Source organism: Paenibacillus sp. ACRRY, assembly GCF_022346995.1.
GTDB lineage: Bacteria > Bacillota > Bacilli > Paenibacillales > Paenibacillaceae > Paenibacillus.
This window is the reverse complement of sequence record NZ_JAKRNM010000011.1, coordinates 1-115,343: the sequence shown is the minus strand read 5'-3', so window position 1 is coordinate 115,343 and position 115,343 is coordinate 1. Positions and strand designations below refer to the sequence as shown.

Here is a 115,343-nt window from a genome sequence, read left to right as displayed (position 1 = left end):
GGTTTCGGCCCGATTGTGCGTCTCCAGTAGGCCAATTCGGACATCGATACCTTTGCGGAGCAGATCGTTGCCTTCCCGCAGCATCATATAGGTTTTGCCTACGCCCGGGGCTGCACCGATGTATACTTTGAATTTGCCTCGCTGAATCTGGCCGATCTGTTTCTTCACTTCGTGATCGCTTAATCTGCGATAGGTTGTGCTGCCGATATCAGGCAATTTCGCGGGAAGTAATCGTTCTCCATCCAGTTCGGTTCGGTCTGCAAGCAGGAACAGATCTACCCCCTGCAGCTTGTGCAGGAGCGAATTGATGACTGAACCTTGCCATAGCTCCTGCCAGCGGGTATGACGTGAGTGTCCCATCACAATACGCGTAATCTGCTGCCTGGCAGCATAACGTGCCAAGGCAGCTGGAATCCTGCGACGATGCGTCATAGGCAATTCCTCGAATGCTCCTCCGAATTTCTCCACCAGCTTGATCATGTTTCGCCGAAATACCGTAGCTTCCTTGGTCAATGCCTTCTTCCTGTCGCGGAAGGTGACTACGCATAAATCACCATTCAGTCTCTTCGCAATCTGCTGCCCTCTTCGAATATAAATGGATCCATTCCAATGATATTGGGTCGACACCAGCACCCGTTCCATGATGCCTGTTGTCATGGTAATGCCCATCTCTTCCCGGTGTTCCCGCAGGGATTCATTGACTCCTTCAGCAACGAGTTTCAGCGCCAGTTCCCGTAAAATGCCCAGGTTGCCCTGTCTAAACAAAGCCTCTCTCTCATAACCCTTCAAATGACCTTCAGCAAGCCGGGTCAGAACCGTTTCCGGTGTCACATCGATCAGCTTCACTTCGTCAGCCAATTCAAGTGTCCCCGCAGGAACGGTATACTCTGCCGCAAACCCTGTGAGTTTACGGGCCAGTTCAGTATACCCTTCCAACTCGTAGACGTTCACCGTTGTGATCACACTGATGTTGTGTTTTAGCAGATACTGAATATCCTCCAGCCTCGTAGCATGCAGAGCTCCCTCACGGTTTCTATGCGCCAGTCCGTCCACGAGCACCACTTCCGGATTGCGTTCCAGCAGTGCATCTACATTCAGGTCCTTCATCTCCATGCCATCTCTCTGACGGCACCAGTGGATACTTGGAATCCGTTCAAGCTCGCCGAGCTGTTCCACGGTTTCGGGTCTTTGCATGGTCGATACCGCGCAGATCACGACATCAATGCCTTGCTGGCGCAGCGTATTCCCCTCTCTTAGCATATGATAGGTTTTGCCTGAACCGCTGACCGGACCGATATAGATGGTGAGCGTGCCCTGCTGCAGCTTCGTAATCATCTTCAGAATATCCTCAGCTGATCTTCGCTTGAAGCCTTCATGCATCCTTTGATGTCTCCTTCCAATGATTTAAAATGGAGAAAGCCCCTTCCGAAATCCGGAAGAAGGCCAATGATAGATAAGGCAATCCATGTCGCTTTTGACTTGAGCTCAAATACATTCCTTCAGCTAATTCAGCTCTGCTGTCAGCGCCAGATTCAGTGCAGTCACATTGACACGCGGCTCGCCGAATATGCCGAGCTGACGCCCTTGAACATGCGCTTCCACAAGTTTTATGAGCTGCTGCTCACTAAGGCCCGTCGCCTGACTAATTCGTGGGATCTGTGCTTTTGCTGCTTCTGGCGAAAGGTCAGGATCCAGACCTGAGCCCGAACCAGTCACCAGGTCGGCAGGAATCTGCTGCAGTGTCGGATTTTCCTGTCTAAGCTGAGCAATCTTGTCTTTCATCTCACTGATATACTCTTCCGAAGCTACGGCCCGATTGGAGCCCGCCGATGCCGTCGGGTCATAACTCGCATTGGATGCACGGGGTTGGAACATGGCCGGTGATTTTACTTCCTGTGCCAGCAGAGATGAACCAATAACTTTCTCATTTTGGATTATCAGGCTACCATTCGCTTCTGCGGGAAATAGCAGCTGTGCCGCAACAGTCGTCACCAGAGGATACACGATGCCGCAGATCAGCATAAGTACAACAGATAAGCGGATGGCAGGCAGTATGGTCTTCATATCAGTCACATCCTGAATTCGTTAGTATAAAACAAATTGAGCGTTACACTATATCACTTCGATTACAGCACCATCTTCCGATCGCTGTTATCCCCAAATTTTTTGAACTACTCCCAATGGAGAAAATCCGTGGATAGCTTAGGCTTCCGAAGTAGCTTTCTTGCAGAAAGCTTTTAGGCGAACGCTTCGCTTCTTCAGATTTGTTCTGCTCTCTCCGTTTTTGTGTGAAAGGGAGTCCAATATATATGGATTAATGTCACACCAGATGAAGCCCCGAAAGGATCAGATCAATTAGCTTAATCCCGATAAAGGGCACGATCACTCCACCCACGCCATAGATCAATACATTGCGTCCGAGCAGCCGTTCGGCTGACATGGCCCGGTACTTCACGCCCTTCATCGCAATCGGGATAAGCAGCGGGATGATGATTGCGTTGAAAATCAATGCGGACAGAATGGCCGATTGCGGTGAAGCCAGATTCATAATGTTCAGCGATTGAAGCTGCGGCATGGCGATAATAAACATCGCCGGGATAATGGCAAAGTATTTGGCAATATCATTCGATATCGAAAAAGTGGTCAGCGCACCGCGTGTAATCAGCAGCTGCTTCCCAATGGAGACCACCGACAGCAGCTTGGTCGGGTCGGAATCCAGGTCAATCATGTTGGCCGCTTCCTTGGCCGCCATGGTCCCCGAATTCATCGCCAGGCCCACATCTGCCTGCGCCAAGGCAGGTGCATCATTGGTACCGTCGCCGGTCATGGCGACGAGCTTGCCTGCCTGCTGCTCTTTTTTGATCGCGGCAATCTTGTCTTCCGGCTTCGCTTCAGCAATAAAGTCATCCACGCCCGCTTCCAGCGCAATCGTGGCTGCCGTAAGTGGATTGTCACCTGTACACATGATCGTTTTGATCCCCATGGATCGCATCTCGGCAAACTTCTCCTTCAGACCAGGCTTCACTGTATCCTTCAGGTAGATTACACCGTAGATCCGGTCATCGATCGCAACGGCAAGGGGAGTGCCTCCAGCCTTGGCAATACGATGAGCAATGTCATCCAGATCGGTAGGAATTCGTGCGCCCCGGGAAGCAATATGATGCTTGATGGCATCTACTGCGCCCTTGCGAATCTGCATTCCACTGCCGAGATTGAGCCCCGACATTCGGGTCTCTGCGGTAAATTCCACATTCTCTGCATCTGCATATTCCTGCTCCTGCCAGCGCTCACCCTGCTTGCCTGCGAGCTCCACCACCGATCGTCCTTCCGGCGTCTCATCACGAACCGAAGCCTGCAGCGCTGCCCGGGTCATCTCCTGCATGGTCACACCCTGAACGGGAATGAACTCGGAGGCCATGCGATTTCCGTACGTAATTGTTCCGGTCTTGTCGAGAATCAGCGTATCAATATCCCCCGCTGCTTCGACCGCTTTGCCTGACATGGCAAGCACGTTGAACTGTGTGACCCGGTCCATTCCGGCAATCCCGATTGCAGACAACAGGCCGCCTATTGTTGTAGGAATTAGGCAAACCAGCAGGGCGATCAGTGTAGCCAGATCAAGGCGAATGCCCAGGTAACTCGCCATCGGTACCATCGTCAGAATGACAATCAGGAAAATCAGGGTCAACACGGCCAGCAGCGTGGTCAGCGCAATTTCATTTGGCGTTTTCTGGCGCTGCGCACCTTCAACCAGAGAGATCATCCGGTCAAGGAAGGATTCTCCCGGATCGGTCTGTACCCGCATGACGATATAGTCGGAAGTGACCCGTGTGCCTCCCGTTACGGAAGAAAAATCACCGCCTGCTTCCTTGATGACTGGTGCCGATTCACCCGTGATGGCGGATTCGTCTATGGAGGCCAATCCTTCAATAATCTCGCCGTCCGTAGGGATCAGTTCTCCCGCTTCCACGCGGACAATATCTCCCTTTTTCAACTGAGTCGATGATACTTGCCGAATTGTCCCATCCTTTTGCATCAATTTGGCGGTCGTATCCGATTTCGTCTTGCGCAGGGTATCTGCCTGGGCTTTGCCCCGGCCTTCAGCGAGCGCTTCAGCAAAATTGGCAAACAGCAGCGTGAACAACAGGATGAGGAACACCGCCATGTTGTACCCCCGTCCCGCTTCCGATGCAGCGAATAGATCCGGATTGATACATAAGAGCAGCGTGATGAACGTACCAACTTCCACGATAAACATGACGGGATTTTTGATCATGACCATCGGATTCAGTTTCTTAAAGGCGTCCAGAGAGGCCTGCCGTACGATGTCTCTGCTTAATCTCCTTTTGCTTGAGCCTTGATGTTGGGGACCGATATGCCCTCCCCCACCCTTGCCGCTTGGTCTATATGTTTCTTTGTCTGTTTCTGCGAATGCTTGGTTACTTTTTCCTTCCACCATCGGTTCCTTCTTTCGCTCTATAGCACCCATTAATTTCGTGCACCTCCATGCTCAACGTCCTTGCTGTACTTCCCGTGTTCTAACTCATAGACTGTCCGCCCGTTACTGGAGCATCGCCAAATGCTCAGCGATCGGCCCAAGCGCCAGTGATGGGAAGAAGGTAAGCGCTCCGACCACCACAATCATCATCACCAAAATCCCTGCAAATAAAGGGGTATGCGTGCGAAGTGTACCCGTTGTTACCGGAACCACTCGTTTCGTTGCCAGGGATCCTGCAATCGCGAGCATGGCAATCATGGAGATATACCTTCCCAGAAGCATCACCACACCAATGGCGATATTGTAAAAGTCCGTATTGGCATTCAGTCCGGCAAAAGCGGACCCATTATTGGCAGCACCCGATGCAAAAGCATACAGCACTTCGGTCAGGCCATGCATGCCTGAATTCGAAATCGAGGCTACCGCTTCGGGCCGCATAAGTGCCAGCGCAGTTGGAGCTAGAATAATCAAGGGATGGATCAGCAGCGCAATTGATGCGAGCTTTACTTCTTTCCCTTCAATTTTTTTGCCCAGAAATTCAGGTGTCCGTCCTACCATCAGTCCAGAGATAAACACGGCCAGAATGACGTACAGCAATCCGTTAAGCAAGCCTACCCCTTTACCGCCAAATACGTTATTGAGCATCATCTCAGCAAGTGCCACCATCCCACCGAGCGGCGTGAGTGACTCATGCATATTGTTGACGGATCCCGTTGTCGCAGCTGTAGTCACTGCCGTGAATAACGCCGATTCGGCTATCCCGAACCTGACCTCTTTCCCCTCCATATTCCCTTGAATGCCGGCGGCATCCAGCGCAGGTACACCGCGGTACTCTGATACAAAAACAGTGGTAAGCATCACAAGAAACAGAAAGCTCATCGCTGCAAACAACGCCCAGCCTTGCTTCCGGTTGTTTACCATCAGCCCGAATGCATACACCAGTGCAGTGGGTAGCAGCATCATGCATACAATGTGGACCAGATTCGCCAGTGCCGTTGGATTCTCGAAGGGATGAGCTGCATTGGTTCCAAACCAGCCTCCACCATTCGTACCAATGTGTTTAATGGACTCGAGCGAAGCAACCAATCCGCGGGTGATCGTCTGCTCTCCGCCTTCCAGCGTGGTCGCGCTCACCGCCCCCGCCAGCGTCTGTGGTACACCCTGAAAGATCAGGAATAAGGCCACAATGAAGCTCAGCGGCAAAAAGATTCTTGTAATCGACCGTACCAGGTCGACATAGAAGTTCCCCAGTCCATCCCTCCGGCCAACCAGTCCGCGGATGAACGCAATGGCTACAGCGAAGCCTGTTGCCGCCGATGTAAACATCGGGAACGTCACGGCCAGCATCTGTGACAGATACGACAGGGCATTCTCGCCCGTATACGACTGCCAGTTGGTGTTGGTCATGAAGGATGCTGCTGTATTAAACGCCTGCGCTGCAGGCATGTTGTTGATACCATCCGGGTTGAGCGGCAGAAACTGCTGCAGCCGCAGCACCAGAAACATCAAAATCAACATGATGAAGTTGGAAATGAGGACGGCTGAAAGGTACTTTTTCCAGCCCATTGACTCATTCTCCCGAACCCCCATTAATCGATAGAGCAGTCGTTCAGGTCCGCCGAAGATCCGGTCCAGTCCTGTCCGCTTGCCATCGAATACCTTGACCAGATAACTACCCACCGGTTTCACCAGCAGGATGATGATCAGCAGCGTGACCGCCACTTGTAATAAACCGCTACCCATATCCATAGTTCCTCCCTAATCTGCGATCCAAATGATTCAGAATTTCTCCGGCTTCACGAGCACATAGCCCAGATAGACCATCAGTGCCAGCACAATCATTCCTATAACGGTCATATGCACCTTCCCCTCTCTGGCTATAGCCCTAGGCTCTCTCGCAGAACTTAATGAAACCCCAGAACACCACGAACAGCAGCACAACCAATCCGATCATCGCAGCATCACTCACCATATGCCCTTCCTCCCTCTCTCTACCGTTCTTTCAACCTGCTACGTGTAAAATCTTATACCTGAACGCTGTAAAAAGGGGGTAAAGAAATCCCTGCCAGGGTGTAAAAAAAACGTAAAAAATAGACCCGTTCTTCGCCATTGGCTGAAGGAAAACGGGTCTATCGGTAATTTGATCTTTATCCGAACGGATTCTGCGCCCATTGCAGCAGTCTCTTCTTCGTGATTTTGCCGTGCGATGTATGCTTGATGACCTGCCCTTGATCCAGGAGCAGCACCTGTGGTGATTCATGATGTACCTCTGTTTCCTCCGCAATTCGGCGGGAGAGCGGGCGATTCTCGATGACTTTGACAATATGATAGTCCATCTGCTGTTTGGGATCGGACGCATTGGAGCCCACAAATGCCATAAACTCTCGGTATGCTCTAGCGCTGATCGGGCAAGTGGTACTGTGCTTCAGGATGAGTACGGGATGATCTTCCGAAGATTGAAGTGCCTCTTCCCAGTCTTCCTGTCTGCAGAGTTCACGGACATGTTCCTTCAACATATCTTCCGTACCAGCAATCGCCCGTTTGCTTACCACTGATCCAATCACGACGCCAAGGGCCACACCAAAAGCAATGCCGAGCGCGAGCTGATCCGTTGCCGTACCAATACTCACTCCGAGTGCTAGACCTAACCCAAGCCATAGAGCTTGGGGATTCACCTTTTTCTCCATTATGATCATCCTTTCAGAGGATATGTATAATAAGGTTCTATAACAATTTTCAGTCCGGTATTCTTCTAAAATTATACCATAGGTATGCCTTTGGTCGACTTTTATAAAATGCATCTCCGGGTATATACTTGTGATACACTGATTGTAAATTGGAAACGATGAATGGAGAAACAATTGGAAAGGCGGAATCACGAAATGACATATGCTTTTATGATAGAACCCCAGCATTACATTCCCCTCGACAACGATGAGGAACTCATTGAAAAGTGCCAGGAGTGGGGCCTGCTTTCGGGTAAAGCAACCAAGCTCAAAACCTTCTACTATAAAGGAAACGGACTGAACACGCCCTGTACCATCGTTGGTTATGTCGATCATATGGCAGCAGTCATCCAACTGGATAATGAACAGAAACACTGCATTCATCCCTCTTATCTGAAAGAGATGCAAGCATCGAGCTACAATGTGAGACCCGTGACGGCAGCAGAAACGGATAAAGCGAATGAGCCATTGAACGCATCCCGGACAGAGGACGTAGCCGATACAGTTACTGCTTCAGTCGCCGTGGATCCCATATCCGATTCGGACGGTATGCCATCCGATCTGAATGACATGGACATCGATGCCGGGGGAAGCCATTCCGGACTGAAAGGTGACCCGGATGGACTCGTAGAGGAATATGTTGGTCCTCAAGGCGGGACAAGCAGTGAAGCGAAACCGAAGGCGAAGACGGCAAGCAAGGCGAAATCGGTCAGGATTGACCTGCCTGAAGGCAAAGTGAAAATGACTGCAGTCGTCAAGGAATTTACAACGGTTCCGAACCATTTCTCCGACAATGATGATGAAGTCATCGTTTATGAAGGCGTGGCCATCACCGAGCCTGATCACGTTGATCTTGGTGAAGCCTGGTCCAGCCATAGTGCCACGATGAAGAAGCAGGAGCTTGAAGTCGGGGATGTCCTTACTTTTGAAGCAAAGATCATTAAGAAGAAGCTCACTCGAAATCCGGTGCCCTATAAGATCAACAATCCTTCCAAGATTCAAAAGCAAGTCTAAGCCAAAAAGACCTCCAACTCGCGTGATAAAATCAGGCAGTGGAGGTCTTTGCTTTTTTTATGAATAGAGCGAAGACAAATGGTTATGCTTGGCCGGGTGTACAGCTAATTTGGAACTGAACGCCGTACTTGTCCGTAACCATGCCGTATGCCGGGCTCCAGAATGTCTCCTGGATTGGCATTTTTACCTCTCCACCATCTTCGAGTCTGTTGAAAATTTGCTTGGCTTCATCTGGGGTATCCGTATTCACAGTAACACTAATGTTGTTACCAACGATATGAGGCATGCCCGGGAATGTATCCGACAACATGAGCACAGAACCCCCGATCTGTAGAGAAGCATGCATGATGCGATCCTTGGCTTCTGGCGGAATCGGATGATCCGGACTTGACGGACCTTCACCGAATGTCTGAATCGCTAACACCTCTGCGTTAAAAACCTCTTTGTAGAACGCGACTGCTTCCTTACCGTTTCCATCTGTTACAAGATATACATTCAAACTAATCGCCATGCGTTCTTCATCTCCTTAAGCTCATGTTTTGACAACCATTCCTGCCGCTTGCGACATGAGTATATAGGACAGGTTGTCCTTTGACAAGCAGGTATTTCCTCTTTAAAGCAATACCCTTTCCGGTCAGATCTTATCCCTGGACTCTCCTGATATAATGCATCAACACAATCAATATTCCCGGTACGAGTACCGCGAAGCTGGCATAGATCAGACACCATTTCAAGAGGGTGAAGATCGGCGTTATTTCGGCTATCACGGGTGTACGTCCAGGATAACGAAGCATCGTAACGGAAGCGCCTATATTTTCAAGCATATCCATAGCCCAGCCCCCAACAGGAAGCAGGTTAATTTTGCGCCAGTGGCTCTCTACAGGGAGCACGCGATAGAGCATGGATATAAGCATCACCAGCAGAAACAGATAGGCCAGAGGCCAGAGGAGATCAAAGGTGAATCGCGCCTCTACATAAGCACGCCGGCCTGTTTCTCCGTACTGTTCGGCCATTTGGTACAGATCATCGGCAGAATACAAGAAAGACGAATCCGGTGATGCCCCTCCGCCCGTTGCTTTCTCGGACTGTTCTGCTTGCCACGGCAAAATGAATGCAATAAAACCGGCAAAAATCAGGATCGCGATTAAAACCCATTTCCAATTCACCCATTTGTACAACCATTTGGATAGCAGGTTCAGCATGTTTATCCTCCTTTTCTTGTATATAAACAAAAACAACCACCTCCCGAACTCATGTCGGTAAGATGGCTGATGTAAGGACTATATGGATTTGTTCTTCTTGACGATGTCGGCAATCTCGCTCTCCAGCAGCAAATACCGATGTACGCTTCGCATAATGGGCACCTTGGTTAACTTGTTTTTGTCTACGTACAGTTTCATTTGGTCTTTTGATAAACCAAGCAACGTGCCTGCTTCAGAAACGGTCAATACAACCTCGGGGTTGGTGGCGTTAAATGTCTTCTTCACTTTCTGATTCCAGTCCTCAAATACCTGCATAGATCAGTGATCTCTCCTATCCATAGCCAGTATATTTCCAGGCTGAATAGATTCAGTATACCACACTTGTGATCCTCGTCACTTGATCCTTGCACAAAACCAATATATGTTAGCTTTACCGTGAGAACACTTGCAAACCGGATTGCACGAATACAATCGTGAAAAAGAGCCAAAAAAGCCACTTTAATATAAAGTGGCCCCGAAATATAAAACCGAATGATTGCCTTATGCCTCTTCCCAAAATCGGCGCAGGTTGTCCATTGCGATTCGGGATGCGGACTTGCACTCTTCCATGCCTTCGAATTCCACCGTGATGTTGCCGTCGTAACCAAAATCCTTGATCAGCTTCACGATTTTCCGGATCGGGATATCTCCATGCCCCACAATGGCTCCGCGCAGAAAATTACCATGAGTTGTAGTGAACCAATCCCCACCACCCGGATGTTCATCATATGGACGGAAATAAAAGTCCTTGAAATGAACCAGGGAGGCGTAAGGCAAATTCTTCATGACACCAATTATAGGGTTCTCATCCACACACATGAAGTTGCCGATATCCAACGTCGTTTTAAAATTGGGGCGGTCCACAGCCTGCAGCACTCGTTGCACACGATCGCTCGCCTGCACACTGAACCCATGGTTCTCAATCGTCGTTGTAATGCCGAACTGTGCGGCATAGTCCGCGATAATCTGGCTTCCCCGAACCATGAGCGGCAGATGCTGCTCAAACCAGGCAATGGTCATGTTTTCTTTCGGCAAGGTAAAGGCCGTCACGTCATGGCGCATATGTTTGACACCCATTCGGTGCACAACATCAACATGCCTTTTGACCCGGGCCATTTCTTCCTCAAAAGCCTCTTCCGTCTCCTGTACAAAATTGGCTGGCATCGAATAATTGGACAGTTCAATGCCTACGGAAGCGGCACGCTCCCGTATTGCATCAGCCAGCTCCGGGTTATCTTCCACCGTGTAGCCGTACGGGACCATTTCCATATGCTCGCCGCCATTTGCCGCTATCCAGTCGATCACGTCCAGAACCGTCATTTCGCCTGACTTCAAATCGTTCAACAAGCTATACGTACTCAGGCCCACTTTCATCTTCTCAGCTCCCTACCGGTATTGTTTGATAAATTCAACTGCCTTGCGGATATCCTGTTCAGGCTGATCGCCGACTTCGCGCTCAATCGTCAGGTACCCTGTATAACCAATCTCCTGAAGGGCAGCGAAATAGCTGTTAAAATCCACTCCGCCTTCTCCGAGTGGCACCTCTCGGAAAAACGTTCCTGAGGATACCATTTCGGCAATTTTCTCATGATCCATCGGCGCATAGCCCACTGCACCGTATACATCCCTTGGGTCAACTTCCTTCAGTCGTACGCCGTCCTTCACATGGGTATGTACGATGTAGTCTTTCAGCAGCCGCGCTCCCTGAACCGGGTCATCCCCCGTCACCATCACCATGTTAGCCGGGTCAAAATTGACTGAAACCCCATTCGTTGAGAGGGTATCGAGAAATCCTTTCAAATCAGCTGCTGTCTCCGGTCCTGTCTCAATCGCAAAGTACGCCCCTGCACTTTTCGCATACTGACCCAGCTCCTCGCATGCTGCGTGCAGCGTAGCATATACCTCCGAGGCAGGGTCATGTGGGACAATGCCAATATGGGTCGTGACAATATTGGTACCCAGATCAAGTGCGAGATCAACGATTCGCTTGGACTTCTCAACTTTCCATAGGTTATCTTCCTTCACCTGGAATCCGTGACCACCCAGGTCACCGACCAAGGCTGATATTTCAAGGCCTAGGGAATCAATATAGCTTTTTAGCTCCTTACGTGCCTCGGGAGACAGATTTTCCGGATCCATCTCTCCCTTGACCGCATAGATTTGTACACCTTCAGCACCCACATCCTTGGCCTTTTTCAACCCTTCACGCACACCTACGCCGAAGCTATCCACGATTACACCGATCTTGTTCGTTAATGTCATGTCATGTCCTCCCGTGAATTGGTATTTTCAAAACAGGATACTGTCTGAGCCGATAATCAGATGATATGAACGTCAATGATAGAGAAGCAAATCTTCATTGACTCTTCCTCATCATAACTAAAGTATGAGTCGCCGTCACATATCAATCCAGCACCTTTTTATATCCTTTTACGTCATTTGCCGTGTAGGTTCCAAGCTGTCCAGGCTATGCCCGGCTAATCCTTAATCAACAGGACTAAGTTTCACGGATTTGATCTCATAAGGTTTAAATGTCAGCTCGAATACGCCCTTCTGAGAAGCCAATGGACCGATCTTATCCTCCAGCAGATTGACGATCGATGCCTCCACGTTCTGGTCATTCCACTGGGCCTGTACCGTTTCCCGGCCACCTGACGATTCATAGAAACGAAGTATCGTTCCTGTACCATCTTCCGAGGGCTTAACCGTATCCAGGATGACATGCTTGCTCTGATACTCAATCCAGGCATGCTCTGCAGGTAGAATGCCTGCATGCCGGCCTGCTGCAACGGCCTGGACCGGATGATTCAACTCCATCGCCTGCCTGACGACACCTGCCTCCCTCCAATCTCCCTGATGGGGCAATAATGAATACGTAAATTCATGTTCGCCCTGATCGGCATGTTCATCCGGCCACTTCGGAGCACGCAGCAGAGACAGGCGAATTGTCCGATCCTTGATGTCGTATCCATATTTGCAATCATTCAGCAGGCTTACTCCGCTATTGCCCTCGGAGACATCCGCCCAGCGATGCCCGCAGACCTCAAACTGTGCCTGTTCCCAGCTGGTGTTGTTATGTGTCGGCCGTTCCAGCGCACCAAACGGGATTTCATACGTTGCTTTCGCAGCCACCAGATCTACCGGAAATGCTACCTTGAGCAGCTTATGACTCTCATTCCAGCTGACTTTTGTCTGGAAATCCACCCGGCGCTGATGACGATAAAATACAATATCCTGGCTGATGTCAGATTCATTCAACTTCCAGCGAAACCGCAGTACATTTTTGGTTGCACCCCGCTGTACAATCTCCTTCGAGATTAGCTGTACCTTGCCTGCAGGCTGAGATTCGAACCTCGGATCAATGTCCCATGCATCCCAATAAGTTGGCTTGTCGTGGAAAAATTGCAGCTCATTGGCCTTGTCGCCTGGCTTCAACCACTCCCGACCCACAGATTTGTCGTACCATCTTGTGATCTCGCCGATCTCGTTGAATTCAACCATATAAAATGGGGTCTCCCAAATGGAAGGAAAAGAGTCCTCCGTCAATGCAGCCGGAGCAAAATGCTTGTCTGGGCGAAGCCATATCGTCGTATAACCAAACGCAGGGATGGATGGGATAACGACAGACAGGGTCAGTACGTCTTCCTTTTCCACCAGATCACAATCCATCCGATTACCGTTCTGGTCAAACGCTGCCATGCCGCTGAGTTCAGCACCCCCGCTAAGGGTCACCACTTCTCCGCGCTCCCAGCCCAAACTGTTAAATATGACATATGGTATGCCTTCGAATCCATCGGTTGCAATGCGCTCTGCAAGGTTGCCGAGAGAATTGTTCAGAGCTGAGGTGCCCAGTTCAAACACCCTCGTGTACTCTTCCGCAGACGTAACGTAAGCTTCCGGAATGGATGTGCCAGGGATAATATCATGGAACTGATTAAGCATCATCAGTTTCCATCCCTCGTCCAGGTTGCTCTTGACCTGCTCTGCTTCAGTCCCTGCAAACTGTCCCCAGATTTCTGCATCCCGATAGAGCACCTCAGCCTTGCGATTGCTCCGTTTATTTCGCGCATGGGTCGTATATGTTCCACGATGGAGTTCCAGATACAAGTCGCCATGCCATTTCGGCAGCGTCGGATTATTGGTTGAGATTCCTTCGAAAAAAGCCTGAGCCGTGCTGAATGCGCTGATTGGCTGGCCCACCATGAACTGGGAACGCTCCGCGAATTCGACCATCTCATGCGTAACCCCGCCCCCACCGTCTCCATGTCCATAGAGCAGCATTTGCTCCGGATGCAGATCCTTCTGTTTATAGGATTGCCAGTGTTCATCCACATCCTTGGGACGGGTATGCTCATTCACCCCGTGATTGAGATACGCCAGCACTGAGGTACCATCGATACCTACCCAGTCGAACAGGTCGTAAGGAAACACATTGGTGTCATTCCAGTTGAGCTTGGTGGTCATGAAATAAGGAACATCCGCAAGCCGAAGTATTTGCGGCAAGGACGCACAGTAGCCGAAAGTATCCGGCAGCCATTCAATGCTTGAGCGCTTGCCAAACTCCTTCTGGTAGAAATTCTGTCCGTACAAAATCTGTCTCACCAGGGACTCGCCGCTCGGGATATTCAAATCCGGCTCCACCCACATGCCACCGACGAGCTCCCATCGACCCTCGGCAATGCGAGTCTTGATCCGTTCGTAGAGTTCTGGATAATGCTCCTTCACGAAGGCGTATAGCTGAGGCTGGCTCTGTGAATACACGAACCCCGAATGCTCGTCCATTAAGGTACACATCGTGGAGAAGGTACGGCTGGACTTGCGCACGGTTTCCCGTACAGGCCAGAGCCATGCGATATCAATATGCGACTGTCCCACAAGATGCATGAATCCATCCCGTTGTTCTTCCGGGTCCTGCTCCTGCACGGACTGTGCAAGCGATTGTTCGAAGTGCTGCACCCACGCTGGCTCAACCCACCGCTTCGGCTCGTTGTACATCTCATCCATCACTTGGTGAATGACACGAACCAGCCGAATACGCTTCAGATCTTTTTCAGGCAATGCCTTTAGCGATTCTGCAAGCACCGTTACGCTATACATGAGGCTTTGCAGCGGACGATTGATATGTACGAGGGCTGTACTTATTCCTCGAATCGGCGGTTGTATGACCGCTTGGCGGTTCAGTGGATCGTGGGGCTCCGGAATGGGATCATACAGCTCAATCTCCAGCAGAGGTGATGCCCCAACCCGGCTTCGGGGAAGCGGGACCAGCCAATGATTGCGATCCAGTCCGTGATACGGCTTGCCGTTCACCTTCAGTAATCCTTCACCACCCGCTTCAAATGTCAAAGCAATAGCTTGATCCTCCCAATCGCTAGGGATTTCAATGAGCTTGCTCATAAAATAAGTCGTTCCGTGTGTGCTGTGAAGGGGATTCACAGATTGAACAGAGGCTTCTTCCTGCTCCATCCGGTATTCTCCTGGCCGTATATATCTGGCCCTCTGCATGTGCCATTCGGGCAGCTCCACCTTCGCTAACCACTGGTGCTGTGACATATCCTCTATAAATCGGCTGATCCGAATCATACCGGCCCCACCTCACTTTGCACTTGTAAATCACATGCCTTCCATTCCTTAGAGCTGCTGCCAACCATCAGACGGAATTTGCCTGGCTCAACCACCCACTGATGTCGGGAGTCCATGAGCTCCAGGTGCTCTGCATTCACGGCAAAAGTAACGGTTCGGGTCTGTCCTGGCTCCAGATGGATCTTGCGAAATCCCTTAAGTGACATTTCCGGCCGAGTGACGGAAGCAGCTTCGTCTGTTATATAAAATTGCACTACCTCAGCTCCGGCTACCGTACCTGTATTCGTGACCTCCACCTGAACCTCAGCCTTGCCATTCGGCTCGATCATTTCAGGCACGACTCTCACATGGTCATATTGAAACGCAGTATAACTAAGCCCGAACCCAAACGGATATTGCGGCTCCAGATCCATCTCCAAATATCTCTTCCCCCGCGTACGTCTGGCATTGTAAACGACGGGAAGTTGTCCGACATGTTTGGGAATGGAGATCGTCAGACGCCCGGACGGATTCACGTCTCCAAACAGAATGTCTGCAACCGCATTGCCGCCCTCCTGTCCCGGGTACCAGGCCTCCAAAATGGCATGCACATGCTCGTCGATCCAAGGTTCTGCAATAGGTCGCCCGTTGATATATACGACAACCACGGGTTTGCCCAGCTTATATACCTCCTGCACCAATTCCAGCTGCACACCCATCAGATTCAGTGATGAACGGTCAATACCTTCACCACACTCCATATCATTCCATGGATTATCCGTTACAACCGATGCACCCGTCCGCAGGTCAATCGTGCCTTCTCCGAAGTCGCGGGCGCTTGATCCACCCATAACCATCACAATGACGTCGGCCTGTTCAGCACAAGCGAGTGCTTGCGCAAAGCCCTCCCTGGAATCACCTTTGATCCGGCAGCCAGGCGCGTACAGGATTTGATCCGCCTGAGCACCAACCTTGCGGCGTATACCTTCCAGCACCGTAACAATCTGCCCACTTGGTTGTGGAGAGGTGTAGTCTCCCAGCTGGTTATACGTATGATTGGCATTCGGACCCAGTACAGCGATCTTCGAATTCGTCTTGCTGAGTGGAAGGAGATTCTCCTTATTTTTGAGCAAAACAATCCCTTCCTGGGCTGCCTTCCTTGCCAGCTCCACATGCTCTTCGCAACCAATCACTCGCTCCGCAAATTCCGGGTCGACATAAGGCTGCTCAAACAGACCCAATCTAAACTTTATCTCCAGAATCCGCCATACCGCCGTATCCAGATCCTGATGATGGATCAATCCTTGCTCCAGTGCCTTCGCCAGATGTTTACGATACATGAATCCGGACATCTCCATATCCACACCCGCTTGAAGAGACTGAGCTACAGCCTGCTCCCCGTTCTCCGCTGTGTTGTGTCCGCCAACCAGCATCTGAATGGCACCAAAGTCGGTGATGACAAACCCCTCAAAGCCCCACTGCTCACGCAGGAGATCATTCAACAGATACGTGCTGGAAGTGCACGGTACACCATCAATCTCGTTGTACGCTGTCATTACAGAACAGGCACCGGCTTCCACTGCCTTTTTGAAAGGCAGCAGGTCTACCTCGTGCAGCTCGCGCAGACCCATATGCACGGGAGCTGCATTACGCCCTCCTTCCGAGCTTCCATATCCCGCAAAATGCTTCAGCGTTGCCATAATGGTCCGGTCCGAATCGAGACGGTCTCCCTGTAATCCCCTGATCGCTTCCACAGCAAACTCACCAATCAGATACGGGTCTTCGGCAAAACACTCCTCGGTCCGTCCCCATCTCGGGTCCCGTACCACATCCAGCACAGGCGAATAGGTTGCTGCTCCGCCCTGGCTGCGAGTCTCGACCGCAATGGCCTCACACATCTTGCGGTACAATTCCGTATTCCACATGCTTCCTACGGCCAGCGGCACCGGAAATACGGTTGCCCCGATCGCCATATGGCCATGCGAACATTCTTCCCCGAACAAAATGGGAATGCCCAGACGCGAGTTTTCAATCGCATAGCGCTGAATTTCATTGGTGGCAGCCGCTCCCTGGCCCGGGGTCAGCCCAGTTTCCAGTGTTACCTCGGTCCACGGATCGGCACGAAGCACGCCGTATAGTGAACCAACGCCACCTTGCGCGATATTCTCCTTGAATTCCTCCGTCACTTGTACGGTGCCATCCGACTCTTTCCGGTATGTCTTCCAGCCCATCGGCTGGATCAGCTGACCGATTTTCTCTTCCGTAGTCATCTGTTCAAGCAAATTTTGTACCCGCTCGGGGATCGGTAACGAAGCATCTCTATAATCCATGTGCACATTCTCCTTATGCATTTGGCTTGGCTTGCTGGTTGTGTTCCACTTGAGATCATATTGCTTTTCGGTAATCACTCGGTGCGACACCTACCACATTTTTGAAGGCGCGGTTGAATGAGTTGTAATTCGTGTATCCGACTTCCTCGCTGATCTCCTGAATGGCCTTATCCGTCTCCTGCATCAACTGCTTGGCCTTCTCTATTCGCTGACTGATCAGCAAATCCACAAATTTCTCACCAATCTCATCCTTGAAAAGCTTACTTAAATATTTCGGATTAATATCGAACAAGTCACTCAAATAATTCAAAGACAGATCAGGATTGTTATAGTTCTCTTCGATATACTTGCGAATCTCCAGAATATGCGTCCGGTGTTTTTTGGAACAGCGCAGTGCCTGCATCTGTCCGGCAAGTTTTTGGAAGCCATCCTTGCACAATTCCTGCAGATCTTCGGCTGTTTCCCAATCCTCCAAATTCCGAAGCAGATGACCCATGACCTCTGCCCACAGCTCGTGGTACTCACGAGGCAGCTCTGCAAATTCACGGTTCACATGCTGGAATAGCAACTGGATCGTGTTCATGATTTCCTGACGGGATAGCATCGAGGCATGAATCTGCTCAAACAGTCTGTCAAAATGCTTATCCCAATCGTCATCAGACAGCCGCATGGCCTGCACCAACAGCGATATGGTCTTCAAGAACTCATACACATCATTGGTTGAGCCTGGTACATCACCATACGGAATAATCCGGTTCACACCCAGCACCGCTTTGTAATCGAGCGCATGGACAGCTTCCTTGAAAGAGGCTCTTAGGCCACGCAGATCGACAGCCACCCGCCCAATTCCAATGGTTACCGTAAAGTTCAGATACTGCTCGACCTGGCCCAGATAGCCTTCCAACAGCCTGCGTTCACTCTCTTCCGGCTGCGGTGTGTCCGGCAACCATAAGATGGCATACAGGCGATGGTCCGAGATCCACTCAGCCCATACTTCCGTATCTTCCTTACGGGCGCTCTCCTGCAGAATGCTGGACAATACAAATTTTAGAAGGGACTGGTCCTGCACATGATATTCTTCAATAAAGCGGGAATAGCGGTCGATCTCAACAACCATTACGGTCCATCTGTCATCCAATTGCGGCAGGCTAAACCTGTTCATCTCAGCAGAGAGTTCATCGGCGGTAAACTCCTTCGTTCCCTCCAGCAGTTCCTGAAAGAAGTATTTCTTCTTCAAAATCAGATTCTCTTCATACTCCTCCTGATACTGCTTCGTCTGGTCAATCATTTGTTCCAGCGTGGCCTGGATAAATCGGAATTCGTTCTCCTTGGAATGGCCTATGCCTGGCTGTTTCTGTGAAGCAACCGTCTCGATTAACGTGACGATCTGCTGAATCGGCTTGTAATTCCTGCGAGTTACATAGATCACCCACACCACACCAATCAGAACAACAGCCACGGCAAACACAAACCAGATATTGTAGAATTTCAGGGCAAATTTGACGACTTTGCCGTTGTTCAGTCCCGTTTGAACCTTCCAACCGCTATAACTTGAAGTAAACTCGGAGAAAACTTCGCCGGAAGAGGCTTTGGCTGCATGCTCCTCTGTCACTCCGCTGTCCCACAGATTGCCACCCGACCGGTTGAATATGTTGACGAAGGTAAACTCCGGATCATACATCTGCATAATGGACTTCTGCAGCGTCTGCAGATCGACATTCACAACAATCAGGCCACTCCCATTGCCAACTCCACGGATTAGTGTAATGACCTGTTTCCCTTCCTCTGTGGGAAAGGCCCTGAAGGTTCTTCCGCCGACCCATTTCTGCGTTTCTGCAGCCCGGCTGTCTTCTATAAATGCCGCATCCGGGAATTCCTCGATGGGCACGGGTTTGCCATTGCTGAATACCTTGTCATCCCTGTAGCGGACCATATAAATGGAGTCGATCAGTGGATATTCTATTTTCAATTCGTCGATAACCTGAACTGCCTGAATACCGGCATAGACATCATCACTTCCGGTTACCGCGTAATAATTTTTCAGATTCGGATTGGTCAAAATCTCGCGCAGCACCTTGAAGTCTATCGAGCGCAGGGAATTATCCAAATACTGCGTCACTTGTGAAGCCAGAAATTCATTGGCCTTGAGCGCTTCCTTGCGGTTCTGTTCATTGAAAATCTGGAAGAAGATAATAAATAGAATCGTAGTCACAATAAAAAACACAGGCAGATACGAAAGCAGCAAACGTCTAAACCAATTGTTGTTCATCCCCAAGGTCCCCCCACCACTGTTTATACGTGTGACGACAACCACTCGCTCTGGTCGTTAACTATTTATAAATAATCCGTATTATATCGGAGGAAGTGGGGTTGTCAAAGGATAAAACTGTCCCGGTCATTGGTGACTTCGGGACAGTCTCGATCTTGAATTCCTCAATTATTATTGATCCTTCTCAATTGCACGCTGGTAGATCTCAAGGTAATTGCTGAGTCCCAGTCCATCGAAGCCTTTGACATATGAATCCCATTCCTTATCGATGCTTTTGCTGCCGATAATGAACTGCGCCATATTGGTCTGCACATAATCCTTGATGGCTGTGGTAAGTTGTGCAGCCGATTCGGTATCCTCCGGACGAATAAATACATTTGCCGGATATACTTCTTTTGGTGCATATGGCTCATACACATTGGTCGCTTGAGCCAGCCTTGTACCGTAGCCTTCTGCCTCTAATGGATTTTGACCTTCGGCAAACAGGTTACGGAACGTATTGGACAAGTCATGTGCTCCGATCTGCGACCAGCTTTCGTTAACGACAACGTTCGGATCACGTTCAGGCAGGTTATAGTAGCTGTACTTGGCAGGCTCACCATTGATGTTTTTCTCATCTGCATCAGCCTTCTTCCATCCCTTGCCTTCCGTCGGGCCATATTCCGCGTACAAGGCACCTTCTTCACTGAACATGTAATCCACAATTTTGATTGCCGCAATCTGCTGTGCTTCTGTTGCTTTGTTCGTGATGGCAAACTCAAATTCGCCTACGCTTTGTGTAGCACCTGTTGTCTGTACGCCATCCGGTCCTTTCAATGGAGGAACGATCTCCCAATGCTGGTGACGTGTAATATCTTTGTCATAGGTGTTCACGAGATAGCTGACCAGTGCTGTCGTAATGGAGCCGACCACTTCGTCGCCTTCCTTATTTCCCAGCTGTCCGATGGCCTGGTCATTTTGCGTGAAGGAAGCCGGGTCAATCAGGCCTTCCGCATAAAGCTTGTTCATATACTCCAGCCCTTTTTTCCACTCATCCTTGTTTGCTGCAAAATCAACCTTGCCATCGTTCACGATCAGGTATTTGTCGTTATCGTTGTAGATAAAGCTGTTCATCAGGTAGGCATCAATGTTGCCATTCCATACGTACTTGTTCGGTGCGCCAGTGAGAGGAATCTCATCAGCCTTGCCGTTACCATTGGGGTCCTGCTCTTTGAACGCCTTCAGCACTGTGTACAGTTCATCCGTCGTTGTTGGCATTTTCAGACCCAGGTTATCGAGCCATTCCGTGTTGATCCAGTACTTCTGTGCATACGTACAGTGATAACATTCATTGAAGATCGGCAGGGCATAGATGTTGCCATCCGGAGCGGTAATGGCTTCTTTGAAATATGGCTTCTCTTCCATGATCTTGGTCAGATTCGGACCATATTCCTGAATCAGATCCTGCAGCGGAAGGAACACGCCTTGTTTTCCATAGTTCTGAAGATCTGAGGTGGTGAACTTGCCGTGAAGGAACACTTCGGGATAATCACCACTGGCGAGCAGCAATTGTCTGCGGTCCTGTAATGCATCTGTCGGGGCCAGATCCCATTTCAGGGTAACGTCGAACTTGTCTTCGATAAATTGGGTGAACTCATTCTCTTCCATGGACGCTTTGCCTTGCGGGGCAAAGAAAGTCATCGTTACAGGGCCACCGCTCTCGCCGCTACCGTCGCTACCTGCACCCGATTCTTCGGATGAACCGCATGCGGACAACAAAGCCATCGAAGCAAAGACCAGAAACAACATCGAAATCCAAGATTTTCTCAATCTGACTCCTCCTTTTTGTTCAAAACGGCATACAACTCGTTTAATGCACTCGTATAAAACCGATCCCGGAAGCCGGCGTGTTCCTGCCACCTCCTTTCAAGAGGCCAGCCGGGCATCATTTCTATGAATTATCCCTTGAGGGAACCAACCATGACCCCTTTGACAAAATGCTTCTGTACAAACGGATACATGATCAAAATTGGAATACTTGCGACAACGATAAGTGCATATTTCAATACCTGCTCGAAGCCCTGATCCCGCATCTGTTGACTGGTATTGGCGAGCATCGCCGGATCAGCCGCATTCAGGATGAGCAGATTGCGCAGCACGTATTGTAGCGGGAACAACTTTTCGGAACGCAGATAGATCAGGGCATCAAAATACGCATTCCAGTGACCTACGGCATACATGAGGGTCATGACAGCCAGAATGGGCTTCGACAACGGAAGAACGACACTGATCAAATACCGGATATCCCGGCAGCCATCCATTTCCGCCGCCTCTCCGAGTTCTTCCGGGATGGAAGATTGGAAGAAGGTTCTCGCCACGATGACCTGGAACACTGCGAGCGCTCCTGGCAGCCACATCGCCCAGCGTGTATCGAGCAGGTGCAGGTCTTTCATCAGGAGGTAGGTAGGAATCAAACCGCCATCGAAGAACATCGTAATCATCATGAAAATGATAATGGCCCCTCGTCCATAGAACGACTTGCGTGACAAGGGATAAGCCAGCATGACGGTCAGTGCCACGTTAATGAATGTGCCGACCACGGTGTAGATGATCGTGTTGTAGAAACCGAGCATGAGCTGCTGGCTTTTGAAAATGGAGATGTATGCCTTGATGTTAAAGTCCACCGGAAACAGCCACACCTGACCGGATGTAACAGCTCTTGAAGAGCTGAATGAAGAACTGATGATATATAAGAGGGGGTAAAATACCGTTAACAGTATGGCGAACAGAAAGATATAGTTGAGTGTCATGAAGATGCGGTCACCGAGCGGATCCTTGATGCGATTACGATTAAACAGGTTGAACATGGATGAGCTCCTCCTTTACCACAAGCTGTTCTGGGATACTTTGCGGGAAATGCCGTTGACGATGATCAGCAGGATCAGATTGATAATGGAGTTGAACAACCCTACTGCCGAGGAGAAGCTGAAATTTGCACCGATCAGACCAACCTTGTACACATACGTGGAGATGACCTCCGATGCGCTTGTGTTGAGCGGATTCTGCATCAGATATATTTTTTCAAAGCCGACACCCATAATGCTGCCCAAACTCAGAATCAGCATGATAACGGTGACCGGAACGAGTGTTGGAAGGTCGATATGCCAAATTTTCCGAAGCCTTGAAGCGCCGTCCATCTTCGCTGCCTCATACAGTGATGGATCAACACCAGCAAGAGCTGCGATGTATATGATGGATGAATATCCCATGCCCTGCCACACACCGGACCAGACATAGATCGATTTGAAGTATTCCGGAATGCCCATGAAGTTGGTCATCGGGAAGCCGAGCAGTGTGAACAGCTTGTCTACCACGCCCACATGCGGGGACAGCATCAGAATAATAATGGATACCATCACAACCGTGGAGATAAAATGCGGAGCGTAGGTGACCATCTGGACGGTCTTCTTAAAGTAACCCGTTCGGATCTCATTCAGCGCCAGCGCAAGCAGGATCGGAATGGGGAACCCGGCGATCAGGGAATAGAAGCTGATGCCGATCGTATTTTTGATCAGGAGCCAGAAGTTGGGGGATTCGAAGAATGCTTCGAAGTGTTTGAATCCAACCCAAGGACTTCCCCAGATTCCTTTGACTACACTAAAATCCTTAAAGGCGATCTGGACTCCAACCATCGGGATGTACTTGAAGATCAACAGATACAACACGGGAGGCAGAACGAGCAGATAGAGCTCCCAATGCTTCTTGAGGCTTTTGATGAATGGATGCTGCCTTTTGGGCTCCACATGATTCCTTTGCTGGAGTTCCAGGTTGGCGGGTATGCTTTCCGTAGCTCGACTCATTTGCGTCACTCCTTCTACACCTCAAGTGTAATAATACATTACATTTACTTCTCTTAAACATCCTGTTTTTCGATCGAATTGATGTTTTGGCGCCGACCGTGTTAGTAATAGTATCAGGTAGCGCTTTCTTAATTCGATAGTACATGGAACCATGTTTTTTGATCAATTCGTAATTTTCTCCCACCTCTCCATATTCCATAAACCCTTGCGGCACAAGCATTGATGCGCCTTTATTATCAGGAATCCCACCTCCGTATGCTTGAATACAAAAATCCCGGAGGCCCTGATTGCTCCCCCGGAATTCACATGCCGTCTATCCGCTTGTTAACAATTTGAACGTATGCGTGATCGGTGTTGCCCCAGAAACAGCAGATGGTGGCAGATCAACAACAAGTCCATTCTCCGTCTGCTGATACGAAATTACGTCATTGGTGCCAACGAGTTCGACTCGCTCTACTTTCTCCAAATAAGGGATGATGACTTGTGATTCTACTGCTTCGTTCTCGTTTCTGTATAAACGGAAGGCGTACACCGTGTTGATCTCTTGCTTCTGTGTGAAGGCCCAATCCTTCGTAAAATAAGGTCCGCAGATCCGGGTTCCATAGATCCCTTCTCCGTGGGTATTGAGCCATTCACCAAGTGCCTTGATGCCCCTCACTGCCCCTTTGGGAAGGCGACCATCCGGCTGCGGTCCAACATTCAGCGCCAGGTTGCCGCCCTTGGACACCACTTCCAGCAAAATATGCGCCAGCTGTCTTCCCGATTTATACTGGTCATCGAAACCAAAGGCGAAGGAATTACCCACCGTAATGCAGCTCTCCCAAGGGATATTCATCGGATGTTCCGGGATGGTCTGCTCTGGGGTAACAATATTCTCGTACGGTCCACCCACCGTGCGGTCTGCTGACAGAAGCCATGGCTGTGTTGTCTGACGTGCCCGCTCCACAACTTCCCCGAGCCTGATATCCTGGCCGTGGCGACCCTCTCGCACCCAACCGGCATCCAGCCACAGGCATTCAATCCGCCCGTAATTCGTCAGCAGCTCCATGATCTGCTCATGTGTGAACTCCACGAATTTCTCCCACAGCCACGGATACTTGTGGGGATCGTACGATGGCCCGCGCCACATGTGACTTCCACGCTCCATGCCCGGTGCCCAGTAATATGGGGTATGCCAGTCCGCTTTGGAGAAATACGCCGAGATCCCCAGCCCTTTGGCCCGGAATGCGTCAAACAGTGCTCTACAGATGTCCGCATATTTATGGGTATGGAACGGGGTATCCTTGCCTGTGATCCGATAATCGGTCGTATGGGTGTCCCACATGCAGAAACCGTCGTGGTGCTTCGTCGTGAACAGGAAGTATTTAAAGCCATTGTCTGCTGCCATCTGTGCCCATTCTTCGGGTTGGAAGCGAATCGGATTGAAGGTTCTGTTCAGATCGAAATATTCCCGCTTGAAATGCTCCATGTCGTCCGTCCAGTCGATGTCATCACGCGACCAATCGCCGTCCTCATCACTCAGTGCCCAGGACTCCACGAGCCCAAGCTGGGAATAGGGACCCCAGTGCATCATCAGCCCCAACTTCTGGTCCTTGAACCACTCCAGCCGCTCAAGCAGCAGCGGATCTTCCGGTTTGACCCATTCTTCCTCTTTGCTAAAATTGTGTACCCCGGCTTCGACAACCTGTTCTTCCTGTTCCAGCACCACGTCTTTGGTTTCGCTCATCCCGTTCATCTCCTTTGGATTAGATATAAGATAAACTACACAGGTTAAGCCCTGGCACTCCGATTACAGAACCATCTTCCGATCGCTGTTATCCCCGGATTTCTTTAAATTCAATCTATAATCGGTAAAAATCCGGGGATAAAGGCGCACGCTACGCTTCTTCAGATTGGTTCTGCAATCTCCGTTTTGGCTTAAACGTTCAGTTCAACACAATAAGGGCATCATTACAGTGAAATTTCGCGTCCCTCGCGTGCAGACTCGTAGATGGCGCAGAGCATTTTCATCACTTCAACGCCGTCCTGTACCGGACTAAGTGTTTCCTTGCGGCCCTGTGTGCTGTCGATAAAATGGTTGATTTCATTTCGGAACGAGCCCATAAAATCGAAGGATTTGAAATCCACCTGTGGGGTCATATTCAAAATGGTGTTGAATTTCTCGCCAATGATCGAGATTTCCGGCTCCAGTTCGGCACCGCCCTTGTCGCCATATAGTTTGACCGAGGTTTCATCTGCTTTCGCATGAAGCGTGAAGCTGACATCCACGAGCAGACTTGCCCCATTTTCGAAACGAATCAGGGCATTCGCCATGTCCTCGACAGTATTCTGTTCAGCGTCATAGTCTGCGGCTTTGTAAAAGGACAGATTTTTGATATGTGCGCGATTGCCGAGTCGATTGGACACGTTGGCAGAAACGGATTTCACCTTCGGTCTGCCCATCAGGTACCAGCAAATATCGATGACATGAACACCAATATCAATCAGTGGACCGCCGCCGGATCGATTGATATCCGAGAACCAGCCGCCCGGGTTACCGAGGCGACGCAAGCTGGACGCTTTGGCATAATAGATCTCGCCCAGTTCACCCGCATCGATGAACTTCTTCAGAATCTGTGCATTGTCGCTATAGCGGCGCACAAAACCGACCTGCAGCAGCTTGCCGCTGCGATGAACGGCTTTCTCTACTTCGAGTGCATCTTCTACGGTTTGGCATAGCGGCTTCTCACACAGCACGTTTTTGCCCGCATCCAGTGCGGCAATGCTGATCTCTGCGTGTGAATCATTCCATGTACAGATGCTGACGGAATGAATCTCGGGCAAGGCCAGCAGTTCCTTGTAGTCGGTAAATACATGAGTTGCATCATATTTTTTCGCCATCTCTGCGGCACGTGCTTCATTCAGGTCGCATATGGCGTAAATTTCAACGTCTGGGTTACTGGCATAGGCTTGCAGGTGGCAATCGGATATTGATCCGGCACCGATGACGGCGACTTTCAATTTGGACATTGTGCTGATCCCTCCATAAATAAATAATTGACGTCCAGCGGAGTAGACGTTACGGTTACGAATCGTTCTTCCGATCGCTCTTATCCCCAGATTTCTTCAATTCCCTTTTTGCAAAGGGGAAATCCGGTGATAAAGGCGCACGCTACGCTTCTTCAGAATCGATTTCGCCCCCTCCACTACTTTTCCTAACTGAACTGACTTTCCGTTAGATCCATACGTAACTATTCATACTTTTCATTTAAAACAAGTACTCCGCTCTATGCCTCTTCCCATAGGCGGCGAACGTTATCCATCGCTATGCGTGAAGCGGTTTTGCAATTTTCCATACCCTCGAATTCAACCGAAATATATCCGTTATACCCGGATTGCTTCAATACACGAAACACCTCAGGCATGTCGATATCGCCATGGCCTACAATAGCACCGCGCAGGTAATTGCCGTGCGAGGTTTGGAACCATCCTTCACCGGGATTGCGGTACGAAGATCTCCAGTAGAAGTCCTTGGCGTGCACAATCGACGCGTATGGAATGTTATTTTTCACAGCACTCACTGGATCTTCATCTACACAGAGGAAATTGCCAACATCCAGCGTGGTCTTGAAATTTTCCCGTGCCGTTTCATGCAGCAAACGCTGAATTCGCTCGCTGGACTGCACATAGTATCCGTGATTCTCCACACTCGTTGTAATTCCGAAACCGGCTGCATAGTCGGCAATTCGCTGACAGGCCTCCACCAGTACCGGCAGATCCTTCTCAAACTGCGCTACAGTCCCTTCTTCAGCTGGACGAAAAGCTACATCATGACGCATAAGCTTAACACCCAGCGCAGCAGCCACATCCACATGCCGCATCACATTCTGTATCTCTTGCTCCAGCGCATCGGCGTCCTCCTGTACAGCGAAGTTTGCGCCAATCGCATAATTGGAAATATCGATTCCGACTTCTTCTGCCGTATGTTTAATTTCATCAATCAACTCTGGATTGTCGATCAGACTGAATCCCATCGGTACAATCTCCACATGCTCGCCGCCCTGCTCGGCAATAAATCGGATGGCACCCGGCACAGTCAATTCCTTGCGATCAAGTGCCTGTTGCAGACTGTAGGTACTAAGTCCAACTTTCATACTTCACCTCATCCTCTCTTGTAGTCGATGTCCATACCCAACGTATACCTTTTTCCGGATGGCACGACAATTCCCAATAATCGTTTGCTATACTTTTTTCCTTTTCCTAGCCCAAATCTGCCTTATTTACAAAAGTTACTGCCTGATCGTTCGTCTTATGCAGCTCAAACACGATGATTTCATTTACACCTTGGCGCAGCAGCGGCGCAGGGACGTACAAGGTTTTTTGCGGCCCCTTATCCCAATATCGCCCCAGATTGAAGCCGTTTACATAAACGACGCCTTTGGTCCAATGATCCAGACGCAGAAAGGTATCTTGCGCTTCGTTTACTTGAAAGTTTCCCCGGTAAAATGACGGACCCTCAATATCAGAAGATCGTTCGCCGAATTGCAATTCAGACAGATCCGTCAGCGGCAGACAATAAATCGTCCAATCGAATAGAAATTGAAAGCCATGGCGCACTCCCTCTGTAATACCCTTCGGATCTCTCAGGTAAGGTCCATAGTTGATTCGCCCCATGTTTTCAACAAGAATCGAAATGTCCGCACCCTCTTCAGGCACTTCAAAGGACACCGACAAAGCATCGTTCCCGCGTTCCAGCACGCCCTGAAATTGACCATCCACAAACACTAACGCACGGTCATGCACCTCTTGAACCACCAGCTCCTGTCGCTCTCTGGGCCCGGAAATTCGGGTTTGGTACAAAATAAATCCATAATCCTGACCGAGCTTCTCCATCGGTTCCGGATTGGTTCGCTGAACCGGGACCGAGATTCGGTCTACCTGTCTCAGCAGTTCAGCCTGTTCCGTCAACTTCACTTGCCCGTAGGCAAAGGTTCCCTTTGATTCAGGCAGTACAAGCTCTCCCATATCGCGGCCGCTGTACCGGGCAATAAGATTACGTACTGCATGAAATTTTGCTGTCGGCTCCCCTGATTCGCTGAGCAGAGAGTCGTAATCATAACTTGTAATGGTAGGCTCGTATTGATTTTTTTGCTGACAATTGGCCCCGTTGTAGAATCCGAAGTTTGTTCCGCCATGGAACATATAAAAGTTAACTGAAGCACCTTCCCGCAGCATCTCCTCGAATACACCAGCTACATCCTCTGCATCACGAGTGTGATGTGACTCTCCCCAATGATCAAACCAACCGTTCCAGTATTCCATGCACATCAATGGTTCTTCGCCTTGGTATCTGCGCAGCTTGGCAAAAGCCCCTTGCGTCCCTGAGCCGAAATTGACCGTAGCCAGGTGCCCTGGCACTGATCCAGCCTGCAGCATGTGGTCTGTCGGTCCGTCGGACGTAAAGAGCAGTACGTCGATACCACGCCGCACCATGCCATCACGCAAATAACTCAGATAATCCGCATCATTTCCAAAGCTGCCGTATTCGTTTTCGATCTGCATCGCGATGATTGGTCCGCCTTGGGTGCTGAGGAGCGGTTGCAATTTGGGCAAAAGCACATCATAATAACGGTCCACATTCGCCAGAAACTGCTCATCATTACATCGAAGACGTATGGCATCATCAGCCAGCAGCCAGGAAGGCAACCCTCCGAATTCCCATTCGGCACATATATAAGGACTCGGACGGACAATGACATACAAACCCAAATCTCCTGCAATTTGAATAAAACGTTCCAGATCCGCCATGCCTTCAAAACGATACTGTCCCGGCTGTGGTTCATGAAAATTCCACGGCACGTATGTCTCCACGGTATTAAATCCGCAAGCCTTCAGCTTCAATAGCCGATCTTCCCAATATTCGGGGACTACCCTGAAATAATGGATGGCTCCTGACAAAATTTGAACAGGTTTGTTATCATACATGAATTGTGAACCTTGATAAGTCAGAACCGCCATGCTACACCTCTCCCCACTCGCTCAGATACACACCCAGCCTGGACAACGTAGGGTACCACCTGGATTGATGAATGGTTAGTCGAACCCTTCTCGATGTGACTCTCGGAAATCGACAAATTCGTTTGTACCCTACAATCGTTCCGGTATATATCTCATCCCAGGTACCGTCTGGCCTGCTAACCTCCAGTGTAAAACGCTCAATCCGTTGACCTATCTGGATATGTTCCATCAGCACGATCCGGTCAAACGCTGTTTCCGTCAGCAAATCAACCTCTATCCAAGCTTGCTCCGTTCCTTCGCGCGGACACCAATACGTATCCCGCTGTTCATTCAGCACTTGCGAGACTTCATGTTGCTCATCCATCGTCTCCGATGCTTCAGCCTTTGCATGTAATGCCAGGTCTTCCTGAAAAGTGGTACGCAGGACATCTCCCAACTCCTGCAGCCGTTCCACATCCCGTTCATGAATAAGGCCACGCTTATCCGGCGGCAGGTTGAGCAGAAAACTGGCGTTGCCCCCTACTGCGCCGTAGTAAACGGTAATCAGCTCTTCTAGCGTTTTAACCTGAGTATCCTCGCTTGCATGATAGAACCACCCTGGACGAATGGATGTATTCACCTCGGCAGGGTACCAGATCAGCTCGTCACCTAGGTCACGGATGACCTCTCTGCTTCCCAAATCACTGTCCTGTGTATTGACCCTTCTAGCAAACTCCCCATCATCAACCTGCTGGGATTGCTCCTGAATCTTTTCATTATCCTGCATATGCGCTGGCACAACACTCCATTCCGAATCCCGTGTGTGACCAGCCTCGTTACCGCACCAGCGGACATCCGGGCCACATACCGAGATCACAGCTTCCGGCTGGAGTTCCCGAATAAGCGCATAATATGCGTCCCAGTCGTAGACCTGCCTTTTGCCATTCGGACCTTCTCCGCATGCTCCGTCAAACCACACACAGAAGATATCGCCATAATTGGTGAGCAGCTCGCGTAGCTGATGGAGGAAAAACTCGTTATACCTCTCTGAATCTCCGTATGATGCCTCATGGCGATCCCAAGGGGACAGATACACCCCGAACTTCAATCCACCCTCACGGCAGGCATCGGCCACTTCTTTTACCAGATCACCTGTGCCGCTTCTCCACGGACTGGCTGCGACGGTATGTCCCGTAAACTGACTTGGCCACAAACAAAACCCGTCATGATGCTTGCACGTCAGGATCAATCCCTTCATCCCCGCTGCCTTACACGTCTCTACCCACTGCATTGCACTCAGTTCCGAAGGATTGAAGATTGCCGGGCTTTCTTCGCCAGTCCCCCATTCGTGATCCGTGAATGTATTCACCGTAAAATGAATAAAGGCGTAGAACTCCATCTCCTGCCACTCCAGCTGCCGCTTGGAAGGACTGACTTGTGCTGCAGCCTTGACCCAATCGCCTGCTTGCAGTCCATGACTCATCGTGTATCACTCCCGTCATTCTTGGATTGGAATGCACTTAACAGATGTTGTTTGGCTTCTTCAACCATTTGCGGATGAATGGGCTTGTGGAAACTGCCTCCATATCGGACACCTGAACCCATATGTATTTCGGTGATACCCGTTTGCCTTACCAAATCCCTAATCCTGTTCAAGGTCACCCCTGAGCCTGCCATTACCGTTACACCCAATGCCTGCCCGAGTTCATGAAGTTGTTTTAATTGAAGCATGGCTTCTGGTGCTGTCTGTTTTCCTCCAGATGTCAGTACACGCTCTACCTGTCCCAACGTGCTGATGGAATGGAGTGTTCCTGTCAGACTTGAGCTCACATCCATAGCCCGGTGAAACGTAACACCAAGTCCCTGTGCTTCGGATAAACATGACTCCATGGCTGCAAGATCAACTTCTCCGCCTTCTGACAAGGCACCGACTACAATGCCGGATGCTCCAAGTTCTCTAGCTATGCGCACCTCCTGGGTCATGACACGGATGTCCCCGGCGCTATAGCAGAACGAGCGGCTATGCGGACGAATCATGACATATACCGGAATGGAAACTTGGGACACCACTTGCTCGATAATGCCAACGCTGGGGGTAAGGCCTCCTTCAGACATGGCAGAGACCAGTTCAATTCGATCTGCTCCACCCTGCTCGGCTGCCCTGGCGTCTGCTGCATCTACCGCAATCACTTCCAGTATGGGCTGTCTCTTCATCTGATGACTCCCTTCGCTCCTTCCAATATATAAGTCTTCGAGGCTTCTCACCATTCACAAAGCGTCCGGCTTTTTGACCTTTTGTGCCTACTTGCCGAATGGTATAATCTGTGACAACAAGTTCAAGGCGGTGATTCCATGGATACGGATGTGATCTTTCCCAATATGACGAGCACACTGCAGGTTACAGGATGTCATTTTGGCAGGAAATCACCCGGCTGGGTCTATCCCAAGCACCATCATCATTTATATGAAGTTCTGTACTGCCAATGTGGAGAAGGCAGACTGCAGATCGGTGCGGATGAAATTCTGCTTGGTCCAGGAGACTGGTTATTCATCCGGGCAGGCGCCAGACATCAGATGGAGAACGCCCATACCCACGATTCCGAGATGCGAAGAACGCTGAGCCAGCGTGAATATCGTCTCATTCCCCACAGCAAGGCAGCTACCACTGAACTGCCTGCCTATGTAGCCAAGATTGAACGGGAGATGCAGTACAGTCTTTCCTCGACTTCCCTGTCAGTTCCGAATGGCCCTGAGACCAGAATCACCCTGACCTCGGTTCAGAAAATGGCACTGCAAGCCTACATCCTCCTGATTATTCAGGAGCTCATCCTGCTGCAATCCGGAGAAGTTGAAGCTAGCCCGGACGTCATACCGGAGGCTACCATGCATAAGGCTGATACTGCACATCGCATCGAAGAGCAGCTGCAGAACATCATTTCGAGTGAAGGCTCCATCACACAGATGGCCGAAGAGCTGAACCTTAGTCGCAGCCAGTGCACCAAAATATTCAAAGAAATATACGGCATCTCCCCTCGGCAATATGTCACGGAGAAGAAGCTTAACCATGCAAAACAACTGCTCGTCAGCACCAATAAGACCATTGAGGATATCGCGGATGAACTCGGCTATCACTCCGTCAGCCACTTCTCCAGGCAATTCAGACGGGGTACCGGACTCTCACCGAACCAGTTCCGTCCACGCCCCATGACATAAGGACCGACAAAGCGCATCACTTGCGCATTTGCGGTCCTTATTCCTGGCTATCGATTAACGGTCAGTTTCCAAAAGGCAATCCGATCCCTTTTCCATGTATAAGTGACATACAGATCCTTCCCGTTGGACATGATGGCTGGATAGGAATATTCCCCCGGTTCGTTCTCCAATATGAATTCATCACCCCAAGTTCGGCCATTATCGACTGAAAAAGCAACAACCAAAGGCGTTCGCGGGCTATCCGTTGCATACCCGCTGACCGGATTGTAGACAAGTGCAAGCAAGCCGTCCTCCATCAACGTGGCATCAATTCCGCTATTGTTATTTGGCAGCTCTGTCTGGTAAGCCTCACACCAGCTCCATCCACCATCATCCGAATCACTGCGATAAATAACCCCCTCGGTGCTGCGCAGCAGCATATGCACACGCTTCTCGCCGGAAGACCACAATGTGGGCTGGATCAGCCCTTTGGCAAACCAGTGCTCTGTCCCAACATAAGTGGACAGATCCATCGGTACATCAGCACTCTTCGTCCATGTGCTCCCCTGATCTGTCGATATATCGACAAACGACTCCCAGATCTGGTGGCCTGGGACCTCAGAGTCAGGTCGTTCAATGGAAGCTGGAGCCAAAATCGTCCCATCCTCCAGTTGAATAGGCTTATTGCGGACCGGGCCGCGACCACCCCGATCTCCAGGCACCAGTTCTTGGGGCGCGCTCCACGCATGCCCACCGTCCTCCGAGCGAATGATGCGGGTATGCCAATCCGTAATCTCGTGCCCTACCTTGTAAAACAACATAAGCGAATCACCCAGTACGAACAGCACAGGGTTCCAGTGAGCAATGCCTTCTTCATCTGCAACTTTGCGCGGAGCAGACCATGACCCATCTTCCTGCCTTGCCACCCAGATTGCGACATCACTTGCCTTCTCATGACTGCCCGCAAACCAAGCGGCAAGTACCACTCCATCCGGTGAAACAGCAATGGTGGAAGCATGACTGCTCTGAAAAGGCTGACCTTCATGAAAGACATACTGCTTGTCGGCAATGATCTTCATCAATGGATTCTCCTTTGGATGATCACATTTTGTTATTTTTGTTATTTAACTATCGTTATTATGATTTAGGTCTAGTCTAAAACGTTAGGTTCAGCTCGTCAACACAAAAAAAAGACACCCCGGAGGGTGTCTATCTTGCCTTGATTTCCTTTTCGGTCATCCTGGCTTTTTTTATTTTTTGCGACGAGCCTTCGTCATTCGATTAAACATAATAAGTGCGGCAATCACCATGGCAATCATGGCGATACTACTTGCTGATTCCTGCGACATGCCGAACAGCATACCCAGGTTGGTTACCAGGCTTCGTACAATCAGCGCCACTGCAATCAGCAGGATTGGACTCCAAAAATTATACCTTCTCATCCTTCGCAACACTCCTGACCAGATTGTTCAGAATTCCAGGATCTCCTAACAACATCATAACAGTCAGCTTGTCCAGTGACAACATGCCCATCACTGGATGCCTGTATGCCTATGCTAGACCTGTTTGAATTCAATCCAGTCGATCTGCAGACCCGGTTTGGTGAAGTCCAGCTTCAACTCATACAGCCCTGCTTCCAGCTCTACTTTTACAAGCTTCTGTCTGATCCATTTGCCTTCTGTACCATTGGTCTGAATGGTCGTCATCAACTGGTCGTTCAAAAGCACATTACATGCGCTTTGGGCCAGTTCCGGCTCAGGGGACATGATCTGTACGATAATCCGATATTGGCCTGCTTCGTCTACTTTCATGTAGACTGGCTCGCTTACAGCAGGCTTCACCTGTGCATTCTCAGCCAGAGCCTGGGCCTGGTCCGCAGCAAGAGATGCATTGGCCTGGAAGGAAGCCACGTTCTCCACGATTTCGTGTTTTCTCGAGGAAACCGGTGCATTCATGATGAACTTGCAAATATTGATCGCCGAGCGCTGGAGCTCTCCGCGTGTCAGGGTTCCATTTGCCAAGGATTCAATCGTGTTATCATCCCAGCCGTTGATCTCTGCGCCATAGTTTGGAACAACCATGTACAGATCGTTCTGGGCACGAATCATCCAGTTCGTGTATTTGCGGTCAGCCTCTCCGCCTTCGACCACATCGTTCATAATGGCCCACCAGTCTGTCATAACAATCCCGTCGAAATTCCACTCTCCGCGAAGAATCGTCGTGTTCAGATCGTAGTTGGATGCAGCCCAGTGTCCGTTGATCGGGTTGTAGGAGGTCATAATGGAATTGGCGCCACCTTGCTTCACGGCAATTTCAAACCCTTTCAGGTAAATCTCACGCAGTGCACGCTCTGAGACTACGGCATCAACCTTACTGCGGTGTTTCTCCTGATTGTTGCAGGCAAAGTGCTTCAGGGTTGCGTTGGATCCGCCCTTCATAATACCTTTGGTGCATGCTGCCGCAAACACACCCGAGATCAGTGGGTCTTCGGAGAAGTACTCGAAGTTACGACCGTTAAGCGGGCTGCGGCGAATATTGAGTCCAGGTCCGAGCAGCGTATCCACCTGATTTCTTAGCAGCTCCTGCCCTTCCATGACGTACAGCTCTTCAACCAGATCCGTATTCCATGTTGCTGCCAGCAGCGTGCCGATCGAGACTTGTGTAGCTTTCTCACCACTATCCATACGAATACCGGACGGGCCATCCGCTGTGCAGGCTACAGGAATACCGTAGTTAAACAGGCTGTCACTGACACCACCGAAAGCGGACGCTGTACCGGAGGTAACGAGCGGACTGCTCATACCCTCGCCTCGTACGATTGCAGCCAGATCCTGATCGCTTAGTTGGGCGATGAAGGCTTCCAGATTAACTTTTCCGTTTTTGACATCGCTCAATTTGTAACCTTGGTTGCCCGTTTGCTCCAGCGTTTGCGGTAGATTTTGCTCAATCCGGTCTGCCATGGAAACCTGACGCTTCGGCACGTCTACATAAATGAGCTCGTATGACCCATCTGCCTTGCGAACACCTGGCTTCATCCGGGTGAAATCTTCGGTTGGGGCCATCGCCTCTTGCAGCTGCTCTACCAGTTGAATCGTTTCTACGATGTACCCTTCCTGACCGTCAATTTCGATGTGGTCTGCTTGTTTTACACTGGTACCGACATGCAAACGATACGTGCCTTCTTCGAGAACGTAAGCAGAAGCATATCCTGTGACGCCTGCATCATCGTAAGACGCCATGGTATGTACCGGGAAGCTTACTGTCAGCAATTCCGATTCTCCAGGCTGTAGCAGTCCTGTTTTGCCGAAAGCAGCCAGAGCCTTCACTGGTTGTCCCAGCTTGCCTTGTGGTGCTTCATAGTACACCTGTACAACCTCTTTGCCCGCATATGTCGTGCCCGAGTTGGTCACATTTACACGGACTTCAATGAAGGTTTGGCCTTCTGCGGAAATCGTGCGTGCATCTTGTGGTTGAATGGCAAACGTCGTATAAGACAGGCCGTAACCGAATTCATATTGCACCTTTTCAGGTCGAAACGTTTCGAAATAACGATAACCCACATAAATATCTTCCTGATACAGGTTCTTAAACTCGTTGCCATAGTTGCTGGTTGAAGGGTAATCTTCGATGGAATACGCGATCGTATCCGTCAGTTTACCGCTCGGTGTAACGCCACCCGCCAGTACATCGGCAATCGCGTTACCGCCTTCCATACCCCCATGCCAGGAGTAGATGACGCCCTGAATCGGATGTACATACGTTTCGTTCAACCAGCTCATATCGATAATATTCGAGACATTCAGCACCACAACGGTGTGTTCAAAATGCGCTGTAACCTGCTTCAGCATGGCTTTCTCATCTTCGGTCAGCTGGTAGCTGCCTGGTGCATCGGCGTTATCCTGATCTTCCCCAGCAGTACGTCCAATAACGACGATGGCTTTGCCGGACTTGCTTCTTGCTTGTGCAACCAATTCATCTGTCAGAGGCATTTCCTTCTGGTTCCAAGGCTCAGCGGCCCATACTTTACCACCATCATCAAATGGATTTTCCTCAATCCACTTTTCATAGACTGCTGCCAGCTCTTCATTAACGGTGATGTTCTTCTTGCTGCGAAGCCCATCCAGCAGGTTAGTTGTATATGCTACATGCACGCTTCCGCCTGAACCTGTACCGCTGCGATAGTAGTTAACTTGAATACGGCCAAAAACTGAAACGTTTTCGTTGTCACGAAGAGGAAGAACCTGACCTTCGTTTCTCAATAGCACCGCGCCTTCTGCGGCAACCGTGCGGCTAAATTCTGCAAACCCTTCCAATGGAACTCCGATTTGATGTGTACTCAATGATTTCCCTCCTGATTGTCATCTCCATAATCCATGAATCACTATCCCTATTCAGTGATTTGGTAGATTCGCTTGTACATAGTCCCATATTAACAGATTCTATAGAAGAAAATAACTCACGAAACCGCTTTTTCACATTGTCGACATGACATTTCAGAAAAATCAAACCAAAAAGCCACGAACGCAATCCGTCCGTGACTTTTTTTAATTCGTTTCAATCCGCTATTCAAGTCGTCAGCTTCGCATATAGAAGGAAGAATAACATATCTTCACCCACGATAACGTAGTTCGGAACCTGATAGATTAGATCCACAATGACAAATGCAGCCAGTACGCCAACCATCGTTACCAGATGAAACGGACGAAGTCTTAAGTGTGCATGTCGGTAACGATGGAACACGAGCGAGGTCGACAGGAAGTAGAGCAATACCGATCCGAAACCAAATCCCAGCATGAATACATAGTTAAGCTGATTCAGGTACAGCAGCTGAATTGAAGCGGCGATCATGCTCATTGAAATGTAAATGAACAGATGACCATAGATGATCGCTTGCCCGGCAGTCTGAATTTCCTTGCTGACCTTTTTCTCCACGTTATCGAAATACTGCCACCACATTGCAATGACGAATATGGAAGTCAAGGCGGCAAACAGGATGGATCTTAGATCCCAATGATCGGCCTGCAGTACAGCAATAATACTAACTACCGACTCACCGAGCAGGATGAGTGTAAAGAGTGCAAAGCGTTCGAGCAGGTGATGCGTCTGGATCGGTACCTTCACCAGATTTTTGCGTCCAATTAGCGGCAGTACGATATCAACGGCAATCCCCGCATACAGTACGACGTAACGCACCCAGGAATCGAAGAACAGAGAACCTGAGGAGATCAGAATACCGATGATAAAGCAGATACCCAGATAACGTGCTGCCTGTTGTTGATGTGTGCTTTTGGACTTGTGAACCGTAAGATACTGGATCGCGGTAAATGCCCTCGAACCGATATACCCTACGAAGAATGACAGGTAATACTGATCAAAGTGGGTCGAAAGACTTGCCGTCATCACGAGAACCGACAGAAGCTGAAGGATGAGAAAGATGCGATGGCTGAGGACATCCTGACCGTATCGATTAATGAATAGAGTCTGTCCCACCCATGCCCACCATACGGGGATGAAGATTAATACAAATTTCATTAGATATTCAAACGTAATAACGCCGTGATCGGCATGCAGCAGGACATGTCCTGCTTTGGATACGGCTGCGACGAAGAGCAGATCGTAAAACAGCTCCAGCCAGGTAACCTTTTTCTCCATCATCCTTCGATGCTCCTTTGGGTTCAAGTCTTCATTGCCTTATGTAAAAGTTAATCCATTCGCGGCCGGAACTTCATTCTGGCCGCTATGGTTTATATTGTCCATTACCCGGCAGTTGTTGCAGGTTCCAACGTTCTTACCACAATCGGCTGCAGATTGCCTTCGATTTGTTCGCGGTATTGTTCAAACCACTCTGGCAGCATCAATTTTTCTCCGAGTGCATCGGCAGGTTCATCTTTGGCAAATCCCGGTGGATCTGTTGCAATCTCAAACAGGATTCCGCCTGCTTCTCTGAAGTAGATAGCATTGAAATATTGACGGTCGCGGACTGGGGTTGGTTGGTAGCCATATTGGTATACGGCCCCTCTCCATGCCTCATGCTCTTCAAAATCTTTGGCACGCCATGCAATGTGGTGTACTGTGCCAGAGCCGCCTACACCCAGTGGTATACGGGTAACCGGAACGTCCACGACGTTGCCGATATCTCCGCTGGAACGGAAACGGGCATACTCTTCATTTTCATCCACTTTGACGAATCCCAGAATGTTCTCCAGCGCATCCATTGTTCTCGCCGGATTCACACTGAACAGTACAGCACCGCCGAAGCCTTTGATCGCTTTGTCTGCCGGAATTCCTTCATGCTCCCATGTGCTGGCAGCACCCTCTTCCCTTTCAACAAGCTCGAGCCGCAAGCCTTCGCTGTCTTCGAATTGAAGAAGCTCCTCATTAAAGCGACTTGTTTTGGTTACCTCAATGTTATAACGTTCCAGCCGATCCTGCCAGAAGCCAATAGTCCCAGGAGGAATGACATAAGAGGTAATACCTACTTGGCCGCCGCCAATTTTGCCTCGAGGTGATCCAGCAGATGGGAAGAAGGTAATAATGGTTCCGGGGCTGCCTTTTTCATCCCCGAAGTACAGATGGTACACGTCTGGTGCATCGAAGTTGATTGTTTTTTTCACGAGACGAAGTCCCAGAACCCCAGCATAAAAGTCGACATTGGCCTGTGGATCTCCCGCAAAAGCTGTAATATGGTGGATACCTGCAGTTTGAAGTTTCATAAAAAATTCCTCCTTGGATTTTCGAATTGGATATGGTTGTTTTAGGTTCTTATATATTCTAATTTGTATTATCTTTAAATTAAGATTTATGATCGTTTGAATTTAGTTGTTGTTTTGGCTTGCTTGTTCCTGTTTCAATTTGTCCGGAGTAACGTCATCGCCGTTCGGATCATAGATGGTGACATTCAGCAGAATATCGTTGATCGAACCGCGAAAGATTTGCAGGTATTCCTGGCGCAGACGAATTTGTTCCGCTTTCTCCATCTCTGTCAGTTCTGCCTCTTTAGCTTTTCTGGAAAGTTCATTTATTCTGGTCAATGTTGGAATCATCATCTTGATCTCTCTCCTTGTAATTGGATTTAGATATTATTCTTCGGTGTGTTTTCCTTTGAATTAAATATCTTAAATTAAAGATAAATCATTTTTGAGGTATTGTCAACACTTTTATTAAAATGAAATAACAAAAGAAAAAAGGGCTCATCCGGAGTTTCCACTCCGATGTGAGCCCTTCTTCAATTCCGTTATGTTAAACCAGCTTTTGTCCACAGTTGGGACAGAAGTTGGCTCCTTCATTTTTAGCACCACAGTTCGGACAGAAGTTCGGCTTCTTGCCACCCTCAGAAGAAGATCCTTCCTTGGATGAGGATGGTTGGTCCGTGTTTTGGCCTGAGCTGTTGTTGTTATTATTTTGATTCTGGTTCATGTTCTTCATCATTTCGTTAGCCATATTCATGCCCATCATCATGCCCGCCATATCCGATGCGGCACCGCCGCCTTTTACCTTGCCGGAGGCGATGCCATCTGTCATGCTAACCTGCTGGTATTTCTGCAGATTACCGATCATCTCATGCGAAGCGGTCTTCGTGATCATATCCTGAATCTCCTGCGGGTAATTGAAACTCATCACCTGGAATCCGGTAATGCCGATTCCGATGTCCATCATTTGCATATCTAGGTCTTCTTGTATGCCCTTTGCAATCTCCGACGCGTTCGCCTGCAGGTTGAACATATCCTTGCCCTCACGGCTGATCCACTTCATAAGCAGCTGATCCAGTACAGAAGTCATGCGGATTTTGACATCCTCGACCAGATAGCTCTGCTTGATGCCGGCAATTTTATCAATGAGCGTGACGTAGTCACTCACCTTGAAGTTGAACGTACCATTGGCCCGAATCGGCATTCCGCCCGGAAGCTGCGGTGTCGGAATTAGTACAGGGCTTTGCGTTCCCCACCGAACGGTAAATTCCTTTGTATTCACAAACAGCACTTCGACCCGCATGCCGCTGTTAAACCCGAATTTAAACCCTTTTAATGTAGACAGAAACGGAATGATCTCCGAATCGATATTAAATGAGCCCTCATCTTCAAAGATTCCCTCAACCTTGCCGTTGTTCAAAAAGATGGCATCCTGACCCGAACGGATAATCAGCTTACTGCCCTTCTTGATCTCCCGGTTGCTCCACTTCCAGAAAATCATGTCATCTCTGAATTCTTCCCATTCCACTACATTCGAAAATTGATTTTTGAAAAATCCCATACTCGTTCCCATCCCTTCTATTTGGTCCTGCTCCAAATGCTCAGATACTAAAACGAACCTCTACTTCCACTATGCGAGTGGCCGCCACGGGTGGTACCTCCACCACCGCCGCCTCCGCCTCCGTTGTTATTGTTTCTTTCTATTTTTTGTTTGGTGACCGTTGTGCGGATATACCGATCCTGACGATCAATTACACTGGAGGAACTGGAATCCTCATATGTTGCTCGATTGACGGTGACCCGTCCGCCTGACCGATAGGCCATGATTCCGACTACAATGCCTCCGATGGCAACAGCAACAGCTAGTTGGAACCAACCGTTAAACAAAATATTATTTGGATTTACACCCGGTCTGTATCCCATGTACTCGTAAGAGAGCCTTATATATTTCTCGAAAGCAAGCTTATAATCGCCGTTAGACAAATCTGGAGTGATCCTGCTGCGGATAGCATCGAGCCGTCCACTGTCCAGATAATCTTCTGCTTTATAAAATCCGGCCAGGTACACTTCTCTGAAATTCATATCCATCGTCAATATGACAGCATTTCCGTGAACTTTATCGAACCCCAGCCCCTGCTCATCGTAAAAGTCCTCGGTCAGCAGCTCGACATCTTGACTGTCCGTATTATTTGTTGTCAGGATAATAAAATCCGTCTGCCTCTCGGCTCCATACTCATTCGCCAGTGCGTTCAATTCACTCTTCTCCTGCTCACTCAGCAGATTGGCCTCATCATAGATGAGATTTTTACCCTCGGCTGCCGAGGCAGTCTGAACAGTCAAAAAGGAGAATGTCAAACCAAACACCATCATGACCAGGGTGGTCACCATTGCAAGCTGTTTGACCTGTTTCACAGGAACCCACCTCCCATCATCCAGGAGATCAGTTTCAAGGACAACAAGGACACGGCGGAAACGCCAGCGAACCAACCAGCCACTTTGGCTTTGCTGATAGGCGGTTTGCCAACCACTTTCCCTGTTTGACCATTCATGGCAAAGGTATACTGGGCACGATTGAAATCGTAATAGACCATCCATACGGGAAGCAGCACATAGTCTGCATTTTTAAGCGTCGTATCAATTTGTTTGTCCGTGTAGCTTACACTGTTATAACCGGATACGGTTGAAGCGATATATGAATCAATATAAGATCGGGTCTTCTCCTTGGCCCGCGGATATAACTCTTCATCGGTATAGCTGTATTTCTCTGCAATGTATCCCGCAAGATACGGGGTCTTGAACTCTTTCAACTGGTTATAGGGAAATGGCTCCAGCTTATCCATCAGCTCATCCTTCATTTTCTCCGAAGCGTCAATGGGCAGATTCACATAGTTGAGCCGGATTTTCCGGTAAATATCAAAATGCTGTGTCTCCGTATAATGGTAGTCGCCTTGTGTGTAGGTTCTCACCTTGGTTCCGCGGCCGTGAACTTCGATTTTGTTATGTAACTCATATAACCAGAACGGCACATACATCCCCGTAATATTCTGAATCCGGTCTGCGCTCATGAATCCGCTCGGGGTCAGCAGGCCGTTCCGGCACCACTTTTTGAATGCCTGCTTCGCCTGCTCCTTGCTGATGGAAAACGGAATAACCATGACGGGTGCCAGATCACCCGTCAGCCGATCGCTCAGCACAACTGCCGCTCCGCAGAAGCTGCACGTGGTTGCACTCGTCTCCGGTTCCGTGACGATATCCGCGCCGCAGCTGTTACAGTGATATTGCTTCACTTCATTTTCCGTGAACACCTGTTTCTTCAGCGGATCCGGGATTTGCTCAATGTTGTCCTGTCGCCCACAGCTCGGGCAGGATAATGAACCAGTCGCGCTGTCAAAAACCATACCACTGCCACAGTTGGGACACTTGTATTCAATAACTGGCATCTGCTCACCTCAATATTAACGAAATATGATCGTATCCATCCTAATTATTCTTCAGCTTCTCCTGAATTGCTGCGAGTTCTTCCTCCGCGCTGGGAGCTTTATTGTCACTATTACCCGCTTCCGCGTTCATTTCTCTCTCCAGCTGCGCAATAAGTTCATCCAGATCATCTTCCTGCTTCCCTGCCCGGAGCTCGGCAAGTGCTTCTGCTTCATTTAAGGCCTGATTGGCCTTCTCTTCCATCGCCTGAAAAGCCGCGTTTGCTTTTCCTGCTGAAGCATTCAGTTCATTGGCCTGCTGCTGAGATTTTGCCTCTGCCATTCTGCCTTTCAGCTCGGTATGTCTGGCTTCCAGTTGTCCCAGGTCTGCTACCAATTTCTCATTCATATGCTTCATCATTTTGGCTTTTGCGGAAGCACGCTCATACGCTGCCTGTAATTCATTCCATTTCTCCGTCTGCTCCACTTTCTTCTCCAGAAAACTCCGAGCCTTATCTTCATCGCCTGATTCTGCCGACTTCTCTGCATACCGCTGCAATTTCTTCATCTCGGCGCTGCATTCATCCAAAGCTCGCTTCGCCCTGCTCTCCTCCGACAGAACGGCCGCCGTCTCCGCTTTCACCTGTCCCAGATCACTGCTCAAACTCCGCATATATTCATTCACGGTCTTCTCCGGATCTTCCGCCCGAGCCAGCAAGCTGTTCACATTGGCCTTCATCACGTCCCTAAACCTCGATAAGATTCCCATTCCTGTGTTCCTCCTCCGAAAAGTTTACATATACCCTATAATACATGAATTCCAAGAACGAGGTTTCATTTCCCTGGATTGGATGGCATTTCCCAAATGAAAAACCACCAGCTCCTGCTGATGGTTCCTCTTACGCTGCACTATCCATTTTTAACAGTAGAGATATCCAGATCAGGCGGGAAGACTCTCCACCGCGGTAAAGAATACATCCAGCAGTTCTACGCCAAAGTTTACCTCAACATATGCCGTAATATGCTTCAGATCCTCTTCGTGCTGATATTCCAGACATGGACGACCTTCGCTCCAGAGCACTCTGCACGTAAACTCATTAACCACGCATTGAATGATATGATCCTGCTCTACCGCTTCACGAAATGCTGACATCGCATGACGCTCCTTTCTTCCCTTGCCATCGTTGATGCTTATGTATTCATTTTGAAAAAATGGATTCCGAACTTCCGTGATAATTATCACAAGGTCGCAGTGCAGCAAACAGCATGGCTTATCCCTCATCTGCCATCCTGCACCTAAAGCTTCAAGAGCAAAGATGCCAATCCCTCGTAAGTTGGCTATAATAAGGGAACCATGAAATGAGATTTCTATAAAAGGCAGGAACATTATGCGTACACGAGTTCATATCATTGCTCCTTACGAATCCATGACTACCATTATACAAGAGTGCATTCCCCGGTTTCCCCAATTATCGATTCAATGCGATGTGGGAGACTTGGCAAAAGGGGCCGAACTGGCCTCACAAGCCGAACGAAACGGGGCCGAAATTATTATTAGCCGTGGGGGTACTGCACAGCTGATCAAGGAAGCCGTCACCATTCCCGTCATTGATGTGCAGCTCTCAGGATATGACATGATTCGTTCCTTGACTCTGGCCAGCCAGTTTAACGGCAAAACGGCCATCGTTGGCTTTTCGAACATTACATCAGGTGCACAATCCATTATTGATCTGATGGACCTGCCCCTCAAGGTATACACGATTCGCAGTTCCGAAGATGTCGCCAGGCTGCTGCTGGAGCTGAAAGCATCCGGATACCGTCAGATTGTCGGGGATGTTATCACCGTAGATACCGCCAGAACCTATGGGCTCGAAGGCTTACTGATCCAGTCTGGTAAGGAAGCCATTCTGCGCGCGCTTGAGGATGCCCAGCTGGTATTTCGCTATCTGAGCAAGAACCAAGCCATTTCAGTCATTTTGAATAACCTGGTCACACAGGAGCACCCAAATCTGCTTATTTTAGATGAACGGAACGATATTGTATTTGAAAACCTGACCGATTTCGAGCAGAATCCACTGACGGATAATTACATCCATTTGATTAACACCAATCTGGAATTCGAGCAATCCCAGGTTCAACATATGTTCATGGTCGACGATTATCAGCTGACGGTAACGGCCCATGAAACGACACTGAATAATAAGGGTTATAAAGTCTACACGCTTGAAAAAGGACAGCCCTACCAGTTTGCACAATTCGGCATAACTACCTACACGGATATAACCACCGAGCCCATTGTTGCCGAATCACCAGCCATGCAGGTGATGTTGAAGAACATTCAGGCTTTATATGAAAATCACGAACCCGTCTATCTGCTCGGACATGCGGATTCAGGCAAATCATTTCTCGTAAAACACATGCATCAGATGTACTCAAGCGGTGGACTGCTGCTGCAAATAGACCTGTCGCAGGTACCTGCCGGTCATTTGCATAAAATACCGCTCTCCAAGGTCCGCAACGTGGAGCTGAACCATATCGAACAGCGGCTCCATGATGAAGAAGTGACCTCATTCATTCAAACCTGTCTAAACAGGCAGATTGGTGTATTCATTCTGGGAGAAGAGCCCTTGAATCCGTATTGGACGCTTGATATCGAGCTGAGTACCATGATGATGCCGAGTCTTGCGGACAGACTGGAGGATCTGGCTCCACTGATCCAGCAGTTCCTTACCGACTATTATCATAAGTATGGAACCGCTGCGGTGAAGATCAAAGAGGATGCTCTACAGTTAATCCGGGAGCAGGTTCCACAGATGACAGTCAGCCAGCTGAAGCATCTTATCAAACAGGCTGCCCTGAATGAGCAGGATTATGTGATCTCGACAGATACGCTGTCCCGCCTGCTTCATCAGCAGTCTGCAACGAACACGATGAGGTTAAACGGCACGCTGAAAGAGATCGAGAAGGAAATTATTCAACACGTTCTGCAGGAGGAAAACAATAATCAATCCAAGGCTGCAGATCGCCTGGGGATTAACCGGGCCACACTTTGGCGCAAACTTAAAGAATAATCTTTAAGTTTGTGCTTTTTTTATCGCCCAATGTGTTGCATTATTAAACACTTTAATGATTACTTAAAATTTACAGCAAATTATTGTTGCTAAAATAAACAATCTGCGATAAGATAGTTCCTGCAAGCGCTTCATGAAAACGATTACTCACTCAAAGGAGCTACTACTATGAACATTAAAGCAACATTAGATCGTATTCCTGGCGGTATGATGGTTGTCCCGCTGTTGCTTGGTGCAACGATTAACACATTCTTCCCCAATGCCTTGCGGATTGGTGGATTTACTGAAGCCCTGTTCGTAAACAGTTCAAGCACGCTGATCGCTTTGTTCCTCCTGATTGCCGGGACACAAATCACGTTCAAGACAGCCGGTTCATCTGTCGGTAAAGGTGTTACACTGCTTGTGTTCAAGTGGGCTGTTGGTGCAATATTAGGCTTGATCGCCATTTTCTTCGCGGATTCCAATGGATTATTCCTTGGTCTGGCACCGCTTGCCATTATTGCTGCGATGACGAATTCCAACGGCGGACTGTACATTGCACTGGCCGGACAATACGGCAAAGAGGATGACAAGGCTGCTTATCCATTCCTCGCGCTCAGCGACGGACCTTTTCTTACCATGGTTGCACTCTCTATTTTCGGTGCGATGGGCTTCGCCAATGGCATGTTCTCCCCGATGGCTTTTGTAGCGGTACTGCTTCCACTGATCGTCGGTGTGATTATTGGTAACCTGGATCGCAACTTGGCTGAATGGCTGCATAAAGGCAGTGACAAGCTCGTTCCATTCTTCGCCTTTTCACTGGGTATGGGCATTAACTTCTCATCTATCATTCAAGGTGGACTAGGCGGCATCATGCTGGGTGTAATTACAGTATTGATCACTGGCGGCGTCGGCTATCTGCTCTTCAAAGCCATTGGCTGGAATCCCATTGTCGGAGCTTCGGAAGGTTCCACAGCCGGGAACGCTGTAGGTACACCTGCTGCCATCGTGGCTGCTAATGCTTCTTTTGCCCCAATTGCTGAAATTGCTACCGTACAAATTGCGGCAAGTGTCGTAACGACCGCTATTCTGCTGCCGATCTTCATCGGATTCCTCTCCAAAAGGCTGGAGAAATCAGGCGGGGTCGAGAAATACAACCAAAGACCGACCACATAAAGCAACAACCTGATACTGACCGGATATGAATTCATTTTTTTCTCAAGGAGGCGATAACAGCATGAAGTTAGCCATTATTGCAGATGATCTGACTGGTGCCAATGACAGCGGGGTTCAGCTTGCCCGTCATGGCTTGAAAACCAGTGTATTATTTAACATGGACGAGAATAATATTCGTCATTACGATGCTGTTGTTTTCGACACGGACAGCCGTTCCATTGCCTCGGATGAAGCTTACCAGCGCGTTCGTAATGCAGCCGAGTTCCTGACGAGAAATGGATTCGATACCATTTTCAAAAAAATGGATTCCACCATGCGTGGTAACATTGGCATTGAGATTGATGCGCTGTACGACGTGATTAAACCGGATTTCATGATGATTGCACCCGGTTATCCGAAGAATAATCGTACGATCCTGAGCGGGGTACATTACCTGAACGGAATTCCACTGGCTGACACCGAGATCGCGAACGATCCCAAAACACCTGTGACGGTTTCGTATCTTCCTGAACTGCTGAAGCTTCAGACGAAGTATGAAGTAGGTGAGATCAGCGTATCGGATCTGGAAGCAGGCAAGGAGCATATCCAGAAGAAGTTAACCCAGTTTAAAGAAAATGACATTCCATACGTACTTGTGGATTCAACGGAGGAGTTGCATCTGGAGCAAATCCTGCAAATGACCAGCGAGCTGGAATATTCCTTTGCATGGGCAGGCTCTGCAGGAATCGCCAACTATCTTCCCGGACATTTCAGTCTGGAGGGTAAATCAACGGAATTGACTATACCGGGAAATTCTGGACCTATTCTATCTGTCGTAGGCAGTGTAAACAAAAACTCACGTGCTCAGTTGAAGAAATTGCTGGGACAGACCAGCGTTTCTTCCGTTGCATTCCACTCCTTCAAAGCCGTATCCGCCGCAGCAGATCGGACAGAGGAAATGGAGCGTGTGTATAAAGAAGTAAAAGCCAAGTCTCTTGCAGGCCATGACGTTGTCTTGTATTCCACGGCAGAGCAGGTTGACATTGAACTGGCACGTGCCACGGGTGAAGCCCGCGGTCTGGATCATACCGAGGTCAGCAACGAAATCGTGCGGGCTATGGGCGAGATTTGTGCCAGATTGCTTGAAGAGGGCAATTTCAAGGGTGTATCCATGACCGGTGGGGACACCGCCAAGCAAATTTGCATGAAGTGGAATATTAGCGGCTTCGAGCTGCTGGACGAACTTGAGATTGGTGTTCCAATATCCAAGTTTATCGGAATAGAAGGCTTACATGTCATTACCAAAGCAGGAGGCTTCGGCACACCAGAAGTCTTCATCCATGCGATTGAAAAATTAAAAGGAGGGATTCCAGTATGAAACCCACAGTTGGAATTACAATGGGCGATGCAGCAGGTATCGGACCCGAGATTATTATGAAGGCACTAGGCCATCAGGAGGTCTACGACAACTGCAACCCACTCGTTATTGGTGATGCAAAAATATTGAAACGCGTTCTGCCTGTCATCGGATCAAGCTTGAACGTCAATGCCATTCAGGAGCCTTCAGAAGCCAAATATGAATTCGGCACCGTTGATGTTATTGATCTGGATCTCATCCCTGCCGATCTCGAATATGGAAAGGTGTCTCCTATAGCGGGAGATGCAGCCTTTCAATTCCTGGCCAAGTCCATTGAACTGGCCAAAAAACAGCAGATCAACTCCATCTGCACTGCTCCTCTGAACAAGGAAGCTCTGCATCAAGGTGGACATCTGTATCCAGGACATACTGAAATTCTGGCTGACCTGACCGATACAAAGGATTTCTCCATGATGCTGACGACACCCAACCTGCGGGTTATTCACCTGACAACACACATGGGCTTGATCGATGCGATCGCCAGCATCAACCCCGAAAGAACCTACACGGTAGTTAAGCTTGCACACGATACACTCAAAAAAGCAGGCTTCGAAAATCCACGTGTAGCTGTATGCGGCATTAATCCGCACGCCGGCGAGAACGGATTGTTCGGCAATGGTGAAGAAGAAGAAAAACTGCAGCCAGGTATCGAGCGTGCGCAGCAGGAAGGCATTAACGTGGTTGGTCCTCTCCCTGCGGATACACTGTTCTTCCGCGCAGGCCGCGGCGATTTCGATATCGTAGTGGCATGCTACCACGATCAGGGACATGCTCCTATCAAAGTTATGGGTATTGAGGAAGGCGTGAACATCACCGTTGGCTTAAAAGGCGGCATCATCCGCACTTCCGTTGACCACGGTACGGCCTTCGATATCGCTGGTAAAAACATTGCCGATGATAAAAGCATGCTGGCAGCCATTCGCTCTGCCATTGAGCTTGCTCCAAAAACGCAAATGTAACCGAACGTATTCAAACGTATTCCTCTATTGAAGCAAAATAAAGCAGCGATTCTCCCCAGCCAGGAAGAATCGCTGCTTTTTCTTTTGCACACCCTGCATTATTGCCTACCATTCGATCTCCGGTCATACCAATATCCAGGAATGCCACGCTCCAAACGCATCAATGCTTCGAGATAGAAATAATCACCCCAGATGACATAGTCATCCGGTGAATCCCCGCCTCTTACGGAGTATGAACCATGCTTGAGTAATCCCTCTTCGGTCTCGGATCCGTGAGTGGAATAATTCTGTACCAGAGACGCCATTGAATTCTGCACCGCATCCAGGAAGAACTGTCGTTCCGGATCAGTAGGGTCCAATCTCTCGGCGATCTCCAGAATTCCGCACGCAGCAATAGCGGATGCAGAGCTGTCACGCTTCGTTTCGGATGTCTGTGGTGCATCAAAATCCCAATAGGCTACATGATCCTCCGGTACATGGGCAATGAAGTAGCGGGCGAGACGCCTCGCTGTCTCGAACATCTCCGCACTTTGCAGATATCGGCTGCATAATGCAAAGCCATATATCCCCCATGCCTGACCGCGGGTCCATGTTGAGCCATCATTATAGCCCTGATGGGTCCCTCCACGAATGGCTTCGCCCGTAGCCTGATCAAAATAAAAGGTATGATAGCTGGAATCGTCTCCACGAACCAGAAAACGTCGGCTTTTCTCCGCATGGAGTTTGGCGACTCGCCGATATTCTTCGTTATGGGTCTGTTCATACGCCCATAACAATAATGGAAGATTAAGCAGGCAATCGATAATAATACGTCCTCCGTTGTTCACATCGCCCTTGCGCCCCCAAGCCTGGATCAGCCCTGACCCTTCTCGCCAGCGCTTCATCAGCATATCCGCAGCTTCCAGCGTGAGGTCACGTGCAGCAGGGTCACGTTCCACGATCCATTGGGCCTTGGAGGATAAGGAATAGAGGAAACCTATGTCATGATGGTCAAAAATGCTCTTCCGTTCCATCCGTGTCCGGAAGTTATCGACGGTGTTAACGGCTGCCTCGCGAAAAAGCGGGTCCTGCGTGTATTCCGAGCATAACCAAAGGATGCCTGACCAGAAGCCTGCTGTCCACTCCGTGTTATCATTCAGCACATAATGCTCATCCCCGTTACTTACATGGGGAAATCGTCCTCCAAATCGGTCAATGTTGCTTCTCGTGACTTGGAGTGCATCTTCAATGGCATTTTTCCACATGGAACAAGTCCTCCTCTATGAATCTATTTTTCTTCATCCTTCATGTTGGACAAGTCTGCTATTTTGCTTATATTGACCAGGCGTAATGCCCTCATACTTTTTGAAGACACGAATGAATGAATTGCTGTTGAGAAACCCTACACGCTCGGATACATCCTGAATAGTCCCCTCTTCTGCCTGCAGAATTTTCTTGGATTGTTCAATCCGATATTGGTTGATGTAATCGATCACGTTGATTCCGGTCTGCTCCTTAAAGTACTTCGAGACATAAGTTGGATGGAAGCGAAAGCGTTCCGACAAATGAGTCAAACCCAAATTAACGTCTGCATAGTTCTCTACAATGAATTCAATGAGCTGGTCTTTTAGCTCTTCGTTACGGGAGCGCTTGCGTTCATTCACCATCTGACAGACCGTCTCCAGGATTCGCAGCAGCTCGGCTTCAATCTCCTCAAACGTCTCGCATGCAAACAATTGCCGAATCAGATCATTACGATGCGTAATCTCCTTCTGGTCATCTGACTTGATCTGTTCCGTGGCTTTCAGAATGGTACCGATTAACTCAAACATCAGGCAGCGTGCCAGTTCAACAGACAAGGGCTCTCCCGTAAAATTGGTCATGAGAATTTCGTTCATCACTTCGGTTGAACGGGCATAATTGCCTGTCGCGATATAATTAATGAGCTGTCTCTCCAGATCGAGAGGATAATATAATTCCTCCTTCGGCCTACGAATGCGGTTTTGGTCAATGATTTGCCCGATTCCCAATATCAGCCGATATTCCAGTGCCTCTTCCGATTCCCGAAAGCTGTCTCCGATCGCTGCAATGCCGTGATGAACATCGCTTACCCCCACCGAAAAGTACACGCAAAACCGTGATCCGATAAAACGCTGTGCTTCCTCAATGGCGCTGATCAACTGGTGTCCGGAATTCTCCTCATCTGCCCGAATATTGATGAGCAATGCGATCCGTCCATCAATATCAGCTGAAAACACTTGGCCAATGGAACCTATCATTTCCTCCAGCACATTGGTCAGTATGAGCTGCACAAATTGTTCTTTCTCCTCCTGGTCCTGCTCGCGCCCTTTTATCCGGAACAACCCATCCACATTCTCAATATGAAGGAGCAATACGGCAAACGCTGGAGTCTCGAAGTGAATACCAAGCCGTTCCAACGTTGAGGCAAATTCTTCACCTGCCTGAACTCTGCCCTTCATCAGCTTGGCAAGCAAATTGCTCCGTACTACGTTTTGCTGGTCTTTGAGCCTGCTCGCGAATTGATCCTGCTCTTCCCAAGCACGGACCAGCACCGATTGCAGAATGCCATATTCATCGTCCGGCTGCTCCAGTTTCCATTTGACCTTATCGGAGATAATGTTCATGATCCGTCCCAGCGGACGATAGTTCCTCCTGGTGAACCACCAGGCCGCTACCCCGCCCAGCAGAAGTCCAGCTGCCACGCCTCCAATCGTAATATTGCGAATGACCGTTAGTTTCTTGGCATAGATCCGGGTAGGTATAATCGATACATAATTCCAATCCTGGACCTTGGAAGAGATCTGGGACATGGTGACCGATTCACCGTTCCAATCGATCGTTTCTGTTCTGACTCCTGAATCTTGCCCGGAATTCAGATCTCCATATACTTTGTAAGGGGTTTCAAAAACGCCTGTGGAAAACAACGTGTTCCCCTCATCGTCCAGGATGAATACCGTGCTCTCTTTTTCCAAACGCACATTATCAATTGCCTGTTGGAACCGATTCGGATCCAGGTTAACCACGAAGGTTGCAGGACTGTCGGCAGCACTCTGGATGGGGAACGGCTGCAGGTATACAAGTGTATCTTCAATGCGCCGATCTTCACTTCGAACCGCCATTTTTCTGAACCTGCTGGTGTCGGTATCGTGCATAAGTCCAGTCCATGCCTCCTCCGATACATCCGTGCCTTTGTAGAACATGTCATACAGATAGGTCTTTTGAATAAGAGAAGAAGAGGACAAGGCAACATCGGCATCCTTAATATAAATATATAATTCGCTGATTAGGCCGTTTCCGACGCGCGTAGACTTCAGATTTTTGATCAACTCAAGTCCCATTAACCGCCACCGGCCATCCTGTTCAGACGCGTGATTAATGAAGCTCGTTAACTGAGAGTCGGCCATGAGTTGATTGCTGATGCTGCCGATATCCCCAATCTGGTTATCGATCGTCTCCTGCACCTGGGAGAGCAGCACCATATTGGAGCGATTCACTTCTTCCTCAAGCAAGATGCGGGACTCGGCAAATACAGCTGCACCGATCACAATCGGGATGAGCAGAATGACCATGTAAGAAATGCTCCAGGACAACAGGATGCTTTTCTTCTTCATGAGTCTCCTCCTCACATGGTGGTTTGGCATGGCCTACGACTGATTTATTCCTTGATTGCTCCGATCATAACACCTTTGACAAAGTATTTCTGCAGAAAAGGATAGATAAACAAAATCGGAAGCGTGGCAACCATGACCGTTGCATATTTCACACTTTCCCCGATCGCCTCTTTGTCCACAGCTGACGCCCCTGTCGTCATGGAGTCCGTACTGTTCTGGATGAGGATTTCACGCAGCACTAGCTGAAGCGGAAACAGATTTCGATCCCGGATGTACAAGATGGCGCCGAACCAAGAATTCCAATGGCTAACTCCATAAAAGAGAATCATCACTGCGATCACCGGCATGGACAACGGCACTACGATACGCCAAAGGATTAACATCTCTCCCGCCCCGTCCATACGGGCCGATTCCAGCAGGCTTTCCGAGATTTCCTGAAATGAAGTCCGCATAATAATAAGATTATAGCTGCTGATCAGCCCAGGTATAATCAGAGCCCACAGGCTGTTCCCCATATGAAGTGTATTGTTGATCAACAGATAGGATGGAATGATACCGCCGTTAAAAAACATCGTAAACACGATCGCCAGCATGATCGGGTTGCGAAGCATGAAGTTTTTGCGAGACAGGGTATACGCTCCCAGAATGGTGAACAGCAGATTGAGAGCTGTACCCACCACGACGATGAATATGGTGTTTCGGTACCCGGACAGAATGTTCGGGTTGCTGAGAACCAGCTTGTAGCTCTCCAGTGTCAGCCCTTTCGGAAAGAGCAGCAGACCTCTGTGAGCCATTAGCTGACCGGAATCACTGAACGATGCGTTCAGCACATGCAGCAGCGGATACAAGGTGACAATGATCAGTCCCGTCATCAGGATGGCGTTGGCACCGCCAAACAGCCGCTCCCCGATTGATCGCTTTATTTTCATCGAAACTCCCCTCCCTCACCTCATTCCTGACTAGAATAGCTTGGTATTGGATATCGCCTTGGACAGGCGATTCGCACCAATGAGCAGTGTAAAGTTAATGACGGATTGGAACAGGCCTACTGCAGTCGTATAGCTGAATTCGGCACTTTCGCTAATCCCTTTACGGTACACAAATGTCGAGATGACATCAGCCGTGTCATAGACGTTCGGGTTGTAGAGCAGAATGATTTTTTCAAAACCGATCTCCATCAAGCCGCCAATACGGAGAATCAGCAGAATGAGAATCATCGGAATGATGCCGGGCAACGTAATATGCCAGACTTGGCGAAGGCGACTTGCCCCGTCCACATTCGCTGCATCATACAGCTCGGGATTGATTCCACTTAGCGCTGCCAGATAAATGATGCTGGAGAAGCCGAGCTCCTGCCAGATGGATGAAGCGGTATACATCGTACGGAAATTGGCCGGATCACTGAGAAGCGCACTGCTCTGGCCGCCAAAGTATTCAATAATGGTGTTAAACAGGCCATCCCGGGATGAGAAATCCACAATCATTCCGCAGATGACCACGATGGAAATAAAGTGCGGAATGTAAGAGACGGTCTGCACGGTGCGCTTGAATATTTCGTTGCGAAGCTCATTGAGCAGAAGGGCAAGAAGAATCGGTGCTGGGAATCCGAACAATAGTTGATAGAAGCTCAGCACCAGGGTGTTTTTCAAAATCCGCCAGAAATAGTAACTCTGAAAAAAGTCCCGGAAGTGCTGCAGTCCCACCCAATCACTGCCCCATATGCCTTTGCCCACCGAATAATCCTTGAATGCAATGATCGCTCCATACATCGGCAGATATTTAAAAATGAGAAAATACAAAACAACGGGAAGAGCCATCCAGTAGATCGCTTTATTCTTTTTGTAATTGAGCCATAACAAGGATAGCTTGTGCGACACCTTCTCCATCCCCTTCCTTATCAATTCGAAGGAGAGCATCCGTGAGGTAAAAAGGGGCTTCCCCACGGACAGCTTCTTCGTTATCTGGCGTTATAGCGGTCCAGCGCAGCCTGCTGAATTTCAATGGCCCGCTCGACGTTAAACTTGTTGATCTGATCGACGTACTTGTCAAAGTTCTCAATCGGCTCGACCCCGATGACAAACTTGACGAACATCTCATCCCGATACGTTCCAATATCGCTCATGATTTTGCTGTATTCCGTGGATTCTTCTGTTGTCAGACTGGTTGGAGGAAGGCCCACTTTCAGTGTATTCTCGCTGTATTTGGAGAAGAGTATGGCAGCATCCTTCTGCTGCTGGAGCTGATAATACTGCTCATTGTACCGGTCGTCATCTTCACCCACGAAGGGATAGTTGGCTATAAAATGTTTGGCCATCGCTTGGGCAACGGACAATCCATCCGGATTTTTCAAAATCTCATCGGTGTAGGTCGGGTAACCGTCCTTCATCGTATACGTGAGTCCCTCCACACCGAAATTTTTCAGCATATGTCCTTCTTCACTGAAGAAATAATCAAGCGCTTTGATTGTTTCCTCCGGATGTTTGTTGCTATTGGTGATCACGACACCGCTGCTGCTCCACTCCCAGGAACGTCCGGTAAACATCGGTTCATCGCCCTTATTCTGCACCGGATATTGTACGGCTGTCAGATTCGCGTTCGGGTCAGTTTCCTGAAGAGCAGGCAGGTAGCGGCCTACACCTCCACCGATGAAGGTGAAAAAGGCACCTGCCTGACTACTCAAAATTTTGGCGTCATATGTTTTTTGATCATTGGTGGCAAAATCCGGGTCAATCAGTCCTTCCTGGTACCAGCGATGGAACATCGTCAGGAATTCCTTGTATTCCGGCTCGATCGGACCATAAACCACTTTGCCATCCTTCAAGAATGTATTGTTGGTGATACCGTAAGCTTCCAAATAGGTTGGAGCGGCTGGTCCCATCGTAGTCATCTTAGGAGGTGCACCGAATAAGAGTGGTGCGGCGACGCCTTTTTTCTCCTTGAACGCTTTCAGAACAGTCTCCCACTCACTCAGCGTTTCCGGTTTCTCCAGCTTTAGTTCATCAAGCCAATCCTGACGGATGAATGTGCCGCCGAAGTTTTTGTATTCCCCCAGACGCAGATGCGGAATAGCATAGATATCGCCGTTGTCCGCTTTTAACTGTTTGGCGACTTCGGGATTCTCATCCAAAATCTTTTTCAAATTGGGAGCGTATTCATCAATGAGTTCGTTAAGCCGGATGATAATTCCATCATTGAACAGCTTGGCGTAATCTCCATTTACAAACATGGCATCAGGCAGCTGATTCGAGGCAATCATGACATTGAACTGTTCGGTCTCGGCACCCACCGCAGGATGCTGGAATTCGATTTTGGTGTTGGTCTTCTTCTCCCATTCCTTAATTGCTGTGATTTCATTCATGCTCTTGAGCGTAATGGAAGCATTCGTGTTCATCGACATCCAGATCGATATTGGCGTAGGGCCATCTCCCTCTGCCACACCTGCGTTTCCATTGTCTCCTGTGCAGCCTGCCAAAATAGTGAATCCCATCATCAGGCAGATTCCAATCACCAGCCGCTTTCTCCATGACCGTTTCATCGCTTCACGTCCCCCCATGTGTTCGTGTAAGATGTCTGACCCTTGATGTGGAGCCCTCTTCATAAAGGTACTGCCTGACCGCTATTATGGCTATCCTCCATTCTTGCCGAGATATCCAAAATTTGATATTCCCTTATCCGGCGCAGGATTTGCACATGCAGACAAAAGATCAAGATCATACTTCAGCATTGATGGCTAATCAAAATATGAAGGGTACATTTTTCTGTAAGAGACTCTTCAGTCGGATCAACGAACAAATCAATGCACACCAAAAAGCCTCCCATCTGCATCTCTGCAGAATAGGAGGCCATAGCAATATGCCTACATGCACGCTCCGTTCACCTTACAGGTAGAGGCGTGTCTTCGTTATAACCTTTTAAAATTCTTCATACTCGCTTGGGTCCTGATCCCACAACCGTCCATCCGGACGATTAAATGCCGAGATCACTTCCATCTCCTGCTCGCTCAGCTCAAAATCGAAGATATCGATGTTTTCCTTCTGGTGTTGAAGGGAGCCTGCTTTCGGGATTGGAATGGATTCCAACTGGGTGTGCCAGCGCAAAATGACCTGTGTTCCCGTTTTGCCATGAGCTTCCGCTATGCGGAGGATCTTCTCATCCTTCACCACATCCTGCACGGCATCATTACCACGGCCAATAGGACTCCAGGATTCATTGACAATACCATGCTCCGAATCCTTCTTCCGCTGCTCGGCTTGGTCAAAAAACGGATGCAGCTCGATTTGGTTCAGACTTGGGGCTACCCCAGTCTCTTTAATCAGACGCTCATTATGTTCAGGCAGAAAATTGCTAACTCCGATGGAGCGGATATATCCACGCTTCTTCGCCTCAATGAGTGCCTGCCAGGCTTCTACATACTTGTCCTGCTTCGGATTCGGCCAGTGAATCAGATATAGGTCATAGTAATCCAGATCTGCTCTGTATAAGGATTCCTCGATGGCTACGATCGCCTTGTTATAATCGTGATAACGCCCAGGCAGTTTGGAAGAGATCAGCAGGTCTTCTCTCGTAACGGAGCTCTGCTTGATAGCCTTTCCGACCGTCGCCTCGTTCTCATAGTTATAGGCCGTGTCAATCAATCGATAGCCTACATCCAGTGCAGACACGATGGATTTAACACCTTCTGCACCTTTTAAGCTATAGGTACCAAACCCGATTGCCGGTACTTTCAAGCCATCATTCAACGTATATTCCGGAATTTGATGATTCATCTGAAGACTCTCCTTTGCTAAAAAGGTATACGAAATGATACGGAACATTAGTTAGTCCCTCTCGTTTATTCTACCCCTCCATGCACGATTGAATCAATTCGTCCCAGACGGTGCAGGCCTTCGTTATACATATGAGCTGAACTCAGTATCCTTTGGTATTCATATTTTAGTAGCCGCGTGAGAATTGTGGGCTTTCCTTAAGCTGAACGATATCGTGACCCGTTGGGTTTTGGAAGGCACGAAGACCAAACGTCGGCGCCACGGCAAAGATATGGTCAAAGATATCGGCTTGCACCGACTCATACACTCCCCAGGTGATATCATTGCTGAATGCATAGATCTCAAGCGGCAGTCCATTGTCCCCCGGTGCTAGCTGTCTCACGATCAACGTCATATCCTGGTGAATCTTCGGATGATTTTTCAGATACTGATGGATGTATTCCCGGAATACCCCCACATTCGTGAGCTGCCTACCGTTTACTTTGCTCTCCGTATTAATCTGATGCTCCATATTGTACTCGTTAATTTCATTGATTCGCGTAGCGATATAATCGGTAAGATAGTGGATCTTCCGGAATTCCTCAATCATGTCTTCGGTACAAAAGGTGATGCTGCTTGTATCAATATAGACGCTTCGCTTAATCCTTCTGCCGCCCGATACCTGCATGCCTCTCCAGTTTCTGAACGAGTCCGATATCAGGGCATAACTTGGAATCATTGTGATCGTTTTATCAAAATTTCTTACCTTAACCGTATTGAGTGTAATGTCAATAACATCACCGTCAGCATTATACTTCGGCATTTCAATCCAGTCGCCAACACGCACCATGTCATTCGATGATAATTGGACGCCTGCCACGAGGCCCAAGATGGAGTCCTTGAAGACCAGCATCAGCACCGCCGATAACGCACCAAGCCCACTGAGAATAATCAACGGATTCTGACCGATAAGGCTTGAGATGACGATAATGCCCCCGATGATGAAAAGAATAATCTTGGCGACCTGGATATAACCTTTAATCGGCCTGATCTTGGATACTTCATAGGAACGATATATGTCATCAAACACATTGAGCAGCGCATTAAATACAGTGATCGTCACCACAATCATGTACGTCATTGCAGCCTTCTCAATTAGGGCCTGATAGGATGGAAAGACATAAGCAGAATAATAGATAATAATGGCCGGCACGAGATGCGACAGCTTGTGGAACAGCTTTTTCTCCACAATGATATGGCCCCATTTGTACCGATTATTATTGACGATATGATGAATCGTCTTCAGCACAATTTTTTTGGCAATATAATTTGCCAGGATGGAGACCACCGCTATAAAAATAACCATGATCATGTTTGAAAGAATGCCAATGGTTTGTTCACTCATGCCCGTTCCGTCTAGTTGATTTTTGATAAAATCCATTGTTTCCTCCTGACGCAGTCTAGTTTAGCTTTTCATTATAAATGACTCTCTCGTACGAAGCAAAATTCAAGATAAGAGACACTATGTAAAAGGTATGCTAGTTTGTTGGAGTTAAGAATAAAGAGTAACTATCGACATATACAGTGCATTTTCTAAATAATAAAATCCAATTATGGTAGACTATACTTACTTATATATTTTTACAGGAAGGTGATTGACTTGAGTAAATATATTGGTCTGTTTTTCTTATTGGGCCTAATTCTAAGTATAACGGCTGCGTGCTCTTCGAGTGAGAGTGAGTCTGCGATTACTCTTGATGATATTTTCACCGAGTTTCAAGCGGCTGGACTTGAGATCGAAGCTCCAACGGAATCTATTAGCGAGGAACATGGATTTACTAACGTAGGCTTTAAAGATGTGCGGCACATTTCGGTGCCAGCTCTGGGTGAAGGTGAGGGCGGGTATCTATTCTTGTTTGAGAATAATACGGATCTTGAGAAGCTGAAGGATTTTTACGAGGAACCCGGAAAATCAACGCTAATGCCTAATTCGCATGCCTATGCCCAAGATAATATCCTTTTGCAGATGAGTGACCAAATGAGTCAAACCGAGTTTGAGCGATATGTAGAGGTTATCAAGGGATTATGAGAAGAGTAGATGGCTCATCATTAACCATATATCAGCTTACGCTTCATAAAAAACCGAAAAGCCACCAACCAGAATCTCTGGCTGATGGCTTTCTTGTTGTTTCGCTCTAACTTTCATTTGTACCTCACAAGAACAGGCTTACACCAAACAGGTATTGTATCACTGCAATAGACCAGTTTATCCTGAGTTATTTCTGCAATAATTAGAGGCTCATATGTATTATCAATGATGATAACCTGGTCTGCGATAGCCAGAGCGGGTGTAAGGTTCTGCAATGACTGACCATATCGAAATCGAATATCCTCTTCAGCAATCCAATGTCCACCCTGCTCGACACGAGAAGCTACACGGTCTATATGCATTTGTACATCTTGGAGGCCGATATAATACACAACAATTTCATAGCGATTTTCTTTTGCAATTTGCATGTGCTTCAAAACAAACGATCCAGACAATGTCGTTTCAATAGCGAAGTTTGTACCACTTCTAATGAGAGATCGGATTCTTTTTACAGCTTCCCTGCCAGCAGACAGGTCAGCACTACGCGGATTCTCTGGCTTCAACTCTCTTGCAATTTGATCTGGATCAACCAGTTCACCAAGCCACTCTCTCATTTGCATGCTAAGTGTACTTTTCCCTGCTCCGTTGGTTCCAGCAAACACAGTCATAACTGGTTTGATTTCACTCATGATACTCGAATTCCTGACGTTTCCCAGCAGCATCAAATATAATTTCGAATTTATTACCCGCAGCATCCTCACGAACGCGTTTGTTGTTTTTTATATAATAAATTGAGGCACCTGATTCTTTAGCTTGTTTCCGTGCATGTTGATTGGCTTTTTTTAAGATTTCTTGGAGCTGTTCTCGAGTTTCAAACATCTGGGGTCCCCCAATCTAAATTTATGCTTATTATATCATAAACCGAAAAGCCACCAACCAGATTCTCTGGCTGATGGCTTTCTTGTTGTTTCGCTCTAATGGAGGCGAGGGGAGTCGAACCCCTGTCCGAAGATAACGACACATAAGCTTCTACGGGTGTAGTCACAGTTTTGATGTCACCCGAGTATCGCCCCGTAACCGGCTATACTTTGGGTCAGCCTGATTGTCTTCTTCAGCACACCCCAGGCGGAGATGTGACAGCGTATCCCACTACTTGTTAGCCCCTAATCCTGTCACATGGGCGATGCAGGTTAGAAGCACGCACACAGTTTCTTAGGCTGCGAAAGCGTAGTTGTTTTGTTGTTTGCCGTTTAATAGGCTTTAGCGTTGATGAAGCGGACGCGTCCCCACTACCCGCTACCCATGCTCGAACTATCCCCGTCGAATCCATAAACGCCCCCTCATATAAGAAGGGCTCCAGGATTAATCCGTGAATACGGAGCAAAGGTGCTGCACATCTTTTTCCTCCAAGGTAAAAAGATGCTCTTTCAAACTCGGCATTCCTGTCTGCTACATGAATAATCATATCACAGGACCAAATGCAGATATAGTATAGATTACTGGAAGCTGTACCAGCAGGCTGAGCATCTGTGCAAGTTTAACCAATGCACCATCTGAGGCTCAATCGTCTACATATTATACCGCTTCCCTCGGACGAAGTAAAGTTTACCAGCTTGAGGTCGCGAACATTTGCATCTCCTTTATCTTACCCACTATTTGCACAGACTACGCAGACAGCAGCTACATTTAATGCATCAACTGAATCCGTTCGCTCAGCAACTTCAAACCTAACTCTATCTTATGCATCCTGTGCTTGCAGGTTTACTTTCTCAAGGCTTTCCCCAAATGCTTAAACAGCAATTCTCACTTCAAATAAAAATCCCAAGCTCCGCCCAATCATGAGCCAAACTTGAGATCTTCAGTTCATTCGCATCTAGTGTTAACTTATTACGCGTCGCAACACTACAATAATTCAACTCAGCGAGCAATCTTTTGCTTCTCGCGCATTGCCCGTTGAATATCGCGTTGTGCATCCCGCTTAGCCGCAGTCTCACGTTTATCATACTGTTTCTTACCTTTACCCAAGCCAAGCAGCAACTTCGCGTATCCATTGCGGATATAGATCTTCAGCGGTACAATGCTGTATCCATCCTGCTTCGACAGCCCGAGCAGTTTGTGAATCTGCACTTTATGCATCAGCAACTTCCGCGTACGTGTTGGATCGAGGGGATTATTACGGTTCCCTTGTTCAAAAGGACTAATATGCATATTATGAATGTGAATTTCACCGTTGCGAATGGTGGCAAATGCATCTCCAATATTCGCACGGCCGTTACGAAGAGATTTGATCTCCGTTCCGGTAAGTACCATGCCCGCTTCATACGTATCTTCAATGAAGTAGTCATGGGAAGCCTTTTTATTCTGTGCAAGCACTTTACTCTGTCCATCATTCTTGCCCATGTCCTCACTCCTTCTCCGTAAAATAAGCCGGTACCTTGCTCTATAGCCGCGCACCCAATGAAGCCCAGGTACCCTATGCCAGACCTTAATTGTAGCAAGGACCGCTGTTAAAATCAAGAAAGAGGCAGCATACGCCGCCCCTTCTCATTACACACATTTCATAATGTGCGAAACGAATATTACTTTTTCTTCTTCCGTACAAAAGCTGCAGTTCCATTAGCGGAAGCACCTTTGTTCTTTTTCCGTTTACGGCGCGGAGCTCCGCCTTCCTGCGTACCTCCAGGTGTAGCTGCTTCGCCGATAAAGATACCGCTAGGTGACGTCCTTTTGCGTCCACCGCCACCTTTGCCCCCGCCTTTGCCGGATTTAAAGTTACCTTCGCCACGACCTTTACTGCCGTTCAGATCATTCCCTTGACTGCCAGAACCACTGTCCTGACTGGATGGGGCAGAGCTGTATCCACCTTTACCCGATCCAAAACCAAAGCTTACCGCTCCTGTGCCTTTGCCGCGAGCAGTCGCTGGTGCACTAGCTTCTCCTGTGCGACGCTCACCTTTCGGCTTACCGCCACCTTTTCCACTGAAGCTACCACGTCCACCCTTGCTGCTCTCTTCGGGTGCTCTTCCACCGCGGTTGCCGCCGCCTTTTCCTCCACGTGAGCCACTGAATCCACCAGAACCGCCTTTGGCGCCACTCCGGCCACCACCGCCAGCAGGACGTCCACCTCTGCCGCCTCGGTTGCCGCCACCAAAACCGCCTGGCCGTTCGCTGCGTGGCTTCATATCCACCATTTCAAAGTCAATCGTGTACTCTTCCATACTCACGCGAGCAACACGAATCTTCACTTCATCTCCGATGCGGAACACTTTCGAGGTCCGTTCACCAATGAGAGCCATATGTTGATCATCAAAATGGTAATAGTCGTCCGTCAGTGCGCTCAGTCGAATCAGACCTTCAACCGTATTCTCAAGTTCAATGAACATGCCGAAGCTGGTTACACTGCTGATCATGCCTTCGAATTCTTCGCCGACCTTATCGAGCATGTACTCGGCTTTCTTCATTTTCTCTGTATCCCGCTCGGCTTCAACAGCCACACGTTCACGCTCAGACGATTGCTGCGCAATGTCGGACATGCGTGACGCCAGGTATTCCTGACGATTCTCAGGCAAAGCACCTTTGTTTTCAATCACTTCCCGAATGACACGGTGAATGACCAGATCGGGATAACGACGAATCGGTGAAGTGAAGTGACTGTAGAACTCAGCCGCAAGGCCAAAATGTCCCGACATCTCTGCATCATACTTCGCCTGCTTCATGGAACGAAGCATCATTGTACTGATAACCGTCTGTTCCTTCGTTCCATTAATATCCTCAAGCAGGGATTGAAGCGCACGTGGATGGATCGCGTTACCGCGTCCTTTTACATGGTGTCCGAAGTTCGCTGCAAAAGCGAGGAAGTTTTGCAATTTCTCCTGATCAGGATCTTCATGCACACGGTAGATAAACGGAACCTTCAACCAGTGGAAGTGCTCTGCCACCGTCTCATTGGCCGCCAGCATGAACTCTTCAATGATTTGCTCCGCAATCGAACGCTCGCGTTTCACGATATCAACCGGTTTGCCTTCTTCATCCACAATGATTTTGGATTCTTCAAAATCAAAGTCAACCGCACCCCTGCGCATACGCATGGCGCGAAGCTTGAGGGCAATTTCCTTCATCAGATGGAAGTCATCCACCAGATCCTTGTAACGCTCCAGCAATTCTGGCTCTTCACCTTCAAGAATTTTACGAACGTTGGAATACGTCATACGCTCTTTGGTTTTGATCACACTCGTGAAAATGTCGTGGTTCACAACCTTCATCTGGTCGTTGAACTCCATTTCACAGGACAGCGTAAGGCGATCCACCTGCGGATTCAAACTACAGATCCCGTTCGAGAGACGATGTGGAAGCATCGGAATAACACGGTCTACCAAGTACACACTGCAACCACGATTGTATGCTTCCTGATCCAGTTTGGAGTTCTCACGTACATAGTAGCCGACATCCGCAATATGAACGCCCAGGCGGTAGTTCCCGTTCGGAAGCTTCTCTACATTGACGGCATCGTCCAGATCCTTGGCGTCTTCCCCATCGATGGTTACGATGTTCAACCCACGCAAGTCACGGCGACCCTGTTGTACAATCTCTTCATCTGTAATCGATTCCGGTGCTTGTTCCGCTTCTTGCACCACTTCATCCGGGAATGCTTCCGGCAGCTGATGCTTGCGAATGACAGACAAAATATCAATGCCTGGATCGTCCTTATGTCCAAGTATCTCAATAACTTCGCCTTCCGCGGCAGCGCGGCCCTCGGGGTAGCTCACGATTTTGGCAACGACTTTTTGTCCATCTACAGCCCCGGCAAAATTCGTACGCGGAATAAAAATATCACGGTTAATCCGCTTATCGTCCGGAATAACAAAGCCGTATACCTCATGGCTTTGGAACACACCAACCACTTGGGTAACTGCGCGGGTAACGATACGAACGATCTCGCCTTCCAAACGCCCGTTGGATGGACCCTGAGACGTCACTTTAACAAGGACCGTGTCCCCGTTCATCGCACTTTTCATATCATTCGCATGGATGTAAACATCCGGATGTTCTTTATCCTCAGGGATGAGAAAAGCAAATCCCTTCGCATGTGCCTGCAACCGTCCACGAACCAGATTCATGCGCTCAGGCATACCGTATCGATTGTTACGGGTAAGCAATATTTTTCCGGATTCCTCCAGTGTATTGAGCATAATCAAAAAGGCTTTGAAATCAGCTGCATCTTCAATCTCGAAGTGCTGTTCCAGCTCCTGATATGTCATTGGTTTATAAGCGGTTTCCCGCATGAAGTCGAGCAATTGTTGTTCTGTTATCATTAATATTCACCTCGGGAAACGTAAAAGTGTAATCAGGTTTGTATCATTTGTATCTTGTCTTTATGTATCAGAATCCTTGCAATTTTCTTGCCATGTAACACAAGCCCTCACTATCTCATACCCTAGTATACACGAATTCAATCCGGCCCATCCGTACCCCGCGAAATAAACCAACCCTCAGCCCGCACCTTTCCTCATCGAACTTTCACGAATGACAATAACATATATGACACACGTTTTCATTTCGTTTTGGATTGATACAGCTTCCAAAAAAACCATCAGGTCAGATGAATATCAAACGTATTGAACTGAGCGCGCGCTGATGAAGCAGATAAGCTAAAACATCACTGGGCTAAGTACAGATAAGGAGAAAGAAACAGAAGTGAGAAAAGCCGAAGATTGAATGGGTTAACAATAAGTGGTTGGTAAACTTTGGACATGCACCAATTTATTAAAAAACCTCCGTTTCTTCTCGAAACGAAGGTTTATCATCTTTGGTCGTTCATTCATATATGCTTGATCTACCGATCACTACAGCAGTATTCCTTACTTGGAAATGACAGTAACAACGATAGCCAAGATCATAAATCCTGCACCCAGTACAACGGTTGCACGTTGCAGGAAAAGATCCAATCCGCGCGCTTTCGTTTTACCGAAAAGATGTTCCGCACCACCGGAGATGGCACCCGCCAAACCAGCGCTTTTCCCGTGCTGCAGCAATACTACAGTGATTAGACCGATCGAGAAAACAACGAGCAGCAATTTCAAAGCAATATCCATTCTTTCCACCTCCTACCCATGTGGGCATAACATCTCACCATAAAAACAGTTACTTTAATTGTACCACAGCTATTCCCAATCTACAACCTTATCCTGGATGCTGTCTGTGTGATGAAGAAATGAAAAAGACAAGCCGGTTACCCGGCTTGCCCTAGAAGCTGTGAATACAGCTTATTTTTTAAGGTTGTAGAATCCTTTAAGACCATTGTATTGAGCCAATTCGCCCAGTTGATCCTCGATGCGGAGCAATTGGTTGTACTTCGCGATACGGTCTGTACGGGAAGGTGCACCTGTTTTGATTTGTCCTGCATTGGTTGCAACCGCGATGTCAGCGATTGTGCTGTCTTCGGACTCACCGGAACGGTGGGAGATTACAGCTGTGTATCCTGCACGTTTAGCCATTTCGATTGCATCGAATGTTTCAGTCAGCGTACCGATTTGGTTAACTTTGATCAGGATGGAGTTACCGATACCTTCGTTGATACCTTTTTCCAGACGCTCAGTGTTCGTTACGAACAAATCGTCACCAACGAGTTGAACTTTGTCTCCCAGTTTCTCTGTGAGCAATTTCCAGCCATCCCAGTCGTCTTCGGACATACCGTCTTCGATTGTGATGATTGGGTATTTCTCAACCCATGAAGCCAGAAGGTCAACATACTCAGCAGAAGTGTAAGATTTACCTTCGCCAGCAAGTGTGTACTTACCATCTTTGTAGAACTCAGTGGAAGCTACGTCCATACCCAGGAATACGTCAACACCTGGTTTGTATCCAGCTTTTTCAATTGCTTCGATGATTGTAGTGATTGCTTCTTCGTTCGAACCAAGGTTCGGTGCGAAACCACCTTCGTCACCCACAGCTGTGTTCAGGCCTTTGGAGCTCAGTACGGATTTCAGGTTGTGGAAGATTTCTGCGCCTACGCGAAGAGCTTCTTTGAATGTTGGTGCTCCAACAGGAAGAACCATGAACTCTTGAACGTCGATGTTGTTGTCAGCATGCTCACCACCGTTGATGATGTTCATCATTGGTACTGGCAGTGCTTTAGCGTTGAATCCGCCCAGGTAAACATACAGTGGCAGGTCCAGAGCGTCAGCAGCTGCGCGAGCTACAGCCATGGATACAGCCAGGATTGCGTTAGCACCCAGTTTACCTTTGTTTGGCGTACCATCCAAAGCGATCATCATTTTATCGATACCCAGTTGATCCAAAGCGTCCATACCGATTACTTCTGGAGCGATTGTTTCGTTTACGTTCTTAACAGCTTGCAGAACGCCTTTACCCAGGTAGCGGGATTTGTCACCATCGCGAAGCTCAACAGCTTCGTGGGCACCAGTGGATGCACCAGATGGAACGATTGCGCGTCCGATTGCGCCGGACTCCAGGTATACTTCAACTTCAACTGTAGGGTTACCGCGGGAGTCGAGGACTTCGCGAGCGTACACGTCAGAAATAATAGTCATGAGTGATAATCTCCTTTTAATTTGAATTTATTTTAAATATGGGACCACTTGTGTTTGCCCTTAGGCCACTACGTCAGCAGAATCGTTTTCCGATCGCTGTTATCCCCTGATTTCTTTGAACTTATCGTCATAAGTTGAAATCATGTGATAAAGGCGAACACTTCGTTTCTTCAGACCATTTCTGCTTCCTTCGTTCGGGGCAAACTCCAAACTTCCCACATTGTATATGTGGCTGTGCAGCTTATTTACGGGTAGCGATGACAGAAGTACCTGTCATTTCTTCCGGTTTAGGCAATTGCATCAGATCCAGAATCGTTGGCGCGATATCGGCCAGGATTCCACCTTCACGCAAGGTTACGTTAGCGTCTGTAACGATAAATGGAACCGGGTTCGTTGTGTGAGCAGTGAACGGACGTCCTTGCTCATCGAATACCATATCCGCGTTACCATGGTCAGCTGTGATGAGAACAACGCCGCCTTTGGCAAGCACTGCATCAACAACACGTCCCATGCACTCATCTGTCACTTCAACCGCCTTAATGGTAGGCTCCAACATGCCGGAGTGTCCAACCATATCCGGGTTGGCGAAGTTCAGAATGATCGCATCATGTTTGTCCGCTTCAATCTCGCGAACACATGCGTCAGCGACTTCATAAGCGCTCATCTCCGGTTGCAGATCGTACGTTGCAACTTTTGGTGAGTTGATCAGCACGCGAGTTTCGCCTGGAAGCTCAACGTCGCGTCCACCGCTGAAGAAGAAGGTAACGTGCGGGTATTTCTCGGTTTCAGCAATACGCAGCTGTTTCTTGTTGTTCTGAACCAGAACTTCACCCAGTGTATTGTCGAGGTTTTTAGGCGAGTAAGCCACATAACCTTCAACCGTTTCACTGAACAACGTCAGGCAGACAAAGTGCAAGCCTTCTGGGAATTTCGGACCGCGGTCGAAACCACGAAAATCCTTGTTCGTGAATACTTGCGACAGCTGAATCGCACGGTCAGGACGGAAGTTCAGGAAGATAACGGAATCGCCGCTTTCCACCAAACCTACCGGCTCCCCATCCGCTTTAACGATAACCGTTGGCTCAACGAATTCGTCAAATACGGACTTCTCATACGATTCTTCAACCGCTCTGAGTGGATCGATGTATTTTGGTCCATCACCATAAACGATAGCACGATATGATTTCTCAACACGTTCCCAACGTTTGTCACGGTCCATCGCGTAGTAACGACCTTGAACCGTTGCGATTTGTCCTACACCGACTTCCTCAATTTTGGCAATCAGCTTCTTCATGAAGTCTTTACCACTGTCCGGCATAACGTCACGGCCATCCATGAAGGCATGAATATAGACATCATTCATTTCTTCTTTTTTGGCCAGATCCAGCATGGCAAACAGGTGGTCGATGTGACTATGTACGCCGCCATCAGACAACAAACCATAGAGGTGAAGCTTTTTACCGCTTTGTTTCGCTTCGCGTACAGCCTTGACAAGTGTTTCATTGTCGAAAAACTCACCATCACGAATCGACTTGGAGATACGGGTCAAATCCTGGTATACGATCCGGCCGGCACCAATGTTCAGGTGACCTACCTCGGAGTTCCCCATTTGCCCTTCTGGCAAACCTACAGCTTCACCGCAAGCAGTGAGAGTTGTGTGTGGGAATTGGCTCATGAAGCGATCGTAGTTCGGCTTTTTGGCTTGCGCTACTGCGTTGCCTTCCACCGTGTTACGAAGACCGAAGCCATCCATGATGATCAGTGCTACAGGTTTTGGAGCTGTCATTACTTCGCCCCCTCAACAAGCGCGATGAACGAAGCCGGCTGCAAGCTGGCACCGCCAACAAGCGCGCCGTCGATGTCGCTTTGTCCGAGGTATTCTGTTACGTTCTCTGGTTTAACACTGCCGCCGTATTGAATACGAACTGCATCAGCAACCTTCTCGTCGTACAGATCCTTCACCAGGCTGCGGATGTAAGCAATAACTTCATTCGCATCTTGAGATGTGGAGGATTTACCTGTACCAATCGCCCAGATTGGTTCATAAGCGATAACCACTTGTGCCGCTTGATCTGCAGACAAACCTGCAAAAGCAGCTTCCGTTTGCACTTTGCATACGTCTTTTGTTTGGTTCGCTTCACGCTCTTCAAGCGTCTCACCAAGACAGAAGATTGGAGTCAATCCGTGACGGAATGCAGCATGCAATTTTTTATTAACAGTCTCATCGGTTTCCGCAAAATATTGACGGCGCTCCGAGTGACCAATGATTACATAATCCACGCCAAGGTCTTTCAGCATTACACCGCTGATTTCACCAGTGAATGCACCGTTGTCTTCAAAGTGAAGATTTTGAGCACCAATTTTGATGTTTGTGCCTTTCACAGCTTCTACCAATGTAGGCAGATTCGTGAACGGTGCACAGATTACAGTCTCCACGCCTTCAACTTCCGCTTTTCCTTTAACTTCCTGAATGAAGTCATTGGATTCGGAAACCGTTTTGAACATTTTCCAGTTACCTGCGATAATCGGTGTTCTCATGGTTTTCAACTCCTTCATGCTATAGCTTAAAACTTACTTATCGTTCAATGCAACTACGCCTGGAAGCACTTTGCCTTCCATGAATTCCAGTGATGCACCGCCACCTGTGGAGATGTGGTCCATTTTATCAGCCAGTTTGAACTTCTCAGCTGCTGCTGCGGAGTCGCCACCACCAATTACTGTGTAAGCTTCAGTTGTTGCACAAGCTTCTGCCACTGCACGAGTACCGTGGGAGAAAGGCTCGATTTCGAATACGCCCATTGGTCCGTTCCATACTACAAGTTTGGAGTTTTTAACAACGTCAGCATAGATCTCACGTGTTTTAGGACCGATGTCGATACCTTCCCAATCTGCAGGGATGTCGCCAACTTCAACCACTTTTGTGTTTGCATTAGCACTGAAATCATCAGAAATGACGATATCTACTGGCAGATAGAAGTTTTTACCCAGTTTTTTTGCTTTTTCGATGAAGCCCAGAGCTACATCCAGTTTGGACTCATCCAACAGGGATTGGCCTACTTCGTGGCCTTGAGCCTTCATGAAGGTATAGGACAAACCTCCACCGATGATTACGTTGTCTGCAATGTTAAGCAGGTTGTCGATTACATCGATTTTGTCCTTAACTTTGGATCCACCAATGATTGCAGTGAAAGGACGCTCAGGGTTGGAAATGGCTTTGCCGAGCACATCAAGTTCTTTCTCCATCAAAAGACCGGATACTGCTGGCAGCAAGTGAGCGATACCTTCTGTTGAAGCATGTGCTCTGTGAGCTGCTCCAAAAGCATCGTTAACGAAAACGTCAGCCAGTTCAGCAAATTGTTTTGCGAGTTCTGGATCGTTTTTCTCTTCGCCTGCATGGAAACGAACGTTTTCAAGCAACAATACGTCACCGTTGTTCAGTTCAGCAACTTGCGCTTTAACTGTTTCACCGATGGAATCGTCGGCTTTAACCACTTTTTTACCAAGCAGTTCAGACAAACGCTCAGCCGCTGGAGTCAAACGCAAGGATTCCACAACTTCGCCATTTGGACGACCCATGTGGCTCGCCAGAATGACTTTCGCACCTTTTTCGATCAAGAAGTTGATCGTTGGCAGTGTTGCACGAATACGTTTGTCATCTGTAATTTTACCATCTTCGAGCGGCACATTGAAATCTACACGGACAAAAGCCCGTTTTCCTGTCAATTCGATATCGCGTACACTTTTTTTGTTCATCTGTATTTCCTCCGCACCCATGTATTTGGTGGACCGATCAGGAGCCCAAATCCCCTGTCAATCCTGGTGTTTTTGAGAAATTTGCAAAATGTTGATAGATAAAGAGCGGAAACAATAGCATCTGTTTCCGCTCTATGTTATTGCAGATATTACTTAATCATTTTTGCAAAGTGCTCCAAAGTGCGAACCAATTGAGCTGTGTAGGACATTTCGTTGTCATACCAAGCTACAGTTTTAACCAGTTGTTGGTCGCCCACAGTCAGAACTTTAGTTTGAGTTGCATCAAACAGGGAACCGAAAGTGATACCTTGGATATCGGAAGATACGATTTCGTCTTCAGTGTATCCGAAAGTTTGTGGATCGGAAGCTTCTTTCATTGCTGCGTTAACTTCATCAGCAGTTACTTTTTTACCCAGAACAGTTACGAGCTCAGTCAGGGAACCAGTAGCTACTGGTACACGTTGAGCTGCACCGTCGAGTTTACCTTGCAGTTCAGGGATAACCAAACCGATTGCTTTAGCAGCACCAGTTGTGTTAGGGATGATGTTTTCAGCTGCTGCGCGAGCACGACGGAAGTCACCTTTAGGGTGTGGAGCATCCAATGTGTTTTGGTCGCCAGTGTAAGCGTGAATTGTAGTCATCAAACCTTGAACGATTCCGAATTTGTCTTGCAGTGTTTTTGCCATAGGAGCCAGGCAGTTTGTTGTGCAAGATGCGCCGGAGATTACAGTTTCAGTACCGTCGAGGATTTCATGGTTTACGTTGTAAACGATGGTTTTCATGTCGCCAGTAGCTGGTGCGGAGATAACAACTTTTTTAGCGCCGCCTTTAAGGTGCTTCTCAGCTGCTTCTTTAGTTGTGAAGAATCCAGTACATTCCAGAACGATGTCTACGCCCAGGTCGCCCCAAGGAAGTTCTTCTGGGTTACGGTTAGCCAGTACTTTAACTTCTTTGCCGTTCACTTTGAAGAAGCCGTCGTGTACTTCAACATCGCCATCGAAGCGACCTTGAGTTGTATCATATTTAAGCAAATGAGCCAGCATTTTAGCGTCAGTCAAGTCGTTGATTGCTACTACTTCAATGCCCTCTACATTTTGAATACGGCGGAATGCCAAGCGACCAATACGTCCAAAACCGTTAATACCTACTTTAATCATGAGTAAGTTCCTCCCAAGTTTTGATTTAATTTTTTTATGAAGCTATATATTCAAGACAGACGGTGAAGTCCGTCAAGACAACAAGAGTTGTGGTAAAAGAAAATCTTTATTCCATTTCGGCAACAATGACTTCGGCAGCTGCCTCATCAATAATCAGAATATCTTCCTGCCCGAATCGCAGTACGGAATGAATGGCAGCCGCCTTGCTTTTGCCACCTGCAATTCCAATCACTACATCGGTCCGTTCAATATCCTGAAGTCGCATGCCCAGAGTGAGCATGGTATGTACCACTTCACCCTGATCGTTAAAATAATAACCGAAGGATTCAGATACGGCTCCTTGCTCCTGAAGCTCTTCAATGATCTCCGTTGCAAGTTTGCGTCTTCGCGCCATCTCCACGGCATCACCGATTCCGTGAATTACGATGCGTGACTGTCTGATCAGCTGAAGAATCTCCTGGACGCTTGGGTCCTGAATTAATGATTCATAGGCATGATCACTCAGCAAATCCGGTACATGCAGGAGTTTGTATTGTGCTCCTACCCGTTTTGCCATCGTCGATGCAATCGTATTGGCCTGAATTTCGAGGCTTTCTCCCAATCCGCCGCGTGCCGGTACAAACCAGACACCTTTAAGCGATGTTGGGGGAGTCAGCTGCTCTGCTACTCCTGCCGTTGTTGATCCGCCTGTAACGGCAACAACGTCGTTATCATTCATTACTTGACTAAGAGCCTTCGCTCCAGCCTTACCCAGTTCCCGTTTGGCAAATGGAGAAATGTCCGAATCGCCGGGAACGACAACTACCTTTTGCAGACCGTAGGCTTGCTTGATGCGTTCTTCCAGCTCGGATAATCCGAACAGCTCTTTGGCTACTGGCTCTAACTGCTGCAGCAAATCATGCCCTGCCTCACTGATCTTCATCCCTGCACTGTCAATTTCAATAAGTCCCTGAGCCTTTAACAAATCGGTCTCAGCCCTCAGAACCCGCTCGGTCATCTGCATGGAATTGGCTAACGTCCTTCTCCCGATCACATCCGATAACATGATCTGGTGCAGAATCGTATACCTCTTCTTCAAGACATCCATGAGATCAGGCAGAAGCTGCTTTTGCACTTCTAAAATCGTTCGCATGCTTTCCACTCCCGCAAGCTTCTCGTTCCAAGCTCTCTTTCATGGCCCTAAAATGTCCCGGGTTAACTTTTTAAGTCCCACGTCTATTCTACCTAAAACTGACGTGACATGCAAGTGTTTCAAAAGCCTTATTTCACAACGTTTTGGGCCATTGTACGCGCTTATTTTCACAATCTCCGACTTCCATAGGAAAGTACAGCCGCATTCATACCATATATAGAAGAAAACCAAACTTCTCATCTATATATCGCTTCTATCGACTCCAGTATTGTGCTTCATGCAACCTGTCCAAAACTTCTCTTAGCATTTACTTAAATGCTCTCTTTATCCATTCTTCATCATCATGATCAATTTCAGGTCATTCCAAACCATAAGCTTGATCATATCTCTTGCAATTCAGGATTCCATGAGCTATAATCATTATTGCTGTCACATCAACGTGCGCCCGTGGTCCAATGGATATGACGTAGGCCTCCGAAGCCTGAGATCCAAGTTCGATTCTTGGCGGGCGCGCCATTCTTGATTAACAGCTCATAACCCTTTTAACCAATGGAACCGTAAAGGTTTCTTTTTTTTCAAAGTTAGTTTGACTTTCTTTGACTTTTTGTTTGAAATTGTTTATGATGTGGGTAATACGGTAACAGTTTAAATAGATACACTATTCCATGTACATTTCCGAGGAGGTTTTTCACGTGAGTTATATTCCTATGGTCGTTGAACAGAGCAACCGCGGTGAGCGCGCCTATGACATCTATTCCAGATTGCTGAAGGATCGTATTATCTTTCTAGGCAGCGATGTAAATGACGTTGTTGCGAATGCCATCATGGCACAGATGTTGTTCCTCGCTGCGGAAGATCCGGAGAAAGACATTCATCTATACATCAACAGCCCAGGCGGATCCATTACAGCCGGCATGGCCATTTACGATACAATGCAATTTATCAAACCTGATGTATCTACCATCTGTGTAGGTATGGCTGCTTCCATGGGTGCTTTCTTGCTCAATGCAGGTGCAAAAGGCAAACGTTTTGCACTGCCTAACAGTGAGATCATGATTCACCAGCCGCTGGGCGGCGCACAAGGTCAGGCTTCGGATATCGAAATCCGTGCCCGCCGCATTCTGAAAATGCGTGATACCTTGAACCGCATCATCGCTGAGCGCACAGGTCAACCCCTGGAGCGCATCGAGAAAGATACAGACCGTGACTACTTCATGAGTGCTGCTGAAGCTGCCGATTACGGTATCATTGATAAAGTCATCGAAAACGTTGGCTCCCAAGGCGTATAAGCCGAGGTAACTGTATATTGAAGATATGAACAGGCCAATTGGATTGACCTGTTCATACTACGAAGAAGCGCCCCTTGTCATGAACATGACGAGGGGCGCTCTTTTTTTTAGAATGATATCGAATAATTACTCTGCTGCAATTCCACTAAATGGCTGTGTACCTTTAGGGAGTAACTCTTTGTACGTAAACGGGAATTCCGGGAAACCTTCTGCATACGCAGTGTACTCATACAGTTGGAAGAACACAACTACCCCAGTAGGCGTTACATAGAAGTCCTGATCCTTGTTCAGACCTTTATAGCCGTCCAGGTAACCACCGCGAGCCTTAAGCTGTTCACCAACCTTTTTGCCAAGCGTATCGCGCATTGTTTTGTTGTTCTGCAGTACATCGTCAAGACTTAGCTCTTTACCTGTATCCAGCGCAAAGGTATGACCTGTCCGTGTAGTCATCCCGTGGGCTCCGGCATAATCCTCATAACGCTGAGTAACTAATCCCAGCACGCCGTTTTCATTGTATGTCACCACATAGGTGCTCTCGAATGCATATGGACGGTTGGCTGCTGCCGTTCCGTATTCTGCCGTTTGCTTCTTGAAAGCCGCTACGAATGTATCGACTTCGTCTTTCAACACTTTGTTGATTGCCGCTTCGGCTTCATCGCTAGCAAGTCCACTCACCTGTGGATATTGAATATCTACCTCAGCATTTTTGATGTCCACTTTCACGGTTGCCGATTTCACTTTTACGCTATTTTGCTTCACTTTGCTCAGCGCCAGTGTTTTGGTTTTACCATCCCAGCTGCCTTGAACTCCCAAATAATCTCTCATTGCCGAAAAAGGAATGTACAGGCGTCCCTTGATCAGCTTCGCTTCAACGTTAGGATAATAATTATTTACTCTTAGCGATGGTTCACCATCCGCCAGGCTGATTTTCATCGTGTTATTCGCTGCAGTCAGTGCGTACTCTTTTGTTTTTGCGTTATATGTTAGCGTACCACCAGCCACATCCTTAACAGCGGTGAGGGATACCCACGTGGATCCACCTTGTAAAAGTCCTTTTTGTGTCAACGTTTTGCCTGCAGACTTCAATGTAACATCTGTTGATGCCGTAACTTTGGAAGTAACCGAAGCTGCTTGCACGGAGTTATCCTGCCATACCGCCCCACTACCTACAATGATTCCTGCCGCGAGTAATGCACTTGTCCACTTTTTCCATGATGTCATATATAAAACTCCTCTCGAATTTGCCTAGGGTTCATTGCGTATGTATCCTGATCGCATATCTCATACGCTCACCTCTTAATTATAATTAACCCAATTCAGGAAAGGTTTACAGCACCAGTTACAATGTTGTTCAATCCAAATCCATTTGGTAAAGGTTTTGTCACGAACAAATATACAAAAAAGACATCAAATCATCGTCATTATTCTCGTTGAAGCAAGGTGGTTGTTAACCCAACTTCATTAAAGCTCCTGTTCATAACAAAAGAGACCCTGCCCGATGGACACAGTCTCTTCAGTTCTTCATCTATGTTTATTTCATTTCATACGTAATGTTGAGCGTCGTGCTCACCTTTACCTGACCTGTTTCAATTTCCGTGCCAGCAGCAGACTGTGCCATATCCTTGGCCGTCGAACTTTCTGTTGCATAGAACACAGGCACATTGGCATCACCTTGAGTCACAGACAACACAGCACCTAATTGACGTTTAACCGCCTTGGCAATCGCTCCTGCTTTCACCTCTGCATTGGCTACTGCCTTCTCGATCACTTGTGATTCGAAGTTTTCCGGATTTTCTACCGTAAAGCGTACATTCTCGATATTGTTGGCACCTGCCTGTGAAGCAGCATCCAACAGTTCACCAATCTTGTCCATCTCGCGGTACGTAATCGTCAGCGTATGATGAGCGGTATACCCTTTAATTTGCTGACCTTCTTTATCGCTATACGTATAGTTTGGTTGTACATAGAACTGACTGGTCTGAATGTCATCTGCACTGATTTTCCACGTATTTTTCAGCAGGTTGGATACCTTTTGAATTTTTGCGGCATTTGCCTTCTGAGCGGAGGCTGCTGTCTCAGCAGTGCTGTTCACACCGATCGACAGATAAGCGATATCCGGTTTTACCTGAATCTCGCCTTTACCCACGACATTAATCACATTTTGCTGTACCCCTTGTACTTCTGCAGCGTAGGCATAGTTCCCGGGTGCCACCCAAGCTGTACCACCAACGAGTAATGTTCCTGCCACCAACACCGCGCCTAGCGGTTTCATCCATTGTTTACCCATTACATTTAGCCTCCTTATGTCTAAGATCTCAATTTCAAAGCAGTTTGATACCTTAACAGACGAAGGCTTTTTCCAAAATGTTGCACTTGATTATCCCTATAACGCAAAAAAGCCCCTTGCGGGACTTCTTCATGTCATGTTAATCATATCTTATTGGTTTTCAAGTTCTTCCTTGCTCACCAAACTCACTAAAGCGTTTACAGCCTGTTCGGCGTCCGCGCCTTCAGCACTAATTTGGATTTCTGTACCAGTACTGATTGCAAGGCTCATGATCCCCATGATACTTTTTGCATTAACTTTTTTGTCGTCCTTCTCGACGAACACTTCAGATGAGTACTTATTCGCTTCTTGAACGAACAGTGCCGCAGGTCTGGCATGGAGACCCGTTTTCAAACGGACAACTACCGGGTGCTTTGTCATGGAAACTTACCCCCTATTAGAAATCTAGACATTAAATACACAATTATATTTATAACATTATACCATTAACCCGCGCAGGACACTAGAAGAAAAAAAACCAGAACACTTCTGATTATTCAACTAGGTCCAAAATTCGTTAACCGTGACGTTCATTCCGCACTTTCTCAGCCAGCTCGTCAATCTTGCGAAGCCGATGGTTGACACCCGATTTGCTGACGGTACCTTTTAACAGCTCGCCAACTTCCTTCAGGTTAATGTCAGGATGAGCCAGTCTGACCTCTGCGACTTCACGCAGCTTCTCAGGCAAAGACTCCAAACCGACTTCCTTTTGCAGCAGCTTGATATTGTCAATCTGTCTCACTGCAGCCCCGATTGTCTTGTTCAAATTGGCTGTCTCACAGTTGACGATCCGGTTAACGGAATTACGCATATCCCGCATAATCCGTACATCCTCAAACTTGAACAAGGCCTGATGCGCACCAATGATGCTGAGCAGCTCAATAATTTTCTCGCCTTCCTTAATGTATAGGATGAATCCTTTTTTGCGTTCTATACACCGGGCATTGAGATGAAATTCATTGGCCAGATCCACGAGGGCCTGACAGTGCTCTTCATACATAGATGCGATCTCCAGGTGATACGAGGATCCTTCAGGGTTGTTGACCGAGCCACCCGCCATAAACGCGCCGCGTAGATAAGCCCGTTTACAACAGTTTTTCCGTAACAGCTCCTGATTAATTCCTGGAGTGAACAAAAAGCCTTCCGATACAATGTACAGATCCTTTAATATCTCCTGTACCATGGACGGAATACGAACAATATATACATTGTTCTTTTTCAGCCGCATTTTTTTGCGGACAAGCAATTCCGTATGCACTTGAAAATGCTTTTTAAGCAGAGAGTATGCCCGTCTTGCGATCGCGGCATTCTCCGTCGAAATATCCAAGATAACTTTTTTATTCGATAACTGCACCGCACCTAGCATACGGATGAGGGCTGAAAGTTCCGCCTTTTCGCAGCACGGTTCACTCTCAATCATGGTTAATTCTTTTTTGGTCTGTGCTGCAAACGACATGGGACTTCACCTCTTCCGTAACATCCAATTTTGTACCAGCTGATAGATGTGGTGACTAAGCTTATCGGCATCATGACGCAGATAGGTTCTAAACAGAACAAGTGTATCCGCAACCACCTGATAGCCGGAACTTTTTAGTACATCCATATCCAAAACAACCGGTTTGGCTCCTTTTTCCGCATATTTATTCTGTACCTGCAGCGGAATTTCGCCATTATTAACAATGACATAGTCAAAGAGCTGATGCCCCACGTGCTCATGAACCGCCTTGAGGTGGTCACTCACCGTGTAGTTATCCGTCTCTCCAGGCTGTGTCATCACATTGCATATAAACATCTTCACGGCCTCTGCCTCGACAACAGCCTCTGCCAGTTTGGGAACTAACAAGTTAGGTAGAATGCTCGTATACAAGCTGCCTGGCCCGATCAGGATGGCATCTGCTTGACGAATAGCCTCCACAGCCTCTGGCAACGGCTCCACGTGATCCGGTTCAAGGAAAACGCGTTTAATGCGCCCACCTGCTTCAGGGATTTTGGACTCGCCTGTAACAATTGAGCCATCCTCCATCTCCGCATGCAGCACAACCGCCTGCCCAGCTGCCGGCAGTACCTCACCACGAACGGCAAACACGCGGCTAAGTTCCCGCACTGCGGTTACGAAGTCGCCTGAAATATCCGTCATTGCAGCCAAAATCAAGTTACCCAGGCTGTGGCCTGCAAGCCCCGCGCCTGTATTAAAACGATATTTTAGCATATCCGATAGCAATGGCTCTACATCAGCCAGTGCCGTAAGCACGTTACGAATGTCGCCCGGAGGCGGCATTTGCAGTTCGTTGCGCAGGATGCCTGAACTTCCACCGTCATCTGCAACCGTGACGATGGCCGTGATGTCCAGCGGCTTCTCTTTCAAACCGCGCAGCATCACGGATAACCCGGTTCCGCCGCCCATTACAACAATTCTCGGACGTTCTCTTCGTGGTCCGGCTTCTTTCATCCCTTCACCCTCTTCAATGACGATCACGGTCAGCGTCGCGATGGCTCACGGTAACAGCTTCAGTTTCGCTGCTTCCCAACATTTTGCCCAAATATTCGGATATGGCTACCGAACGATGCTTGCCGCCGGTACATCCAATCCCGATGATCACCTGACTTTTGCCTTCCTTCCGGTATTGCGGAATCAGGAAGTGCAGCATATCGAGCAGTTTGGTCAAAAACGACTGTGTTTCAGGCCATTTCATGACATATTCATATACATCACTATTCTGCCCCGTATTCGGACGCAAATGATCAATATAATGCGGATTCGGCAGGAAACGAACATCAAACACCAGATCCGCATCGATTGGAATGCCATATTTAAATCCAAACGACGTGATATTCACCGATAGCATATGACTTTCCAAATGAGAGAAACGGGAAATAATCCGCTCTTTTAATTGCGCTGGCTTCATCGTACTTGTGTTCAGCACCTGAGTGGCCGAATTCTTGAGCTCCTCCAGCATCTTGCGCTCCAGACGGATGCCGTCAAGCGGCATGCCCTCAGGAGCCAGCGGATGTCTGCGTCTGCTCTCCTTGTAGCGCTGTACAAGGACGGAATCGGTAGCATCCAGGAATAGGATTTCGCAATGAATGGTAAAATGATCTTTTATATAGTTCAAAGACTCGGACAAAGCCGTAAAGAATTCCCGTCCCCGCAGGTCAATCACGAGGGCTACCTTACCGATCTTGCCGTTCGATTGTTCAATCAGCTCCGCAAATTTCGGAATCAACACCGGTGGCAGATTATCCACGCAGAAAAAGCCGAGATCTTCCAGGCTCTGTACCGCTATCGTTTTGCCTGCTCCGGACATGCCCGTAATGATAATGAGCGTGGCGCCTGTGCCCGGTGAAACTTCACCTTCAAGCATAAATGTCCCCTCCTTATCATATTGCTGCCTAATCATATGGTTCCGAGGTTACTAAGAACGCAAGAGAAGTCCTGCCGCGCCAACAATTCCCGCATCGTTACCCAGAGTTGCTTCCAGGATCTGAACACCCTCCTGCAGCGGTTCAGGTGTCAGTTTCGCAAATACAGCACGTACTTCGTCAAACAGGATATTACCGGCCTTGGATACACCGCCCCCGATAATGAACATTTCCGGGTTCATGACTGCAGCGACAGCCGCCATCGATTTACCGAGATAGAATGCAGCACGATTCACGATGCGAAGAGCCACTTCATCACCAGCTTTGGCTGCATCGAATACTTCCTTGGCTGCAATTTTGTCCACAAGCGCAAGTGACGTATGATCGCCACGTTCTACCGCATCCTTAGCCATACGGATAATGCCCGTTGCTGACGATACGGTTTCTACACATCCCATTTTACCACAACCACACTGAATGGCTTCCAGATCAGGTACAACACTGACATGACCCAGTTCTCCCGCCATGCCGGAAAATCCCTGATAGATTTTGCCGTTCAGTATCAAGCCTCCGCCAACACCTGTACCGAGCGTGTAGCATACGCAATTATCTACGCCCTTGCCGGCACCTGCCCAAGCCTCACCCAGTGCAGCAACGTTAGCATCATTATCTATTTTGACTGGCTTGCCCAGACGCTCTTCCAGAATCGAACGAATGGCTACATTCCGAAATCCGATGTTAGGAGCGAGAACGATAATACCCTCGCGTACATTCGTGAACCCGGCTACCCCAGCCCCTACACCTTCAAGCTGTTCCCAGCTATATGGCGATTCTGCCACGATATGACGGACATACTTCTCGATGTTGGCGATGACCGTGTCTACGCCCTTATCCACTTCTGTCGGCCCTTCATACGTATGCATAAGCTGACCTTGTTCATTGCATATACCGACCTTGATTGCTGTTCCGCCGAGATCGACCCCAACGTAGATTTTCTCAGACATGCCGCAAGCCACCTTTATCTATCTAAAATAGTTTAATCCTACGTACCAACTATAATTGAAGGATACGCCTGGGTCAAGACGATAGGACCATTGCTACAGAACGCTTCGCCGCGATTGTGAACCCTATCACATCCGTATCATGTATACGTATACAACCTCTCCTCTCTTCTATCAAAACGCAAGCTTTCACGCTTCCCTACTAGAAAGGGAAGCCTCAACTCATGATATTTCATGATCACTCGTTCCATGCGTAAAAGATGACAGTTGTCACCTGAAAGTCATGACAACTCTTACTAATCCCGTCACAGTTCGTTCGGTAAGATGGAAATATCTTAGAGAACAGACAAGGGACGTGAATACAGATGAATACCGATTCAACCATCATACAGCTTGAACAAGTCAGCAAACGGTTCGGGAGCAAGCTGGCCGTTAACCCTATTTCCCTGAAGATTGACCGCGGCTCAATCGTTGCCATCCTTGGCCCAAATGGCGCAGGCAAAACAACCACCTTGAACATGATGCTTGGCCTGTCCACCCCCTCCTCAGGAGAGGTGACCGTCCTGGGAATGCCGCCAAGCCACAGACAAGTTCGCGAGCGAATAGGTGTCATGCTTCAGGACGTGAGTGTCATGGACGGCCTTACGGTTCGGGAAATCATTCGTATGGTGCGAAGCTACTATCCTACCCCGCTGAATGCGGACAAGGTTGAAGCTTTGACAGGTCTAAAGCCTGAGGATCTGAACAGAAGGGCTGAGAAGCTGTCAGGTGGTCAGAAGCGCAGTCTGAACTTCGCCCTTGCCATGGCAGGTGACCCGGACGTACTCTTCTTCGATGAGCCTACGGTTGGCCTGGACTCCGAGACCCGAAGATATTTTTGGAAGCAGATTCGCCAGCTTGCTAAGCACGGCAAAACGATACTCTTCACGACACATTACCTGCAGGAAGCCGATGAAGCAGCCGACCGGGTTATCCTGTTCGCCGGAGGTTCAATCATTGCGGACGGTACGCCTGATCGTATCAAAGACGGAATCGCCAAACGGACGCTTTCCTTCTCGCTGCCAATTGGCCAGCTGGATAACGGACTTGTAACTCCCGATGAAGCACTACCGGACATCCATACACAGATTGAAGATCTGCCTGGTGTTGAGCGGATTGAGTATCGCAAAGACCGCTGTATTCTTCATACACAGGATACAGACGCTCTGATTCGTGTCATCATTACGCGCCAGCTGCCTGTTAGGGAAATCCGTATTGAAACCGGACAACTGGACGATGCTTACGCAGCCTTGCTCGAAACCATGAAGGAGGAACATTGATATGTCTATGCTGTTTGCCCAATCTCGCGTTGAAATGCTTCGCATGTCCCGCAATGTCTACTTTGTATTTTGGTCACTGCTGATGCCTGTAATCTTCTACGTTCTCTACACCCGCATATTTACCACAGATGCAGTAGATGCGAAGGAGTGGAACGCACACTACCTCATGTCTATGACATGCTTTAGCGTTATGGGTTCATCCATTATGACCCTGGGGATCCGGCTCGTTCAGGAGAGAGTGCACGGCTGGGTCACCTATCTGCGCGTCACTCCTCTCCCGGACTTCATTTATTTTGGCGGCAAAATGATCGGTCAGACAGCCATGCATCTCTGTTCCATTGTCATCATCTTTGCAGCAGGCTATCTGATTAATGGTGTGTCCCTTTCGGCCTCCGAGTGGATCGGCTCCGCTCTGTGGATTTTGGCTGGTTCTCTGCCCTTTCTCGCTCTGGGTACATGTATTGGCACCTTCCGCCGCGTCGATACCGCAACCGGGCTCAGCAACGCCCTGTATCTTTCGCTCGCTTTACTTGGAGGGATGTGGATGCCACTGGACGTCATGCCGAGCTGGCTCGCACAAATCGGTCACTGGCTGCCTTCCTACAGTTTCGGCAATGGAGCGTGGGCCATTGTAACTGGTGGTGTACCTGAGCTGCGAGATATTCTGCTATTGGCAGCATACTTGGCGGTATTTATGTTAATATCCACCTATATCCGCAGCAAACAAAAGGAGGCTTAATCTTCTACATGCTTCAGCGTTTGGAGCTTTTCCCTAAGCGGTACGGGATTTATCCATACATATGGATGATCTATCTTGCCATGCCGATTTATTATTTATGGAAAGCTCATGGGCTTGATTTGTACATCGGTGTCACGGTATTCATTCTATTTATCCTGACCTACCGGCAGCTATATATGACGTCTGGGACCTCCACATTCTCCTACTGGCTTGGTCTGCAGATGGCTGCTGTACTGGTACTGAGTCTTGTGATTGATCCCAATATGTTCTTTCTGGGCTTTTTCTCGGCTAACTTTATCGGGTGGTATACGGATCGACGGATGTTCCGGCGCTTTCTATTGCTTTTTGCCATCGTCCAGACCATCCCCATCGCTGTTAACATCAAGGAACTTACTGCGGAGCAACTCCTGTTCTTTACTCCGTTTTACCTGATTATGCTGATATCTCCTTATGGAATCAGAACCATGCTGGATCGTCAGCAGCTGGAAGCGAAGCTGGATGAGGCCAATCAGCATATCAAGGAGTTGATCAAACGGGAAGAGCGCATGCGTATCGCCCGCGATCTGCATGATACGATGGGACATACACTCTCTTTGATCACCCTCAAGAGCGAGCTCGTCACCAAATTGATCACCAAAAATCCCGAACGTGCCATACAGGAAGCACGTGAGATCGAACGCACCTCTCGAGCAGCGCTGCGCGAAGTGAGGCAGCTTGTCTCTGACATGCGGGCGATCAGCATTGCTGAAGCACTAGCCGACGCCCAAGAGATGCTGAAGAGTGCTGACATCGAACTTCAAATAACAGGTGATCTGGGGCCATATGGCGATGTGCCCGACCTGACCCAGAACATGGCCAGTCTCTGCATGCTTGAAGCCGTAACCAATGTTGTGAAACATAGTGGTGCCTCTCAGAGTCTGATCCATCTGGAACGAACACACGATGGCGTTCAGATCACGGTAAGGGATAATGGTCATGGCATGACTTCCACCGAACGTCCAGGCAATGGACTGAAGGGCATGTCCGAACGCCTGGGACTGATTGATGGTTCTCTACGGATTACATCCGATGCAGGAGGAACCAATCTCGTCTTTTCCTTTCCGCTGATTGCCAGTGAACCCCAAGGAGGAGTGTAATAATGATTCGAATCATGATTGCCGAAGACCAGCGCATGCTGCGCGGCGCACTTGCGTCACTGCTTGATCTCGAAGACGACTTTGAAGTCATCGGTGAAGCAGGTAACGGAGAAGAAGCACTTCAGCAGATCTCTTCTCTTAAGCCTGACCTATGCCTAATGGATATTGAAATGCCTGTCATGACGGGTCTTGAGGTCGCTGAACGTATACAACAGCTTGGCCTGACCTGCCGCATTATCATCCTTACGACCTTTGCCCGGCCGGGCTTCCTGGAACGAGCCATACAGGCCGGTGTGCAAGGTTATCTGCTGAAAGACGAGCCAAGTGACCGTTTGGCGGAAGCTATTCGCCGTGTCATGAATGGCGGACGGGAAGTGTCCCCCGAACTGGTCTTTGGCGCTGCCAAGGAAACTAATCCCTTAACGGAACGGGAGAAAGAAATACTTAAACTGGCGGCAACCGGCATGAATGCCAATCATATTGCAACCTCACTCCATCTCTCGTACGGCACAGTACGTAATTACCTGTCCGAAGCCTTTAACAAGCTTGGGGCAAAAAATCGGATGGAAGCGGTCAGTGTGGCTGAGGAGAAAGGCTGGTTGTAAAATGGGATTTGCGTCATCCAGTGACGTGATCCATGGGCGAACTACATATATAGAGATGTGGCCTCTGGCCCGTGCGCAAAACAAAAACGCCTCCCCTTACGGGAGGCGTTTTAACTCTTTTCAACCGTATAATCCTCATTAGTACAAGTCATCGACCCGATCGTTATAGCTTGGTTTCCACACGTACTGGTTCTTCGGTCTTCTCCATTTTGTTGACATCCAGGATATCGAGCAGGAAGACAAAGATCGGAATACCGATAATGAGGCCCCAGATTCCCAGGAAATGCTGTGACAGAATCAGTACAATAAACGTGTAAAACATCGGCAGCTTCGTCTTATGTGCCATCAGTTTTGGATTAAGGAAATACGTTTCCAGTGCATGAATGATGACAATCATGACGATGACGATAATGCTCAGCTGTATTCCGCCCATTTGGTAGCCGATCAAACACAGAGGCACCAATGATATAATAACGCCCGCTACCGGTACAAGGCTCAGCAGGAATACGAGAATTGTCAGAGCAAATAGATACGGGAATCCAAGTATCCATAGACCCAGGATGGTCAGAGCCGTATTGAATACGGCGATCAGCAGCTGCGCTTCAATCACTTTACCAAAAGACGATACGAATTTGTCCCCAAGATAAGCTACTTCATTGTAGAACCAACCGATCTTGCTCGTTTTGAACTTGGATGTGAACTTGACGATCTCCTGCTTCTGCAAGAGGAAGAACAGACTGAGTATGATGACCAGCAGAATAAACTCGAGCCATTTGCTCAGAGCGAAAATATACTTCAATGCATCGTTTGCATAGTTCTTGATGTCGTATGATTGAAGGAAGCTGGCCACTTTGGCTGCCAGATTATCCCCCTCGGCGGTATCGAAGAATGTCATAATCTCATTGGTTAACTGAATGACCTGATTGACAATTCTCGGTGAATATCTGGATATACCCAGCACAATGGCTGCAATTACGATCAGATAGAGCAGTATGACGACGATTTTATAATTAATCGGGAATAGCCGATTTAATTTCCCCGTAATAAACTGCTGCAACCGATTCATGACATACGTCACTAGAAATAGCAGCAAGATCATGTGCAGCATACTCCCCATGCTGAACAGGACCAAACAAAACAACAGCAGAATCAAAAAGCGTCTGACTGTTGCATTTTTTAACCACTCTTTAATCATTTCCCCCAAAATCTTCACCTCGCAGCTAATATGCCCATTATGTATACGATCTCATGCCCATTTGGTTTCAAAAAAAGAGAAGCCTCCCGGCTTCTCTCACGTGATGAGACTTCCCGTTGTCTCTTATTTATAGTTTATGCAGCGCAATACCTTGGTCATGCTTACTTATCCAGCGTTTCGCTCCAATCGTGGATAATACTGCCTTCAAGGTACTTCTCACAATCCATGGCTGCCATACAGCCTGAACCTGCAGCCGTGATGGCTTGGCGATATTTCGTATCCTGAACGTCACCGCAGGCGAATACACCCGGAATGTTCGTTTCGGTAGTTCCTGGCTTCACCACAACATATCCGTGGTCATCCAGAGCAATCTGATTGCCCAGGAAGCCCGTATTAGGCGTGTGGCCAATCGCTACAAAAACGCCGTCTGCTTCGAGCAGCTCCTCTTGACCTGTCTCGTTATTGCGCACCTTCAGTCCCTTGACACCCAGTGCCTCAGGTACAACTTCGAGCGGTGTCCGGTTCAAGGCCCATTTCACTTTATCGTTGCTGCGCGCCCGGTCCTGCATGATCTTCGATGCCCGCAATTCATCCCGGCGGTGAACGAGTGTCACGTCCGTTGCGAAACGGGTCAGGAAGCTGGCTTCCTCCATCGCGGAATCACCGCCACCCACAACAACGATTTTTTTGCCACGGAAAAAGAACCCGTCGCATGTCGCGCATGTACTTACGCCGCGCCCCACATTCTCCTGCTCGCCCGGAATGCCGAGATAGCGGGCAGAAGCACCGGTAGAGATAATAATCGACTCAGCCTCTAGCTCACCAATGCCTCCGACTTTCACCTTGAATGGCGGCTTGCTGAAGTCAACTTCCTCTACCCAGCCATTCTTGAATTCCGCTCCAAAACGCTCCGCTTGCTTCCGCATGTTATCCATTAATTCCGGACCCATAATGCCCTGCGGGAATCCTGGAAAATTTTCAACCTCTGTCGTGGTTGTCAGCTGGCCTCCGGGTTGCAGACCTTCTATGACCAAAGGGTTCAGGTTGGCACGAGCCAGATATATCGCCGCCGTCAAACCTGCAGGTCCGGTTCCGATCACTATCGTTCTGTATTTAGACATATAGATACAGCCTCCTTGATAAGGTTGAGAGTGTGTTGACTGGAAAACTTCTAGAGTGATATGACGAAGCCTATTCGTTAAGTTTACCCGTTTTGCAGGCAATTGTATCCTTCATGAAATTCCGATCTTTCTCAAACTGTCCTCAAGTGCATGATGTCGCTAATCTATACGGCCAACAAGAAATGGTACATGTATCCCTGGATATACTACACGGTTGGCGGGATGCTTCCGCACACCCGAACAATCTGCCGTGCGTATTTGCTAACGGTGGAAGCCGATATGCCGTATCGTTCAGCTATACTCTGATAGGTAACGGGACGACTGTGGATTTTGGCCGCGAGATATTCCAGCCCCGCAGCCCAGCCTTCAATTTGCTTGATCCCCGGGCCATCTGGATGCACTCTGGATACATAATCGGTCCAGATCCGCTCCATCTCCTGCTGCAGCTCCGCTTTAGCTTCTGTCATCTGCAGAGCACGTTCCACAACGGCTTGCCAGTGCGAAGTCGTTTCTGACTTGGTATGCACTGTGCTTGATTTCACCTTAGGGAGAGGGCGGTCTATTACTCCGGATACCGATTGTTGATTATGGTTCTTACCCTCATTCTGCTCTTTCAATTGGAGTCCGCTCAGCACAGATTCAGCCGCAGCAACCAGATCCTGATCTTCATCAGGCTCTTGTACGAAGGATTGCAGGGCTTGCTGCACCTCATAATCACCGATCATGGCCAAGGCATTAATGACCTGAAGCTTGGTTGCACGATCTCCATGGCGCAGAGCCCAGAAGAACGATGAACGGATGAGCGGGTCATTTTTCATCTCTTCCGGTATACCGTTACCATAGTTCTCCCATTGTCTGAATTGCTCGTCAAAAGGAAGATGGTAGTGATAGCTGAGCTTCTCCGGCTCAAGCTCCCCCTGCCGAACGGCATCAAGGCCAGACAGATAGAAACTGGAAACCTCTGAGCCTGGATCAAGCTTGGACACATGGCGCCATAGCCGCTCTGCAACGTCGTAACGCTCCGTATTGTACGCTGCCACAGCCGCGTAATGAGCAAGCGCCGGATCGGCTGCCGTCTCTTCATCCTTCAAGAGTCGGCGGAAATGGGTATAGGCGGAGTCATGCTGCCCAAGAATCCCCATCGTGGTAGCCAATTTATACACCTGCTCCTTTTGGAAAGGCATGATGACACGCAGTTTTTTAATTAATAATAGCACTTGGTCTGCCCGATTCTCGTTCTGGTGGAAGATCGCCAGATTACACAAGGCATGCAGATTTCCCGGCTCCTGCTCGAGCACTTCGGCAATCGTCTCTCTCGCCTTAGGGAACAGTCCCATATAATAGTAGGCCAGAGCAAGATTGTTCCGGGCCGCTAAATAGTCAGGGTAATCGGGTGACATGCCCTCCAGAAGTTCGGCTGCCTGAGCAAATTTCCCCTCTTCCAGAAGCTCTCTTGCCTGATCGTGCTCAACCACACCTTTACGGGATTTGATCCGGTTCAGTTTGGCCGGGCGATCCAGCTCATAATACAGAAGCTCCATCATCTCTTCGGCTTCCGTCATGAATTGCCCCTGGGGATCCTCCTCCAAATACGTAACAAGTGCCTGCTCCGCTTCCTCAAACCGATCCATATTGGCATAGTTGTTGGCCATATAGAAGTAGCATTCCGTCATGGACGGATCCACCACATCTAGCACATGCGCCAGAACAGCATTGGAAGCTTCGTAATCTCCCTTCTCAGATAATATACCCGCCATATTGCAATGGTTCACCGGATTTTCCGGTTCATATTCAACAGCTTTACGAAAATATTTTAATGCCTTGTCAACATGATTACGGTCCAGCGAGCGGACAGCTCTCTCGAAAAAGAAAGAAGCATCCATGTGAATCGGTATAATATTGGCAAGGTGTCCCTCTGCCCGCACTAGCTTGCCCTTCATCTTCCAAGGCACCTCCTCTTTGCTTTCATTCATACTCTCCAGTATACCACATCTGGCGGCGGTCTTCTCAACATGTAGTTTCAAGAGCTTTATGCAAAAATTGCACATAAAAAAGATGCCACTCCATCCTCCTTGAAGGGTGAAATGCCATCTGGATATCATAGGAACTTTTTCTTTTGAAAATGGAGATCCCTCTCCATCTACAACTTCGCTGCCATCGTCGGTGACAGTGTAATGTCTATGGTCTTTTTGAACGGTGTCATGAAGTTTACCAGCACAACCTTGCATTGGTCCGGTAACTTCGCCTCGCGTACAGTTGCTGCAAGATGTCCCATCTCGCTTCCCGTCAGCTCGATCCAATCTTCTCCGCAAGAATAGCGGAGCGTTCCACCCTTCCACAGATAATGTCCGCCACTCGTCTCTAGCAGCTCGCCAGATGACAGCTCCCCTTCATCTCCAAATACGAAGGACAACTGCATCATAATCTCCTCCGGCTCGTCACCTGACAGTTCCAGCTTCCAACCCTTCTCCGTTGGTACAACCTCTGCCCGTGTGCGGAATATCTGTTCATGCGTAAGTTCTCGGTTCTGATGAGGTAACACATACCATGGGCTAGTGGAAGTTTTCACAGTCTCGGGCAGCTGATCTGCAGGAATAGGAGCATAATAGCCTTTCTTCTGCTCACCCGTCAGACGATATCCTGCGGGCAATCGGTCCATGTGCTGCATCGGCACATAGCCTGGATTGAAGTAGGAGGCCAGCTGCACGGCCAGCAGACGCACCGAACCATGACGAAGAGCGAAGAAAGACGGCACTTCCGTCATTATGGTTATGCTTGTCGCATGATCCATTATACGGGCAACAGGCGCGCCAAAGTCCGTATGCATCCGGCTATGAGAGATACGTCCATAATGTCCTGCTGACGCCATTTGTTGTAAATAACCCTCACGCGCAAAATGTTCATTCAACATGATCTCATACTGCTTGGGCAGTTCATCTTCCACCCCATATATCTTCTGCAGCTCCGGTTCCAGTAATAACCGAATGAGCGAATTGACCGAACAAACGCCAGGGTCTGTTAATGAATCGCCTGCCCATTTCGCCATGTTGGCAAAGAGCGGATCCTGGTCTACCCGGGCAAGAATGGCATATGGCAGGTAATAAGGGGACAAGTCATGCATACTGCCCAGATCCTGACGACCCGAGTAATCCGTAACAATCTCACCAGTAGGATGTACAAGATACACCATCATGCGCAGATTAAGTCTGACGGGCTCAAGCAGTTCAGGACGATCCAACAAGCGAGCTGCATGGATCAGCATAATGTCGCTAACCGCGTTATAGATTCCGTTGCTGCGTTCTGTCCACTCCCCATCTGGAGTTATATCCATTCCTTCCGCCAGCCACTGCTCTGCACGCTTCACTGCCTCTTCCAGGTCAAACAGCTGATGCAGGAAACCAAGAGCCGCGCATAACACCCAGCGATGGTTCGGCGTATGGCAACCTCCTGTAAGCATGACGGGTACAGTTCGTTCCAAAAATAACCGCATGTTGTCCAGCACAGGCTGCAGCTTCTCCCAATCCTGCTGTTGAAGCAGCTGGTACAACTGAGCATACCCCACCACGACAAATGCCGTGTCTGGCGGTGAGTGATAGTTGGTCCACCCCGGAGATATAGAGCCGTCTTCATGCTGGTTACAGAGCACAAACTCCGTTGCCAGCAGAAGACGTTTTAACAGCTCTTCATTTCGATAGTAGAGTGAGTCTGGATTGGCAAGCGCTGCCCCCCAGTAACACATATCCGTAGGGGTTCCGGTCGTATGATTGACCCAGGCGATACCTGTGTAGGGATCGATTGTTCCACCGTAGTATCGGCTATTCGGATCAAGCACCTGCCGGGACAAGCCTCGCTCCACTGCCTTGTCATTGCTATCCACCAGTTGCTTGTACATGTGCCATTCCCTCCAAACTGAGTAGTTGCGCCTGGCTAGGATGGGTTGCCAAAGAAACAGCCGCAGCGCTCTCCAGCGCGCGGTCTGTTTCCAACATCATCGTCCCTCCCTTGCCTTATCCATTTTCTTCATAAGCAATTCATGACTCTCGTGAATTTCATCCGGTGTACAAGCTGATTTCAGTTCATAGACCTTGACCCTTGCTCGGCGGATCATGGGTAGGTATGCATCATAGAAATGCATATCTTTACTATGCACATAAGGGCACCAGTGATCTGAAAGGCCAAGCGTCTCATGGATATGAACGCCTACGATATCATCCATCAGCCCTTGCATCTCACCCACGCTGTCGTAGAGACCCAGGCGATCCATCATGATGGCATGCCCGGTATCATACCAGATGCCAACGGGAGCCCCTTGCAGAGCCTCAATAATCGTTTTGGCTTCTGCCAGCGTAGGAATCTGTTGTGGTCTGGAGCGGGTTTCGATGCCAAACCGGACATGGAGACCTTTGGCTGCTGCCTGGTTGCAGACTTCATCCAGGCTGCGGATAATCTGTTGTACGTAACCGGTGCTGAGTGCCTGCCGCCGTTCAACAAATTCCTCCCATTTGCTGCGATACTTAGGTGAATCCTTTCCCTCATCGTGATACAGCTGTGCAAGCTCCTTGCTGACACTCTCCGGGATAGGTACCTCTCCCGGGTGTACAACAACAGCCTCAGCCCCGTAACGATGGGCGTATTCTGCAGAACCGACAAGCAGTTGGATGGCCTTTTGACGTTTCGTTTCGTCCTGGAATCCGAGCAGTACCGAATCTGTACCATAATCCGGGTCCGGCACATGAGGGAATGTATTATGCACACTGGAAACACCAATCTCTCCGCGCTCAATCATAGGCTCAATGGACGTCAGCATTTCCTTCGTCACGTTGTAGTTAAGTTCAACACGGCGGAAGCCAAGCTCGCGAATTTCCTGGATCATGGCCTCACCCACCTGGTGACGCTTAATGTTCCAGCATGTGGAGAACGAATACTCACCCTTGTCATTTTGCTGCATACAAGCTCACTCTTCCTTTCTCTGTTGCAACCTTCCCCACATATAATGAATATGGCTTCAAATCAACCTTTTACGGCCCCAAGCATGGCACCACTAACGAAATATTTCTGCAGCCAAGGATAGACAAGCAGGATGGGAACGGTAGCAAATATAACGGTGGCAGCCTTCAGGCTTTCCGGTGTGAGCGGTGCGCGGTTTGCACCCTCCATCTGTGTCAGTTCACTCACCATATTGTTCTGTACCATTTGGAACAGCTTGAGCTGCAGCGGATACAGCTGTGGATCATTAATGTACATCAGAGAATCCTGGAATCCGTTCCAGCGTCCCACCGCATAGAAGAGAGACAAGGTGGCCATCACTGGCAGCGAGAGTGGAAGAATGATTTTCAACAAGGTATGAACATGTGAGCTTCCATCGATCTCAGCTGACTCCTCCAGGCTTTCCGGGATGCCATTGAAGAAGGAGATCAGGAGAATCAGGTTAAACGGGCTGACCAAGCCAGGCAATATCAATGCCCAGACCGAATTCAGCAAATGAAGATCACGAATCAGCAAGTATTCCGGAATGATCCCGCCACTGAAGAACATCGTAATGATGATGACATACATGAAGAGCTTTCGGCCCTTTAGTTTCTTCTTGGTCAACGGGTACGCTGCAGCAACAGTAAACAGCATGCACAATACTGTAGTCGCAATCGTCAAAAGCGCAGTGTAACCAAGTGAGTAGAGCATGGAATGGTCAGAGAACACCTTGACGTATGCATCCCAATTAAACTCCTTCGGAAACAGCGTCACTTCTCCCGATGTTATCGCTCGGTTGGAGCTAAACGATATGGCAATCGTGTGCAGAAAAGGAGCCAGACAGAACACGACAAACAGGGTTACAAAGGAGATATTAACGATATCAAAAATCCGATTTGAGGTGCGTTCACTCATATGCGCACAACTCCTTTACTGATGGTCTACAGCATAAGTGGCTCACGTACGTTCTTTTCCTCTACAAAATCCCTTCACCAGTTACCTTTTTCGAAATGTAGTTGGAGCCCAGCACGAAAATAAGACCCACGACGGCCTGGAACAGTCCGACTACCGTTGCCAGTGTATACTGCCCGGATTCCAAACCCATCCGGTATACGAAGGTGCTTAGAACATCTGAATATTCACGCACCGCTGTGTTCCCGATAATGTAAGGACGATCGAATCCAATCGTGACCATGTGCCCCAGATTCAGAATAAGCAGGGTTACAATGGTCGGCTTGATGCTCGGCAAAGTAATATGCCAGATCTTTTTGAGACGCGTTGCTCCGTCAATCTCAGCCGCTTCAAACAACTCCTTGTTCACACCCGTCAGGGCAGCCAGATACAGGATGGTTCCCCACCCGGCACTTTGCCAGACACCGGTAAACAGGTAGGTTACAAGCCACGGATTCTTCTCCGTCAGAAACGGAATGGGGTTCAGCCCCATACTCTCCAGCACACCGTTTACCATACCTGATTGGTTGCCAAACAGTTGGTACACGATTCCCCCGATAATCACCCATGAAATGAAGTGAGGGATATACAGGATAGTCTGCGACAGCTTTTTAAACCATTTAAACCGAATTTCATAGAGCATGATTGCCAGGATAATTGGAGCAGGAAAAGATACAATCAGATCAAGAAAGTTGAGCATAAAGGTATTTCGCAGGGTGGTGTAGAAGTCTCGCATCCCAAATACCTCGCGGAAAGCATCAAAGCCAATCCACTCGCTGCCGCCAATACCCTGAAACAGGTTAAAATCCTTAAATGCGATCTGTACGCCATACATCGGTCCGTATCGGAAAATCACAAAGTAAATAAGGGGCAGGGAAATCAACGCATACAATTGCCAATACCTCTTCAAGTAGGGGGTCATGTCTGTCTCCTCCAATCCGTGAAGATAAACTGTGCCGCCTTCATGTGACGGCACAGGTCCCTTCAAAGTTATCCGCTCTCTTAGTAAGCTCTGTACCCCTTGCGAGGATCACTTTTCTTATTTGGCTGCAAGCTCCTGAACGGCCTGTTCAAGTTCTTTCTTCAGTGCTTCCCCGCCGAGTGACATGTAATCATTCATTTCCCGTTCGTATACCGCTTCGAATTCTTCCGGTTTCGCCATCGCTGTTTTAACGATAATGACATTGAGCTTATCTTTGAGTGCTGTGCCATATTTCATTTCTGCTTCAATTGGCTTATCGAAGATGATCGGTCCTACAGTGTCCGTATTGGCGATATCAATGGACTGCTTCAACATCTCCTGATTGTTCTGCGGGAATCCCAAGACCCAAGCTTTTTCATTCATGGCCTGGTCACCCACATTTTTGCCGTTCGAAATGATGGCCATATCCCCTGCATTAAAAAGACGATCCTTGGCTTCCTGCGTAGCATCCTCTTTCACAACGGGAAGTCCATCAACCAGTTCATAGTTCTCACCTTCAACCCCACTAAGGATATCCCTCAGGTTATTGTCAGAAGCCATCCAGTCCAAATATTTAATGGCTTCGACAGCGCGTTTGCTGCTCTTAGGAATCATAATGTACATCCCGTTGGATCCGTAACGGGATTTGATATGTTTGTTGTCAACATTCGCATTGGTATACACATCGACCGGAACCAGGTTGCTTCCCTCTACATTTTTGCGCAGATTGTCCAGGGTTCCATCTGCATAGAAGATGGCATCAACGTCTTCAGACCAGTAGCCGATGTTACCGTTCTGCACGTCCTTGGCCAATTGGGTTTTATCCTCATCCAGACTGAAGTCTTTGCTGATTAAGCCTTCGTTGTACAGCTTGTTCATGAACTTCATGGCATCCTTGAAGCCCTCATGCAGAGGCAGCTCAAAACGCTGAGCGTATGTCAGATCACCACTAACCGGTTTAATAAAAGAGTAGATCAATGTTTCAAATTGAGCCGGAGCCAGCGCCATTCCCATTGGAATGGTTTTGCTGCCAAGCTGACCAGGGTCCTTCTCTTTAAACGCTTTCAAAGTAGTGTACAGTTCATCGGTCGTTGTAGGCACTGGTAATCCCAGTTTATCCAGCCAGTCCTGACGAATATAAGAGCTGTATCTTCCTGTAATGGCACGTTTACCCGGTACAGCGAACTGCTGTCCTTCCAGCTGTCCAAACTTTAATGTATCCTCGCCCAAAAATTTCTTCAGGTTCGGTCCATACTGATCCAGCAGTTCACCAACATCGGTCAGTCCGCCCTGCTGGGCGTAGCGGTAGAACACACTTGAGTCGTATACAAAAACAATATCGGGAACATCGGTATTGCTGGCCATGAGAACATTCAGCTTCGTCACTTCTTCCGAGCGCTGAATTGGTACGAATTGAACATCAATGTTATTCGGGTCACCGAATTTTTCCTGCACCAGTTTCGATAAGTAGTTGTTCGTAATGGTGTAAGGTGAAGGACTGTTACCACGATCAAACACTTCCACTTTCAAGGTGACACGCTCGCCATTACCTGACGCATTGCCATCTGCTCCACTTTGTTCGGATGCGGATGAACAGCCGGCCAGCAAGGAAACCCCCATTACCATCGTAAGCGCAAGTCCTACCCATTTCTTTAGACTCCCTTTGGTTGCTTTTCCTGTCATTTGTGTCATCTCCTTTGCCCTTGTGTGAATGGTTAAATCCTGCCCAGAGTATTCCATAACACTCCTGACATTGGCAACAAACTCGTTTCGTAAACGCTTACATAAGGATAATGGTTTATGCGAGCGACGATTTTCGTACACTGACCATTTTCATCGGTTCCTTGTCCTGTGCAATCCATCATTGCTACACAGTGTTGTTACTGCCCAACCGGCCTGACTTCAAACCACGATAAACCATTTTCTCATACTGCCTATATTCGCAGTAGCGTAATAAACTGGAATGATACGTGTTCATCACAGGGAACATGTCACTCTGCCAGAAGGATCAGTCCGTATCAATAGTAATAGGGCGGATTCCCGCATGATGCTCTCCCGGCGGAGAGCGCCTGCACGAAATCCGCCCCGTACATGTCCTAATGTAGTCAGTTGTTCAACTCTTTCTCTTCATGATTGTCTGCGGGATGCTCACGCTTCAACCGGCGATAGTCACCTGGTGTGATCCCAGTGACCCGTTTGAACACACGCCCAAGAGTAATTCCGTTGGCATACCCTACTTTCAGAGCAATGTCCTGCAACGAAAGATCCGTATTGACCAGAAGTCGTTCCACTTCCTTCATCCGCAGCTCGGTCAAGAAGTCCACAAACTTCATGTTAAACTCTGTTTTGAATAAATAACTTGCATGCTTGCCCGAAACCTGGAATCGATCACTCAGATGCTTCAGCGAAAGATCCGGATTCGCAAACTGTTCTTCAATGTATGTTTTCATCTCATTAACCAATGCCCTGTAACTCTTGGTTTCGGTCACTGATACATAGGTTCGGAACAGTTCGGTCAGATCATCAAACAACATGGATTTAACATCCTCAAGTGTCTCCGCTTCTTCCATTGATTTTAACCACTTGTTCAAGTTATCTTCGGATAATTTCTCCTGCAGTTCCTCTGACATCATGGCTACTTCGCGGCGAAGCATCTGCAGCATAGCCTCTATAAGCGAGAGAATATCATCATCAGGCAGCATGTTGTGCTCAAAAGCAGTAAAAATCTCCTCAAGCAGGTCACGCCACTGGCCGCTCGACATTCGGAATCGCTTCACAAAATCGGCGATCATCTGCAAATATGTGTAGGTCTCCAGCAACTGTTGAGAGGTTTCACCAGCCCCGGCCAGAACTACATCTCCATTCATCAGAAGCTTGCGCTGCATTACCGCTTCTGCTGCTGTATATGAGTCACGAATTGCAACCATGCCACTAGCAATCGGCCCGATTCCGAAGCTAAGCGAGATACGGAGATTCTGTTCCACCCAAGACCTGAACTCTTCTGCAACTGTACAGATTCGGTCTGTCATATCTTCACCAGGATCCATGGACTGGAAAAGGATCGCAATCCGGTCCGCACTTACCCACTCCATCCAGCATTGCATCCCCGTGTTACGAGTTAGTTCCTGCAAGACGTTCATCAGGGCAAATTTTAGCGTGTTCTGCTCGCCTCGCGTATATCGTTCCTGAAAGCCCTTCTCGTATCGATTGATTTCTCCCAGTACAACCGTGAAGTGTGATGACTGATCCGTATCTGTTAACGGTGATAGCGCCTTTAGTCGTTCAGTGGCACGATCCAGATTCTCACCATGCAATAGATCGTTGAATAGCTTGCTCCGCTGCAGCAGTGCATTTTCCCTGCTTTTCTCGTCATAATCCATCATGTGATTAATCAGATTTTCCAGCACACCGTCAATCAGCTTCATTTCGTCCACACTTGACCCTGATTGCTCCAATGCTCTAATTTGATGGGCCTCAATTCGGTTCATGATAATCTGAATAGGCTTATAATTGCGACGAGTAATATAGACAATATAAATGATGGCACAGACAACAGTCAGGGCAGCAATAAACACCCATACATAAGAAATGACCGATATCCAGCCAAAGAGATTACCGGCCTTGATACCGCTGTGGAGTGTCCAACCAAGCCTTTCGAGATGAAGCGTATTTAATGGTTGTCCTCCCTGTGCGCCTTCACTGTCTGAGTGGGCGTTATATACAACCTGACCCTTCTGGTCCACAACAGTCATGAAGGAAAGTTGTCCGTTCACCATGCTGTCGATACTCTGCTCAATACTGCTCATCTTGATATTGATGACCAGCACACCATCGGTACCGAAGGGTAAGGGCATGTCTTTATTAACCGTGAGCACCCGGATTGGGGTACGCTGAACCGATTCCACATCATATACTCGGACGGGCTGCCACCCGGGAGCAAGGGAACCCGACATAATTTGATCAATCCAGTTCTGATCTGCAAAGCCTTCTATTTCCCGGGCTCCGCTTGAAGTTAAAGCGCTATCATTCTTCTTGTCATATAAATAAATGGATTGAATCCATGAAGAGGAATTCGTCAGTTCACGCAAACTCTGCGCAATCGTATAGACCGTTTCCTTACTTGCCTGACCTGGATTGTTGAAGTAGAGCTTATACGCCTGCTCACTCTGTACGGCCTCCGTCACCGACAGTTCAATATCACGAATGGTACGATCGAGGTTATCTACCAGATAACTGGAGGATATACGATCCGCTTTTCTCGTTTCTTCTCTGGAAATATCGTTAATGAACACGAAAGCAATAAAAATGAGTATGGTCACAGTAAGAAAAAAAATAGGGAAATACGAAAAGAGTAATCGATAATACCAAGTACGGGACAATAGACCCCACTCCTCACTCCACTGAGCCAATGTACATCAGCTGTGGTTCTCCTATTTATCACATTTTCATTCGTTCTTGCCTCTGGTTATGGTGCTTTCGGGGAACTCCAATTAACTCCGATAGATACAATTTGATGTTATTATAGCACAAGCTTCTGGGCAGCCAAGCAGAGAATTATAGCGTCAAGCAGTTCATAACAATTTCGGCAAAACAAAAAACCGTGCTGAGCAGCTAACTACTCAAACACGGAACAGCAAATCTTCATGAACACTTTAGATTCCCGAATCTCTAAACAATGTCGCCATGGATCCGCCATCCACAATAATGCGAACAGCTCGTGCCAGCATTGGCGCAACAGGCAGGACTTTGAAGCACTCCGGATGGTCATCAGGCAGCGCAATGGAATCTGTGACAACCACTTCGGCTATGGATGGATGATTAAGCTTGCTTAGCGCATTATCGGAGAACAGGCCGTGTGTCGCACATACATACACATTTTTGGAACCACGTTCCTTCAACCCTTCCACAACATTCAAAATCGTCGTTCCTGTATCAATCAGATCCTCAATGATAATCGGCGTGCGTCCTTCCACATCTCCAATCACATGGGTAATGATGGATTCATTGTGGCTCGGTCGCTTTTTGATCATAATGGCAAAAGGTGAGTCCAACCGATTGGCCAGCTTCTCCGCCATGGAAGCCCGTCCTGCATCCGGGGATACGACCACCGGATTCTCAATGCCTTTGCTGAGCAGGTACTCGCTTATCAGATCAAGTGATGTCATATGATCGACAGGAATATTGAAGAAGCCCTGGATCGCTGCTGCATGCAAATCAATCGTCACCACCCGGTTGGCACCGGCTGTCGTCAGGACATCTGCTACCATCTTAGCCGAGATCGGCTCACGTGGTGCAGACTTGCGCTCTTGACGAGCATATCCGTAATAGGGAACGATAATATTCACTGTGCGGGCAGAAGCCCGTTTGGCTGCATCAATCATCACGAGCAGTTCGACAAACAGCTCGTTAATCGGATGAGACAGTGACTGGACCAGAAACACATCACAGTTACGGATGGTTTCTTCGTAATGAACGTATATTTCTCCGCTCTTGAACCGGGACAGCTTGATTTTGCCCAACTGTACACCCAGCTTGTCACATACCTGTTCTGCCAGCTTGGGGTTCGATGAACCGGAAAAAATACGTAACGAATGTTGCATAATGCCCCTCCCGAGGGTTAGATTCCCTATATAATCCCTTATTGAACAAGGTTATTTCCTAACCTCATTATACCCCACTGCCTAATACATTTAAAGGAACGAAAGAGCGGCGGCGGCTTTCAAAAACAGCCACCTCCGTACAACCCAGCTCATGCAGAAGCTTCTCGGCTTCAGGCAAATGTTCACCCAGTTTAAGTGGGTCGTGGGCATCAGAACCAAGGGTGAGCGGGATACCCAGATTAATGGCTTCTGTTAACATCCGGCGACTAGGGAACATCTCAGCACATGGCTTCGACAAACCCGACGCATTAAGCTCCATAGCACAGCCACTCTTCGCAATGGCTTGCAGAGCAGCGTCCTCTAGTGCAATACGCTCTTCCGTCTGCTCCGGTGAGGGAGTGAAACCAAAACGCTTAATAACATCGGTGTGCCCCATAATATCGTACATACCCGTAGCAGCTGCTTTACTTACAGCATCGTAATACTGACGATATACGTCTAAAATATCTTTGCCTTCCCAGTGATGGGTCTGGCGGAAGTCAGTGATGTCCCATTCCCCAAGGAAATGAACCGAACCGATAATGTAGTCCCAAGGATAACGCTCAATGATCGACCGGATTTCGGACTCCCACCCTTCGATGTAATCGCCCTCCAGGCCAACACGTACATCAATCTGTCCGCGGTACCGCTCTTTCAGCGAGAAACATTCCTCTACATAACGAGGCAGTTCTTCCATTGGCATTGCCATTTCGGGATAATAATCAGCTGGATTTATATGCAGCAAAGGCATGTGATCAGACAGCCCAATCTGGGACAGTCCAATCTCCACGCCTCGCTGTACATAAGCCTCAAGCTTGCCGACAGCATGACCGCAGCGCTCATGGTGAGTGTGATAATCAATGCGCATTAGAGCACCCCCTAATCGCGGCGTGGCCGTTCATGACGGCGGCTCAGCTCAGCCATAATGTCGTCCAGCGGAAGCTTGCGCTCTTGCAATAGAACAAGCAAGTGATACATCAGGTCACTGACCTCAAGTCGAAGCTCGTCATTATCTTTATTTTTGGCGGCGATGATCGTTTCGGACGCTTCTTCACCGATTTTTTTCAATATTTTATCAACGCCCTTATCAAACAGATACGTGGTATATGCACCTTCCGGACGTTCCACTTCACGTTCAGCAATGACGGATTCAAGCTCAGCAAGTACGTCAAAGCGGCCTTCGGCTCTTGATTCTGAAGAGTCTGTGTTTGTCTCATTTTCGGATTGTTCTGTAGATTTCTGTGGTAGTCCCACAATTTCATTATGGAAACAGGTCACTTCACCGGTATGGCAAGCAGGACCGTTTGGTTTAACCTCTACCAGCAGCGTATCCCCATCACAATCGTACTTCAGTGAGGTAATCGTCTGTACGTTCCCAGACGTAGCGCCTTTGTGCCACAATTCCTGGCGTGAACGTGACCAGAACCAGGTTTCTCCCGATTCTAGCGACAACTTCAACGATTCCCGGTTCATATAAGCCATCATTAACACTTGTCGTGTCTCGGAATCCTGCACGATTGCAGGTACCAGACCATCACTCCAGCGGATATGCTCTACAACCTGCTCCAGGGATAAGCGCTCCCTGATCTCATTACTTACATTACTCACGGATCTCCACCCCTTGTTCTCTCAAATGTTGTTTTAACGCCGGTACAGCGATCTCTTTATAATGAAATATCGTTGCCGCAAGTCCTGCATCTGCTTTGCCAGCGGTAAACACGTCGTAGAAATGAGATTCCTTACCTGCACCGCCTGAGGCAATGACAGGAATTCGCACTGATTCGGATACAGCAGCAGTCAGCTTCAGGTCAAATCCATCTTTGGTTCCATCCGCATCCATGCTGGTCAGCAAAATTTCGCCGGCTCCCAGTTCCTCAGCCTGTTTCACCCATTCCAACGCCTTGATTCCTGAAGGTTTCCGTCCTCCATGAGTGTAGACCTCCCACTCTCCCCAGGCTTCATTGTACTTGGCGTCTACTGCCACTACAATACACTGGGAACCGAAGCGGCGAGCACCGTCGGCAATCAGCTGTGGAGTCAGCACAGCAGCCGTGTTGACTGCAATTTTGTCTGCACCCGCACGCAGTATGCGCTTCATGTCTTCAACTTTGGAAATTCCACCACCAACAGTGAAGGGGATGGCGATTTCACCAGCGGTCTGTCGTACCACTTCTTCCATCGTTTCGCGACCTTCTACAGAAGCTGAAATATCGAGAAATACCAGTTCGTCTGCACCTTCACGGTCATACAGTGCTGCCAGCTCGACCGGATCACCCGCATCGCGGAGATTCACGAAGTTAACGCCTTTGACAACCCGGCCGTCCTTAACGTCCAGACAGGGGATAATTCTTTTTGCCAGCATACTCCTCTTCCTCTCTACCCAGTTCCTTTACTTGTTGACTGCGCGCACTGCTTCGGACAGATCGATGCTGCCGGTATACAGCGCCTTACCAACGATTGCTCCTCCGATTCCATCCTCCGCATGACGGCTCAGGCGAAGCAGATCATCCATCACACTGACACCTCCGGAAGCGATAACATTACGTCCGCTCGCTTTGGCGAGAGATACAATGGCTTCCACATTTGGCCCCTGCATCATTCCATCACGGGAAATGTCTGTGAAGATAAACGTCTCGGCACCAAATGCCGCGAGTTCTTTCGCCAGTACTTCAGCTTGCACCTCAGATGTTTCCAGCCAGCCACGAGTAGCCACATAACCGTTTCGGGCATCAATACCAATTGCTACTTTATCTCCATAACGTCCCAACACTTCTTCGGTAAATGCCCGATCTTCAATTGCTGCTGTTCCGATAATGAGCCGGCTTACGCCAAGACCCAGCAAGCGTTCAACATCAGCTACGGTGCGGAGTCCCCCGCCTACCTGAACAGGCACGTTCACTACGGATGCAATGCGACCAATGAGTTCGTCATTTACGGGGTGACCCGCCTTTGCACCATCCAGATCAACTAGATGAACGTATGTACCACCTTGCTTCTCCCAGGAAAGGGCAACCTGTACAGGGTCATCATTATATACCGTCTCCTGATTGTAATCCCCCTGCACCAGTCTTACACATTTGCCGTCCCGGATATCAATTGCCGGATATATGATAAAAGATGACATACAAGGCCTCCTGATTTGTTCATTATTGGTTTGTCCATCTATATGAGTATGACTGCTTATCAATAGTAGGATAGGGGCTACCTATCCTTCATAGCATAGCTTTAATCTAAACCGGTCTCCTGCTCAGGAATCCGATTTATTTCTGATTCGGCTTGCCTGTCAAAGCCAGGAAGTTTCCGAGCAGTTTCATGCCCAGTTCACCACTCTTCTCCGGGTGAAACTGCATGCCGAAGTTGCTTCCTCTTCCCACTATGGCTGTAACCGGGTGTCCGTAATCCGTTACTGCCAGCAAATCACTTTCCACTTCGGTACGTGCATGATAGGAGTGAACAAAATAAACATGTCCGGCTTCAAGGCCTTCAAAAAGAGGGTTTTCCGAATGAAGGAACTCCAGTCGATTCCAGCCCATATGAGGTACCTTCAGCTCTCCTGCTGCAAAACGAACCACTTTTCCTGGCAAGATATCCAAGCCTTTATGCTCCCCATGTTCCTCACTGGAACTGAAGAGAAGCTGCATGCCCAGACAGATCCCAAGCAGCGGTTTCGTTCCAGCTGCTGCTTCTTTCACAACAGCGTCCAATCCACTCTCCCGCAGGTGCTCCATTGCATCACCAAATGCACCTACGCCGGGCAGGATGACCCCGTCTGCCTGTAAAATCGTTTCCCTGTCACCTGTCACCAGCGCTTCATAGCCAAGACGTTCGACCGCTTTGCCGACGCTGTGCAGGTTCCCCATACCGTAATCGACAATTGCAATCGCCATCGTCTACAGCACTCCCTTCGTGGAAGGCACGCCCGTTACACGTGGATCGATCATCGTTGCTTCATCCAGTGCACGTCCCAATGCCTTAAAGATCGCTTCAATCATGTGATGTGTGTTCTGGCCATAGTGTACAATGACGTGCAGCGTAATTCGCGCCTCCAGCGTCAGTTTCCACAGAAATTCATGCACCAGTTCCGTCGAGAAGCTGCCCACTTGCTGGGATGGATACTCCGCACGATACTCGAAGTGAGGTCTGTTGCTGACATCAATGATAACCTGAGCAAGTGCCTCATCCATTGGAACAAATACGCTCGCATAACGCTTGATGCCCCGTTTGTCACCGAGCGCCTCGCGAAGGGTCTGCCCCAGACAAATTCCGATATCCTCAACGGTGTGATGATCATCAATATCAATGTCGCCACGCGCCTGTACATTCAGATCGAATTGTCCGTGCTTCGTGAAGAGATCGAGCATATGGTTCAGGAAAGGAACGTCTGTCTCAATCGTCGATTGCCCTGTACCATCTACGGCAAAAGCCAATTGAATGTTGGTTTCATTCGTCTTGCGGTCAACCTCTGCCTGGCGCACAGCACCTGTAGTTTCAAGCTCTACTCCGTTATTTTGCTTATCCATTGTCCGATTCCGCCTTCCCTTCCTGTTCTAACCGTACAGCGATTGCACGGGCGTGCCCTTCAAGCCCTTCATGGCGGGCCAGTTCTATGATAGCCGCTCCGTTTTGAAGCAGCGCTTCCTTGCTATAGTAGATCAAACTTGATTTCTTAATAAAGTCATCCACGTCTACCGGAGAACTGAATCGTGCAGTTCCGTTTGTTGGAATGATATGATTCGGTCCCGCAAAATAATCTCCTACCGGCTCCGAGCTGTACTCGCCGAGGAAGATCGCGCCGGCATTTTCGATCCGGCCGGCATAAGCCATCGGCTCCTGCACCAGAATCTCCAGATGCTCTGGTGCAAGCCGGTTCACCACATCGATGCCTTCATCCATGGAATCAACCACAATAATCGCGCCATACTGCTCCACTGAAGCAGCGGCGATCGCCTTCCGCGGTAGCGCCTCAAGCTGGCGCTGCACTTCGGCCTGCACGGCTTCCGCCAGCACGGCCGAGGTCGTGACGAGAATGGCCGATGCCATCTCGTCATGTTCCGCCTGCGACAACAAGTCTGCGGCGACATACACCGGGTTCGCCGTTTCATCGGCGAGCACCACAATTTCACTCGGCCCGGCGATACTATCGATGTCGACCGCGCCGTAGACCTCGCGCTTCGCGAGCGCCACGTAGATATTACCCGGTCCACAGATCTTGTCGACCGGGGCAATGCTCTCCGTGCCGTAAGCCAGGGCGGCGATGGCCTGCGCGCCGCCAACCCGGTACATCTCATTCACGCCTGCTTCCGCAGCAGCTACGAGAATGTACGGGTCAATACCCTCGCCGCCGTTGGTTGCCGGCGGCGTCACCATAACAATCTCCGGCACGCCTGCAACCTGTGCCGGAATGACATTCATCAGCACCGACGAAGGATATGCTGCTTTGCCGCCAGGCACATACACCCCGACCCGTTTCAGCGGCCGGATGACCTGGCCCAACAGACTGCCGTCCGGCTGCCAATCCATCCACGAGTTACGTTTCTGTTTCACGTGAAACGCTCGAATGTTGGCGGCAGCTTGCCGAATCGCCGTCACAAAGGAAGGTTCTACAGCAGCGTAGGCAGCCTGAAGCTCTTCCTGTGGCACGCGCAGGGCCGCAGCAGTCAGTTTCGTGCGGTCCAGCTCCTCCGTATAGCGCAGCAGGGCCGCATCCCCTTCCCGGCGGATGTCACTGACAATGCGTCGAACCGTCTCATTTTGCTCAGGTGTACCGTACTCCACTTCACGCTTCAGATCAAATTCCCGTGCAGGTACAATTTTCATGCCTTCTACCTCCCTGGCCCAGTATTTCATGTCAGCCATAAGTGTTCATCCATTCCTCTAATCTTTGTTGCCCGATCTTTTATCCTTGAAGGCTTCCTGCCGAAAATTCATTAGGCGCCGGAATGACCTGCTGCAATGCATCGCATAATGCCTGAATCCGTCCATTTTTCATCCGATAACTCACTCGGTTCGCGATAAGGCGGCTCGTGATATCCAGAATGCCTGTCATCTCAACCAATCCATTCTCACGCAGTGTCTGTCCTGTCTCCACCAGATCCACAATCCGGTCAGCCAGCCCGATCAGAGGTGCAAGTTCAATGGAACCGTTCAACTTGATGACTTCCACCTGCTGACCCTGTTCGCGAAAATATTGTGAGGCAATTCTCGGGTATTTCGTCGCCACACGCTGCTGGATACCCGGTGTCCAATCCGGCAGACCGATAACTGACATGCGGCACTGTGCAATCCCCAGATTCAGCAGTTCGTAGACGTCCCGATTTTCCTCAAGCAGTACGTCCTTACCGACAATCCCGATATCCGCTACACCGTATTCCACATACGTTGGCACATCAACAGGCTTCGCCATGATGAACTCCATTCCTGCTTCGGGTACTTCAATGACCAATTTGCGTGTATCGTCCACATCAACAGGAATATCGAGGCCCGCTTCACGGAAGAGCTTCGAAGCTTTTTTATAGATCCGGCCCTTAGGCATGGCTACCTTCAAAATATCCGACATCTCAGCGTCCTCCTTGTTCAGCTTGATAGGTGATAACCTGATCGTAGACGTCCCTTGCCGAACGTACTGAGCTACCACCTGATGTTTCAACCACTTCTGCTGCTGGTTCTGTTACTTCATGATCCGATAGAAGGCTAGTCACCACGTTTTGCCCGCCGCTCCGTAAACGGGCCGCTTCCGCCAATGCTTCTGCTCGGCGTGCCTTGTCATACTGGATAAGCACAGGTTTGTTCTCTTCCATTGTAATGCCGTGCACTCCATCGATGATCCGGTTCGTTTTCAGCGCAAATCCCGTTGCAGGAAGCGAGCGACCAAACTGCTGCAGCAGATTGTCATATCGTCCCCCGCTGCACACCGGTGATCCCAGTTCTGCCGCATAACCTTCGAAGGTCATGCCTGTATAATAGGAGAAATCCCCGATCATCGTCAGGTCAATCAATACATGTTCCGATACACCATAGGCTTCCAGTACTTCAAAGACAGCACACAGATGAGCAATTGATTGCGCTGCTTCAGCACTGGAGCTAAGTTCTGCTGCATGTGCACATACTTCTTTCCCGCCACGCAACCGCAGAATGGCTTCCAATTGTTCTTTCGGTTTTGGTTCCAGATTGAGCTCCTCGATTGACTGGCGATATCCAACATAATCGCGTCCGAGCAACCCTTCTTTGAGTGCGGCTTGTTGTGCCGTCTGCCCTGGAATGACTTCCTCCAGTAGCCCGTTTAGAAAACCCATATGACCCATCGCTATTTTAAAAGAAGACACACCCGCTGCCTGCAGCGAGGCAATCGCGAGCGCAACGACTTCAGCATCTGCCTCTGGTGAGTCATCTCCAACCAGTTCTACACCTGTCTGGAAGAATTCCGCCTCACGTCCGGCTTCTTCTTCAATGGAACGAAACACATTCGCATGATAAGACAGACGTAACGGGAGCTGTTCATCTTTTAATAGAGAAGATACTACACGCGCAATGGGTGCTGTCAGATCCGATCTAAGTACAAGTGTAGTTCCCCGGCTATTCAGCAGTTTGAACAATTTTCGATCCGAAGTCGAACTCGCCACTCCCACCGTATCGTAATATTCAATCGTTGGCGTTATAATCTGGCGGTAACCCCAGCGCTCCATACATTCCAGTACATTCCGTTCAATGGTTCTCAGCTTGTTTACCACAAGCGGTGTATAGTCACGAAAACCTGTCGGTTTTTCGAAGCCTTTTGGTTTGGACATTGGTATCATTCACCCCGAGTCAGTAGTTTGGTTTATGGGCTTTAGCTTTATCTTAAGTAGGATTTATGTATCGTAAATCCCGATTCCATCTTCTATTACCCTTAATTAAGGGACTGTGTTCAGATGCTGCCGGGTAGCCTTCTTGATGCATTCTTTATCTGTTCTGATTTGATGATACGTTATTACTACTTCATAATACTTTCATATGGTAAAGTGCTAACAAACTAAAGGATATGGGATATGATAACATGAATGACTCCTCATCGTCAACAATACAGTCCCTCGACATACTTGCTCTACCATATCGTTCATCTCCGTACAAACAAGTCCTCTCCCACAACATCTGTATACGAAAAAAGCTGCCATCAGCAGCTTATCTCATCAGAGGCACAATTGCCGTGTGCCTCTGTATATCATGTATTTTGGACGACTCCTCATAACTTCATCGGCTGTCCAATGCTATACCCTTTCGTGCCACCCTAATGGACACGCTCATCCATTTTGACGAGAAGCTCCACTTCACTGGTATCCACGTTGCGCGATAGTTCACGAAGCGGATTGCCACCGACAAAAGCTCCTGGGGCTACATCCTTGTGAACGACCGCTCCTGCAGCGACCACTGCTCCATCCCCGATGGTTACCCCGGGGAGAATTGTCGTGTTGGCACCGATCAGCACATTTTCACCGATAATGACTTCTCCCAATCTGTACTCTTTAATGAGGTACTCATGCGCGAGAATCGTTGTGTTATAACCGATGACTGAGTTTTCGCCGACTGTGATCTTCTCGGGGAAGAACACATCGACCATAACCATCAGTCCAAACGCTGTATGTTTGCCCACCTTCATACCGAGCATGTGGCGATAGATCCAGTTCTTCACTGGAAGAATCGGGCAATACCGTGACAACTGAATCCATATAAAGTTGCGAACACCCTTCCACGGACTTACCGTCTTGTAGATATGCCAGAGTGCGTTGTGACCCTCTACTGGATAGCGGGTGACTTTTCTCATGAACGTCCCGTTTCAATACGGGTCAGCGCAAGCAAGTCCTTCATGTCATGCAATATATAATCTGGGCCATATTTACTTAACGCTGCTTCACCCTTAAGAGACCAGGCAACGCCCGCTGCAAGTGCACCTGCATTTTGGGCGGATTGGATATCAACCGGGCTATCCCCAACCATCAGCGTTTTGGCCGGGTCTGCACCCAGCTCCTCCATCGCTTTAAGTACAGGTTCAGCATGGGGTTTCGGATGAGTTACATCGGTTACCGTTACAATGGATTTCATATATTTCATCAGGTCAAAACGTTCCAACACTTTAAGTGTAGATGGGCGGATCTTGGTTGTCACTACTCCCATCACGATACCGGCTTGGTGCAGAGCCTCAACGACCTCAGTTACATGCGGGAAAGGTCTTACCATCGCTTCATGATGGATATCGTTATATGCACGGTACCCTTTAACGTACTCGGCCACCTCCTCCTGTCCTGAGAAGGTACGCATCTGCTGCTCCAGGGTGCCTCCCATATGCGGAATAATCTGCTCACGCGTCCACGGTGCAGAATGCTCCCATCCTTCCATGACGTGTTGGAACGAGCTGATAATCAGCTCATTTGTATCAATAATGGTCCCGTCGAGATCAAATAGTACCGTTTCAATCATGCTGCATTACTCCTTTTTATCCTCAGCTTGCTTCGTCTCCTCTTTAGCGGGACTTGGGCTTGCCTTACTTTCTTTGCTGGCAACCGGGCCTGCTTGCGGCATATCATCCGTCGGTTCAGATGAGACCTTGGAAGATACAATCGGATCGCTATAACGCGCATCGGCTTTCCCTGTTACTCTTCTCACTACGATAAATATGATAGCTGCAATAATGATGCCAATGCCGAGCAATTGCGAGATTCTTACGTTACCGTAGGCTGGATCCAGATAACCCTGTTCGAAGCCCAGTGCAGTCATTGGAGACCATAGACCGTTGACGAGCGACGCAAGCCATTGAGGTGCCTGGAAGCCCAGACTGTCTGTACGCAGAGCTTCAATGAAGAAACGACCGATGGAGTACCAGATAAAGTAGGACATGAACAACTCACCAGCACGCAGAAACTTCTGCCGGCGAAGAACCAACAACAGAACCAAGCCAACAAGACTCCATAACGACTCATACAAAAATGCTGGATGATGGAATACACCTTCCACATTCATCTGATTGACGATAAAGTCTGGCAAATGCAGCTTGTCCCGTAAAAAGGACTCTTCCACCGGTCCACCGTAGGCTTCCTGGTTTACAAAGTTCCCCCAGCGTCCAATCATCTGACCAACAATGAGTCCAGGTGCGCAAATGTCAGCCATACGCCAAAAATTGTACCCTTTACGTCGGAAGAAAATGACGGCACAAATGATTGCACCAATCAGCGCACCATATATGGCGATACCACCATTCCATATCTTAAAGACATCCCAGAAATTATCCTTATAATCATCCCATCGGAATGCTACGTAGTATATACGAGCTCCGATAATGGCAGAAGGTACACCCAGCAGGACCATATCCATAAATACTTCCTGCGGTATGTTGTACCGTTTGCCCTCCCGGATAACCAGCAGCAGCCCTACTAGTGCCGCCGTACCGAGAATAAGCCCATACCAGTGAACCTTTAACGCTCCAATGGAGAACGCAATGGGGTTCAACAGTAATAATGTATCCATTCATTCACACTCCTATAAATTCACTCATCTGTATGCATGACCAAATGGGACCTGCTCCAAATTCCGTAAGAAGTAGAGCAGGCCAGCCTTGGTCTTAATTTTTAATACGTTTAAATCATGTTCCTGGATTTCTCGAATTATTTCTAAGATCCTAGTCCATGTCTTCCATATCTTCTGAGATCGTTGCTGTCAGCTTGTTCGTAAATTGCAGGGCAGCGTTAAGCCCCATTTGCTTGAGACGATAGTTCATCGCCGCTACTTCAATAATGACAGCCAAGTTTCGTCCTGGACGAACAGGAATGGTTACAAGCGGTACATCCGTATCGATGATTCGTGTTGTTTCCTCATCCAGACCGAGGCGATCATATTGCTTATCCTGCTGCCAAGCTTCAAGACGCACTACCAGGGTAATTCGTTTATTGTTACGCACAGCTCCTGCACCAAATAGTGTCATCACGTTGATAATCCCGACTCCCCGAATCTCAAGCAGGTGACGGATAAGCTCAGGTGCGGTTCCGTGCAGCTGGAAGTCTGATGTCTGACGGATTTCAACTGCATCATCGGCAATCAGGCGGTGTCCACGCTTCACCAATTCAAGTGCCGTCTCACTCTTACCAATACCACTGCTGCCAGTAATCAGCATACCAACTCCGTTCACATCGCACAGTACGCCATGAATTGTTGCCGTTGGCGCAAGCTTACGCTCCAGGAAGCCGGTAATACGGCTGGACAGAATTGTCGTTGCCATGTTGCTGCGAAGCACAGCCAGATTCTGCTCCTCACTGATCTCGATAAGTTCCTGTGGTACTTCCAGTCCGCGAGTCACCAAGATACAAGGTGTTTCTTCCGTGCATAGACGCTGCATCCGGTCACGACGTTCTGCTTCAGGTAACATTGCAAAAAAGGCCAGCTCTGTTCTCCCAAGCAGCTGTACCCGTTCTTGTGGATGGTATTCAAAATAACCGGCCATTTCGAGGCCAGGACGGTTTAAGTCATCTACTGTAATTACTCTCTTCAAACCTTGAGATCCGGAAACGACCTCAAGCTGGAACTGCTGTACCAATTCAGATACTTTCACTTTTTTCGCCATTTGTCTCTTCCTTTCAGCATTCGCTGCCTCTCTATGTACATCAGCATTTTTGCGTCAATTCCATTCCATTATTAGCGCATTCATTTTGTTTGTTCAGGTTACAGACTTTACAAAACAAAACCAGCCTTCAAATAATCTTAAATGAATTCAGTGTTGAATGCAATCGCGGGCCACGGCCGCCCATTAATCAAAAAAGCCCCTTCCAGCAACAACGGAAGGGGCTCTGAATACAATGTATAATTGCGTTAACTGATGTTCCATCGGATCCGAGGAATCCCAGTATGATTAGTCTTGAAGGAGAACGTTCACTTCAGTCTCTTTGTCAAAGATATGAACCTTGTTCATGTCAATTGCCATTTTAACTGTGGAACCATCACGAGTATTGGAACGACCATCTACACGTGCGATAGTTGTATCGTTACCCACACCGCTCAAGTAGAGGAGCATTTCGTGACCCAGGTTCTCTGTTACGTCTACATGTGTAGAGAATACAGAGTTCGGGGATGCTTCCAGGAATACTGGCTCTTCGTGGATGTCTTCTGGACGAACACCCAGAATAACTTCCTTGCCAATGTATCCTCTAGATTTCAGCACTTGTGCTTTACCTTGCGGGATTTCAACGTCTACGCCTGGAGCTACGAAGTGCAGGTTAGCACCTTGCTCAGCCAGTTTACCCGAGATGAAGTTCATTGTCGGGGAACCGATGAAACCTGCTACGAACAGGTTAGCCGGGTGGTTGTACAGCTCTTCAGGAGAAGCTGCTTGTTGAATGATACCATCTTTCATAACGACGATCCGATCACCCATTGTCATGGCTTCGATCTGGTCATGCGTTACGTAGATAACTGTTGTTTCCAAACGTTTAGCAAGCTTTGTGATTTCCGCACGCATCTGACCACGAAGTTTCGCATCCAAGTTGGAAAGAGGCTCATCCATCAAGAAGACTTGTGGATCACGGACAATCGCACGTCCCAGAGCGACACGCTGACGTTGACCACCGGACAATGCCTTAGGTTTACGCTCAAGCAGATGCTCGATATCCAGGATTTTAGCTGCTTCACGAACACGTTTGTCGATTTCGTCTTTTTTCACTTTACGCAGTTTCAAACCAAACGCCATGTTTTGATATACGCTCATATGCGGATACAAGGCATAGGATTGGAATACCATCGCGATATCGCGGTCTTTAGGAGCAACATCATTAACGACACGGTCACCGATATAGAGTTTACCTTCAGAAATTTCCTCAAGGCCTGCGATCATACGCAGTGTTGTTGATTTACCACAACCGGACGGACCAACCAGTACCAAGAATTCTTTATCTTTGATGTCCAGGTTAATATCAACTACTGTTGCTTTATCAGAACCCGGGTATTTTTTGAAAATATGCTCTAAACGTACACCAGCCATGATTGTTGCCTCCTCAGAGATCATTTTGTAATCGAATACATTTTGTAGTTTTATATTAACCCATCCATGTGATGTTTGACTATTCGCAAACTGCACAAAAATATCAGAGCTTTTTCGTCACTTTGTACATAAGGAGCAAAAGCCGCACCAGAACAGCACTTTCAAAGCTTCTTACATCATAACCAATCTCCTGTTTGATCTTGTCCAGACGGTAAACAAGCGTATTGCGATGGATGAAAAGGCGCTTTGCTGTCTCACTGACATTGCAGTCCAGACTAAAATAGGTCTCCAGTGTTGCAAGTGTCTCACTATCCTCAAAGATCACCGTATCCTTACCCGTCTCCTTGATAAAACGAAGACGCTGCTGTTCAGGAATACTTGCCACCAATCGCTCAAGATGCAGTTCCCATGGTAAGTGAATATGCTGAGCCACATGAAATGCTCTCCCCAAATGAATACTCTCTTGAAGCAGACCTGTAATTGTCGATAACTCATGTACCGGAATACACGGCATAGACGCAGACAAATGAAACACACCTGCCCATTCACTCGCCACCAACTCGTATAGCCCTAAACAAAAAGCATTTAGTAAATCCTTTTTTGCTTCGAGAGTATCCTCTTCCGCTTCACCTGTCACAATTTGCTCATCACTCAGAAAGAGCCAGTCCTGCTCTCCCAGAGGAATCAGCATAATGTCCTCACCAAAATAACTCCCCAGCAACTTGTTCAATTCCTTTGAACGAATACGGTGGGCGTCTGGTGTCTCACATTGCAGCAGAAACGGGATCTTTTCAGAATGCATCTCATCCCGAAATGAAAACTGTTCCGGAATGGATTCCTGCTCCGTGGGGTGCTCTATCTTCTGCCTCAGCCACTTCCCCAATTCAGCAAGTTCCTGTTCTCGATTATTCTCATATATCACTGGCAGTTCTTCAGCTAATCTGTCTGCACTGTTAGTAATCAGTAATTCAATTAAGCGCCTTGTTTCCATTGTTATGGAACCAGCAGAGCAACCCCAACATACTAAAGTGCCTTCATTCTCTTTTAACTTAACTTTAAAGTAGATACGTTCCTCTGTATTTAAACTCTTCACACTCGCTATCGCGCCAGAAGCCAACTCCTGATTAGGTTGTCCTTCCACGGGAGCTTCCATCTCAAGTAGACCGCTTTGATCCTGTTCCCAATCGATTAATTGCATAGCAGATTGATTCCATTCTTCTACAGTAATCTCGTATTCGTCCAAGCTAGTACCGATAATGGATTCAATTTGTTGTTTAAGACCAAGTATGAGCTTCATATAATGAACGCCACCACTTTGCTTTTTTCTATTATTTTATCATATCTTACAATACATCGCCTTCGATGCCTTGCATCTGTAATCAGCTATTTCATTTTCAAATATACAAAAAGAGCGATTAATCAAATTAATGATTAATCGCTCTTTCTAACAAGATGAGTCATGAAGGGCTCGAACCTTCGACACCCTGATTAAAAGTCAGGTGCTCTACCAACTGAGCTAATGACTCGTAAAACTGGTGGAGGATGATGGATTCGAACCACCGAACCCGTACGGGAGCAGATTTACAGTCTGATGCGTTTGGCCACTTCGCTAATCCTCCAGGATTAAAAGGTGGCTCGGGACGGAATCGAACCGCCGACACGAGGATTTTCAGTCCTCTGCTCTACCGACTGAGCTACCGAGCCTTATTTAATTTTAGATTAATGGCGGAACCGACGGGATTCGAACCCGCGATCTCCTGCGTGACAGGCAGGCATGTTAGGCCAACTACACCACGGTTCCAGGCATTAATGGTGCCGGCGAGAGGACTTGAACCCCCAACCTACTGATTACAAGTCAGTTGCTCTACCAGTTGAGCTACACCGGCGTATATGGTGGAGGCTGAGGGGCTCGAACCCCCGACCCTCTGCTTGTAAGGCAGATGCTCTCCCAGCTGAGCTAAGCCTCCTGGGTAATATGGTAGCGGCGGAGGGGATCGAACCCCCGACCTCACGGGTATGAACCGTACGCTCTAGCCAGCTGAGCTACACCGCCATATTAATAAACACTGATTGCTTGTCCATCTTAGGATAAAGATGGCGGAGAGAGAGGGATTCGAACCCTCGCACCGCTTACGCAGTCTAACCCCTTAGCAGAGGGTCCCCTTATAGCCACTTGGGTATCTCTCCAAACAGTCAATCAAACAATATAACAAGGATTGCTCCCTGAAAACTAGATCCGAAACGAAATTTGCGACTTAAAACCTGCAATTTGGATAAGCCCTCGACCGATTAGTACTGGTCAGCTCCATGCATTACTGCACTTCCACCCCCAGCCTATCTACCTCGTCGTCTTCAAGGGGTCTTACATA

At 48.5% G+C, this 115,343-nt stretch carries 96 protein-coding genes, 9 tRNA genes, 1 rRNA gene and 1 other RNA gene (1 of these 107 running past the window's edge); 13 read left to right on the top strand and 94 right to left on the bottom strand.

Going from position 1 to position 115,343, the window contains the following annotated elements:
* From MH144_RS25995 to ytxJ, 6 genes are all read right to left on the bottom strand, one after another.
* Positions 1–1,380, bottom strand: partial view of a histidine kinase gene (locus tag MH144_RS25995; protein ID WP_239305176.1) — the 5' portion only. 960 nt of this gene lie to the left of the window's left edge; only the first 1,380 of its 2,340 coding nucleotides appear in the window; its start codon is at positions 1,378–1,380; its stop codon lies beyond the left edge, outside the window.
* Positions 1,381–1,503: 123 nt separating this feature from the next.
* Positions 1,504–2,064, bottom strand: coding sequence for a potassium-transporting ATPase subunit KdpC (gene kdpC, locus MH144_RS25990; RefSeq protein ID WP_239305175.1), 561 nt, complete (start codon positions 2,062–2,064; stop codon positions 1,504–1,506).
* 256 nt (positions 2,065–2,320) lie between these two features.
* Positions 2,321–4,489, bottom strand: coding sequence for a potassium-transporting ATPase subunit KdpB (gene kdpB, locus MH144_RS25985; protein WP_239305174.1), 2,169 nt, complete (start codon positions 4,487–4,489; stop codon positions 2,321–2,323).
* Positions 4,490–4,561: 72 nt separating this feature from the next.
* Positions 4,562–6,241: a potassium-transporting ATPase subunit KdpA gene (gene kdpA, locus MH144_RS25980; protein ID WP_239305173.1), complete on the bottom strand. Its 1,680-nt coding sequence runs from the start codon at positions 6,239–6,241 to the stop codon at positions 4,562–4,564.
* A gap of 36 nt (positions 6,242–6,277) precedes the next feature.
* Positions 6,278–6,340: a potassium-transporting ATPase subunit F gene (locus MH144_RS31125; RefSeq protein ID WP_390586954.1), complete on the bottom strand. Its 63-nt coding sequence runs from the start codon at positions 6,338–6,340 to the stop codon at positions 6,278–6,280.
* Between the two features lie 305 nt (positions 6,341–6,645).
* Complete coding sequence (ytxJ, locus tag MH144_RS25975) at positions 6,646–7,185, bottom strand: bacillithiol system redox-active protein YtxJ (protein WP_239305172.1); 540 nt, start codon at positions 7,183–7,185, stop codon at positions 6,646–6,648.
* Positions 7,186–7,380: 195 nt separating this feature from the next.
* On the opposite strand from ytxJ, the gene MH144_RS25970 reads away from it, so the two are divergent.
* Positions 7,381–8,238, top strand: a complete 858-nt coding sequence (locus MH144_RS25970; RefSeq protein ID WP_239305171.1) for a hypothetical protein — start codon at positions 7,381–7,383, stop codon at positions 8,236–8,238.
* Between the two features lie 82 nt (positions 8,239–8,320).
* On the opposite strand, the gene MH144_RS25965 is transcribed toward MH144_RS25970, so the two are convergent.
* The 17 genes from MH144_RS25965 to MH144_RS25885 form a co-directional block, all read right to left on the bottom strand.
* A complete protein-coding gene (locus tag MH144_RS25965) occupies positions 8,321–8,749 on the bottom strand; it encodes a VOC family protein (protein WP_239305170.1) in 429 nt (142 codons plus the stop codon).
* A gap of 130 nt (positions 8,750–8,879) precedes the next feature.
* Complete coding sequence (locus MH144_RS25960) at positions 8,880–9,440, bottom strand: hypothetical protein (protein WP_239305169.1); 561 nt, start codon at positions 9,438–9,440, stop codon at positions 8,880–8,882.
* Between the two features lie 78 nt (positions 9,441–9,518).
* The gene (locus MH144_RS25955) at positions 9,519–9,755 is read right to left on the bottom strand and encodes a DNA-binding protein (RefSeq protein ID WP_095293111.1); all 237 of its coding nucleotides are present in this window, start codon (positions 9,753–9,755) and stop codon (positions 9,519–9,521) included.
* Between the two features lie 225 nt (positions 9,756–9,980).
* The gene (locus tag MH144_RS25950) at positions 9,981–10,853 is read right to left on the bottom strand and encodes a sugar phosphate isomerase/epimerase family protein (RefSeq protein WP_239305168.1); all 873 of its coding nucleotides are present in this window, start codon (positions 10,851–10,853) and stop codon (positions 9,981–9,983) included.
* 12 nt (positions 10,854–10,865) lie between these two features.
* Complete coding sequence (locus MH144_RS25945; protein WP_239305167.1) at positions 10,866–11,741, bottom strand: sugar phosphate isomerase/epimerase family protein; 876 nt, start codon at positions 11,739–11,741, stop codon at positions 10,866–10,868.
* A gap of 222 nt (positions 11,742–11,963) precedes the next feature.
* Entirely contained in the window at positions 11,964–15,062 is a 3,099-nt protein-coding gene (locus tag MH144_RS25940) for an alpha-mannosidase (protein WP_239305166.1), read from the bottom strand.
* Positions 15,059–17,371: a glycoside hydrolase family 3 N-terminal domain-containing protein gene (locus tag MH144_RS25935; protein ID WP_239305165.1), complete on the bottom strand. Its 2,313-nt coding sequence runs from the start codon at positions 17,369–17,371 to the stop codon at positions 15,059–15,061. Before MH144_RS25935 ends, MH144_RS25940 begins: the two co-directional genes overlap by 4 nt.
* 55 nt (positions 17,372–17,426) lie before the next feature.
* Positions 17,427–19,640, bottom strand: a complete 2,214-nt coding sequence (locus tag MH144_RS25930; protein WP_239305164.1) for a helix-turn-helix domain-containing protein — start codon at positions 19,638–19,640, stop codon at positions 17,427–17,429.
* A gap of 171 nt (positions 19,641–19,811) precedes the next feature.
* Positions 19,812–21,449, bottom strand: a complete 1,638-nt coding sequence (locus tag MH144_RS25925) for a type 2 periplasmic-binding domain-containing protein (RefSeq protein WP_239305163.1) — start codon at positions 21,447–21,449, stop codon at positions 19,812–19,814.
* A 128-nt stretch (positions 21,450–21,577) separates the two neighbouring features.
* Positions 21,578–22,486 (bottom strand): carbohydrate ABC transporter permease, encoded by a 909-nt coding sequence (locus MH144_RS25920; RefSeq protein WP_095293099.1) that lies wholly within the window; start codon positions 22,484–22,486, stop codon positions 21,578–21,580.
* 15 nt (positions 22,487–22,501) lie between these two features.
* On the bottom strand, positions 22,502–23,479 hold the full coding sequence (locus tag MH144_RS25915) for an ABC transporter permease (protein ID WP_095293097.1): 978 nt from the start codon (positions 23,477–23,479) through the stop codon (positions 22,502–22,504).
* Between the two features lie 313 nt (positions 23,480–23,792).
* Positions 23,793–25,205: an alpha-L-fucosidase gene (locus MH144_RS25910; RefSeq protein ID WP_239305162.1), complete on the bottom strand. Its 1,413-nt coding sequence runs from the start codon at positions 25,203–25,205 to the stop codon at positions 23,793–23,795.
* Positions 25,206–25,429: 224 nt separating this feature from the next.
* Positions 25,430–26,488, bottom strand: a complete 1,059-nt coding sequence (locus tag MH144_RS25905; RefSeq protein ID WP_239305161.1) for a Gfo/Idh/MocA family protein — start codon at positions 26,486–26,488, stop codon at positions 25,430–25,432.
* A gap of 257 nt (positions 26,489–26,745) precedes the next feature.
* On the bottom strand, positions 26,746–27,612 hold the full coding sequence (locus MH144_RS25900; protein ID WP_239305160.1) for a sugar phosphate isomerase/epimerase family protein: 867 nt from the start codon (positions 27,610–27,612) through the stop codon (positions 26,746–26,748).
* Positions 27,613–27,718: 106 nt separating this feature from the next.
* A complete protein-coding gene (locus MH144_RS25895; RefSeq protein WP_239305159.1) occupies positions 27,719–29,476 on the bottom strand; it encodes a glycoside hydrolase family 35 protein in 1,758 nt (585 codons plus the stop codon).
* Between the two features lies 1 nt (position 29,477).
* Positions 29,478–30,938, bottom strand: a complete 1,461-nt coding sequence (locus MH144_RS25890; RefSeq protein WP_239305158.1) for an alpha-L-fucosidase — start codon at positions 30,936–30,938, stop codon at positions 29,478–29,480.
* Complete coding sequence (locus MH144_RS25885) at positions 30,935–31,669, bottom strand: copper homeostasis protein CutC (protein ID WP_239305157.1); 735 nt, start codon at positions 31,667–31,669, stop codon at positions 30,935–30,937. Before MH144_RS25885 ends, MH144_RS25890 begins: the two co-directional genes overlap by 4 nt.
* Positions 31,670–31,807: 138 nt before the next feature.
* On the opposite strand from MH144_RS25885, the gene MH144_RS25880 reads away from it, so the two are divergent.
* The gene (locus tag MH144_RS25880; protein WP_239305156.1) at positions 31,808–32,668 is read left to right on the top strand and encodes a helix-turn-helix domain-containing protein; all 861 of its coding nucleotides are present in this window, start codon (positions 31,808–31,810) and stop codon (positions 32,666–32,668) included.
* Between the two features lie 47 nt (positions 32,669–32,715).
* Here MH144_RS25880 and MH144_RS25875 read toward each other — a convergent pair whose 3' ends face one another.
* The 11 genes from MH144_RS25875 to MH144_RS25825 all read right to left on the bottom strand — a co-directional run bounded on the left by MH144_RS25875 (position 32,716) and on the right by MH144_RS25825 (position 43,905).
* Positions 32,716–33,726 carry a sialidase family protein gene (locus MH144_RS25875; RefSeq protein ID WP_239305155.1) on the bottom strand — a complete coding sequence of 337 codons (1,011 nt, stop codon included), beginning with the start codon at positions 33,724–33,726 and terminating at the stop codon, positions 32,716–32,718.
* A 171-nt stretch (positions 33,727–33,897) separates the two neighbouring features.
* Positions 33,898–34,089: a hypothetical protein gene (locus MH144_RS25870; protein ID WP_095362005.1), complete on the bottom strand. Its 192-nt coding sequence runs from the start codon at positions 34,087–34,089 to the stop codon at positions 33,898–33,900.
* 114 nt (positions 34,090–34,203) lie between these two features.
* Positions 34,204–36,987, bottom strand: coding sequence for a glycoside hydrolase family 3 C-terminal domain-containing protein (locus tag MH144_RS25865; RefSeq protein WP_239305154.1), 2,784 nt, complete (start codon positions 36,985–36,987; stop codon positions 34,204–34,206).
* Positions 36,988–37,213: 226 nt separating this feature from the next.
* The gene (locus MH144_RS25860) at positions 37,214–38,302 is read right to left on the bottom strand and encodes a low temperature requirement protein A (protein WP_239305153.1); all 1,089 of its coding nucleotides are present in this window, start codon (positions 38,300–38,302) and stop codon (positions 37,214–37,216) included.
* A gap of 101 nt (positions 38,303–38,403) precedes the next feature.
* Entirely contained in the window at positions 38,404–39,360 is a 957-nt protein-coding gene (locus MH144_RS25855) for a ring-cleaving dioxygenase (RefSeq protein ID WP_239305152.1), read from the bottom strand.
* A 102-nt stretch (positions 39,361–39,462) separates the two neighbouring features.
* Positions 39,463–39,690 carry a DUF896 domain-containing protein gene (locus MH144_RS25850; RefSeq protein ID WP_095293145.1) on the bottom strand — a complete coding sequence of 76 codons (228 nt, stop codon included), beginning with the start codon at positions 39,688–39,690 and terminating at the stop codon, positions 39,463–39,465.
* Positions 39,691–39,886: 196 nt separating this feature from the next.
* Positions 39,887–40,897: an SPFH domain-containing protein gene (locus MH144_RS25845; RefSeq protein ID WP_239305151.1), complete on the bottom strand. Its 1,011-nt coding sequence runs from the start codon at positions 40,895–40,897 to the stop codon at positions 39,887–39,889.
* Positions 40,898–40,944: 47 nt separating this feature from the next.
* Positions 40,945–41,706, bottom strand: coding sequence for a TPM domain-containing protein (locus MH144_RS25840; protein ID WP_239305202.1), 762 nt, complete (start codon positions 41,704–41,706; stop codon positions 40,945–40,947).
* Positions 41,707–41,744: 38 nt separating this feature from the next.
* Positions 41,745–42,776 (bottom strand): TFIIB-type zinc ribbon-containing protein, encoded by a 1,032-nt coding sequence (locus MH144_RS25835; protein ID WP_127540562.1) that lies wholly within the window; start codon positions 42,774–42,776, stop codon positions 41,745–41,747.
* A 40-nt stretch (positions 42,777–42,816) separates the two neighbouring features.
* Positions 42,817–43,521, bottom strand: a complete 705-nt coding sequence (locus MH144_RS25830; protein ID WP_239305150.1) for a PspA/IM30 family protein — start codon at positions 43,519–43,521, stop codon at positions 42,817–42,819.
* Between the two features lie 171 nt (positions 43,522–43,692).
* Complete coding sequence (locus MH144_RS25825) at positions 43,693–43,905, bottom strand: hypothetical protein (protein ID WP_239305149.1); 213 nt, start codon at positions 43,903–43,905, stop codon at positions 43,693–43,695.
* Between the two features lie 235 nt (positions 43,906–44,140).
* Between MH144_RS25825 and MH144_RS25820 the strand changes: the two genes are divergently transcribed.
* The 4 genes from MH144_RS25820 to pdxA all read left to right on the top strand — a co-directional run bounded on the left by MH144_RS25820 (position 44,141) and on the right by pdxA (position 49,333).
* The gene (locus MH144_RS25820; protein ID WP_239305148.1) at positions 44,141–45,823 is read left to right on the top strand and encodes a sigma-54-dependent Fis family transcriptional regulator; all 1,683 of its coding nucleotides are present in this window, start codon (positions 44,141–44,143) and stop codon (positions 45,821–45,823) included.
* A 168-nt stretch (positions 45,824–45,991) separates the two neighbouring features.
* On the top strand, positions 45,992–46,978 hold the full coding sequence (locus MH144_RS25815) for a 2-keto-3-deoxygluconate permease (RefSeq protein WP_239305147.1): 987 nt from the start codon (positions 45,992–45,994) through the stop codon (positions 46,976–46,978).
* A 61-nt stretch (positions 46,979–47,039) separates the two neighbouring features.
* Positions 47,040–48,335 carry a four-carbon acid sugar kinase family protein gene (locus MH144_RS25810; RefSeq protein ID WP_239305146.1) on the top strand — a complete coding sequence of 432 codons (1,296 nt, stop codon included), beginning with the start codon at positions 47,040–47,042 and terminating at the stop codon, positions 48,333–48,335.
* Positions 48,332–49,333 carry a 4-hydroxythreonine-4-phosphate dehydrogenase PdxA gene (pdxA, locus tag MH144_RS25805; protein WP_239305145.1) on the top strand — a complete coding sequence of 334 codons (1,002 nt, stop codon included), beginning with the start codon at positions 48,332–48,334 and terminating at the stop codon, positions 49,331–49,333. Before MH144_RS25810 ends, pdxA begins: the two co-directional genes overlap by 4 nt.
* Positions 49,334–49,431: 98 nt before the next feature.
* On the opposite strand, the gene MH144_RS25800 is transcribed toward pdxA, so the two are convergent.
* The 7 genes from MH144_RS25800 to MH144_RS25770 all read right to left on the bottom strand — a co-directional run bounded on the left by MH144_RS25800 (position 49,432) and on the right by MH144_RS25770 (position 59,130).
* Entirely contained in the window at positions 49,432–50,577 is a 1,146-nt protein-coding gene (locus MH144_RS25800) for a glycoside hydrolase family 88 protein (RefSeq protein ID WP_239305144.1), read from the bottom strand.
* A gap of 33 nt (positions 50,578–50,610) precedes the next feature.
* Entirely contained in the window at positions 50,611–52,944 is a 2,334-nt protein-coding gene (locus MH144_RS25795) for a helix-turn-helix domain-containing protein (protein ID WP_239305143.1), read from the bottom strand.
* Between the two features lie 44 nt (positions 52,945–52,988).
* Complete coding sequence (locus MH144_RS25790) at positions 52,989–53,873, bottom strand: carbohydrate ABC transporter permease (RefSeq protein ID WP_239305142.1); 885 nt, start codon at positions 53,871–53,873, stop codon at positions 52,989–52,991.
* A gap of 30 nt (positions 53,874–53,903) precedes the next feature.
* Positions 53,904–54,830, bottom strand: coding sequence for an ABC transporter permease (locus MH144_RS25785; RefSeq protein ID WP_227779990.1), 927 nt, complete (start codon positions 54,828–54,830; stop codon positions 53,904–53,906).
* Between the two features lie 71 nt (positions 54,831–54,901).
* The gene (locus tag MH144_RS25780) at positions 54,902–56,479 is read right to left on the bottom strand and encodes an extracellular solute-binding protein (protein ID WP_239305141.1); all 1,578 of its coding nucleotides are present in this window, start codon (positions 56,477–56,479) and stop codon (positions 54,902–54,904) included.
* A gap of 376 nt (positions 56,480–56,855) precedes the next feature.
* On the bottom strand, positions 56,856–57,710 hold the full coding sequence (locus tag MH144_RS25775) for an aldo/keto reductase (RefSeq protein WP_239305140.1): 855 nt from the start codon (positions 57,708–57,710) through the stop codon (positions 56,856–56,858).
* Between the two features lie 166 nt (positions 57,711–57,876).
* Entirely contained in the window at positions 57,877–59,130 is a 1,254-nt protein-coding gene (locus tag MH144_RS25770; RefSeq protein WP_239305139.1) for a mechanosensitive ion channel family protein, read from the bottom strand.
* A gap of 219 nt (positions 59,131–59,349) precedes the next feature.
* Here MH144_RS25770 and MH144_RS25765 point away from each other — a divergent pair, with 219 nt between their 5' ends.
* Positions 59,350–59,778, top strand: coding sequence for a stress protein (locus tag MH144_RS25765; protein ID WP_239305138.1), 429 nt, complete (start codon positions 59,350–59,352; stop codon positions 59,776–59,778).
* Positions 59,779–59,891: 113 nt separating this feature from the next.
* Here MH144_RS25765 and MH144_RS25760 read toward each other — a convergent pair whose 3' ends face one another.
* From MH144_RS25760 to MH144_RS25705, 12 genes are all read right to left on the bottom strand, one after another.
* Positions 59,892–60,467 carry an ATPase gene (locus MH144_RS25760; RefSeq protein ID WP_239305137.1) on the bottom strand — a complete coding sequence of 192 codons (576 nt, stop codon included), beginning with the start codon at positions 60,465–60,467 and terminating at the stop codon, positions 59,892–59,894.
* The gene (locus MH144_RS25755; RefSeq protein WP_110898846.1) at positions 60,460–60,657 is read right to left on the bottom strand and encodes a hypothetical protein; all 198 of its coding nucleotides are present in this window, start codon (positions 60,655–60,657) and stop codon (positions 60,460–60,462) included. The genes MH144_RS25760 and MH144_RS25755 overlap by 8 nt, the downstream gene beginning before the upstream one ends.
* Positions 60,658–60,753: 96 nt before the next feature.
* Positions 60,754–61,118, bottom strand: a transfer-messenger RNA (tmRNA) gene (gene ssrA, locus MH144_RS25750).
* 577 nt (positions 61,119–61,695) lie between these two features.
* Positions 61,696–62,178, bottom strand: coding sequence for an SsrA-binding protein SmpB (gene smpB, locus MH144_RS25745; protein ID WP_095362030.1), 483 nt, complete (start codon positions 62,176–62,178; stop codon positions 61,696–61,698).
* 179 nt (positions 62,179–62,357) lie between these two features.
* A complete protein-coding gene (gene rnr / locus MH144_RS25740) occupies positions 62,358–65,090 on the bottom strand; it encodes a ribonuclease R (RefSeq protein WP_239305136.1) in 2,733 nt (910 codons plus the stop codon).
* A gap of 546 nt (positions 65,091–65,636) precedes the next feature.
* The gene (gene secG, locus MH144_RS25735) at positions 65,637–65,870 is read right to left on the bottom strand and encodes a preprotein translocase subunit SecG (protein WP_095362032.1); all 234 of its coding nucleotides are present in this window, start codon (positions 65,868–65,870) and stop codon (positions 65,637–65,639) included.
* Positions 65,871–66,041: 171 nt separating this feature from the next.
* Entirely contained in the window at positions 66,042–67,328 is a 1,287-nt protein-coding gene (gene eno / locus MH144_RS25730; protein ID WP_095293032.1) for a phosphopyruvate hydratase, read from the bottom strand.
* 241 nt (positions 67,329–67,569) lie between these two features.
* A complete protein-coding gene (gpmI, locus tag MH144_RS25725) occupies positions 67,570–69,114 on the bottom strand; it encodes a 2,3-bisphosphoglycerate-independent phosphoglycerate mutase (RefSeq protein WP_239305135.1) in 1,545 nt (514 codons plus the stop codon).
* Positions 69,114–69,866, bottom strand: a complete 753-nt coding sequence (tpiA, locus tag MH144_RS25720; protein WP_175394335.1) for a triose-phosphate isomerase — start codon at positions 69,864–69,866, stop codon at positions 69,114–69,116. Before tpiA ends, gpmI begins: the two co-directional genes overlap by 1 nt.
* Before the next feature lie 33 nt (positions 69,867–69,899).
* Positions 69,900–71,081 carry a phosphoglycerate kinase gene (locus MH144_RS25715; RefSeq protein WP_239305134.1) on the bottom strand — a complete coding sequence of 394 codons (1,182 nt, stop codon included), beginning with the start codon at positions 71,079–71,081 and terminating at the stop codon, positions 69,900–69,902.
* Between the two features lie 149 nt (positions 71,082–71,230).
* Positions 71,231–72,238, bottom strand: a complete 1,008-nt coding sequence (gap, locus tag MH144_RS25710; protein WP_239305133.1) for a type I glyceraldehyde-3-phosphate dehydrogenase — start codon at positions 72,236–72,238, stop codon at positions 71,231–71,233.
* Positions 72,239–72,344: 106 nt separating this feature from the next.
* Complete coding sequence (locus MH144_RS25705) at positions 72,345–73,370, bottom strand: sugar-binding transcriptional regulator (protein WP_095362035.1); 1,026 nt, start codon at positions 73,368–73,370, stop codon at positions 72,345–72,347.
* 441 nt (positions 73,371–73,811) lie between these two features.
* Between MH144_RS25705 and MH144_RS25700 the strand changes: the two genes are divergently transcribed.
* Positions 73,812–73,886, top strand: a tRNA-Arg gene (locus MH144_RS25700).
* Positions 73,887–74,062: 176 nt separating this feature from the next.
* A complete protein-coding gene (gene clpP / locus MH144_RS25695; protein ID WP_095362036.1) occupies positions 74,063–74,659 on the top strand; it encodes an ATP-dependent Clp endopeptidase proteolytic subunit ClpP in 597 nt (198 codons plus the stop codon).
* Between the two features lie 126 nt (positions 74,660–74,785).
* On the opposite strand, the gene MH144_RS25690 is transcribed toward clpP, so the two are convergent.
* The 7 genes from MH144_RS25690 to MH144_RS25660 all read right to left on the bottom strand — a co-directional run bounded on the left by MH144_RS25690 (position 74,786) and on the right by MH144_RS25660 (position 81,349).
* Entirely contained in the window at positions 74,786–75,880 is a 1,095-nt protein-coding gene (locus tag MH144_RS25690) for a PdaC/SigV domain-containing protein (protein WP_239305132.1), read from the bottom strand.
* Positions 75,881–76,190: 310 nt separating this feature from the next.
* Positions 76,191–76,946, bottom strand: a complete 756-nt coding sequence (locus MH144_RS25685; RefSeq protein ID WP_239305131.1) for an SIMPL domain-containing protein — start codon at positions 76,944–76,946, stop codon at positions 76,191–76,193.
* Between the two features lie 150 nt (positions 76,947–77,096).
* Complete coding sequence (locus tag MH144_RS25680) at positions 77,097–77,366, bottom strand: HPr family phosphocarrier protein (RefSeq protein ID WP_017691248.1); 270 nt, start codon at positions 77,364–77,366, stop codon at positions 77,097–77,099.
* Positions 77,367–77,502: 136 nt separating this feature from the next.
* Positions 77,503–78,441, bottom strand: coding sequence for a DNA-binding protein WhiA (gene whiA / locus MH144_RS25675; RefSeq protein WP_095293015.1), 939 nt, complete (start codon positions 78,439–78,441; stop codon positions 77,503–77,505).
* A 6-nt stretch (positions 78,442–78,447) separates the two neighbouring features.
* On the bottom strand, positions 78,448–79,434 hold the full coding sequence (locus MH144_RS25670) for a gluconeogenesis factor YvcK family protein (protein WP_239305130.1): 987 nt from the start codon (positions 79,432–79,434) through the stop codon (positions 78,448–78,450).
* 13 nt (positions 79,435–79,447) lie between these two features.
* Positions 79,448–80,347 (bottom strand): RNase adapter RapZ, encoded by a 900-nt coding sequence (gene rapZ, locus MH144_RS25665; RefSeq protein WP_095293011.1) that lies wholly within the window; start codon positions 80,345–80,347, stop codon positions 79,448–79,450.
* A 51-nt stretch (positions 80,348–80,398) separates the two neighbouring features.
* Complete coding sequence (locus MH144_RS25660; RefSeq protein ID WP_095293009.1) at positions 80,399–81,349, bottom strand: ROK family glucokinase; 951 nt, start codon at positions 81,347–81,349, stop codon at positions 80,399–80,401.
* Between the two features lie 362 nt (positions 81,350–81,711).
* On the opposite strand from MH144_RS25660, the gene MH144_RS25655 reads away from it, so the two are divergent.
* From MH144_RS25655 to MH144_RS25640, 4 genes are read left to right on the top strand one after another with little or no spacing between them, the layout of a single operon-like run.
* Positions 81,712–82,665, top strand: a complete 954-nt coding sequence (locus tag MH144_RS25655; RefSeq protein ID WP_239305129.1) for an ABC transporter ATP-binding protein — start codon at positions 81,712–81,714, stop codon at positions 82,663–82,665.
* Position 82,666: 1 nt separating this feature from the next.
* Positions 82,667–83,404, top strand: a complete 738-nt coding sequence (locus MH144_RS25650; RefSeq protein ID WP_239305128.1) for an ABC transporter permease — start codon at positions 82,667–82,669, stop codon at positions 83,402–83,404.
* 8 nt (positions 83,405–83,412) lie between these two features.
* Positions 83,413–84,540: a sensor histidine kinase gene (locus tag MH144_RS25645; RefSeq protein WP_239305127.1), complete on the top strand. Its 1,128-nt coding sequence runs from the start codon at positions 83,413–83,415 to the stop codon at positions 84,538–84,540.
* 2 nt (positions 84,541–84,542) lie between these two features.
* The gene (locus MH144_RS25640) at positions 84,543–85,145 is read left to right on the top strand and encodes a response regulator transcription factor (protein ID WP_239305126.1); all 603 of its coding nucleotides are present in this window, start codon (positions 84,543–84,545) and stop codon (positions 85,143–85,145) included.
* 163 nt (positions 85,146–85,308) lie between these two features.
* On the opposite strand, the gene MH144_RS25635 is transcribed toward MH144_RS25640, so the two are convergent.
* From MH144_RS25635 to MH144_RS25470, 34 genes are all read right to left on the bottom strand, one after another.
* Positions 85,309–86,340, bottom strand: a complete 1,032-nt coding sequence (locus tag MH144_RS25635) for an AI-2E family transporter (RefSeq protein WP_275440310.1) — start codon at positions 86,338–86,340, stop codon at positions 85,309–85,311.
* Between the two features lie 161 nt (positions 86,341–86,501).
* Positions 86,502–87,461 carry a thioredoxin-disulfide reductase gene (gene trxB / locus MH144_RS25630; RefSeq protein ID WP_239305125.1) on the bottom strand — a complete coding sequence of 320 codons (960 nt, stop codon included), beginning with the start codon at positions 87,459–87,461 and terminating at the stop codon, positions 86,502–86,504.
* 206 nt (positions 87,462–87,667) lie between these two features.
* Positions 87,668–89,401 carry a tetratricopeptide repeat protein gene (locus MH144_RS25625; RefSeq protein ID WP_239305124.1) on the bottom strand — a complete coding sequence of 578 codons (1,734 nt, stop codon included), beginning with the start codon at positions 89,399–89,401 and terminating at the stop codon, positions 87,668–87,670.
* A gap of 200 nt (positions 89,402–89,601) precedes the next feature.
* Complete coding sequence (locus MH144_RS25620; RefSeq protein WP_239305123.1) at positions 89,602–91,353, bottom strand: hypothetical protein; 1,752 nt, start codon at positions 91,351–91,353, stop codon at positions 89,602–89,604.
* 96 nt (positions 91,354–91,449) lie between these two features.
* Entirely contained in the window at positions 91,450–92,409 is a 960-nt protein-coding gene (locus MH144_RS25615) for a sugar phosphate isomerase/epimerase family protein (RefSeq protein WP_239305122.1), read from the bottom strand.
* Positions 92,410–92,471: 62 nt separating this feature from the next.
* Positions 92,472–93,344 carry a carbohydrate ABC transporter permease gene (locus tag MH144_RS25610; protein WP_239305121.1) on the bottom strand — a complete coding sequence of 291 codons (873 nt, stop codon included), beginning with the start codon at positions 93,342–93,344 and terminating at the stop codon, positions 92,472–92,474.
* A gap of 61 nt (positions 93,345–93,405) precedes the next feature.
* Entirely contained in the window at positions 93,406–94,302 is an 897-nt protein-coding gene (locus MH144_RS25605) for an ABC transporter permease (protein ID WP_095292991.1), read from the bottom strand.
* Positions 94,303–94,419: 117 nt separating this feature from the next.
* Positions 94,420–96,024: an extracellular solute-binding protein gene (locus MH144_RS25600; RefSeq protein ID WP_239305120.1), complete on the bottom strand. Its 1,605-nt coding sequence runs from the start codon at positions 96,022–96,024 to the stop codon at positions 94,420–94,422.
* Positions 96,025–96,446: 422 nt separating this feature from the next.
* Positions 96,447–98,720, bottom strand: coding sequence for a helix-turn-helix domain-containing protein (locus tag MH144_RS25595; RefSeq protein WP_239305119.1), 2,274 nt, complete (start codon positions 98,718–98,720; stop codon positions 96,447–96,449).
* A gap of 273 nt (positions 98,721–98,993) precedes the next feature.
* Positions 98,994–99,941, bottom strand: a complete 948-nt coding sequence (locus MH144_RS25590; protein WP_095362050.1) for a ribose-phosphate diphosphokinase — start codon at positions 99,939–99,941, stop codon at positions 98,994–98,996.
* A 67-nt stretch (positions 99,942–100,008) separates the two neighbouring features.
* A complete protein-coding gene (gene hisJ, locus MH144_RS25585) occupies positions 100,009–100,848 on the bottom strand; it encodes a histidinol-phosphatase HisJ (protein WP_239305118.1) in 840 nt (279 codons plus the stop codon).
* 11 nt (positions 100,849–100,859) lie between these two features.
* A complete protein-coding gene (hisIE, locus tag MH144_RS25580; RefSeq protein WP_239305117.1) occupies positions 100,860–101,588 on the bottom strand; it encodes a bifunctional phosphoribosyl-AMP cyclohydrolase/phosphoribosyl-ATP diphosphatase HisIE in 729 nt (242 codons plus the stop codon).
* On the bottom strand, positions 101,581–102,342 hold the full coding sequence (gene hisF, locus MH144_RS25575) for an imidazole glycerol phosphate synthase subunit HisF (protein WP_239305116.1): 762 nt from the start codon (positions 102,340–102,342) through the stop codon (positions 101,581–101,583). Before hisF ends, hisIE begins: the two co-directional genes overlap by 8 nt.
* 27 nt (positions 102,343–102,369) lie before the next feature.
* Entirely contained in the window at positions 102,370–103,104 is a 735-nt protein-coding gene (hisA, locus tag MH144_RS25570; protein WP_239305115.1) for a 1-(5-phosphoribosyl)-5-[(5-phosphoribosylamino)methylideneamino]imidazole-4-carboxamide isomerase, read from the bottom strand.
* Between the two features lie 136 nt (positions 103,105–103,240).
* Positions 103,241–103,867, bottom strand: a complete 627-nt coding sequence (gene hisH, locus MH144_RS25565; protein WP_239305114.1) for an imidazole glycerol phosphate synthase subunit HisH — start codon at positions 103,865–103,867, stop codon at positions 103,241–103,243.
* Positions 103,868–103,870: 3 nt separating this feature from the next.
* A complete protein-coding gene (hisB, locus tag MH144_RS25560; RefSeq protein WP_239305113.1) occupies positions 103,871–104,500 on the bottom strand; it encodes an imidazoleglycerol-phosphate dehydratase HisB in 630 nt (209 codons plus the stop codon).
* The gene (hisD, locus tag MH144_RS25555) at positions 104,493–105,797 is read right to left on the bottom strand and encodes a histidinol dehydrogenase (RefSeq protein ID WP_239305112.1); all 1,305 of its coding nucleotides are present in this window, start codon (positions 105,795–105,797) and stop codon (positions 104,493–104,495) included. The genes hisB and hisD overlap by 8 nt, the downstream gene beginning before the upstream one ends.
* Before the next feature lie 79 nt (positions 105,798–105,876).
* Positions 105,877–106,536, bottom strand: coding sequence for an ATP phosphoribosyltransferase (hisG, locus tag MH144_RS25550; RefSeq protein ID WP_095292970.1), 660 nt, complete (start codon positions 106,534–106,536; stop codon positions 105,877–105,879).
* Position 106,537: 1 nt separating this feature from the next.
* On the bottom strand, positions 106,538–107,764 hold the full coding sequence (locus MH144_RS25545; RefSeq protein ID WP_239305111.1) for an ATP phosphoribosyltransferase regulatory subunit: 1,227 nt from the start codon (positions 107,762–107,764) through the stop codon (positions 106,538–106,540).
* A gap of 479 nt (positions 107,765–108,243) precedes the next feature.
* On the bottom strand, positions 108,244–108,777 hold the full coding sequence (locus tag MH144_RS25540; protein ID WP_239305110.1) for an acyltransferase: 534 nt from the start codon (positions 108,775–108,777) through the stop codon (positions 108,244–108,246).
* Positions 108,774–109,430 (bottom strand): pyrophosphatase PpaX, encoded by a 657-nt coding sequence (gene ppaX / locus MH144_RS25535; protein WP_239305109.1) that lies wholly within the window; start codon positions 109,428–109,430, stop codon positions 108,774–108,776. The genes MH144_RS25540 and ppaX overlap by 4 nt, the downstream gene beginning before the upstream one ends.
* A gap of 6 nt (positions 109,431–109,436) precedes the next feature.
* Complete coding sequence (gene lgt, locus MH144_RS25530; protein WP_239305108.1) at positions 109,437–110,474, bottom strand: prolipoprotein diacylglyceryl transferase; 1,038 nt, start codon at positions 110,472–110,474, stop codon at positions 109,437–109,439.
* Between the two features lie 151 nt (positions 110,475–110,625).
* On the bottom strand, positions 110,626–111,564 hold the full coding sequence (hprK, locus tag MH144_RS25525) for an HPr(Ser) kinase/phosphatase (RefSeq protein WP_095292959.1): 939 nt from the start codon (positions 111,562–111,564) through the stop codon (positions 110,626–110,628).
* Between the two features lie 285 nt (positions 111,565–111,849).
* Positions 111,850–112,974, bottom strand: coding sequence for an ABC transporter ATP-binding protein (locus MH144_RS25520; RefSeq protein WP_095292957.1), 1,125 nt, complete (start codon positions 112,972–112,974; stop codon positions 111,850–111,852).
* A gap of 103 nt (positions 112,975–113,077) precedes the next feature.
* Entirely contained in the window at positions 113,078–114,271 is a 1,194-nt protein-coding gene (locus MH144_RS25515) for a PucR family transcriptional regulator (protein WP_239305107.1), read from the bottom strand.
* A gap of 156 nt (positions 114,272–114,427) precedes the next feature.
* Positions 114,428–114,500: transfer RNA gene (locus MH144_RS25510), tRNA-Lys, on the bottom strand.
* 7 nt (positions 114,501–114,507) lie between these two features.
* A tRNA-Tyr gene (locus tag MH144_RS25505) sits at positions 114,508–114,593 on the bottom strand.
* Between the two features lie 12 nt (positions 114,594–114,605).
* A tRNA-Phe gene (locus tag MH144_RS25500) sits at positions 114,606–114,678 on the bottom strand.
* Between the two features lie 19 nt (positions 114,679–114,697).
* Positions 114,698–114,775, bottom strand: a tRNA-Asp gene (locus tag MH144_RS25495).
* A 9-nt stretch (positions 114,776–114,784) separates the two neighbouring features.
* Positions 114,785–114,860: transfer RNA gene (locus tag MH144_RS25490), tRNA-Thr, on the bottom strand.
* A gap of 5 nt (positions 114,861–114,865) precedes the next feature.
* Positions 114,866–114,941, bottom strand: a tRNA-Val gene (locus MH144_RS25485).
* A gap of 9 nt (positions 114,942–114,950) precedes the next feature.
* Positions 114,951–115,027, bottom strand: a tRNA-Met gene (locus MH144_RS25480).
* A gap of 42 nt (positions 115,028–115,069) precedes the next feature.
* Positions 115,070–115,161: transfer RNA gene (locus MH144_RS25475), tRNA-Ser, on the bottom strand.
* 82 nt (positions 115,162–115,243) lie between these two features.
* A 23S ribosomal RNA gene (locus tag MH144_RS25470) occupies positions 115,244–115,343 on the bottom strand; the annotation flags it as partial.

Coding starts and splice junctions, on each gene's coding strand:
- kdpC (WP_239305175.1), bottom strand. CDS start 2,064: ATGAAGACCATACTGCCTGCCATCCGCTTATCTGTTGTACTTATGCTG.
- kdpB (WP_239305174.1), bottom strand. CDS start 4,489: ATGGGTGCTATAGAGCGAAAGAAGGAACCGATGGTGGAAGGAAAAAGT.
- kdpA (WP_239305173.1), bottom strand. CDS start 6,241: ATGGGTAGCGGTTTATTACAAGTGGCGGTCACGCTGCTGATCATCATC.
- ytxJ (WP_239305172.1), bottom strand. CDS start 7,185: ATGGAGAAAAAGGTGAATCCCCAAGCTCTATGGCTTGGGTTAGGTCTA.
- MH144_RS25970 (WP_239305171.1), top strand. CDS start 7,381: ATGACATATGCTTTTATGATAGAACCCCAGCATTACATTCCCCTCGAC.
- MH144_RS25965 (WP_239305170.1), bottom strand. CDS start 8,749: ATGGCGATTAGTTTGAATGTATATCTTGTAACAGATGGAAACGGTAAG.
- MH144_RS25960 (WP_239305169.1), bottom strand. CDS start 9,440: ATGCTGAACCTGCTATCCAAATGGTTGTACAAATGGGTGAATTGGAAA.
- MH144_RS25955 (WP_095293111.1), bottom strand. CDS start 9,755: ATGCAGGTATTTGAGGACTGGAATCAGAAAGTGAAGAAGACATTTAAC.
- MH144_RS25950 (WP_239305168.1), bottom strand. CDS start 10,853: ATGAAAGTGGGCCTGAGTACGTATAGCTTGTTGAACGATTTGAAGTCA.
- MH144_RS25945 (WP_239305167.1), bottom strand. CDS start 11,741: ATGACATTAACGAACAAGATCGGTGTAATCGTGGATAGCTTCGGCGTA.
- MH144_RS25940 (WP_239305166.1), bottom strand. CDS start 15,062: ATGATTCGGATCAGCCGATTTATAGAGGATATGTCACAGCACCAGTGG.
- MH144_RS25935 (WP_239305165.1), bottom strand. CDS start 17,371: ATGGATTATAGAGATGCTTCGTTACCGATCCCCGAGCGGGTACAAAAT.
- MH144_RS25930 (WP_239305164.1), bottom strand. CDS start 19,640: ATGAACAACAATTGGTTTAGACGTTTGCTGCTTTCGTATCTGCCTGTG.
- MH144_RS25920 (WP_095293099.1), bottom strand. CDS start 22,486: ATGTTCAACCTGTTTAATCGTAATCGCATCAAGGATCCGCTCGGTGAC.
- MH144_RS25915 (WP_095293097.1), bottom strand. CDS start 23,479: ATGAGTCGAGCTACGGAAAGCATACCCGCCAACCTGGAACTCCAGCAA.
- MH144_RS25910 (WP_239305162.1), bottom strand. CDS start 25,205: ATGAGCGAAACCAAAGACGTGGTGCTGGAACAGGAAGAACAGGTTGTC.
- MH144_RS25905 (WP_239305161.1), bottom strand. CDS start 26,488: ATGTCCAAATTGAAAGTCGCCGTCATCGGTGCCGGATCAATATCCGAT.
- MH144_RS25900 (WP_239305160.1), bottom strand. CDS start 27,612: ATGAAAGTTGGACTTAGTACCTACAGTCTGCAACAGGCACTTGATCGC.
- MH144_RS25895 (WP_239305159.1), bottom strand. CDS start 29,476: ATGGCGGTTCTGACTTATCAAGGTTCACAATTCATGTATGATAACAAA.
- MH144_RS25890 (WP_239305158.1), bottom strand. CDS start 30,938: ATGAGTCATGGACTGCAAGCAGGCGATTGGGTCAAGGCTGCAGCACAA.
- MH144_RS25885 (WP_239305157.1), bottom strand. CDS start 31,669: ATGAAGAGACAGCCCATACTGGAAGTGATTGCGGTAGATGCAGCAGAC.
- MH144_RS25880 (WP_239305156.1), top strand. CDS start 31,808: ATGGATACGGATGTGATCTTTCCCAATATGACGAGCACACTGCAGGTT.
- MH144_RS25875 (WP_239305155.1), bottom strand. CDS start 33,726: ATGAAGATCATTGCCGACAAGCAGTATGTCTTTCATGAAGGTCAGCCT.
- MH144_RS25870 (WP_095362005.1), bottom strand. CDS start 34,089: ATGAGAAGGTATAATTTTTGGAGTCCAATCCTGCTGATTGCAGTGGCG.
- MH144_RS25860 (WP_239305153.1), bottom strand. CDS start 38,302: ATGATGGAGAAAAAGGTTACCTGGCTGGAGCTGTTTTACGATCTGCTC.
- MH144_RS25855 (WP_239305152.1), bottom strand. CDS start 39,360: ATGAAACTTCAAACTGCAGGTATCCACCATATTACAGCTTTTGCGGGA.
- MH144_RS25850 (WP_095293145.1), bottom strand. CDS start 39,690: ATGATTCCAACATTGACCAGAATAAATGAACTTTCCAGAAAAGCTAAA.
- MH144_RS25845 (WP_239305151.1), bottom strand. CDS start 40,897: ATGGGATTTTTCAAAAATCAATTTTCGAATGTAGTGGAATGGGAAGAA.
- MH144_RS25840 (WP_239305202.1), bottom strand. CDS start 41,706: ATGATGGTGTTTGGTTTGACATTCTCCTTTTTGACTGTTCAGACTGCC.
- MH144_RS25835 (WP_127540562.1), bottom strand. CDS start 42,776: ATGCCAGTTATTGAATACAAGTGTCCCAACTGTGGCAGTGGTATGGTT.
- MH144_RS25830 (WP_239305150.1), bottom strand. CDS start 43,521: ATGGGAATCTTATCGAGGTTTAGGGACGTGATGAAGGCCAATGTGAAC.
- MH144_RS25825 (WP_239305149.1), bottom strand. CDS start 43,905: ATGTCAGCATTTCGTGAAGCGGTAGAGCAGGATCATATCATTCAATGC.
- MH144_RS25820 (WP_239305148.1), top strand. CDS start 44,141: ATGCGTACACGAGTTCATATCATTGCTCCTTACGAATCCATGACTACC.
- MH144_RS25815 (WP_239305147.1), top strand. CDS start 45,992: ATGAACATTAAAGCAACATTAGATCGTATTCCTGGCGGTATGATGGTT.
- MH144_RS25810 (WP_239305146.1), top strand. CDS start 47,040: ATGAAGTTAGCCATTATTGCAGATGATCTGACTGGTGCCAATGACAGC.
- pdxA (WP_239305145.1), top strand. CDS start 48,332: ATGAAACCCACAGTTGGAATTACAATGGGCGATGCAGCAGGTATCGGA.
- MH144_RS25800 (WP_239305144.1), bottom strand. CDS start 50,577: ATGTGGAAAAATGCCATTGAAGATGCACTCCAAGTCACGAGAAGCAAC.
- MH144_RS25795 (WP_239305143.1), bottom strand. CDS start 52,944: ATGAAGAAGAAAAGCATCCTGTTGTCCTGGAGCATTTCTTACATGGTC.
- MH144_RS25790 (WP_239305142.1), bottom strand. CDS start 53,873: ATGAAAATAAAGCGATCAATCGGGGAGCGGCTGTTTGGCGGTGCCAAC.
- MH144_RS25785 (WP_227779990.1), bottom strand. CDS start 54,830: ATGGAGAAGGTGTCGCACAAGCTATCCTTGTTATGGCTCAATTACAAA.
- MH144_RS25780 (WP_239305141.1), bottom strand. CDS start 56,479: ATGAAACGGTCATGGAGAAAGCGGCTGGTGATTGGAATCTGCCTGATG.
- MH144_RS25775 (WP_239305140.1), bottom strand. CDS start 57,710: ATGAATCATCAAATTCCGGAATATACGTTGAATGATGGCTTGAAAGTA.
- MH144_RS25770 (WP_239305139.1), bottom strand. CDS start 59,130: ATGGATTTTATCAAAAATCAACTAGACGGAACGGGCATGAGTGAACAA.
- MH144_RS25760 (WP_239305137.1), bottom strand. CDS start 60,467: ATGAGTGAAATCAAACCAGTTATGACTGTGTTTGCTGGAACCAACGGA.
- MH144_RS25755 (WP_110898846.1), bottom strand. CDS start 60,657: ATGTTTGAAACTCGAGAACAGCTCCAAGAAATCTTAAAAAAAGCCAAT.
- smpB (WP_095362030.1), bottom strand. CDS start 62,178: ATGGGCAAGAATGATGGACAGAGTAAAGTGCTTGCACAGAATAAAAAG.
- rnr (WP_239305136.1), bottom strand. CDS start 65,090: ATGATAACAGAACAACAATTGCTCGACTTCATGCGGGAAACCGCTTAT.
- secG (WP_095362032.1), bottom strand. CDS start 65,870: ATGGATATTGCTTTGAAATTGCTGCTCGTTGTTTTCTCGATCGGTCTA.
- eno (WP_095293032.1), bottom strand. CDS start 67,328: ATGACTATTATTTCTGACGTGTACGCTCGCGAAGTCCTCGACTCCCGC.
- gpmI (WP_239305135.1), bottom strand. CDS start 69,114: ATGACAGCTCCAAAACCTGTAGCACTGATCATCATGGATGGCTTCGGT.
- tpiA (WP_175394335.1), bottom strand. CDS start 69,866: ATGAGAACACCGATTATCGCAGGTAACTGGAAAATGTTCAAAACGGTT.
- MH144_RS25715 (WP_239305134.1), bottom strand. CDS start 71,081: ATGAACAAAAAAAGTGTACGCGATATCGAATTGACAGGAAAACGGGCT.
- gap (WP_239305133.1), bottom strand. CDS start 72,238: ATGATTAAAGTAGGTATTAACGGTTTTGGACGTATTGGTCGCTTGGCA.
- MH144_RS25705 (WP_095362035.1), bottom strand. CDS start 73,370: ATGCGAACGATTTTAGAAGTGCAAAAGCAGCTTCTGCCTGATCTCATG.
- MH144_RS25690 (WP_239305132.1), bottom strand. CDS start 75,880: ATGACATCATGGAAAAAGTGGACAAGTGCATTACTCGCGGCAGGAATC.
- MH144_RS25685 (WP_239305131.1), bottom strand. CDS start 76,946: ATGGGTAAACAATGGATGAAACCGCTAGGCGCGGTGTTGGTGGCAGGA.
- MH144_RS25680 (WP_017691248.1), bottom strand. CDS start 77,366: ATGACAAAGCACCCGGTAGTTGTCCGTTTGAAAACGGGTCTCCATGCC.
- whiA (WP_095293015.1), bottom strand. CDS start 78,441: ATGTCGTTTGCAGCACAGACCAAAAAAGAATTAACCATGATTGAGAGT.
- MH144_RS25670 (WP_239305130.1), bottom strand. CDS start 79,434: ATGAAAGAAGCCGGACCACGAAGAGAACGTCCGAGAATTGTTGTAATG.
- rapZ (WP_095293011.1), bottom strand. CDS start 80,347: ATGCTTGAAGGTGAAGTTTCACCGGGCACAGGCGCCACGCTCATTATC.
- MH144_RS25660 (WP_095293009.1), bottom strand. CDS start 81,349: ATGTCTGAGAAAATCTACGTTGGGGTCGATCTCGGCGGAACAGCAATC.
- MH144_RS25655 (WP_239305129.1), top strand. CDS start 81,712: ATGAATACCGATTCAACCATCATACAGCTTGAACAAGTCAGCAAACGG.
- MH144_RS25650 (WP_239305128.1), top strand. CDS start 82,667: ATGTCTATGCTGTTTGCCCAATCTCGCGTTGAAATGCTTCGCATGTCC.
- MH144_RS25645 (WP_239305127.1), top strand. CDS start 83,413: ATGCTTCAGCGTTTGGAGCTTTTCCCTAAGCGGTACGGGATTTATCCA.
- MH144_RS25640 (WP_239305126.1), top strand. CDS start 84,543: ATGATTCGAATCATGATTGCCGAAGACCAGCGCATGCTGCGCGGCGCA.
- MH144_RS25635 (WP_275440310.1), bottom strand. CDS start 86,340: ATGATTAAAGAGTGGTTAAAAAATGCAACAGTCAGACGCTTTTTGATT.
- trxB (WP_239305125.1), bottom strand. CDS start 87,461: ATGTCTAAATACAGAACGATAGTGATCGGAACCGGACCTGCAGGTTTG.
- MH144_RS25625 (WP_239305124.1), bottom strand. CDS start 89,401: ATGAAGGGCAAGCTAGTGCGGGCAGAGGGACACCTTGCCAATATTATA.
- MH144_RS25620 (WP_239305123.1), bottom strand. CDS start 91,353: ATGTACAAGCAACTGGTGGATAGCAATGACAAGGCAGTGGAGCGAGGC.
- MH144_RS25615 (WP_239305122.1), bottom strand. CDS start 92,409: ATGCAGCAAAATGACAAGGGTGAGTATTCGTTCTCCACATGCTGGAAC.
- MH144_RS25610 (WP_239305121.1), bottom strand. CDS start 93,344: ATGAGTGAACGCACCTCAAATCGGATTTTTGATATCGTTAATATCTCC.
- MH144_RS25605 (WP_095292991.1), bottom strand. CDS start 94,302: ATGACCCCCTACTTGAAGAGGTATTGGCAATTGTATGCGTTGATTTCC.
- MH144_RS25600 (WP_239305120.1), bottom strand. CDS start 96,024: ATGACAGGAAAAGCAACCAAAGGGAGTCTAAAGAAATGGGTAGGACTT.
- MH144_RS25590 (WP_095362050.1), bottom strand. CDS start 99,941: ATGCAACATTCGTTACGTATTTTTTCCGGTTCATCGAACCCCAAGCTG.
- hisJ (WP_239305118.1), bottom strand. CDS start 100,848: ATGCGCATTGATTATCACACTCACCATGAGCGCTGCGGTCATGCTGTC.
- hisF (WP_239305116.1), bottom strand. CDS start 102,342: ATGCTGGCAAAAAGAATTATCCCCTGTCTGGACGTTAAGGACGGCCGG.
- hisA (WP_239305115.1), bottom strand. CDS start 103,104: ATGTCATCTTTTATCATATATCCGGCAATTGATATCCGGGACGGCAAA.
- hisH (WP_239305114.1), bottom strand. CDS start 103,867: ATGGCGATTGCAATTGTCGATTACGGTATGGGGAACCTGCACAGCGTC.
- hisB (WP_239305113.1), bottom strand. CDS start 104,500: ATGGATAAGCAAAATAACGGAGTAGAGCTTGAAACTACAGGTGCTGTG.
- hisD (WP_239305112.1), bottom strand. CDS start 105,797: ATGAAAATTGTACCTGCACGGGAATTTGATCTGAAGCGTGAAGTGGAG.
- hisG (WP_095292970.1), bottom strand. CDS start 106,536: ATGTCGGATATTTTGAAGGTAGCCATGCCTAAGGGCCGGATCTATAAA.
- MH144_RS25545 (WP_239305111.1), bottom strand. CDS start 107,764: ATGTCCAAACCAAAAGGCTTCGAAAAACCGACAGGTTTTCGTGACTAT.
- MH144_RS25540 (WP_239305110.1), bottom strand. CDS start 108,777: ATGAGAAAAGTCACCCGCTATCCAGTAGAGGGTCACAACGCACTCTGG.
- ppaX (WP_239305109.1), bottom strand. CDS start 109,430: ATGATTGAAACGGTACTATTTGATCTCGACGGGACCATTATTGATACA.
- lgt (WP_239305108.1), bottom strand. CDS start 110,474: ATGGATACATTATTACTGTTGAACCCCATTGCGTTCTCCATTGGAGCG.
- hprK (WP_095292959.1), bottom strand. CDS start 111,564: ATGGCGAAAAAAGTGAAAGTATCTGAATTGGTACAGCAGTTCCAGCTT.
- MH144_RS25520 (WP_095292957.1), bottom strand. CDS start 112,974: ATGGCTGGTGTACGTTTAGAGCATATTTTCAAAAAATACCCGGGTTCT.
- MH144_RS25515 (WP_239305107.1), bottom strand. CDS start 114,271: ATGAAGCTCATACTTGGTCTTAAACAACAAATTGAATCCATTATCGGT.